General features: G+C 56.4%; 113 protein-coding genes and 1 tRNA gene (1 of these 114 running past the window's edge). 59 read left to right on the forward strand and 55 right to left on the reverse strand.

Annotated elements, in window-relative coordinates; translation table 11 throughout:
• Positions 1–68: 68 nt before the first annotated feature.
• Entirely contained in the window at positions 69–848 is a 780-nt protein-coding gene (gene trpC, locus DC3_RS17675; protein ID WP_146886643.1) for an indole-3-glycerol phosphate synthase TrpC, read from the reverse strand.
• A gap of 121 nt (positions 849–969) precedes the next feature.
• Between trpC and DC3_RS17680 the strand changes: the two genes are divergently transcribed.
• From DC3_RS17680 to DC3_RS17710, 7 genes are all read left to right on the forward strand, one after another.
• Complete coding sequence (locus DC3_RS17680; RefSeq protein ID WP_146886645.1) at positions 970–1884, forward strand: diacylglycerol/lipid kinase family protein; 915 nt, start codon at positions 970–972, stop codon at positions 1882–1884.
• A gap of 358 nt (positions 1885–2242) precedes the next feature.
• On the forward strand, positions 2243–2773 hold the full coding sequence (gene hpt / locus DC3_RS17685; RefSeq protein WP_146886647.1) for a hypoxanthine phosphoribosyltransferase: 531 nt from the start codon (positions 2243–2245) through the stop codon (positions 2771–2773).
• Between the two features lies 1 nt (position 2774).
• A complete protein-coding gene (gene nadC, locus DC3_RS17690; protein ID WP_146886649.1) occupies positions 2775–3608 on the forward strand; it encodes a carboxylating nicotinate-nucleotide diphosphorylase in 834 nt (277 codons plus the stop codon).
• Positions 3609–3856: 248 nt separating this feature from the next.
• On the forward strand, positions 3857–4807 hold the full coding sequence (gene nadA / locus DC3_RS17695) for a quinolinate synthase NadA (protein ID WP_146886651.1): 951 nt from the start codon (positions 3857–3859) through the stop codon (positions 4805–4807).
• 90 nt (positions 4808–4897) lie between these two features.
• On the forward strand, positions 4898–6364 hold the full coding sequence (gene nadB, locus DC3_RS17700; protein WP_146886653.1) for an L-aspartate oxidase: 1467 nt from the start codon (positions 4898–4900) through the stop codon (positions 6362–6364).
• The gene (locus DC3_RS17705) at positions 6361–7230 is read left to right on the forward strand and encodes a nitrilase-related carbon-nitrogen hydrolase (protein WP_146886655.1); all 870 of its coding nucleotides are present in this window, start codon (positions 6361–6363) and stop codon (positions 7228–7230) included. The genes nadB and DC3_RS17705 overlap by 4 nt, the downstream gene beginning before the upstream one ends.
• The gene (locus DC3_RS17710) at positions 7227–8075 is read left to right on the forward strand and encodes an NAD+ synthase (protein WP_146886658.1); all 849 of its coding nucleotides are present in this window, start codon (positions 7227–7229) and stop codon (positions 8073–8075) included. The genes DC3_RS17705 and DC3_RS17710 overlap by 4 nt, the downstream gene beginning before the upstream one ends.
• A 60-nt stretch (positions 8076–8135) precedes the next feature.
• On the opposite strand, the gene DC3_RS17715 is transcribed toward DC3_RS17710, so the two are convergent.
• Entirely contained in the window at positions 8136–8606 is a 471-nt protein-coding gene (locus DC3_RS17715) for a hypothetical protein (RefSeq protein WP_146886660.1), read from the reverse strand.
• Between the two features lie 134 nt (positions 8607–8740).
• Between DC3_RS17715 and DC3_RS17720 the strand changes: the two genes are divergently transcribed.
• Both DC3_RS17720 and DC3_RS17725 read left to right on the forward strand, forming a co-directional pair.
• On the forward strand, positions 8741–9772 hold the full coding sequence (locus DC3_RS17720; protein WP_146886662.1) for a CobW family GTP-binding protein: 1032 nt from the start codon (positions 8741–8743) through the stop codon (positions 9770–9772).
• Between the two features lie 52 nt (positions 9773–9824).
• Positions 9825–10277: a hypothetical protein gene (locus DC3_RS17725; protein ID WP_146886664.1), complete on the forward strand. Its 453-nt coding sequence runs from the start codon at positions 9825–9827 to the stop codon at positions 10275–10277.
• 63 nt (positions 10278–10340) lie between these two features.
• Here DC3_RS17725 and purU read toward each other — a convergent pair whose 3' ends face one another.
• Positions 10341–11183, reverse strand: a complete 843-nt coding sequence (purU, locus tag DC3_RS17730) for a formyltetrahydrofolate deformylase (protein WP_146886665.1) — start codon at positions 11181–11183, stop codon at positions 10341–10343.
• Between the two features lie 129 nt (positions 11184–11312).
• Complete coding sequence (locus DC3_RS17735) at positions 11313–11681, reverse strand: S1 RNA-binding domain-containing protein (RefSeq protein WP_034338341.1); 369 nt, start codon at positions 11679–11681, stop codon at positions 11313–11315.
• A 291-nt stretch (positions 11682–11972) separates the two neighbouring features.
• Here DC3_RS17735 and minC point away from each other — a divergent pair, with 291 nt between their 5' ends.
• The 12 genes from minC to recJ all read left to right on the forward strand — a co-directional run bounded on the left by minC (position 11973) and on the right by recJ (position 24736).
• Positions 11973–12650, forward strand: coding sequence for a septum site-determining protein MinC (gene minC / locus DC3_RS17740; RefSeq protein ID WP_146886667.1), 678 nt, complete (start codon positions 11973–11975; stop codon positions 12648–12650).
• Between the two features lie 410 nt (positions 12651–13060).
• Entirely contained in the window at positions 13061–13501 is a 441-nt protein-coding gene (rimP, locus tag DC3_RS17745; RefSeq protein ID WP_146886669.1) for a ribosome maturation factor RimP, read from the forward strand.
• A gap of 17 nt (positions 13502–13518) precedes the next feature.
• The gene (gene nusA, locus DC3_RS17750; protein WP_146886671.1) at positions 13519–14712 is read left to right on the forward strand and encodes a transcription termination factor NusA; all 1194 of its coding nucleotides are present in this window, start codon (positions 13519–13521) and stop codon (positions 14710–14712) included.
• A gap of 3 nt (positions 14713–14715) precedes the next feature.
• On the forward strand, positions 14716–14949 hold the full coding sequence (locus DC3_RS17755) for a DUF448 domain-containing protein (protein ID WP_186816105.1): 234 nt from the start codon (positions 14716–14718) through the stop codon (positions 14947–14949).
• Positions 14949–16676 (forward strand): translation initiation factor IF-2, encoded by a 1728-nt coding sequence (gene infB / locus DC3_RS17760; RefSeq protein WP_146886673.1) that lies wholly within the window; start codon positions 14949–14951, stop codon positions 16674–16676. The genes DC3_RS17755 and infB overlap by 1 nt, the downstream gene beginning before the upstream one ends.
• A gap of 260 nt (positions 16677–16936) precedes the next feature.
• Complete coding sequence (locus DC3_RS17765; protein ID WP_146886675.1) at positions 16937–17275, forward strand: hypothetical protein; 339 nt, start codon at positions 16937–16939, stop codon at positions 17273–17275.
• Between the two features lie 98 nt (positions 17276–17373).
• Complete coding sequence (gene secD / locus DC3_RS17770) at positions 17374–19620, forward strand: protein translocase subunit SecD (protein WP_146886676.1); 2247 nt, start codon at positions 17374–17376, stop codon at positions 19618–19620.
• A 148-nt stretch (positions 19621–19768) separates the two neighbouring features.
• Positions 19769–21100: a trypsin-like serine protease gene (locus DC3_RS17775; RefSeq protein WP_146886678.1), complete on the forward strand. Its 1332-nt coding sequence runs from the start codon at positions 19769–19771 to the stop codon at positions 21098–21100.
• Positions 21101–21227: 127 nt separating this feature from the next.
• Positions 21228–21941 (forward strand): CHAD domain-containing protein, encoded by a 714-nt coding sequence (locus DC3_RS17780; protein ID WP_146886680.1) that lies wholly within the window; start codon positions 21228–21230, stop codon positions 21939–21941.
• Between the two features lies 1 nt (position 21942).
• Positions 21943–22263, forward strand: a complete 321-nt coding sequence (locus DC3_RS17785; RefSeq protein ID WP_146886682.1) for a nucleotide pyrophosphohydrolase — start codon at positions 21943–21945, stop codon at positions 22261–22263.
• A complete protein-coding gene (locus tag DC3_RS17790) occupies positions 22260–22583 on the forward strand; it encodes a LapA family protein (protein WP_146886683.1) in 324 nt (107 codons plus the stop codon). Before DC3_RS17785 ends, DC3_RS17790 begins: the two co-directional genes overlap by 4 nt.
• Complete coding sequence (recJ, locus tag DC3_RS17795; RefSeq protein WP_146886685.1) at positions 22580–24736, forward strand: single-stranded-DNA-specific exonuclease RecJ; 2157 nt, start codon at positions 22580–22582, stop codon at positions 24734–24736. The genes DC3_RS17790 and recJ overlap by 4 nt, the downstream gene beginning before the upstream one ends.
• A 54-nt stretch (positions 24737–24790) precedes the next feature.
• Here recJ and abc-f read toward each other — a convergent pair whose 3' ends face one another.
• On the reverse strand, positions 24791–26665 hold the full coding sequence (abc-f, locus tag DC3_RS17800; protein ID WP_146886687.1) for a ribosomal protection-like ABC-F family protein: 1875 nt from the start codon (positions 26663–26665) through the stop codon (positions 24791–24793).
• Between the two features lie 297 nt (positions 26666–26962).
• Between abc-f and DC3_RS17805 the strand changes: the two genes are divergently transcribed.
• Both DC3_RS17805 and DC3_RS17810 read left to right on the forward strand, forming a co-directional pair.
• Entirely contained in the window at positions 26963–27646 is a 684-nt protein-coding gene (locus DC3_RS17805) for a copper homeostasis protein CutC (RefSeq protein ID WP_146886689.1), read from the forward strand.
• A gap of 225 nt (positions 27647–27871) precedes the next feature.
• Positions 27872–28615 (forward strand): copper homeostasis protein CutC, encoded by a 744-nt coding sequence (locus tag DC3_RS17810; protein WP_146886691.1) that lies wholly within the window; start codon positions 27872–27874, stop codon positions 28613–28615.
• A 64-nt stretch (positions 28616–28679) separates the two neighbouring features.
• Here the strand turns inward: DC3_RS17810 and DC3_RS17815 are convergent, their stop codons facing one another.
• From DC3_RS17815 to DC3_RS17895, 17 genes are all read right to left on the reverse strand, one after another.
• The gene (locus DC3_RS17815; protein ID WP_246130720.1) at positions 28680–30119 is read right to left on the reverse strand and encodes an NADH-quinone oxidoreductase subunit N; all 1440 of its coding nucleotides are present in this window, start codon (positions 30117–30119) and stop codon (positions 28680–28682) included.
• Positions 30120–30122: 3 nt separating this feature from the next.
• Positions 30123–31544, reverse strand: coding sequence for a complex I subunit 4 family protein (locus tag DC3_RS17820; RefSeq protein WP_146886693.1), 1422 nt, complete (start codon positions 31542–31544; stop codon positions 30123–30125).
• Complete coding sequence (gene nuoL / locus DC3_RS17825; RefSeq protein ID WP_146886695.1) at positions 31541–33400, reverse strand: NADH-quinone oxidoreductase subunit L; 1860 nt, start codon at positions 33398–33400, stop codon at positions 31541–31543. Before nuoL ends, DC3_RS17820 begins: the two co-directional genes overlap by 4 nt.
• A 4-nt stretch (positions 33401–33404) precedes the next feature.
• Complete coding sequence (gene nuoK / locus DC3_RS17830) at positions 33405–33707, reverse strand: NADH-quinone oxidoreductase subunit NuoK (protein ID WP_146886696.1); 303 nt, start codon at positions 33705–33707, stop codon at positions 33405–33407.
• Entirely contained in the window at positions 33707–34276 is a 570-nt protein-coding gene (locus DC3_RS17835) for an NADH-quinone oxidoreductase subunit J family protein (protein WP_146886698.1), read from the reverse strand. The genes nuoK and DC3_RS17835 overlap by 1 nt, the downstream gene beginning before the upstream one ends.
• Positions 34273–34803: an NADH-quinone oxidoreductase subunit NuoI gene (nuoI, locus tag DC3_RS17840; protein WP_146886700.1), complete on the reverse strand. Its 531-nt coding sequence runs from the start codon at positions 34801–34803 to the stop codon at positions 34273–34275. The genes DC3_RS17835 and nuoI overlap by 4 nt, the downstream gene beginning before the upstream one ends.
• Complete coding sequence (gene nuoH / locus DC3_RS17845) at positions 34803–35939, reverse strand: NADH-quinone oxidoreductase subunit NuoH (RefSeq protein ID WP_146886702.1); 1137 nt, start codon at positions 35937–35939, stop codon at positions 34803–34805. Before nuoH ends, nuoI begins: the two co-directional genes overlap by 1 nt.
• Positions 35920–38076 (reverse strand): NADH-quinone oxidoreductase subunit NuoG, encoded by a 2157-nt coding sequence (gene nuoG, locus DC3_RS17850; RefSeq protein WP_246130721.1) that lies wholly within the window; start codon positions 38074–38076, stop codon positions 35920–35922. The genes nuoH and nuoG overlap by 20 nt, the downstream gene beginning before the upstream one ends.
• Before the next feature lie 79 nt (positions 38077–38155).
• Positions 38156–39490: an NADH-quinone oxidoreductase subunit NuoF gene (nuoF, locus tag DC3_RS17855; RefSeq protein ID WP_146886704.1), complete on the reverse strand. Its 1335-nt coding sequence runs from the start codon at positions 39488–39490 to the stop codon at positions 38156–38158.
• On the reverse strand, positions 39487–40098 hold the full coding sequence (gene nuoE, locus DC3_RS17860; protein ID WP_146886706.1) for an NADH-quinone oxidoreductase subunit NuoE: 612 nt from the start codon (positions 40096–40098) through the stop codon (positions 39487–39489). Before nuoE ends, nuoF begins: the two co-directional genes overlap by 4 nt.
• Positions 40099–40111: 13 nt before the next feature.
• Complete coding sequence (locus DC3_RS17865) at positions 40112–40606, reverse strand: DinB family protein (RefSeq protein WP_146886708.1); 495 nt, start codon at positions 40604–40606, stop codon at positions 40112–40114.
• Positions 40603–41805, reverse strand: coding sequence for an NADH dehydrogenase (quinone) subunit D (nuoD, locus tag DC3_RS17870; protein ID WP_146886710.1), 1203 nt, complete (start codon positions 41803–41805; stop codon positions 40603–40605). The genes DC3_RS17865 and nuoD overlap by 4 nt, the downstream gene beginning before the upstream one ends.
• The gene (locus tag DC3_RS17875) at positions 41802–42416 is read right to left on the reverse strand and encodes an NADH-quinone oxidoreductase subunit C (RefSeq protein ID WP_146886712.1); all 615 of its coding nucleotides are present in this window, start codon (positions 42414–42416) and stop codon (positions 41802–41804) included. Before DC3_RS17875 ends, nuoD begins: the two co-directional genes overlap by 4 nt.
• The gene (locus DC3_RS17880) at positions 42404–42940 is read right to left on the reverse strand and encodes a NuoB/complex I 20 kDa subunit family protein (RefSeq protein WP_146886714.1); all 537 of its coding nucleotides are present in this window, start codon (positions 42938–42940) and stop codon (positions 42404–42406) included. Before DC3_RS17880 ends, DC3_RS17875 begins: the two co-directional genes overlap by 13 nt.
• Positions 42931–43257, reverse strand: coding sequence for an NADH-quinone oxidoreductase subunit A (locus tag DC3_RS17885; RefSeq protein WP_146886893.1), 327 nt, complete (start codon positions 43255–43257; stop codon positions 42931–42933). The genes DC3_RS17880 and DC3_RS17885 overlap by 10 nt, the downstream gene beginning before the upstream one ends.
• Positions 43258–43796: 539 nt before the next feature.
• Positions 43797–44585 (reverse strand): GNAT family N-acetyltransferase, encoded by a 789-nt coding sequence (locus tag DC3_RS17890; RefSeq protein WP_146886715.1) that lies wholly within the window; start codon positions 44583–44585, stop codon positions 43797–43799.
• A gap of 42 nt (positions 44586–44627) precedes the next feature.
• Positions 44628–45770: a sensor histidine kinase gene (locus DC3_RS17895; RefSeq protein ID WP_246130725.1), complete on the reverse strand. Its 1143-nt coding sequence runs from the start codon at positions 45768–45770 to the stop codon at positions 44628–44630.
• A 415-nt stretch (positions 45771–46185) separates the two neighbouring features.
• Between DC3_RS17895 and DC3_RS17900 the strand changes: the two genes are divergently transcribed.
• From DC3_RS17900 to DC3_RS17915, 4 genes are all read left to right on the forward strand, one after another.
• Complete coding sequence (locus tag DC3_RS17900; protein ID WP_146886717.1) at positions 46186–48414, forward strand: ATP-dependent Clp protease ATP-binding subunit; 2229 nt, start codon at positions 46186–46188, stop codon at positions 48412–48414.
• Between the two features lie 125 nt (positions 48415–48539).
• On the forward strand, positions 48540–49250 hold the full coding sequence (locus tag DC3_RS17905; protein WP_146886719.1) for an adenylate kinase family protein: 711 nt from the start codon (positions 48540–48542) through the stop codon (positions 49248–49250).
• Positions 49251–49341: 91 nt separating this feature from the next.
• Positions 49342–50685, forward strand: coding sequence for a DNA repair protein RadA (gene radA, locus DC3_RS17910; RefSeq protein WP_146886721.1), 1344 nt, complete (start codon positions 49342–49344; stop codon positions 50683–50685).
• A 139-nt stretch (positions 50686–50824) separates the two neighbouring features.
• Positions 50825–51868 (forward strand): PIN/TRAM domain-containing protein, encoded by a 1044-nt coding sequence (locus DC3_RS17915; RefSeq protein WP_146886723.1) that lies wholly within the window; start codon positions 50825–50827, stop codon positions 51866–51868.
• A gap of 53 nt (positions 51869–51921) precedes the next feature.
• On the opposite strand, the gene DC3_RS17920 is transcribed toward DC3_RS17915, so the two are convergent.
• The 5 genes from DC3_RS17920 to DC3_RS17940 are packed head-to-tail and all read right to left on the reverse strand — an operon-like array spanning position 51922 to position 57278.
• A complete protein-coding gene (locus DC3_RS17920; protein WP_146886724.1) occupies positions 51922–53115 on the reverse strand; it encodes an ABC transporter permease in 1194 nt (397 codons plus the stop codon).
• The gene (locus tag DC3_RS17925) at positions 53112–53786 is read right to left on the reverse strand and encodes an ABC transporter ATP-binding protein (RefSeq protein ID WP_146886726.1); all 675 of its coding nucleotides are present in this window, start codon (positions 53784–53786) and stop codon (positions 53112–53114) included. Before DC3_RS17925 ends, DC3_RS17920 begins: the two co-directional genes overlap by 4 nt.
• Positions 53783–55060 carry an efflux RND transporter periplasmic adaptor subunit gene (locus tag DC3_RS17930; RefSeq protein ID WP_186816106.1) on the reverse strand — a complete coding sequence of 426 codons (1278 nt, stop codon included), beginning with the start codon at positions 55058–55060 and terminating at the stop codon, positions 53783–53785. The genes DC3_RS17925 and DC3_RS17930 overlap by 4 nt, the downstream gene beginning before the upstream one ends.
• Positions 55057–56037 (reverse strand): TolC family protein, encoded by a 981-nt coding sequence (locus DC3_RS17935; protein WP_186816107.1) that lies wholly within the window; start codon positions 56035–56037, stop codon positions 55057–55059. Before DC3_RS17935 ends, DC3_RS17930 begins: the two co-directional genes overlap by 4 nt.
• Complete coding sequence (locus DC3_RS17940; RefSeq protein WP_146886732.1) at positions 56034–57278, reverse strand: TolC family protein; 1245 nt, start codon at positions 57276–57278, stop codon at positions 56034–56036. The genes DC3_RS17935 and DC3_RS17940 overlap by 4 nt, the downstream gene beginning before the upstream one ends.
• 145 nt (positions 57279–57423) lie before the next feature.
• On the opposite strand from DC3_RS17940, the gene trmFO reads away from it, so the two are divergent.
• Entirely contained in the window at positions 57424–58755 is a 1332-nt protein-coding gene (trmFO, locus tag DC3_RS17945; RefSeq protein WP_246130726.1) for a methylenetetrahydrofolate--tRNA-(uracil(54)-C(5))-methyltransferase (FADH(2)-oxidizing) TrmFO, read from the forward strand.
• Positions 58756–58834: 79 nt separating this feature from the next.
• On the opposite strand, the gene DC3_RS17950 is transcribed toward trmFO, so the two are convergent.
• Positions 58835–60262, reverse strand: a complete 1428-nt coding sequence (locus DC3_RS17950) for a S8 family peptidase (RefSeq protein ID WP_222594792.1) — start codon at positions 60260–60262, stop codon at positions 58835–58837.
• 609 nt (positions 60263–60871) lie between these two features.
• On the opposite strand from DC3_RS17950, the gene DC3_RS17955 reads away from it, so the two are divergent.
• Both DC3_RS17955 and abxC read left to right on the forward strand, forming a co-directional pair.
• Complete coding sequence (locus tag DC3_RS17955) at positions 60872–61813, forward strand: class I SAM-dependent rRNA methyltransferase (protein WP_146886734.1); 942 nt, start codon at positions 60872–60874, stop codon at positions 61811–61813.
• Positions 61814–61891: 78 nt separating this feature from the next.
• A complete protein-coding gene (gene abxC, locus DC3_RS17960) occupies positions 61892–62515 on the forward strand; it encodes a monothiol bacilliredoxin AbxC (protein WP_146886736.1) in 624 nt (207 codons plus the stop codon).
• A gap of 171 nt (positions 62516–62686) precedes the next feature.
• Here the strand turns inward: abxC and panB are convergent, their stop codons facing one another.
• Together panB and DC3_RS17970 are read right to left on the reverse strand one after the other, a co-directional pair.
• Positions 62687–63514: a 3-methyl-2-oxobutanoate hydroxymethyltransferase gene (gene panB / locus DC3_RS17965; protein WP_146886738.1), complete on the reverse strand. Its 828-nt coding sequence runs from the start codon at positions 63512–63514 to the stop codon at positions 62687–62689.
• Positions 63515–63630: 116 nt separating this feature from the next.
• Positions 63631–64110: a DUF420 domain-containing protein gene (locus DC3_RS17970; protein ID WP_146886740.1), complete on the reverse strand. Its 480-nt coding sequence runs from the start codon at positions 64108–64110 to the stop codon at positions 63631–63633.
• Positions 64111–64427: 317 nt separating this feature from the next.
• Between DC3_RS17970 and DC3_RS17975 the strand changes: the two genes are divergently transcribed.
• The 6 genes from DC3_RS17975 (at position 64428) to DC3_RS18000 (ending at position 71004) form a co-directional block, all read left to right on the forward strand.
• On the forward strand, positions 64428–65378 hold the full coding sequence (locus DC3_RS17975) for a COX15/CtaA family protein (RefSeq protein WP_146886742.1): 951 nt from the start codon (positions 64428–64430) through the stop codon (positions 65376–65378).
• Positions 65375–66265, forward strand: a complete 891-nt coding sequence (locus DC3_RS17980) for a heme o synthase (RefSeq protein ID WP_146886744.1) — start codon at positions 65375–65377, stop codon at positions 66263–66265. The genes DC3_RS17975 and DC3_RS17980 overlap by 4 nt, the downstream gene beginning before the upstream one ends.
• A 24-nt stretch (positions 66266–66289) precedes the next feature.
• Positions 66290–67519, forward strand: a complete 1230-nt coding sequence (gene coxB, locus DC3_RS17985) for a cytochrome c oxidase subunit II (RefSeq protein ID WP_146886746.1) — start codon at positions 66290–66292, stop codon at positions 67517–67519.
• A 15-nt stretch (positions 67520–67534) separates the two neighbouring features.
• Positions 67535–69955, forward strand: a complete 2421-nt coding sequence (locus DC3_RS17990) for a cbb3-type cytochrome c oxidase subunit I (protein WP_146886748.1) — start codon at positions 67535–67537, stop codon at positions 69953–69955.
• An 84-nt stretch (positions 69956–70039) separates the two neighbouring features.
• On the forward strand, positions 70040–70627 hold the full coding sequence (locus tag DC3_RS17995) for an SCO family protein (protein ID WP_146886750.1): 588 nt from the start codon (positions 70040–70042) through the stop codon (positions 70625–70627).
• Positions 70627–71004 (forward strand): hypothetical protein, encoded by a 378-nt coding sequence (locus DC3_RS18000; protein WP_146886752.1) that lies wholly within the window; start codon positions 70627–70629, stop codon positions 71002–71004. The genes DC3_RS17995 and DC3_RS18000 overlap by 1 nt, the downstream gene beginning before the upstream one ends.
• A gap of 287 nt (positions 71005–71291) precedes the next feature.
• Here the strand turns inward: DC3_RS18000 and DC3_RS18005 are convergent, their stop codons facing one another.
• On the reverse strand, positions 71292–72428 hold the full coding sequence (locus tag DC3_RS18005) for an MFS transporter (protein WP_146886754.1): 1137 nt from the start codon (positions 72426–72428) through the stop codon (positions 71292–71294).
• Between the two features lie 141 nt (positions 72429–72569).
• On the opposite strand from DC3_RS18005, the gene DC3_RS18010 reads away from it, so the two are divergent.
• The gene (locus DC3_RS18010; RefSeq protein ID WP_146886756.1) at positions 72570–73106 is read left to right on the forward strand and encodes a YfiT family bacillithiol transferase; all 537 of its coding nucleotides are present in this window, start codon (positions 72570–72572) and stop codon (positions 73104–73106) included.
• 8 nt (positions 73107–73114) lie between these two features.
• Here DC3_RS18010 and DC3_RS18015 read toward each other — a convergent pair whose 3' ends face one another.
• Complete coding sequence (locus tag DC3_RS18015) at positions 73115–74191, reverse strand: alpha/beta hydrolase (protein ID WP_186816108.1); 1077 nt, start codon at positions 74189–74191, stop codon at positions 73115–73117.
• Between the two features lie 86 nt (positions 74192–74277).
• Between DC3_RS18015 and DC3_RS18020 the strand changes: the two genes are divergently transcribed.
• From DC3_RS18020 to DC3_RS18045, 6 genes are all read left to right on the forward strand, one after another.
• Positions 74278–74820: an RNA polymerase sigma factor gene (locus DC3_RS18020; protein WP_146886760.1), complete on the forward strand. Its 543-nt coding sequence runs from the start codon at positions 74278–74280 to the stop codon at positions 74818–74820.
• A gap of 9 nt (positions 74821–74829) precedes the next feature.
• On the forward strand, positions 74830–75096 hold the full coding sequence (locus DC3_RS18025) for a hypothetical protein (RefSeq protein ID WP_146886762.1): 267 nt from the start codon (positions 74830–74832) through the stop codon (positions 75094–75096).
• Complete coding sequence (locus tag DC3_RS18030; protein WP_146886764.1) at positions 75090–75857, forward strand: hypothetical protein; 768 nt, start codon at positions 75090–75092, stop codon at positions 75855–75857. The genes DC3_RS18025 and DC3_RS18030 overlap by 7 nt, the downstream gene beginning before the upstream one ends.
• A 2-nt stretch (positions 75858–75859) precedes the next feature.
• Complete coding sequence (locus tag DC3_RS18035; RefSeq protein WP_146886766.1) at positions 75860–77113, forward strand: DUF1800 domain-containing protein; 1254 nt, start codon at positions 75860–75862, stop codon at positions 77111–77113.
• A gap of 79 nt (positions 77114–77192) precedes the next feature.
• The gene (locus tag DC3_RS18040) at positions 77193–78359 is read left to right on the forward strand and encodes a DUF1501 domain-containing protein (protein WP_146886768.1); all 1167 of its coding nucleotides are present in this window, start codon (positions 77193–77195) and stop codon (positions 78357–78359) included.
• A complete protein-coding gene (locus tag DC3_RS18045; RefSeq protein ID WP_246130727.1) occupies positions 78340–78828 on the forward strand; it encodes a thrombospondin type 3 repeat-containing protein in 489 nt (162 codons plus the stop codon). The genes DC3_RS18040 and DC3_RS18045 overlap by 20 nt, the downstream gene beginning before the upstream one ends.
• Before the next feature lie 31 nt (positions 78829–78859).
• Here the strand turns inward: DC3_RS18045 and DC3_RS18050 are convergent, their stop codons facing one another.
• Both DC3_RS18050 and DC3_RS18055 read right to left on the reverse strand, forming a co-directional pair.
• Positions 78860–79675: a GNAT family N-acetyltransferase gene (locus DC3_RS18050; protein WP_146886770.1), complete on the reverse strand. Its 816-nt coding sequence runs from the start codon at positions 79673–79675 to the stop codon at positions 78860–78862.
• A gap of 2 nt (positions 79676–79677) precedes the next feature.
• Positions 79678–80301, reverse strand: a complete 624-nt coding sequence (locus DC3_RS18055; RefSeq protein WP_246130728.1) for a thymidine kinase — start codon at positions 80299–80301, stop codon at positions 79678–79680.
• Between the two features lie 175 nt (positions 80302–80476).
• Between DC3_RS18055 and DC3_RS18060 the strand changes: the two genes are divergently transcribed.
• Positions 80477–81721 (forward strand): TCR/Tet family MFS transporter, encoded by a 1245-nt coding sequence (locus tag DC3_RS18060; RefSeq protein ID WP_146886772.1) that lies wholly within the window; start codon positions 80477–80479, stop codon positions 81719–81721.
• A 116-nt stretch (positions 81722–81837) separates the two neighbouring features.
• Here the strand turns inward: DC3_RS18060 and DC3_RS18065 are convergent.
• The 4 genes from DC3_RS18065 to trxB form a co-directional block, all read right to left on the reverse strand.
• A tRNA-Glu gene (locus tag DC3_RS18065) sits at positions 81838–81912 on the reverse strand.
• Between the two features lie 143 nt (positions 81913–82055).
• A complete protein-coding gene (locus tag DC3_RS18070; RefSeq protein ID WP_146886774.1) occupies positions 82056–82520 on the reverse strand; it encodes an HD domain-containing protein in 465 nt (154 codons plus the stop codon).
• A gap of 32 nt (positions 82521–82552) precedes the next feature.
• Positions 82553–83065, reverse strand: coding sequence for a hypothetical protein (locus tag DC3_RS18075; RefSeq protein WP_146886776.1), 513 nt, complete (start codon positions 83063–83065; stop codon positions 82553–82555).
• Between the two features lie 146 nt (positions 83066–83211).
• Entirely contained in the window at positions 83212–84144 is a 933-nt protein-coding gene (gene trxB / locus DC3_RS18080; protein ID WP_146886778.1) for a thioredoxin-disulfide reductase, read from the reverse strand.
• Between the two features lie 481 nt (positions 84145–84625).
• Between trxB and DC3_RS18085 the strand changes: the two genes are divergently transcribed.
• From DC3_RS18085 to DC3_RS18095, 3 genes are all read left to right on the forward strand, one after another.
• Positions 84626–86278 carry a 30S ribosomal protein S1 gene (locus tag DC3_RS18085; protein WP_146886780.1) on the forward strand — a complete coding sequence of 551 codons (1653 nt, stop codon included), beginning with the start codon at positions 84626–84628 and terminating at the stop codon, positions 86276–86278.
• 207 nt (positions 86279–86485) lie between these two features.
• Positions 86486–87910 (forward strand): WGR domain-containing protein, encoded by a 1425-nt coding sequence (locus DC3_RS18090; protein WP_146886782.1) that lies wholly within the window; start codon positions 86486–86488, stop codon positions 87908–87910.
• Positions 87911–87930: 20 nt separating this feature from the next.
• A complete protein-coding gene (locus tag DC3_RS18095; RefSeq protein ID WP_146886783.1) occupies positions 87931–88323 on the forward strand; it encodes a hypothetical protein in 393 nt (130 codons plus the stop codon).
• A gap of 67 nt (positions 88324–88390) precedes the next feature.
• Here DC3_RS18095 and DC3_RS18100 read toward each other — a convergent pair whose 3' ends face one another.
• Positions 88391–89272, reverse strand: coding sequence for an N-acetylmuramic acid 6-phosphate etherase (locus DC3_RS18100; protein WP_146886785.1), 882 nt, complete (start codon positions 89270–89272; stop codon positions 88391–88393).
• Positions 89273–89403: 131 nt separating this feature from the next.
• On the opposite strand from DC3_RS18100, the gene DC3_RS18105 reads away from it, so the two are divergent.
• The 4 genes from DC3_RS18105 (at position 89404) to DC3_RS18120 (ending at position 93164) form a co-directional block, all read left to right on the forward strand.
• On the forward strand, positions 89404–90168 hold the full coding sequence (locus tag DC3_RS18105; RefSeq protein ID WP_246130729.1) for a GntR family transcriptional regulator: 765 nt from the start codon (positions 89404–89406) through the stop codon (positions 90166–90168).
• 154 nt (positions 90169–90322) lie between these two features.
• On the forward strand, positions 90323–91420 hold the full coding sequence (nagA, locus tag DC3_RS18110) for an N-acetylglucosamine-6-phosphate deacetylase (RefSeq protein WP_146886787.1): 1098 nt from the start codon (positions 90323–90325) through the stop codon (positions 91418–91420).
• Entirely contained in the window at positions 91413–92444 is a 1032-nt protein-coding gene (locus DC3_RS18115; protein ID WP_186816109.1) for an SIS domain-containing protein, read from the forward strand. The genes nagA and DC3_RS18115 overlap by 8 nt, the downstream gene beginning before the upstream one ends.
• Positions 92445–92579: 135 nt before the next feature.
• On the forward strand, positions 92580–93164 hold the full coding sequence (locus DC3_RS18120) for a hypothetical protein (protein WP_146886789.1): 585 nt from the start codon (positions 92580–92582) through the stop codon (positions 93162–93164).
• Here DC3_RS18120 and DC3_RS18125 read toward each other — a convergent pair.
• The 4 genes from DC3_RS18125 to mnmA form a co-directional block, all read right to left on the reverse strand.
• Entirely contained in the window at positions 93138–94022 is an 885-nt protein-coding gene (locus tag DC3_RS18125) for a hypothetical protein (protein ID WP_146886791.1), read from the reverse strand. The two genes, DC3_RS18120 and DC3_RS18125, sit on opposite strands and share 27 nt — an antisense overlap.
• Before the next feature lie 16 nt (positions 94023–94038).
• Positions 94039–94764, reverse strand: coding sequence for a DUF1990 family protein (locus DC3_RS18130; protein WP_146886793.1), 726 nt, complete (start codon positions 94762–94764; stop codon positions 94039–94041).
• On the reverse strand, positions 94761–95405 hold the full coding sequence (locus tag DC3_RS18135; protein ID WP_146886795.1) for a DUF1990 family protein: 645 nt from the start codon (positions 95403–95405) through the stop codon (positions 94761–94763). The genes DC3_RS18130 and DC3_RS18135 overlap by 4 nt, the downstream gene beginning before the upstream one ends.
• A gap of 75 nt (positions 95406–95480) precedes the next feature.
• A complete protein-coding gene (gene mnmA, locus DC3_RS18140) occupies positions 95481–96629 on the reverse strand; it encodes a tRNA 2-thiouridine(34) synthase MnmA (RefSeq protein WP_146886797.1) in 1149 nt (382 codons plus the stop codon).
• A gap of 237 nt (positions 96630–96866) precedes the next feature.
• Here mnmA and DC3_RS18145 point away from each other — a divergent pair, with 237 nt between their 5' ends.
• Positions 96867–97241 (forward strand): hypothetical protein, encoded by a 375-nt coding sequence (locus tag DC3_RS18145; protein ID WP_146886799.1) that lies wholly within the window; start codon positions 96867–96869, stop codon positions 97239–97241.
• A gap of 87 nt (positions 97242–97328) precedes the next feature.
• Here DC3_RS18145 and DC3_RS18150 read toward each other — a convergent pair whose 3' ends face one another.
• Both DC3_RS18150 and DC3_RS18155 read right to left on the reverse strand, forming a co-directional pair.
• Positions 97329–97799 carry an Hsp20/alpha crystallin family protein gene (locus tag DC3_RS18150; RefSeq protein ID WP_146886801.1) on the reverse strand — a complete coding sequence of 157 codons (471 nt, stop codon included), beginning with the start codon at positions 97797–97799 and terminating at the stop codon, positions 97329–97331.
• Between the two features lie 212 nt (positions 97800–98011).
• Positions 98012–98350: an Imm10 family immunity protein gene (locus tag DC3_RS18155; protein WP_146886803.1), complete on the reverse strand. Its 339-nt coding sequence runs from the start codon at positions 98348–98350 to the stop codon at positions 98012–98014.
• Positions 98351–98621: 271 nt separating this feature from the next.
• Between DC3_RS18155 and lysA the strand changes: the two genes are divergently transcribed.
• Complete coding sequence (gene lysA, locus DC3_RS18160; RefSeq protein ID WP_146886805.1) at positions 98622–99767, forward strand: diaminopimelate decarboxylase; 1146 nt, start codon at positions 98622–98624, stop codon at positions 99765–99767.
• 1 nt (position 99768) lies between these two features.
• On the opposite strand, the gene DC3_RS18165 is transcribed toward lysA, so the two are convergent.
• Positions 99769–100299 (reverse strand): mismatch-specific DNA-glycosylase, encoded by a 531-nt coding sequence (locus DC3_RS18165; RefSeq protein WP_146886807.1) that lies wholly within the window; start codon positions 100297–100299, stop codon positions 99769–99771.
• 92 nt (positions 100300–100391) lie between these two features.
• Positions 100392–100985, reverse strand: a complete 594-nt coding sequence (locus DC3_RS18170; RefSeq protein ID WP_146886808.1) for a sulfite oxidase-like oxidoreductase — start codon at positions 100983–100985, stop codon at positions 100392–100394.
• Between the two features lie 258 nt (positions 100986–101243).
• On the opposite strand from DC3_RS18170, the gene DC3_RS18175 reads away from it, so the two are divergent.
• Positions 101244–102155, forward strand: a complete 912-nt coding sequence (locus DC3_RS18175) for a DUF4032 domain-containing protein (protein WP_146886810.1) — start codon at positions 101244–101246, stop codon at positions 102153–102155.
• Positions 102156–102180: 25 nt separating this feature from the next.
• Here the strand turns inward: DC3_RS18175 and DC3_RS18180 are convergent, their stop codons facing one another.
• Positions 102181–103149, reverse strand: a complete 969-nt coding sequence (locus tag DC3_RS18180; protein WP_146886812.1) for a MerR family transcriptional regulator — start codon at positions 103147–103149, stop codon at positions 102181–102183.
• Positions 103150–103184: 35 nt separating this feature from the next.
• Here DC3_RS18180 and DC3_RS18185 point away from each other — a divergent pair, with 35 nt between their 5' ends.
• Positions 103185–104120: a zinc-binding dehydrogenase gene (locus DC3_RS18185; RefSeq protein WP_186816110.1), complete on the forward strand. Its 936-nt coding sequence runs from the start codon at positions 103185–103187 to the stop codon at positions 104118–104120.
• Positions 104121–104187: 67 nt separating this feature from the next.
• Here DC3_RS18185 and DC3_RS18190 read toward each other — a convergent pair whose 3' ends face one another.
• The 4 genes from DC3_RS18190 to purM form a co-directional block, all read right to left on the reverse strand.
• Positions 104188–105894: a VanW family protein gene (locus DC3_RS18190; RefSeq protein WP_146886816.1), complete on the reverse strand. Its 1707-nt coding sequence runs from the start codon at positions 105892–105894 to the stop codon at positions 104188–104190.
• Positions 105895–105953: 59 nt separating this feature from the next.
• Positions 105954–106835, reverse strand: a complete 882-nt coding sequence (gene meaB, locus DC3_RS18195) for a methylmalonyl Co-A mutase-associated GTPase MeaB (protein WP_146886818.1) — start codon at positions 106833–106835, stop codon at positions 105954–105956.
• 148 nt (positions 106836–106983) lie between these two features.
• On the reverse strand, positions 106984–107685 hold the full coding sequence (locus DC3_RS18200) for a histidine phosphatase family protein (RefSeq protein WP_146886820.1): 702 nt from the start codon (positions 107683–107685) through the stop codon (positions 106984–106986).
• Positions 107682–108713, reverse strand: coding sequence for a phosphoribosylformylglycinamidine cyclo-ligase (gene purM, locus DC3_RS18205; protein ID WP_146886822.1), 1032 nt, complete (start codon positions 108711–108713; stop codon positions 107682–107684). Before purM ends, DC3_RS18200 begins: the two co-directional genes overlap by 4 nt.
• Before the next feature lie 302 nt (positions 108714–109015).
• Between purM and DC3_RS18210 the strand changes: the two genes are divergently transcribed.
• Complete coding sequence (locus DC3_RS18210; protein ID WP_146886824.1) at positions 109016–109702, forward strand: SDR family NAD(P)-dependent oxidoreductase; 687 nt, start codon at positions 109016–109018, stop codon at positions 109700–109702.
• 76 nt (positions 109703–109778) lie between these two features.
• Positions 109779–110753, forward strand: a complete 975-nt coding sequence (locus DC3_RS18215; RefSeq protein ID WP_246130730.1) for a polyprenyl synthetase family protein — start codon at positions 109779–109781, stop codon at positions 110751–110753.
• 7 nt (positions 110754–110760) lie between these two features.
• Here DC3_RS18215 and DC3_RS18220 read toward each other — a convergent pair whose 3' ends face one another.
• The 3 genes from DC3_RS18220 to DC3_RS18225 form a co-directional block, all read right to left on the reverse strand.
• Positions 110761–111480: a tetratricopeptide repeat protein gene (locus DC3_RS18220; RefSeq protein ID WP_146886826.1), complete on the reverse strand. Its 720-nt coding sequence runs from the start codon at positions 111478–111480 to the stop codon at positions 110761–110763.
• A gap of 87 nt (positions 111481–111567) precedes the next feature.
• Positions 111568–111690, reverse strand: coding sequence for a hypothetical protein (locus DC3_RS30005; protein WP_281292548.1), 123 nt, complete (start codon positions 111688–111690; stop codon positions 111568–111570).
• A gap of 184 nt (positions 111691–111874) precedes the next feature.
• Positions 111875–112072, reverse strand: coding sequence for a helix-turn-helix domain-containing protein (locus DC3_RS18225; protein WP_146886828.1), 198 nt, complete (start codon positions 112070–112072; stop codon positions 111875–111877).
• A 384-nt stretch (positions 112073–112456) separates the two neighbouring features.
• Between DC3_RS18225 and DC3_RS18230 the strand changes: the two genes are divergently transcribed.
• Both DC3_RS18230 and plsY read left to right on the forward strand, forming a co-directional pair.
• Positions 112457–113209 carry a DUF554 domain-containing protein gene (locus tag DC3_RS18230; RefSeq protein WP_146886830.1) on the forward strand — a complete coding sequence of 251 codons (753 nt, stop codon included), beginning with the start codon at positions 112457–112459 and terminating at the stop codon, positions 113207–113209.
• 127 nt (positions 113210–113336) lie between these two features.
• A protein-coding gene (gene plsY / locus DC3_RS18235; protein ID WP_146886832.1) for a glycerol-3-phosphate 1-O-acyltransferase PlsY crosses the window boundary here: on the forward strand, positions 113337–113579 show its 5' end (the start). It continues 354 nt past the right edge of the window; 243 of the gene's 597 nt are visible here — the first part of the coding sequence; the start codon lies at positions 113337–113339; its stop codon lies beyond the right edge, outside the window.

Here is a 113579-nt window from a genome sequence, read left to right on the forward strand (position 1 = left end):
TTTGATGTGAACTGTTGACTTTGAACTGTAAACTTCTTCAGCAGAGGATGTCCTGCAGACTGGCTCTTCTACACCTTCAGCAGTTCACGGGTGGCTTCTTCCAGACTGCCACTGCCTGAGAGGCTGGACCCCACCAGCACAGCGTCTGCAACCCCCCTGATCTGGGCCAGTTGCTCTGGCGTGGAGTACCCACTTTCTGCAATCAGGACACCCTCAAAACCTGCTGCACGGGCTTGTGCGATCAGTCGGGGAGAAACTTCCAGATCGATGTTCAGGGTGGTCAGGTCCCGGTTGTTCACTCCAATGATGGGGGCTCCTGAAGCCAGGGCAATGTCCAGTTCCTCTGCAGTGTGCACCTCCACCAGAGCATCCAGACCGCAATGATGGGTGTACTCCAGATATTCCCCGACCAGATCTCCCAGCACGGAAACCATCAGGAGGACAGCACTTGCGCCCCACTCCCGGGCCTCTTCGATCATTCTGGGATGCAGCACGAAATCCTTGCGCAGCACCGGAATGTCCACTTTTGCCACCACAGCTTTGAGAAACTCTGGAGAGCCTTTGAAGTAGCGCTCCTCGGTCAGGACGCTGATGGCACTGGCCCCTCCACGCTGATACGACAGTGCCGCCTCAACAGGATCAAGTTCTGCGATGGCCCCCAGAGATGGACTGGCCTGTTTCACTTCGGCAATGAGGGCCAGAGGCGAATTTCTCAGGGCCTCTTCAAAACGCCGGGTTCGCTGTTGCTCTTGAAAATCCGTGGTGACAGGAAGAGGGTAATCCTGTGCCCGCAGGGTGCAGATTTCGCCCAGCACACCAGGGACACGGGTGAGGTCAGGTAAATGCATGACAGCATTGTACCCACTTGCTTTGATGGGAAACGCAAGTCGTTTAACGAAGTGTTGAGGGTTTGCAGGCAGTAGGCCTTCTCACCATCTCAGAAGACAGAACATCACTACCATAAGGCATATGCAACGCGTGCTGATCATTGAAAACAAGAAGGCGGGCCGTGGAAACCACAACCTGCATGAGTTCCGCGACCTGATGATTGACAAAGGCATCAATGTGGTGGAGCGGGAACTCAGCCGGGAAACCACCCCCCATGCCCTCACTGCCGATGCAGACACTTTCGAGGCGGTGGTGGCTGCAGGTGGGGACGGCACCATCAGTTGTGTGGCCCACGCCCTCTCAGGGAAAGACATCCCACTCCTCACGTTCCCTGCAGGAACCGCCAACCTGATTGCCGTCAATCTGGGCATTCAGGACCATGCAGAGAACCTGTATGACCTGCTGGAAAACGGCGAATCCTCCAGAATCGATCTGGCGGAACTGGTGGTGGGCACCAAGCAATACGGTTTCACCATGCTTGCAGGGGTGGGTCTGGATGCTGAAATGATCCATGCCAGTGAAGAACTGAAACCCACCCTCGGGGTGGCCGCCTATGTGGTGGCCATGCTGAAAAAAATCGCTGTTCCAGAAGCAGACATCACCCTCGAAATGGATGGCAAAACGGTCAAAACCAGAGGCATGAGTGTGATGATCGCCAATTTCGGGATGGCCACCTTCGGCATCCCCATCGCAGAAGGCATCGATCCCAGCGATGGCCTGTTCACCATCATCGTGCTGAAAGGCAACACACCACTGGCCCTGGTCCCAAGCATCATCGAGAGCATCAAAGCCCACCTGAAGGTCGGCAAAGTGGATTACGGAGACCGGGTGGAGATCTACCACTGCCGTGAGATCACCATTCACACCGACCCGGTGCTCCCCGTTCAGTACGACGGTGAAGTGGTGGAGGATGCACACACGCCGGTTCATGCACGGGTGATCCCCAGAGCTGTCCGCATGATCCGGGCGAGGGAGAAAGAGGAACTGGCGACTTGAAGCCAAGAGCCGAGAGCCGGCGACCCAGTGCGACCCAGCGACCCAGCCGATCAAACCGCTTTGATCGGCGCATTGGGGTCAAGAAGCCGCCTGGGGAGCACGTATTCAGGGCCAAGACAGAGCCGAGAGCCGAAAGCCGAGAGCAAGGTCATTTCTGGGATTTGCTGTGTCAAGAACTCCACAGAATGCCGACCAGGTGTATCAACACACTCTTGTATCGGATGGGTTGACTGCAAAACCAATTCATAGAACTTGCGCACCAGCGTGCTTTTTGCACTCGGCCCTCGGCCCTTGGCCCTCGGCAAAACCACTCCATCTTCCTGCCCTTAATCACCCCGCCGTGCTAGACTCTTGTGGTATGGTGTTTTCCCCTGGTAACGGAGAAGTTCAAATCAGCGCTGAGACCATCCAGCAGCGCATCAGAGAAATCGGTGAGCAGATCACCCGTGATTATGCAGGTCAGGAGCCCCATCTGATCTGTGTTTTAAACGGTGCGTTTCTGTTCCATGCAGATCTGGTCCGGGCGATCAATCTGCCCCTCACGGTGGATTTTCTGGCCGTGTCGTCTTATGGCAATGCCAAGCAGTCGAGTGGTGAGGTGAAGCTCATCAAGGACCTGAGCCTGCCCATTTCCAACCGCCATGTGATTCTGGTCGAGGACATTGTGGACACCGGCATCACCATGAATTACCTGCTGCACTACCTGGAGGGGCGTCAGCCTGCCAGCCTGAAGGTGGCTGCCCTGCTGTCCAAACCTTCCCGCCGCAAGGTTCAGGTGCCCGTGGAGTATGTGGGGTTCGAGATCCCAGATGCCTTCGTGTATGGTTTCGGTCTGGACCGTTCACAGCGGGACCGCAACCTGACTTTCATCACTTCCCAAGAGACCTGAGATGCTGAGCCTGGATGAACGCTTGAAGTTTGCCCTTCAGGAAGACATTGGCCGTGGCGATGTGACCACCCTTTCCACGGTCCCAACAGGGCAGCAGGGCATCGGTCTGCTGAAACTCAAGAGCACGGGTGTGGTTTTTGGACTGGATGTGGCACGTTCGGTGTTCCATCTGGTGGACCCTGAATTGCAGGTGTCCTGGGATGTGCAAGACGGCCGTGCGCTTGATCCTCAGGTGCTGGGCAAAGTCACGGGCAGCATGCAGAGCATTTTGCTCGGCGAGCGTCTGGCCCTGAACCTGATGCAGCGTCTTTCTGGCGTTGCCACCCTGACACGTGCATTTGTGGATGCTCTTGGTGACAGCAACACAAAAGTGCTGGACACCCGCAAGACCACGCCTTTGTGGCGTGATCTGGAGAAGGCCGCCGTGCGTGCCGGAGGTGGGGTCAACCACCGTTTCGGTCTGGACGATGGTCTGCTGATCAAGGACAACCATGTGGTGGCTGCAGGTGGCGTGAGGAATGCCATTCAGGCTGCCAAAGAGCGGTTTTACCTGATCAAGATCGAATGCGAAGTGGAATCCCTTGAGCAGTTGCGAGAAGCCATCGAAGCAGGTGCAGACCGCATCATGCTGGACAACATGGATGATGCAAACCTGCAAGCAGCAGTGCGGATTCGCAATGAACTCAATCCAGCCATCTCGCTGGAGGCCAGTGGCAACATGTCTATTGAACGTCTGAGACGCATCAAGGACTTTGGTCTGGATTTTGTGAGTGTGGGTGCCCTGACGCATTCAGCCACAAGTTTGGACATCTCGCTGGATGTTCGGCTCGCCTGACCCAACAATGACAGTCTGAGGCTGCCTGCAGCATGGATCTGCAAAGGGCACGCATGGACTGTCATTTTATTGTTTTTCAAACAAGCATTTGCCTGTCTCAAAGGGTTGAAACTTTCACACGTTCCTGACCAAGTTACGCAGAAACCATAACATAACTCATAAACCTCATGGTGACCTGGAGCTATTATGAGAGCAAGAGGTCTGGAATCCAGACCTGTCCCCAGAGTCGCAACCCAAGAGGTGACTTGATGAACCTGATTCAACTGGAACCCTACCGCACCACAGACGAACTGAAAGCCGAAATTCAGCGTCTGAAAACCGAGAAAAAAGCGGTGGTTCTCGCCCACAATTACCAGCGTCCAGAAGTGCAGGAGATTGCCGACTTCGTTGGCGACTCCCTCGGACTGGCCCGTCAGGCAGCCAGAACTGAAGCCGAAGTGATCGTTTTCGCTGGTGTGCACTTCATGGCAGAAACCGCTGCCATCCTCAACCCCGAGAAAAAAGTGTTGCTTCCCAACCTGAACGCGGGTTGCTCCCTGGCAGACACCATCACTGCAGACGATGTGCGGGCCTGGAAGCAAGACAATCCAGACGGTCTGGTTGTGGTCTATGTGAACACCACTGCAGATGTCAAAGCCGAGGCCGATTACTGCGTGACCAGCGGAAACGCCGTTGCCGTGGTCAACTCCTTGCCAAAGGACAGAAAGATCTTCTTTGCCCCAGACATGTTCCTGGCTGCTCACGTGGAACGCCAGACCGGACGCAAACTGGACATCTGGCTCGGTGAATGCCACGTGCACGCCGGAATCCGCCCGGATGACATCGATGCCCAGAAAGCGGAGAACCCCGGTGCAGAATTCCTGATTCACCCTGAGTGTGGATGCGCCAGTCACGCCATCTACAACTTCCCGGACACCCCGCTGCTCTCCACGGAAGCCATGATCAGCCACTCTCGCCAGTCTGAGGCGAAAGACTTCATCGTGGTGACCGAGATCGACATGGTGCACCGCCTGAGGCGCGAAGTTCCCGGGAAGAACTTCATTCCGGTGAACCGCACCGCCCTGTGCGAATACATGAAGATGATCTCCCTGGAGAACGTCTATGAAACCCTGCGCGACCTGAACAACCAGGTCACGGTGCCCCAGGAGGTGGCCGAAAAAGCCCTGACCAGCATCGAGCGCATGATCCAGATCGGGTGAATTTCAGACCGAAGAAATGAAAGAGGCACAGTCAGACTGTGCCTTTATTCCTGTGGACACTTCATTGCTGTGGAAAGAAGGTTAAACACCATGCCCCATGATCTGTTGATTGTCGGTAGTGGAATCACCGGGCTGTATGCGGCCCTGCATGCCAGAAGTCTGGGTTTGAGTGTTTTGCTGATCAGCAAGGCAAAACTGGAAAGTGGGTCCACCTTCTGGGCCCAGGGAGGTCTCGCCTTCCCCACCAGCCCAGAAGACGTTGAACCCCACGTACAGGACACCCTCAGGGCAGGTCGTGGCCTGTGCGATGAAAAAACGGTGCGCCTCTTTGTGGAGGAAGCCGGACAGCACCTGCAGAAACTGCTCTCTTATGGGGTCCCTTTTGAAGGCCACCAGACCCTGGAGGGTGGGCACAGCCACCCTAGGGTGTTTCATGCCTGGGGAGATGCATCTGGACGTGCTGTGAGTGTGACCCTCACCCAGGTGGTGCGGGATCAGGGCATTGAGGTGCTGGAAGGGGCTTTCGTGCAATCTCTGCTGCTCTCCGAGTCAGGGCGTGTGGTGGGTGTGCAGACCCGCAATCAGAATCACCTTGCTGGAGCGGTCCTGCTGGCCTCTGGAGGCTTCGGGCAGCTCTATCCAGTGACCACTGCACCCGAAGAGGCCACAGGAGACGGAATTGCCCTGGCTTACCGTGCAGGGGCCGTCCTCAGGGACATGGAATTCGTGCAGTTCCACCCCACTGTGTTTCTTGCTGGAAACCGGGGCCTCCTCATCACCGAGGCAGCACGGGGTGAAGGGGCCGTTCTGCTGAATGGCAACATGGAACGCTTCATGCAGGAATACGACCCCCAGGGCGAACTGGCTCCCAGAGATGTGGTGGCCCGTGCCATTGCTTCTGAAGAGGCAAAAACCGGGCGGGTGTACCTGGACCTGAGGCACCTTGGGGCTGAATTCGTGCAGCACCGTTTCCCCAGCATCTACGAACGCCTGCTGTCACATGGGGTGGACATCAGCACTGAACCTGTTCCCGTGAGTCCTGCCGTCCACTACACCATCGGAGGCATCTTCACCGATGTGGATGGAAAAACCACCCTGGAAGGCCTGTACGCTGCCGGAGAGGTCGCGTCTTCAGGGCTGCACGGTGCCAACCGTCTGGCAAGCAATTCCCTGCCAGAAGGTCTGGTTTTTGGAGTGCGGGCCGTAGAAGCAGCCCACAAAAGCCTGAAATTTGAATCTCCAGTGTCCAGAACCCAGCTTGAAACTGTGGGAAGCAAGGCCAGTGTTCAGCAGGTGATTGGTGCAGGGGCAGGCATCAACCGCACCGCTGAAACCCTCCGTCTGGCCCTCGAAACCCTCCCAGAGCCAGGGGCAACAGACGGCAGCACCATTGACACCCTCGAAGCAGGAAATCTGGCCCGTGTTGCCAGAACCGTCCTGAAAGGGGCACTGGACCGTGAGGAATCCAGAGGCGGCCATTTCCGCACAGATTATCCAGAGCCAGACGAAGTGCGTCACAGCCTCTTTCAGATTCCTCCCCTGCTGGAGACCTTATGATCAGACACGTCGTATTGCAGATCAAACCCGAAAAGGGCAACATCCAGGGCAATCTGGAACGCCTGAAGAAAGCCCTGCTGGACATCCGTGAAGAGTCTCCTGATGTGGTGGTTTTGCCAGAATCTTTTCTGACCGCCTATTTTCTGCAGGGAGGGGTGCGGGAACTGGCCCTGACGCAGCAGGAACTGTTTGTCCGCCTGAGCAGCATGTACCAGGAACTGAACTGGCCCGGTCTGCTTGATCTGGTGATTGGTTTTTACGAGCGTGAAGGGGGCACCTTCTACAATTCATGTGCCTATGTGGAACTCGGTGGAAGGGGCATCTTGCATGTGCACCGCAAGGTCTTCCTGCCCACCTACGGGGTCTTCGATGAGGAGCGTTACCTGTCCAGAGGCTCCCGCATTCAGGCCTTCAACTCCCGATTTGGACGGGTGGGCATGCTGATCTGCGAGGACTTCTGGCACACTGTGACCAGCACCATCATTGCTCTGGACGGCGCGCAGGTGGTTTATGTCCCCTCCGCAAGCCCTGCCCGTGGCTTTGCTTCCCAGAACCCAGCCAACATGGAACGCTGGAGTGCCCTGGCCCAGGCCGTCGCTGCTGAGCATGGCATGTACACCCTGCTCAGTTCCCTGATTGGCTTTGAAGGAGGCAAGGGCATGGTGGGAGGCAGCCTGATTGTCAGCCCGGAAGGCAAGATCATGGTTTCTGCTCCTGCCTTCGAGGAAGCTGCACTGGTTGCAGAAATCGATCTGGAACGCATTCCTGCCGTGAGGTACGACAACCCACTTCTGGCAGACCTGCAGGGGAACCTCCCTTCCATCCTGCCCGACCTGAACCGTGTGATGCACAGAGGTGAGAAATGAAGATCCTCAGGGCCGACAGAGGCAGCGAAGTGCTCGACCTCAATTGCGCACTTCTTGCCCAGTATCTGGAGCGTTTCATTCGAGAAGAGTTGGCATGGAGAGGATACAAAAAGGGCCTGATTGGTGTCAGTGGAGGGGTGGACTCCGCCCTCACCCTGGCCCTGGCCGTCCGTGCTCTGGGTGCCGAGAATGTGCATGCTGTGGCCATGCCACACCAGCGTTCTGCACCCACTTCCTTTGAGCACGCAAAACTGGTCTGTGATGCTTATGGGGTCACATTGGACACCGTGGACATCACACCCATTGTGGAAGGTTACGCCCAGACCGATCCAGAAATGACAGCCCGCAGACGGGGCAACCTGATGGCCCGCAGCCGCATGATGGTGCTCTTTGACCAGTCTGAAAAACACCACGCCCTGACCCTTGGGACAGGCAACAAGACTGAGCGTCTGTTTGGTTACTTCACCTGGCACGCAGATGACACCCCCCCCATCAACCCTCTGGGAGACCTGTACAAGACCCAGGTCTGGGGACTGTCGGAGTACGTTGGGGTGCCAGATGCCGTGCTGCACAAAGCCCCCACGGCAGACCTCGAAGCAGGCCAGACCGATGAGGGGGATCTGGGCATCACCTACAGACGGGCAGATGTGATTCTGGAGCACTACCTCAAAGGTTACCCCGATGCCTACATCGAGAGCCTGGGTTATCAGCTGTCTGAGATCGAGCGGGTAAAAACCCTGGTGAACCGCACCCACTGGAAGCGCACCACGCCAGCGACAGCCGTGGTCAGCAGCACAGCCATCAACGAGTTTTACCTGAGGCCTCTGGATTTCAGGATTCGGTAAACCCCTTTTGTGAAAATGGAAGACGACCCTCCATAGGGTCGTCTTCTTGCACCTTGAGGCTCAGAAGAAGACTTTGAGTCCTGCACGACCACCGAGGTCGAACCCTCCAAAGTTTCCAAAGGTGTATTTGGGTTGCAGTTCAGCAAAGATTGCAGCGGTTCTGGTGAATTCAAAATCTGCACCAAAATTACCACGCAGGGCCACACTGGGGTTGCCACTGCCCACACCCAGTTCCAGGCCGAAACCCACATAAGGCTTCACATCGCTCTTGCCAAATGGATAGAGCAGATCGGCTGCAAAACCCATGCCAAAGCTTCCCTGACGAATGTCAACCATCACTTCTCCACGGCCATCAAAGTCACCCAGGAACTTTTCGGCACCAATGCCCAGGTTTGCCGAGAACCAGGGGTTACCCTGACCATGAGTGACAAAGCCAGCTTCGGCTCCAGTGCTGCCCTGAACGTAAGTCTTCCCTGCTGCGAATGCGCTGCCCGCCAGGGCCAGAATGCTGATCATCACGATGTTTTTCATGTTGTTTCCTCCAGCGTAGTACTGTACTGCACCACAGGGGAAAATTCTATGCCATGAAAAATGGGCTGTCTGTGTTTTCCGTCAGCGCTTTCAAAGCCTTGACTTTTATTGATATATGATTATCATTAATCAGTATGTCGAGCATTCCTGTCACTGTCCTGTGTGGTTTTCTGGGAAGCGGAAAAACCACGCTCCTGAACCACCTGCTCTCCCAGAGCAAAGACCGCAAAATTGCTGTCATCGTCAATGAATTTGGCGAAATCAACATTGATGCCAGCACCATCGTCCACACCGATGAGAAGACCATCGAACTCTCCAATGGCTGCATCTGCTGCACCCTGCGAGGAGACCTTCTTGAAGCCGTAGACGATTTGCTGAAAACCCGCGAACTGGACCACATCGTCATTGAGTCCACTGGAATTGGCGAACCCCTCCCGATTGCCCAGAGTTTCTGCCTCACGCCAGAAGAACTTGATCTGGACCCTGGCCTTCCCAACCTGCTGGGCAAAGTCCACATTGACGCCATGGTCACCGTGGTCGATGCCGCCCAGTTCTTCGAGATGTACCACAGACCCGGTACCATCGAAGGAGACGATCTGGAACGGGGTTACGGGCAACTCCTGCAAGAGCAACTGGAATTCGCCAATCTGGTGGTGCTCAACAAGCTGGATGTGGCCACGCCAGAAGATGTGCAAAAGCTTGAAGAATTCATTGCCCTCACCAACCCCAGAGCAAAAGTGCTGAAAAGTATTCGTGGCGTGATTCCCATCGAGGACATTCTGAGCGTTGAACTTTTCGATTTCGAGGAAATGAGCCAGCTGGACAGCTGGATGCTGGAACTCGAAAAAGAGCACACTCCGGAAAGTGAAACCTACGGTCTGGGAACGTACATTTACCGCACCCAGGCCCCTCTGGATCTGGACCGCCTCTATGACATTCTGGAGCAAGGTCTTCCCAGAAACATCATTCGCTCCAAAGGCTGGCTGAACACCGGGTCAGACGTGGCCACCCTCTGGAACCACACAGGCCGCTTCCTGACCCTGGAACCCATGGGCGAATGGAACAACCCGGCAGAGGCCTTCACAGAACTGGTCTTCATCGGGCAGGATCTGGATGGTGCAGAGATTGAGGACCTGCTCTCCTCTGCCCTGACCGTCCTGAGGTGAGCTGTTGCAAGTTCAACACAGGTTTCATCTGGAAACCCGTTAAGCTGAAGACATGAAAAGCTTGCTGCTCATGACCCTGCTGATGGCTTCTTCCGCTCTGGCCCAGGAAAAATACAACCTGATTCAGGCCACCGACAAAACCAGTGCCATGCCTGGAGAGGTCATCACCTACCTGCAGGATTTCACGGTTTCAGAAAACATCACGGGCATCAGCCTGCAACTGGGCATCCCCGAAAACACCGACCTGGTGCAGCTCACGGTGGTCTCTCCCAATGCCAGGGTGCTCATCAGCATCGACAAACAGAACTGGCTGCCCCTCTCCAGAATCGGAGATGGCAACATCCTGATCACCGCAGATGAATTCCAGAAAGCCTTCGGTCAGGCAGCAGGGACCTTCTTTGTTGCTGCAGACACCAACAGGGATGGCGTTCTGGATGGTCTGGACACCTTCACTCCTGAGGATCAACTGGCCGTGATCTACAAGGTGAAACTGCGTCAGCCCTGATAGAAACAACTTCATGAAACAGAAAGGGGTGAGCCGACGGCCCACCCCTACAGCTTGATGATCTCAATAAAAGACAACGGTTTTGTTCTCGTACACCAGAATGCGCTCTTCCACATGCCAGCGCACCGCACGGGCCAGCACCTGGCGCTCGATGTCGCCACCCAGACGCACCAGTTCCTCAATGGTCTGGCGGTGGGAGACCCGCACCACATCCTGCTCAATGATGGGACCTTCATCCAGATCATTGGTGACGTAGTGGGCCGTCGCACCAATGATTTTCACCCCGCGCTGGAAAGCACTGTGGTAGGGCCTGGCACCAATAAATGCAGGCAAAAAGCTGTGGTGGATGTTGATGATCTTGTTGGGCCATTTGCCCACCAGTTCTGGAGACAGAATCTGCATGTAGCGGGCCAGCACAGCAAAATCGACCCTGTGTTCCACCATCAGGTCATGAATGCGCTGTTCCTGTTCCTGCTTGTTGCCTTTCGTGACAGGCAGGTGGTAGAAAGGCACCCCAAAGAACTCTGCGTCTTTCTGCAGGTCAGGGTGGTTGGAGATGATCAGGGGAATCTCGACCTCCAGTTCTCCCCTGCGTTGACGCCAGAGCAGGTCCAGCAGACAGTGGTCGTATTTGGACACCAGAATGGCCATGCGTTTCACTTCATCGAAACTCATGCTCCAGTCCATGCTGAACTGGTCTCCAATGGCCTGAAATGCCCCCCTCAGGATTTCACCAGAGGCCCTGCCCCGCTCAAACTCAATGCGCATGAAGAATTCTCCACCGCTCTTGGCCGTGGCATGCTGATCGGCGTGGATGATGTTGCACCCTTGCTGGGTGAGAAAGCCTGAAACCGCAGCCACAATTCCAGGCTGGTCAGGACAGTGAATCAGTAATCGGGCCGTCATATCAGGTCATACTAGCACTGCACAGACAAAACACTGAAAGTATACGTGCATACGGCATTTACTGGAAAAGTTTCAGCTGGACCGAAAACAAAAAAGAGGCACCCGAAGGTGCCTGAGGATCAAAGAATCTTACTTCTTGCGCTTCTTGCCGCCCTTTTCACCGGGGCCACGCTCTTTGGCGTCACGCAGGAAGGACCGCAATTTGTTTTCAAACTCGGGGCTCTGGCGACCGATCATGCGGGGACGGGGCATCTCTTCGGGAGCATCCTGAAGCTCCTTGATGGAAAGGTCCAGACGGCCCTTCTCGTCACGCCCGAGGACCTTGACCTCGATGGTCTGGCCTTCCTGCAGGTAGTCGCTGACATTCCGCACGTAGCTGTGGGCGATCTGGGAGATGTGGACCAGGCCCACTTCTCCGTTCTCGAACTGAATGAAAGCGCCGAAATCCGTAATGCGGGCAACCCGCCCTGTGACCACTGCTCCTGATTCAAATACCACTTTGTGTTCCCTTCATAGGTTCTCTTGCAACAGTGTACACCATGAGAGGCGCATAAGGGGTGTCTGGAATCGCCCAATTCCAGAATTCAAGGTTGATGAACGCTTAATGGGTACAGACCTTTGGTATGCCTCATGAGGTTTGAGACCGTCCGGGAGGGGCTTTCAGGCATTACTGGAGAGATTTGACGTCCAGATCCGGGTTTTTCCTGATGACAGGCTGAGTTTGAGTGTGTTTGGGCCGCTCCATCAGGCTTACTTTTCCTGATGAACTCAAGGTAGAATGAGGCTCATATGAAATTGCGTGGAACGCTGAGTGGCCTCAGCTTGCTGCTGGAAAGCAAAGACAACCTCGAGAGCCTGGACACCCAGCTGAAAGAAAGGGCCCAGGTGCTCTCCAGGGCCCAGGTCTCCATTGAAATTGAACAGGACATTCCCTGGGTGCTGATCGAACACGCCCAGAGCCTCCTCACCGAACTGGGCGCAGAGCTGAAAAGCATCCGGCCTGCCATCAGTGCCCGCAGCACTGCACAGACAACACCAACTTCTACAGCCTCTGCCCCTTCAACACCTGCACCTGCAGCCTCACCTCAGCCCAGCAAACCCATCCTCCCCCAGCAGACCCGCATTCTGACCCAGCAATTGCGATCTGGCATGCGCATCGAGCACCCGGGAAGCCTGGTTGTGGTTGGAGATGTGAACCCTGGCGTGGAACTCATTGCAGACGGTGATGTGATCGTCACTGGCGCTTTGCGAGGCATGGCACACGCAGGCGCCAACGGCAATGAAACCAGCGTGATCTGGGCCAGACCCATTGCCTCACCGCAAATCCGCATCGGCAAGGCGGTGGCCCGAGCCCCTGAAGGCAAGGTCATGGACACCATGCGCCGCAACGAGAACTTCGATGCAGAGATGGCACGTCTGGAAAACGACCACATCGTGATTGAGATTGTGAAGTCGAGCAAGCACTGACCCCAGGTGCAGGTTTTTGAGGTTAGATCCCCCTGCTTCTCGCGTTCGCTCGAAGCTGTCCCCCTTGACGAAGGGGGATTGATGGGCATAAAGGTTGGTGTCCAATGGAGTCGTACACCAACCCCCTTTCGTTAAGGGGGGACAGTCTTGTGGATGCTACGCATCCTACAAGACAGGGGGGATCTGGCCCTCAGTGCATTCAGACGCCCACCTCAATGTCAGCAAAGTGACGGGCAGAGCGAAGCGATGCTCAGAAGATCTCAATTCGCTTTTTCCCCCCATATATCGTATACTTAAGTGTAGTCTCGGGCCTGAGCCCGATGCAGTTTGAGGGCAAGCCTTGAACGAAGAATCCCTGTGTTCATAGGGGTGGGTGCATACCCACCCTTTTATCATGGGGGAGGTGCAAAGTGAATCTTGAGAGCATCGCCGTCAACATCCTGGAACCTCTTGGGTTCGAGGTTCTGGAAGTTCAGGTGCAAAATGCACAGCGCAGCCCGATTGTTGTGGTGCGCATTGATCGCCTGGACGAGCAGCCTGTGACCACCGAGGACCTGCAACTGTGCAGCCAGACCCTCGGTCTGGAGTTTGACCGTCTGGACCCCATCAAGAAGGAATACCGTCTGGAGTTTGAATCTCCCGGTCCCAAACGTCCTTTGAAGCGGGCACGTCACTTCGAGCGCATGCTGGGCCTGAAAGCCAAAGTGCGTTCCAGTTTGGAAAATTTCACCGCGCCCATCAAAGAGGTGAACGGTGACCTGGTGACTTTTGATCACGGTGAAGAGGGCATCACCCTGCGCATTGGCGAGTTTCAGGCCAACCTCGCAGAGTTCCCCGACCGCCACCGTTAAATTCAAGGAGAACGAACGTGAACAGAGAATTTTTGGATGCGCTCAATGATCTGGCCGTTGCCCGCAACATCGACAAGGGCCAATTGATCACGGCTTTTGAAGAGGCCCTGCAGCAGGCCTACACCCGCAACGTGGAGCCCGAGAAGCGCATTGAAGTGCACCTCGATGCCCAGAGCGGCGAACTTGAAGTGCTGATTGTCCGTGAAGTGGTGGAGAAAGTCGAGGATGAGAACAAGCAGATCTCTCTGGCAGATGCGCTTGAACTCGACCCTGAAGTGGAAATCGGCATGGAAATGGAGTTTCCCGTCGAGCGTGAGAAATTCACCCGCATCGCCCTGCAGGCCACCAAGCAGGTGCTGACCCAGCGCATGCGTGAAGCCGAGCGCAACATCGTGTTCAACGAGTACAAGGACCGCGAAGGCGAAGTCCTGACTGCTTCTGTGGTCCGGATGGACAACAAGGGCAACGTCTTTGTGGAACTTGGACACGGCGAAGCCATCCTGCCTCCCAAAGAGCAGATTCCTGGCGAGCGCCTGCTGAACGGCAACCGCGTGAAGGTCTACCTGAAAGAAGTCAAGAAGACCAACCGTGGCCCCAGCATTCTGGTGTCCCGTGCCGATGAGCGCCTGCTGGACTACCTGCTGAAACAGGAAATCCCTGAAGTCGCCGAAAACATCGTGGAAGTGAAATCCATTGCCCGTGAAGCCGGACAGCGCTCCAAGGTGGCCGTGTTTTCCCGCAACCCCAACGTGGACCCCATCGGTGCCTGCATTGGTCACCGTGGCAACCGCATTCAGGCCATCACTGGCGAACTGGGCAAAGAGCGTGTGGACGTGATCCTGTGGGACGCCAACCCCAGAGAGTTCATCCGCAACGCCCTCTCCCCTGCCAAGGCCGCTTTCATTGAAGTGGATGCCGACAAGAAGGAAGCCACCGTCACTGTGATGCCGGATCAGCTTTCTCTGGCCATTGGTAAAGGTGGACAGAACGTGCGTCTGGCCGCCAAACTGACCAGCTTCAAGATCGACCTGCGCGAAACCAAGGCCATCAGTGACCTGGACGCCGCCATGCTGCAGGCCGCCGAACAGGGCGAAAAACAGACCACCGGAGCCAGCACCGGGGCCGCCCGTGCTGCCTTCGATGCCCTCTTCAAAGATTCCAAATCTGTTGCCAGTGCCACCCCAGAGGGTGACGTGGACCTGAAGGATTAAGCCATGTCTTTTACGCCCGAGCGCACCTGCGTTGCCTGCCGCAAGAAACGTCCGCAAAGCGAAATGCTTCGCTTCCGGAAGTCTTCTGAAGGCTGGGTCATGCAGGATGAGGACAGGTTCGGGCGGGGCGCTTACGTGTGTGCAGACTCCCCTGCCTGCTGGAATGAGAAAAAACTCCGGCGTCTTGGCAGGAGTTCTCAGCGCCTGAGCGAACAACTGAATACCAGGAGGTCTTGATGTCCAAAGTACGCATCTACACCCTAGCCAAAGAATTAGGCCTCGACAACCAGAAAATGCTCGATGTGCTGAATGACCTCGGTGTGAACTACAAATCCGCGAGCAGCACCATCGATGACGACATTGTGGAACTGATCCGGGCCATGGTGGCCGAGGAACAGGCCCCCAAACAGCCCACCAAAAAAGAAGATGCTGCAAAAGCTGAAGACGATGGCGGCATCCCCCTGCGTGCCCCTGTGGTCACCATCATGGGTCACGTCGATCACGGGAAAACCAGCCTGCTGGACTACATCCGCAAGACCAAAGTGGCTGCGAAGGAAGCCGGGGGCATCACCCAGCACGTTGGTGCCTTCGAGGCCAAAACCAGCCGTGGCAAGATTGTCTTCATTGACACCCCCGGACACGAGGCTTTCACCAGCATCCGTGCCCGTGGAGCCAAGGTGGCCGACATCGCCATCATCGTGGTTGCGGCAGATGACTCCATCATGCCCCAGACCCGTGAAGCGGTGGCTCACGCCAAAGCCGCCAACATCCCCCTGATTGTGGCCATCAACAAGATGGACCTGCCCGGCGCAGACCCCCAGAAGGTCAAAAACGACCTGATGGCTCTGGGTCTGGTGCCTGAAGAGTTCGGTGGTCAGACCATCACCGCCGAGATCAGTGCCAAAACAGGTGCAGGTGTTGAGGAACTCCTCGAATACATCTCCCTGATTGCCGAACTTGAAGAGTTCCGTGCTGACCCCAACGGCGAATTCAAAGGCGTCGTGGTGGAAGCCAAGGTGGACAAGCAGGCCGGTGTGCTGACCAACATCATGGTTCAGGAAGGTCAGCTGAATGTCTCTGACTTCCTGGTGGTGGGTGAAAACTACGGCAAAGTGAAAGCCATGGTGGACTCCTACGGTGAGCGCATCAAGAAAGCCGGACCCAGCACCCCCGTGCAGATCCTTGGCTTCTCTGAAGTGCCCCAGAGCGGTGAAATGGTGGTCTCTGCCAAGAACGAACACGAGGCCCGTGAAATCGTGGCGAAACGGGTCAGTGAGCGCCGGGAGGCTGAAGAAGCCGCTTCCACCCGACGCAAGTTCTCCCTGAATGATGTGTTTGGTGCCCTTGAGGGTGAAACCCGCGAGGTCAACCTGATCCTGCGTGCCGACACCCAGGGCTCCCTGGAAGCCATTCAGGGCATCCTGGCCCGCAAGAAGACCGATGACCTCAACATCAATGTGATGCTGGCCGGAATCGGTGCGCCCAGCGAGTCGGATGTGCTCCTGGCCTCCACCGCCAGCGCAACCATCCTGTGTTTCAACGTGACCGCTGCCCCTCCCGTGAAGAAAGCTGGAGAGCAGAAGGGCGTGGATGTGAAGACCTTCCGCATCATCTACGAACTCATCGATGAAGTGGACCGTCTGCTCAAGGGCGAAGTCGAGCCTGTCTACGAGGAGCAATACCTCGGCAAAGCCGAAGTGCGCATGATCATCTCTCACCCCAAATTCGGCACCATTGCTGGCTCTTATGTGCAGGATGGCAAACTGAAGCGAAACGCCAAAGTGGTTGTGAAGCGCAAGGGCAAAGAGGTGTACTCTGGCACCATCATCGGCCTGAAACGCTTCAAGGATGACGTCCGTGAAGTGCTGACCGGCTTTGAATGCGGAATCAACGTGGACTGGAATGAAATCCAGGAAGGTGACATCATCGAGGCCAGTGAAATGGTCGAGGTGACTCCTTCTTAAGCAGTGTGAACAAAAAAGGCCCGCATAAATGCGGGCCTTTTTTGTTGCCGAGGGCTTTGGGGGAATCAGCATCACAACAGTGTGATCAAGCCGATGAAGGTAAGAAGATCTTTCTGCTTGAGCCATATTCTGCGAGAGATACTCCGCACAAAGATCATGACCATTTGTCTGGTGTTGCATCATGCTCTCGGCCTTCGGCCCTCGGCATGAATCCTCAACCCCTAGCACTCCCCTGCATTTCCTTGTAAAATATCCCGGCAATGCAAACGCAGAACAGGTCTCCAGTGCCCCACATCTTCAAGGTGCTGTTGCCTCTGGTGTTCTCGCTTTTGCCGTGGCTCGGAGTGCATTACGAGCGAATACAGGGTTCCCGCCACGCTGAGGTGAGCCTGCGGCCCCTGCCGATTCCCGAACTGACCTCCAGCAGTGTTCCTGCGCCACAACTTCCCAGCATCAAGTCGGTTTCTCCACCGGTGCGTTTCTTCCCCCTGCCGTGGTTTGTGCATGCATGGGTCAAAACGGTCCGGGTCCGGGAAACCGTGCTTTTTTTGCCTTACAGCCTGCCTTGGCTCGGGCGCATGATGCTGGATGGTGGCTGATTCCTGCTCCTGAATCGGCCCATGTTCTCAAAACCTCATTTCACCCACCAGCCTGACCTGCACCGAGCAGCGTTCTGCAGGCTGATTCAAGGAGCAAAATGCATCAAGCCCCCCGCAAAAAACGCCGCGCACAGACGCCCGGCGGTAACACCATCTGGACCACCCTGGTGATCGTGGCCGTTCTGATCGCTTCTCTGCTGAGCATCTGGCGTCCCTGGCAGCACCCCAGCACCCCCACCACCCTGTGGAGTGAGAACTACAAATTCCTGAACCTGGGTCTGGACCTGCAGGGCGGTTTGCGTGTCACCATGAAGGTGGACACCGCCAACCCCACTGCGGACGACGTGGACAAGGCCAAGACCATTCTGGAAAACCGCGTGAACGCTCTGGGGATCGCAGAGCCCACCGTGCAGCGTCAGGGCAATGACCGTGTGGTCATTGAGCTTCCTGGCATCAAGCCTGAAGAGCAGGACAAGGCCCGCAAACTGATCGGGACCACGGCAAAACTGACCTTCCACATCGTTCCCGATGACAAAAGAAACATTCCAAGTGATCAGTTGAAAGTCTCTGACCTTGGTCCTGCCATGGCTTCCGGGGAAATCATCCTCAATGCCCAGGCCCAGGCCGATACCGGTGGTCGCTGGATCGTGAGTTTCTCGACCACCCCAGACGGCTCCAAGAAACTGGATGAAGTCACCCGTCCCAACGTGGGCAAACTGATGGCCATTGTGCTGGACAACCAGATCAAGAGTGTGGCCACCATCCAGCAGGCCCTGAGCACCAATGCCCAGATTTCTGGCAGCTTCACTTCCCAGGAAGCCTCTGATCTTGCCCTGGTGCTGAAGTCCGGTGCACTGCCTGTGCCCCTCAAAGAAGTGGAGGTGCGCGCCATTGGTCCTTCACTCGGTGCAGATGCCATCAAGAGCGGAACCATCGCCTCTCTGGTGGGCATTGCCCTGGTGTTTGTCTTTGCTTTCATTTATTACGGGTTTTACTTCGGTCTGGTGATTGCTGTTGGCCTGATGTTCTCCGGTCTGATCATCATGGGCATTCTGGGCGGCCTGGGGGCCACCCTGACCCTGCCTGGCATTGCCGGTCTGGTTTTGACCATCGGGGCTGCCGTGGACGGCAACGTGATTTCCTTCGAGCGCATCAAGGAAGAACTTCGTCGCGGCAAAGGCATCCGGGGGGCAGTCAACAACGGCTTCAACCACTCCTTCTGGACCATCTTTGACGTGAACCTGTCCCACCTGCTCTCAGCCTTTGCACTTGCCAACTATTCCACCGGAGCCGTGAAGGGCTTTGCTGTGACCCTGGCTGTGGGTGTGATTGCTTCTGCTTTCTCCAACCTGGTCTTCTCCAAGTGGATGATGACTGCCATGGCAAAACGCAAACAGTTTGCTGCGCCTGACTGGGCCACCTGGAGAAACCCCAACATCGACTTCCTGAAACCTGCAGCCATCATCACCACCATCAGCATTTCGCTGGCCATCATCGGAACGGTGATTGTGGGCATCAAAGGTTTCAACCTTGGCGTGGATTTCACTGCAGGAACCTCTTACACCGTTGCCACCAGTGCTGCGGTTGCAGTGGAGGATGTGCGCTCCAAACTGGAAACAGCAAACCTTGAAGGTGTGGACGCCAAAGCCGCTGTCATCCAGCGCTCTGTGACCCCTGGCATTGATGGAGCCCAGTTCACTGTGAAGGTGGGCGAGATCAGCGACGCCTCCAGCGACCAGTTGCGCCAGACCCTCACCACCCTGGAAGGGGGCAAAGTCACCCAGATTGAGAAAGTGGGTCCCACCGTGGGTCAGGAACTGACCGACAAGACCCTGAAAGCTGTGATTCTGGGCCTGGTGCTGATTCTGGTGTATGTGGCTTTCCGTTTCGATTTGATCTTCGGGATTGGCAGTGTGGTTGCGGTGATCCACGACGTGGGCATCGTGATGGGTCTTTACTCCCTGCTGGGGCTGGAATTCACCATTTCCACGGTGGCTGCGATCCTGACTTTGATTGGTTATTCCCTGAACGACTCGATCATCGTGTCTGACCGCATGCGGGAAAACATCAAGTTGATGCGTGGCAAGCCCTTCCGTGAGATTGTGAACACCTCCATCAACCAGACCCTGTCCCGCACCATCATGACCTCGGTGACCACCATGCTGCCTCTGGTCAGTCTGTTCTTCCTCGGTGGTGTGGTGCTGCGGGACTTCTCCCTGATCCTGCTGGTGGGCATCATCATCGGTACGTACTCCAGCATTTACATCGTGGCCCCAATGGTGGTGTTCTACAACAACTGGCGGGCCAACCAGAAATCCAATGCCAAGAAAGCCGCCAAAGCCTGATTCTGTCTGATCTGGCTTTCTCGACCTCCTGATTTTCAGGAGGTTTTTTGATTTTGTCTTGAATTTGCTTTGACAGCCCTTTCCTTTCAAGGGAAAACCCTTCATCATGATTTCTGAAAGAAATGTTACGATTTAAAGGAGCATCCCAATGAAGATCATGCCTTTTGCTTTTTCTCTGGTTTCCCTGCTGCTGTGCAGCGTTGCAGGTGCGCGGGTGGGGGGAGGAAGCATCCCCACTGCTTCTTCCCCCATTGCTCCCAGCATGGTGGCCCTGGTGGATGTGGAAGGGACCCTGTGCTCAGGGGTTCTGATCGGCAACAACACCGTATTGACAGCAGCCCACTGCGTGGAAGACATGATGGCTGTCCCCTCCCCCATCGTGTATTTTCCTCAACCCGGAGAAATCATTGGTCATGACCAGAAGGCCCTCATGGTCAAAGGGCGCTTCCTGATCCCCAAACAGATTCTGCGCACCCCTGAGCGTTCCAGCAAGGTGTCGCTGGGAAGGTTCCCCACGCCAGGCAAGAAAGTGGTGGATTTCAAGAAGGAGATGGTTTACCAGGGGCCTGATCTGGCCCTGCTGGAAGTGGACGCTGGAGCCGTGCGCAGCTGGACAGGTTTCAAGAAAGCAATCCTGCCGTTCAATCAGGAGAGCGATGAACTGAATCCTGGTGAGAGCATCAAAGTGGCCGGGTTTGGGATCTATGAATTTCATGATCGGGAACCTTCAGGACAATTGCATGAGGGCACAGAAGAGGTCGCTGCCTTTGGTCTGTCTCCAGTGGGAACTTTTGTGATCCAGCCTTCTGCGACAGGGGGAGCCAGGGCATGTGCTGGGGATTCCGGTGGGGGTGTTTTTGCCCTGCGAAATGGACAGTGGGTGCTTTCAGGCATCATCAGTGCAGCCACCGGAACCGAAGAGCAGGCGGCGAAATTTCCTCCTGGAAGCAGGATGTACCGCATTTGCCAGGAAGCCAGCTACACCGAAATTGTGGATGTGTTGCAATACGGCAAATTCATTGCGCAGGCAGCACGCTGGGACACCGCCATTGCAGAGTGGGTACGTGAGTCGGAAAGAAAACGCGCCCCCCTGGTGAGCAATTTTCAGGCAGATGCTGCCTACCTTTACCATCTGGGAGAGCAGTGTGCTGTCGCTTTCGAGAAGAAAAAGTTTGCAGAAGCTCTGGGTCCCTGCACCACTGCTGCTCAGGGCAGGGTGGATTCTTCCCAGTACCTGCTGGGTCGGATGTACTGGGAGGGAACCGGGGTCACCAGAAACCTGAGCCAGTCTGCCCTCTGGATGGAGAAGGCTGCCCGTCAGAACTTTGGTCCTGCCTGGTATGTGCTGGCCTTCTGGTACGAGCAGGGCACGGGGCCTTACACCATCAACCCCCAGAAAGCCAGTGAAAGCTACCAGAAATGTGCCCAGTTGCAGGTGCAGGAGTGCATCAACCGCCTGAAAGCCCTGCAGGGCAAGTGACCTGAAAGCAGACTTCACAGGTAAGCGCCCTCACAGAAAACACCTGTTTCCAGCCTCCACATGACACTTTCTAACGTCTGGTCCTCTATGCTGAAGTCAGAGGGAACCCCTCATCAGGGAGGACGGAATGGACCATGCCCGCAAACTGCATGAGCTGTGGAATGAACTGGAAAAGGGAGATGAAGAAGCCATCCATGAGGCCCGCAAACTCACCCGCAAAGCCCAGGCTTACCTGCGGGCCACCGGGGCACCCAGAAAAACCCTGAAACCCTGGAAGAGGTTGCGCCAGACCATCGCCCCTTTCAGGGATCTGGATGTGACCCTGGACCACCTGAAAAAGCTCCTCAGGGAATTGCAGGCCGATCCTGTCACGCTGGAGCTCTTGAGCCTGCATTACACCACCCAGCGCATTCGCATGTGGGCAGAGGTGGAACTTCCCGTAAAACCCAGGGATTTGCAGGAACCCAAAAATGCCTCTGATCGGGTCCAGGAGACCCTGGAGGATGACTGGCAGTCTCTGAGGAAAGAAGCCCGCAAGGTGATGAAATCGCGCGAGTCTGCAGCCTGGCACACCTGGCGCAAGCACCTGAAGCGCTACAGGTACACCTGGGAAATCGAAGGCGAAGCCCCAGCAGAACTGATTGAATTGCTCAAACACCTGGGTCACATGCAGGACATGGAGGTGCTGAAAGAGAAACTGGAGGACGCCCCCGAGTTTCTGCATCCTTACCTGCCTGAGCTGCGTGAGGTGATGACCCAGCAGCACGATGAGGCGCAGAGAAAAGCCCGCGAATTGTGGCAGGCGTGGAGCAATACACATCAAGTCCTGATAGAATCGTGACGTGGATTTCAGCGCAGTACAGAACAGACAGCAGGCTTTCATTGAAGAGCGCGGATGGCAGGACTTTCAGACCCCCAAAAACCTGGTGATGGCCCTGATGGTGGAATCTGCCGAGCTGCAGGAGATTTTTCAGTGGCTGACCCCGGAAGAAAGCTGGCAGGTCCGGGACAAACCCGGGGTTCTGGAGCATGTGGGTGAAGAGGCCGCCGACATCCTGCTCTACCTGCTGCACCTGTGCCGGCAGCTGAACATCGATCTGGAACAGGCTGTGAATGACAAAATGCAGAAAAACGCTGTGAAGTATCCGCTGGGTTCATCATGAAGGTCCTGCAGTACATTCAGGTGCTTTTGCTCCTCACCATCCTGGGGATGATTCTGCTGGTTCAGCTGGAAAACCCCCTGGAGGTGCGTCTGCCCTTCCTGTTTGGAGGGAGAACCACCATATCACTGGGCTGGTTTCTTCTGATGACGCTGGGGGTGGGGGCCCTGTACACTTTTTTTCTGATGCTTCCCCCTTACCTTCGCAGCCTGTGGGCTGCACGCACAGAGCGCCTGCGCAGTGTTGAACTGCAGAAACAGCCCATGATGCCTGTACCCACTCCTCCAGACCTTGCTCCTGTGGAAGGAACAAAAGAAGCATGAAGGACGCTGTCTGGACGCTCGCCACGCCTGCGGCCCGGGCCGAACTGTCTCGCCTGATGGAGGACTTCAAGATCAGCCCCCTGATGGCACAGGTCTTTCATTCCAGAGGGCTGACCCGGGAGCACCTGACCCCGGAGTTTCGCCTCAGTCCCAATCCTGCCCTGCATGAGGCGGCAAGCAGGGTCATTGCGGCCATGAAAGCCAGAAAACGCATCCGCATTCATGGCGATTACGATGCGGACGGCATCACGGCCTCCAGTGTGCTGGTGCTGGGCCTGAAGGCACTGGGAGCAGATGTGCATGCTTTCATTCCCCACCGTCTCAATGAAGGATATGGCATGCATCCAGACAAGGTGCCCGAGCACATCGATGCCTGTGACCTGCTGGTGACCGTGGACTGTGGGGTCACCAACCTGGAGGAAGTCCGGCGGGTGCTGGAGGCAGGCAAGGAAGTGATCGTCACCGACCACCACAGGCCCGGAGCAGAATTCCCGAACTGTCTGGTGGTCCACCCACACCTGACCCCGAACTATGACCATGACCTGCACAACCTGACCGGGGCGGGCGTGGCATACCATCTGCTGTGGGCCATCCACCAGCAAATGGGGTTACCTGATCCGGTCGAGTACTCGGACATCGCCACCATCGGGACCATTGCAGATGTGGCTCCCCTGATCGGGGAAAACCGCGCCCTGGTGATTGCAGGCCTGAAGCAGATGAAAAACAGCATCCATGCAGGCATCCGGGCGGCCCTCAAGCAGAACAGCATCGATGATCCAAGTGCCAGAGATGTGGCTTTTATTCTGGCCCCCAGAATCAATGCTGCAGGCCGTCTGGGGGAAGCTGAAATTGCCCTGGAATTCCTCACCACCTATTCCGAGAGGCGTGCCCAGGAGCTAGGGCTGTACCTGGATGTGCGCAACAAGGAGCGCAAGGAAATTCAGGACAGGATGTTCAAGCATGCCTTGCAGATCGTCAATCCTGAGGACCCAGCCATTGTGGTCACCCACGAGGACTGGCACGCTGGAATCATGGGGATTGTGGCCAGCAAATTGCTGGAAACTTTTTACAAACCAGTCTTTATCATTGCGCAGGGCAAAGGAAGTGTGCGCTCCACCCCGGGCATCAGTGCCGTGGATGGCCTGAACTTCGCAAAAGACCTGCTCAAACGTTACGGGGGGCACTCGGGCGCAGCTGGTTTCGCCATCTACGATGAAAACATCCCTGAGCTGGAAAAACGCCTGCATGCTTTTGTGAACCGTTATCCGGTGCCTGTGCGTCAGGTGCGAATGGACACCCTGCTTCCAGCCAATGCAGCACGGTTCAGCATGCTGCATGAAATTGAGCAGTTCGAGCCTTATGGCGAGGGCATCCGCTCTCCCAGCTTCTGGGTGACCGGAACACTCGAAGAAAGCCGCCAGATGGGCAAGGAACAGAAACACTACAGTTTCAGGGTGCACGGCATCCGGGGCAAGAAGTGGGATTTCAAAGGTCCCAGACCCCACACGCCTGTAGACATTGCAGTCTGTCTGGGCAGCAACACCTACCAGAACAAGACCACCCTGGAGTTCGATGCAGATGCTGTGCGCAGGCAGGAACCCCTCAACCTGACCGAACAGGACAGCACGGTGCGGGTGTTCCGAATGGGAGCCAGAGAGGCCATTTCACACCTCAAAAACAACCCTTCCCGATTCGCGGTTTATGCCGAGAATGATGGCATTCCCTTCCTGCAGAAAAACTGTCCAGAGGTCAGATTGCTGACCCCGGAAGAGGATGCACCACGGATTCTGCTGATGGCCCTGCCTCCACTGGCCACCCTGGAACGCTGGTTGCAACAAGCAGAGGTGACTTTTGCACTGGGCGACAGAAACCTTGCGGTGCTGCTCGAAACGTACCAGCATGGCAGTGAGCACCTGACCCAGCATCCCAGACCCGAAGTTCTGGAAGAACTGGGGGTGGCGTCCTTCATGGATGTGCCAGGCACCAATGTCTGGTCCAGTGCCTCCTACCGTGAGGAAGCCCTGGAGGCGTACCTGAAAACCTGCATTGCCCAGTTCTTTGTGCGCCTGAGCGACCAGGGGTTCAGCACAGCGGTCTTGCAGCTTTTTGCAGCACATCACCCATCCGTCAAAACCCCTCTGCTGTCCATTTGACCATCACATCAAAAAGGCTGGACCCTGCGATGGCCCAGCCTTTCTTCAGCATGTTCAGGCTTCCAGTGCTGTGATCTGGTTGCTGAGCTCCTCCCACTGTTCCATCAGGGAGAAGAGCTTGCTTTCCAGGTCTGCAAGGTCCTGACCCAGACGGGCGAAATCGGCATCTGGTGCAGCCCCATCCAGGGCCTCTGCAGCCTTCTGTTGCTGGGTTTCGGTGGTGTGGATGTCTGCTTCCACCTGTTCCAGTTTGCGTTTGAGGTGCCACAGGCTGGGTCCAGAGCGTTCCCTTTTGACTTTGACCTTCACCTCTTCGGTCTTGATGCCTGCAGGGACATGCTTTTGACGGTAATACTGGTAGCCTCCCGGGTAACTGTAGAACTGTCCGTCTTCGAGGAGCCAGATCTGGTCGGAAAGGTTTTCAATGAAGCGGCGGTCGTGAGAGACCATCAGCAGGGTCCCGGGGTACTCTCTGAGGGCCTCTTCCAGGCTTTCCACCATCTCCATGTCCAGGTGGTTGGTGGGCTCATCGAGCACCAGAAAGTTGTAGTGCTGCAGGGAGAGTTTCAGCAGGGCCAGACGCGCCCGCTCTCCTCCACTGAGGTTTTTGACCTGCTTGGTCTGGGCATCATAGGGAAACATGTACGCCCCGAGCAGGTTGTGGGCCTCCTGGTCCTTTTCGACCAGCGAGCGCACCTCGTCATAGAGTGTGCTTTCTGGGTCCACGCCTCTGAGTTGCTGGTCGTAGTAGCCCACCCGCACCCGGGCTCCGGTTCTGACGGTGCTTCTGGGATCATCTGAGGAGAGGAGCCCCAGCAATGCTTTCAGGAAGGTGCTCTTCCCTGCCCCGTTCATGCCAATCAGGGCAATTTTTTCGCCTTTGCGGATGTGCACATTGACATCTTTGAAGAGTTGCCGTCCTGCATAGTTCTTGGAAAGGTGACGGGCATCAAGGACCACTTCCCCGGAGTCCTCGCAGGTGAAACGCACTTCGGTGACATCCTCATCAGGTGGGGGAGCATCCACCTGGGCGGCCTGCATGCGCTCCAGACGCTTCTCCATGGCATGGACCCGCTTGAAAAGCTGGCTGTTTTTTCTGGCCCACACCCGGTTGAGTTCAACAGAACTCTTGAAGGCGTCAATTTTACGCTGCTGGGCCTCAAAAACCTTCATCTGGTGTTCGAGTTCAGCCTCCAGAAGCAGCCTGAACTGGCTGTAATTTCCAGGGTAGACTTTCAGGTGGCCATCCCGGATGTAGGCGGTTTTGTTGGTCACGTTGTCCAGGAAGGTGCGGTCGTGGGACACCACCAGAATGGCTCCGGCATAGCGGCTCAGGAAACCTTCCAGCCATTCGAGCATTTTGATGTCGAGGTGGTTGGTGGGCTCGTCAAGAAGCAGGATCTCTGGGTTGCTGACCAGCAGCTTTGCCAGACCCAGGCGGGTCTTTTCTCCTCCTGAGAGGCCTCCCACCCGTTCAAACTCCCTGCCCCGGAACCCGAAGTTGAGCAGCACAGCATCCCGGCGGGCACGGCGTTCAAAACCTCCCCGAAGCTGGTAGTGTTCCAGCAGGTCATGGTAGGCCTCATAATCCGCATCGGTGGCCTCACCAAGTCTGGCCTGCAGGTGCTCGAGCTGCTCTTCAAGTTCATCGAGCTCATGAAAAGCAGAGTCCAGCACGTTCTGGATGGTGTCTTCAGGATCGAAGTCCGGGTCCTGGCGCAGCATGCCGATGGTGGTTCCCCTGGCCCTCCGCACATCCCCGAAGGTGGGCTCCTCTTCTCCGGTGATCAGCTTCAGCACCGTGCTCTTGCCTGCACCGTTGCGGCCCACCAGGGCCACCCGTTCTCCGGCATGCAGGGCAAAATTCAGGTCTTCGAGAACGGTCTGCTGACCGTAATATTTGAGAATGTTGTTCAACTGGACTAGCACCCTCAAATTGTACTGAATGGAAGGGCAAGATGACCTGAGCCATTTGACCATGGAGGGTGAGGATCAAGTCAATGGCAGGTCGGTCTCACTCGAAAAAGCCGTCAGTCCTCAGCTTTCAGCAGTCAGCACAACACCAACCGACGAGAAATGCACTGCCTGGTCTGGATGTTCATGTGACGGATCTCTGTCGACTCTGGTTCTGTTGCAAGACCAACATCTGATCTTTTGCTGATGGCTGAAGGCTCATCGCTGATTGCTTCTGAACTGTACTCCAGCTGAACCCTGTACTATGGGCATATGCTCGCCGAAGTGATGATCGAAAATGCCACAGAGCTCCGCATGGTCCAGAATCTGGGGGCCCACAGTGTGCTGCTGGCCCGTCAGGTGGTCAAGGGCGGGATCAGTCCCGACCTGAAAACCCTGGATGAAATCCGGGAGGCCAGCCGAATTCCCTTCACTGTGCTGGTGAGGCCAGATGAACTTGGACAGCAATATGAGAATGAACGCAAAAACAAACTTCTGGGTCACCTGAGGGCGTACCGACAGGCTGGAATTGAAGGTGTGGCCCTGGGGGTGCGGGAAGAGGATTTTGTGGATGTGTTCTTTCTGGAAGACATCCTGTCTTTTGGCTTCAAAATCACCTTTTATGGTTTCAATGGCCTGAAGTCTCTGCCCCAGATGCTGAAGATGCTGAACATGTACCCCCGGGTCTGCAGGATCATCACCCGTGGGAATCAGGCGTCAAGCTGGGAGGGACGCACCACCATTCGTGAACTTGCAGAAATGGCGCGTCCTGGCCTGGAAGTGTTTGCAGAAGGGGTGGGGCTTCATCCCAACAACCTTGCAGAGTTTGTGCAACACTCTGGAGCCCATGGCCTTTTGTGGGGCTCCACCGTGCGGGATGCTTCGGAGCGGCTGGACCTGGTGTTGCTGGAACAGCTCATTGACATCATGGTGCATAAAACATCCCGGCGTTTTTAGGCCTGCACATTTTGATGCTGATCGTTACAGCTGTTTTGAAACTGAAGTGCATACACTTCAGAAAAAGAGTGCATAAAGATTCAATTGTAACGATAGAAGATTGAAGGTTTTTTGTTTTACCAAGCGTCAGGATTTAGATATGTAAGAAGTTTGTAATTATTTGCTGGATGGCATAATATTCATGAATTTCAGCTTGCGCTCAGGAAGCAATGCTAGCATTTCAACATGATCGCTGAGGTCATTGTAGAAAATGCCACTGAAGCCAGAACGGCGCAAAACGCTGGAGCCTCTCGCCTTCTCCTGGCGCGCCATGTCATGCAAGGTGGTGTCAGCCCCGACCTCAAAACCATTGCCGAAACCCTGGAAGCCGCCCGCGTCCCGGTCTATGCTCTGGTCCGACCCGACCTGAAAGACTACGCTTACGGTCCAGACCGTCATCCGCGCATCTACAAGATTCTGGACGCCTACCGCAGGGCAGGCATTCAGAACATCGCTTTTGGAGCCACCGAAGGCTCCATGATCAACTGGTTTCTGCTCGAAGAAGCAATCACCTACGGGTTCAACATCACCTTCAATGGGGCGTTTGATTTCACCCACGACCTCAGTGTGAACTACATGCTGCTCAGCATGTACCCCAGGGTTGAACGCATCACCACCCGTGGACAGGCCGTGAGCATCGTCGATGGACAGCAGGAAGTCAAAAAACTGGTTTCCCTCAACAAACCCAGCCTCAAAATCATGGTGGAGGCCACCGGTTTCAGTTACGAAACCATCCAGCCTTTCTTGCAAGAAACAGGCATCAAAGAAGTTCAGTTTGGGCGCACCGTCAGAGATGACCAGGGCAAACTGAACCCTGTGACCCTCGGCCAGTACGTCTCCCTGATGAACGGCAAACCCATCAAAGAAGAAAAGCGTGGTTTGCACAGTGCCTTTGATAAGGCTTCACCCGCTACGCGCTTCCGCCAGTAACCCTGGCTTACCTTTAAACAAAAAACAAAAGACCCGCCTGAGCGGGTCTTTCTCTTTGCAGGGTTTACTTCATGGCCTGCTGAACAATGGGACTGTTGAAGAGGGTCAGGACCCAGTTGGGAAGCACCCCAAGCACCACAGTTGCAGCCACACTGGCCAGCACGGTGAGGGTGCTGTTGGGGAAGCTGCGCTCTTCGATGGACTGGGGTTCTTCAGCGGGCATGAACATCAGCACGGCGGGCCTCAGGTAGTACACAAAGGCAATCATGCTGGTGACAATTGCAATGATGGTCATGGCCGTGTAGCCACTCTGGAAGGCCGCGCCGAAGAGCACCAGTTTGGCCACAAATCCCGCAAAGGGCGGAATTCCGGCCAGAGACAGCAGGAAGATGGCCAGGGAGATGGCGTGCAGGGGCTTGCGGTAGTACAGACCCCGCATTTTGGGGATCAGCATGCCACGGTCATCCTGCTGCAGCATGGCGATCACCGCAAACGCTCCAGCGTTTGCGAAGGTGTAGCCCAGCAGGTGGTACAGCAGGGCAGGAATCCCGAGGTCGGGTGCAGCAAGCAGGGCCAGCCCAAGGTAACCCGAGTGGGCAATGGCAGAATAGGCCAGCGCACGTTTGATTTCGGCCTGCCGGAGGGCTGCCATGTTGCCCCCGATCATGGTCAGGGCCAGAATGATCTGTGCAGGGAGGGTCCAGTCGGCTCCAGGCAGGGCACGCAGGAACACCGCAATCATCCCTGCGAAAGCAGCGGTTTTGACCACAATGCTCATGAACTGGGTGACAATGGTGGGGCTGCCGGAGTACACGTCTGGAGTCCACTGGTGGAAAGGGGCCATCGCCACTTTGAAGCTGAAGCCTGCGAGGAGCAGGAAGGCTCCGGTGAGAAGCAGGGCGTCATTCTGGAAGGCCTGTGAAGCAATGGCCTGACGGATGCCGTCATAGCTGAAGGTTCCGGTGGCCCCGAAGACCAGGGCAATGCCGTAGATCAGCACAGCACTGGCAACTGAACCCAGCAGGAAGTATTTCATGCCTGCTTCTTCACTGCGCCTGGATTCCTGCAGGGTGGCCAGCACGTAGGTGGACAGGGACATCACTTCCAGACCAATCAGCATCACGATCAGGTCCCCGGAGAAGGCAATCAGCAGGGTTCCCGTGACCCCATAAAGCAGGATGATGTCAAACTCCGGGAAGTTGAGGTTGCTGCGTGCCGTGTGGTCCAGGCTGGTGAGTTGACTGAGAATCGAGCCGATCAGGATGATTCCGGCAAAGATCAGGCTGACGTTGCTCAGTTGCAGGGAACCGGCAAAGCTGCTCAGGTTCTGGTCCCAAAGGGAAAACAGGCTGCCCAGGGTCAACACCTGTCCGGTGATGCCCAGCATGGCAATGTTGCGGCGGCTGGTGAAAAATCCCAGGATGGTGGCTGCAACCGCCGTGACCAGAATGATGACGATGGGAAGCATGGCCATGAATTTAATGTCTGGCATCTGGAGTTCCATGGCTTAACCTCCCAGTCCTTGCATGATCCGGTCCACCACGGGACGGATCATGTTGATGGCGGGTGAACTGTAGATTCCGTAAATCACGCTGACCCCCACCGCAGAGATCAGAATGAGTCCTTCCAGACCCGTGATGTCTTTCAGGGCAACGGTGCCCTGGGGTTTGGTTTCCCAGTAGGTTTTCTGATAAGCGGTCAGGGCGTAGGCACCTGCAGCAATCACGCTGAGGCCTGCGATGAAGGCCAGCCAGGGACTGACCTGATAGGCCCCCAGCATGATGCTGAATTCACCAATGAAGCCAGCCAGACCGGGAACGGCAATGGCAGCAAACCACAGCACCATGGTCAGACCAGAGAGCACAGGAGCATCGTCCATGATGCCACCTGAGTTGGTGTTCACATGACCGGTGCGGTTGTAAATCATGCCCACAGCCAGGAACAGGGCACCCATGTAAACCCCCTGGAAGGCCAGCAGGTACAGGGCACCCGTGGTGGCAATGTCGTTCATGCTGAAGACCCCGAGGGCCACCAGACCCATGTGGCTCAGGCCTGCATAGGCCAGCACCCGTTTCCAGTTGGTCTGCTGGAAGGCAATCCAGGCGGCATACAGGGTGGTGAAGGCGGCCAGGGCCATCAGGATGAAGCGCAGTTCTTCACTGGCCTCCGGGAACAGGGGCAGGGCGAAACGGAACACCCCGTATCCACCCACTTTATAAAGCGTCCCCATCACATCAGGCACACCGGAGTTGTGGTTCTCCTCGTGGAATTCGGGGAGCCAGCCGTGCAGGGGGAACATGGGCAGTTTGACTGCAAAAGCAGCCACAAACCCGAGCAACAGCCACATCTGGACTTTGGGATCGAGGGGTTTTGCAAGCAGGTCTGCCAGAGCAAAGGTGGCAGAGCCGGAGTAGTACTTCACGCCGATCATGCTGAGCAGCATGAAGAGGGAACCGATGATGGTGTAGACCGCGAACTTGGTGAGCGCCTGAACCCTTCTGGGTCCACCGTAGATGGCGAGCATCACCAGGGCAGGAATCAGGGTGGCTTCGAAGAACACATAAAAGAGGATCAGGTCACGGGAGGCGAAGATGCCCAGCAGACCGGACTCCATCAGGAGCACGTTGGCCAGCATCGGACCGGGACGTTCCACATTGAATGCAGCGTACAGCACGCACAGCAGGCTCATGAAGGAGGTGACGAGGGTCAAAAGCAGGCTCACCCCATCCAGTCCGATGGTGTAGGTCATGCCCAGGGCAGGCACCCAGGGAACAGAAGTCACCTCTGCTCCACCCTGCTGCCACAGCAGCAGATTGACGATGAAAGCGAAGAGCGAACCTGCAATGGCAATGTATTTTTTGGTGGCTCCAGGGGTGAAGACCAGCAGCAGGGCCGCCAGAGCAGGCAGGTACAGCAGGACGTTGATCATTGCATGCCTCCCAGAACCCGGATTGCGAGGTAGAGCAGGAGGGCGGCAGTGCCCACCAGCATCAGGCTGGCGTAAGCCCGCACGTACCCGTTCTGCAGGTGGGTGAGCCATCCACCCGGTTCGGTGGAGACTTTTGCAGTGGCTTCCAGACCCCCTTCAACACCCCGGTCCATGGCGTCCAGTCCTTTCGCCAGGGCTCTGGAGGGTGCGCTGAACAGGTTGTCATAGAGGGTGTTCAGGTAGAGGGCCTGAACACTGGCGTTCTCGATGCCTCCAATGCGCTCGATGCGACGCTGGCGGTAGAGCATGAAGGCAATGAAGATCCCCAGCACCGAAGTGGCAACAGCCACAGCGATCAGGGTCCATTCCAGGCTGGCAGAAATGTGGGATTCTTCGATGGGCAGGGCAGCTTCCAGATAGTGGGACAGCTGGTTGGTCCCGAAGATGTGAGGCAGCCCGATGAAACCCCCCAGAGTGGACAGGGCAGCCAGAGCGATAAGGGGGAAGGTCATGATGGGGCCAGATTCGTGGGGATGGGCATGTCCACGGTACTGGCCACGGAACACCAGCACATACCAGCGGGTCATGTAGAACGCGGTCAGCAGGGCCACAAAGAGGCCGATGGCATACATCCAGATGTTGTGCTCATAGGCACTGGTCAGGATGGCGTCTTTGGAGAAGAACCCGGAGAAAATCGGAATCCCGGCGATGGAAAGCCAGCCAATCAGACCCACAGCGTGGGTGATAGGCATCTTCTTGGCGAGTCCGCCCATCTGGCGAACGTCCTGCTCGTGGTGGCAACCATGAATCACGCTGCCTGCCGTAAGAAACAACAGGGCTTTGAAAAAAGCGTGGGTGACGAGGTGGAACATCCCGGCCCAGTAAGCTCCAACGCCCACTGCCAGAATCATGTACCCGATCTGGGAAACCGTGGAGTAGGCGAGAATTTTCTTGATGTCGTACTGGTTGATGGCCGAGAGGGCACCATACAGTGCAGTGAGCGCACCCACCCAGGCGACCCACTCGTGGGCCATCGGGGCTTTCTCGTACAGGAAGTAACTGCGGGCAATCAGGTACACGCCTGCCGTCACCATGGTTGCAGCGTGGATCAGGGCAGAAACAGGGGTGGGACCGGCCATGGCGTCAGGAAGCCAGGTGGTGAGGGGAAGCTGACCACTCTTACCAGCCGCACCCAGCAGCAGGAAGAGCCCGACCAGTTCCAGAGCAGGCATGATGGCGGTGATGCCTTCCACTTTCTCGGCGAGGTCAGGAATCACCAGGGTCCCGAAGTTCTTGTACAGCAGGAACATCCCGAGCATGAAGCCCAGGTCCCCGATGCGGTTCATGATGAAGGCTTTTCTGGCGGCATTGGCGTAGTCGCGTTTGTTGTACCAGAAACCGATCAGGAGGAAGGACGCGGTCCCTACCCCTTCCCAGCCCACGAACATCAGGGGGTAGGAGTCTCCGAGCACCAGAATCAGCATCAGGGCCACGAAGAAATTCAGGAAGGCAAAAAAGCGGGTGTATCTGGGATCATCCTGCATGTACCCGATGGAGAACACGTGGATCAGAAAGCCAATCCCGGTGATCACCAGGGTCATGATGCTGGAGACCTGATCGAGGTAGAAACCCACCTTCAGGTCCTTGCCGTTGTCGAGGTAAGGAAGCCAGGCAAAGTACTGCTCGTGAATGGGGCGTTCCAGACCCATGTAGTTGCTGATCGCCACCACAAACGCACCCAGCACAGCCAGAGATCCAATCCAGCCGCCGGAGGAGCCTTTGAAGACCCTTCCGCCGAAGGTGATCAGGATCAGGAACCCCAGAAAGGGGATTAAGGGCATCAGATAAAGTGGCATGGTTTCACCCTTTGAGTTCAGCCAGCGTGTCCACGTTGGTGGACACCCGCTTACGGAAAATGGTCACAATGATCGCCAGACCAATCGCGACTTCTGCGGCTGCAAGTGTCATGACAATAAAAACAGCAGACTGGGCAATCAGGTCTCCCCACGCCTGGGCGAAGGCCACCAGCGCAAGGTTCGCTGCGTTCAGCATCAGTTCCACGCTCAGGAAGACCAGAATGGCCGTCCGGCGGGTCAGGGCACCAATCAATCCCATGCTGAAAAGAATCCCCGAGAGAATCAGGTAGGGGGTGACAGCGTCCATCAGGCCTTCACCTCCTGGCGTTCTCCTTCAAACGTACCAACCAGTTCGCCTTCAGGCAGGTCTTCCTGTTGCTGCTCGGGGCGTTTCACCAGGGCCACGGAACCCACCACAGCAACCAGCAACAGGATGGAAACGGCTTCGAAGGGCAGCAGGAATTTGGTGAAAAGGGCTTCGCCAATGGGACCCGGAGCACCGTTCTGCAGTCTGTCTGCAGCTTCGGGAATGGCCGGGGCCTTGAAGGAGTTCATGATCACCACCATGGCGAAAATCACCAGACACGCGGCCACTCCAGCGATTTCCGTCACAAAGGGGACAGGGTTCTCCTCGGTGACCGGCCTTGCTGCATTCAGCAGCATGATCACGAAAAGGAAGAGCACCATGATGGCCCCGGCGTACACGATCACCTGCACGGCAGCCAGGAAGTGTGCGTTCAGGGTCACGTAAAGACCTGCCACACTGATCAGGCATCCCACCAGACCCAGCGCAGCGTGCACAGCGTTGCGGGCCAGAATGGTCAGGCATCCTCCCAGAATGGCCATCAGGGCGAAGGTCATGAAGATGAAGGTCATTCGTATTTCACCCCTTCCAGCTCTTCACGGGGTTTCACTTCAAAGCCCACACGGACAGGCTTGTTCTTGCGCTTGGCTTCGCGGCGTTGCGGACGGGAACCGATGTGGCCCACCAGCATGTCTTCCTTGCCGTACACAAAATCGCGGTAGCGGTAGTCGGCCATTTCGAATTCGTTGCCGAGAACCACTGCACCGGTCGGGCAGGCTTCTTCGCAGAGGCCGCAGAAGATGCAGCGCAGCATGTTGATCTCGTAAACCTTGGCGTAACGCTCACCAGGAGAAACGGGATGTGCCGGATCATTCTCCCCTGCTTCCACGTAGATCGCATAAGCAGGACAGACCGCAGCACAAAGGGAACATCCGATGCATTTTTCAAGTCCGGTGCCCGGGTGCCGGGTAAGGATGTGGCGACCACGAAAGCGGGGTTTGAGCTGCACCCGCTGTTCGGGGTAGGACACGGTCACGGGCTTCTGGAAGAGTTTGCTGAGGGTCACGCCCATCCCTTTTGCGATTTCAAGTACGCTCATCAGTCACCTCCCTGAACTTCTGCTCGGTGCAGGGTCTGGGGTTTATAACGGGTGCTGTAGGCCAGTCCGCCAATCAGCAACAGGGCTTCGATGATGGCCAGGGGCCACAGGCTGGCATTGGGGAAGTAGGCAATGTAGAAGGCCACCAGCATGGTGTTGAAGAGTGCCAGTGGAAAGAGCACCTTCCAGCCAAAGCGCATCAACTGGTCGTAGCGGTAGCGGGGCAGGGTGGCGCGAATCCAGATGAAGATGAACAGGAAAATGGCGATTTTGAGGATCAACCAGATCAGGGGCCACTCGCTGATGCCAGGAATCACAGCATCAAGGAAAGCAGGGCCACGGTATCCCCCAAAGAACAGGGTGGCCATCACAGCACTGGCGGTGATCATGGCGATGTACTCGGCCATCTGGAACAGCGCCCATTTGATGGAGGAGTACTCGGTGATGTATCCAGCCACCAGTTCCTGCTCGGCCTCCACAAGGTCAAAGGGGGTGCGGTTGACTTCTGCGGTGGAGGAAATCGCAAAGAGCACGAAGGCGAAAGACTGGAACAGGAACATCGCTCCGTTGTTGTACTGCCACTCCACGATGATTCTCAGGTTGGTGCTGCCGACAATCATCAGCATGCCCAGCAGGGCAAGGCCCATTCCGAGCTCATAGGAGATCATCTGGGCACTGGAGCGCAGACCACCCAGCAGGGGGTATTTGGAGCCGGAAGCCCATCCTGCCAGGAAGATCCCATACACACCCATCGAGGTCACGGCCAGAATGAAGAGAATCCCGATGTCCAGGTCAAAGACCCAGGGGTTTGCCCCGAAAAAGGAGTTGGGTGGACCTGCAGGAATGCCACCGAAGGCCATCAGGGCTGCGGTCACAGCCACAATGGGAGCAATGATGAAGACCAGTTTGTCGGCCATCGTCACGTTGATGTCTTCTTTGAAGATCGACTTGATGGCGTCTGCAACGGGTTGCAAGAGGCCCATGGGTCCAACCCGGTTGGGACCGAGTCGGATCTGCATGCGGGCCAGCAGCCTGCGTTCAATCAGGGTCATGTAGGCGAAGGTGGTCAGAAGTGCGATCACCACCAGGGCCGCTTTCCCCAGGACAACCAGACCTTCAATCAGCCAGTGCGGCATTGAAACTTCCTCCTAACTTTTCTCTGAGTCGGCTGGAGCGCAGCATGGTCTCTTTCCACATGCCCACTTCTGGGCGGTGGTACCGTCCGGCGCGGGCGTTGTACTGTCTGCCCAGGTCCACAATCTCACCCATGTTTTTCAGGTTGGCGACATCCACCCCGAAGCGCTCTTTGAGGGCTTTCTGGGCACTGCGCTGTCCACGGATGGGGGCTTTCATGCCCAGGGCCTCTGCAATCGCGCCGAGGGCGGTGATCAGGTCTGCGGATTCCCCAGAGGAGATGGCGGCAGGTTCCAGTTTCAGCAGGCGGCCTTCGAGGTTCACGGTGGTTCCGCGCTTCTCGTAGTTGGTGAGGGCAGGCAGCACCACGTTGGCCCGTTTTGCCACGTCGGTGAGCTGGGTTTCGTGCACCACCAGGAAGCCCGCGAAGTCTTCGGGGATGCGGGTCAGTCTGGACACCAGTGCAGCCTGCAGGGTGCCCATCAGGGAGAGGTCTGCTCCATTCTGGGGAACAACTTCCAGTCTGGAGAGGCCCACGCCGTTGGCATCTGCAGGGATCGGGAGCACTTTGGCATTCGTGGAGAGGGCAATGTGTGCGGCAATGTCGAGGCCGATCTGGCCGCCTTTCAGCACGTCAGAGCCCAGAATGATCACGGGTTTCTTGGCCCCTTTGAGGAGGGCTGCTGCCTCTTCAATGGCCCCTCCGGCGTACTGACCACTGACCACACTGGAGAGGTGCTCAAGCACCTTCACGGAGTCCATCTCGGCGGTGATTCCGGCCACATCATGCAGGCGGGTTTTGGTGGGGTAAAAGACTGCGAGGCGTTCACGGTAGCGGTGCATGCGCTCGGTCAGGCGCAGGTCGGCAATGGCGGTGCCAAAATCGTACTGCTGTGGGAGCACCCCACCTTTGAGCATTTCCTGAATGCGCAGGTCGAGGACAGGTGCTTCTTCGCTCACATCTGCCCCGATGACCACCACGGCATCTGCAGTGGCGACATCAAGCAGGGTGGCTGCAGGAGCGTTGACCACCACGCCGTATCTGGGGGCATGGTCCACGTTCTGGGTTCCCACCTGCTTCACAAAGGCTTCGAGGGCGATCCCTTCTTCCAGGGTGATGTCGGCTTTGGTGTAAAAGCCCATGTTCTGGGGAGCCACACCCTGCAGTCCAGTCTTGATGGCAGAGATGGCCTCTTCCCAGGTGGCAGGTTTGAATTTGCCGTCCACTTTGATCAGGGGCTGGGTCAGGCGGTCCTCATCCACGTAGGGGTGTCCGAAGCGGCCACCATCACAGAGCCACTGTTCGTTGACTTCATAGTTGTCCCGGCCCACAATGCGCTCGAGGCGTCCATTTCGGGCGTCCACGGTGATGGAGCAACCCACAGGACAGGCGGTGCAGGTGGTGGCGGTGTGGTCGTATTCCCAGTTGCGGCCCCGGAAACGGGCCACGTTGTCCAGCAGGGCACCCACCGGGCAGATGTCGGTGATGTTCCCGGAGAAGTTGCTGGGGAGCCCTCCCTCAATGGTGTCAATGAAGGTGTGTCCTCCACGCTCGATGAAGTCCAGCACCTCCTGGTTGGGCACCTCTTCGAAGTAACGCACACAGCGTTTGCAGTGGATGCAACGCTCCTGGTCCAGAATCACGAACTCGGAGAGCTCATAGTGCTTCTCGGCATGCCTGCGGTCAAACTGGAAGCGGCTGACCCCATACCCATATTCAAAAGCACGGTCCTGCAGCTCACAGGCACCACCCTTGTCGCAGGTGGGGCAATCCAGGGGGTGGTTGATGAGGTGGAACTCCATCATCCCGGACTGGGCTTTTTTCACCCCTTCGGTCTGGGTCTTGATGACCATGCCATCACTGGACCCCAGGGTGCAAGACGCCATGGGTTTGGGGAAGTAGAAGATCTTCTTCTCGCCCTGTTCATCCAGAATCCAGCTTCCGTCGGGGTTCTTTCTGGGGGTCCCGGCTTCGACGAGGCACATGCGGCAGGCCCCGATGGGGCTCAGGTACTGCTGGGAGCAGAAATAAGGCACATCCCGGCCTGCCTGGAAGACGGCATCGATGGCGCTGGTCCCGGCGGGAACCTGCACTTCACGTCCATCGACAATCACGGTGATCATGTTCTGCTGCGTCATACACTCTCCCTGCTGGAGTTTTTTCTCCGGGCGAAGCATGCCTCGCCCCTGCAAAATCGGATCACGCTGGCTGCCATGTTTACTCTTCTTTCCACCTGGACTGGGTTGGATACATGGGCCTGCCATTGGCCACCAGATGGTCATACTCATCCCGGAACAGCTTGATGGAACTCAGCACCGGTCCCATGCAGGCATCTGCGAGGGCGCAGAAGCTCTTGCCCGAGATGTTGTCGCTCATGTCGAGGATCAGTTCCACGTCACCGGGTTTGCCCCGTCCACGCACGATCTTCTCGTACATCTTGACCATCCAGCCCGAGATGCCTTCCCGGCAGGGGGTACATTTCCCGCAGGACTCGTGGGCATAGAAGCGCACAAGGTTCCAGGTGGCGTTCACGATGCACATGGTTTTGGGGAGCAGAATCACCCCACCCGTTCCGAGCATAGAACCTTTGGCAGCGACACTCTCGTAGTCCATGGGGGTGTCCAGAATCTCATCGGTCCAGGGCATCATCGGGGTGCTTGATCCGCCAGGGATGATGGCCTTGATCTCCTCGGTGGGGCCTCCGCACCAGTCATAAATCAGTTCGCGGAAGGTGGTGCCCATCGGGAGTTCAAACACGCCGGGGCGTTTCACCGGGCCAGACACCTGATAGAGCTTGGTCCCTTTGGATTTCTCGGTGCCCATGCTGGCAAACCACTCGGGACCGTATTTGATGATGTGGGTTGCTGCACAGAAAGATTCCACGTTGTTGATGGTGGTGGGCATCCCGTACAGCCCTGCTGCGGCAGGGAACGGAGGTTTCAGGCGGGGATTGGCCCGGAGGCCTTCCAGGGAATTCATCAGGGCGGTCTCTTCACCGCAGATGTAAGCCCCTGCCCCTCTGTGCACGTAGAGGTCAAAATCAAAACCGCTGCCCTGGATGTTCTTCCCGAGCAGACCTGCAGCCCTGGCTTCCTTGATCGCCGCCCACATGCGCTCTGCAGCAAGCACGTACTCTCCGCGAATGTAGATGTATCCGACGCTGGCCCGCATGGCGTAACCCGCAATGATCATGCCTTCAATCAGCTGGTGGGGATCTTCGGTGAGCAGGTAACGGTCCTTGAAGCTTCCGGGCTCAGACTCGTCGGCGTTGCAGATGATGTAGTGCTGCCTGCCGTCCTTGAGGGGCATGAAGCTCCACTTCATTCCGGTGGGGAATCCTGCACCTCCACGTCCGCGCAGGCCGCTCTTTTTCATCTCGTCGATGATGGCGTCTGGTCCAATCTGAAAAGCCCGCTTTAACGAGGTGTACCCGCCATCTTCCTTGTAGGAGTCGATGGTGTAACTGCCCTCTTTGCCCACTCTGGCATACAGGGTGGGTTTGAAACGGGGGTCAATGCCCGAGGTGATGGGTCTGGGAGGGGCCTGGGTCATGCTTCACCTTCCACCAGTGAGGGAATCGAGGTGGCAAGGCCACCTGCGGGAAGTCCGTTGGCGAGTTCCTGCTGCCCTGCGTGAATCGGGATGGGAGGCAGGATGTCAGGGTTGAAGGGCTCTCCCCTGCGGAACTGTTCCAGCAACAACCGGATGCGCTTCTTGGAGACGCATTCGTGGTAACCCTCGTCGTTGATCTGGAGCATGGGGGCGGTTCCGCAGCTTCCCAGGCATTCCACTTTCTGGATGGAGAAAAGTCCGTCTTTGGTGACCTCTCCCTGCTGGATGCCCAGGTTGTCCACCAGGTGATCCCACAGTTCATCGCTCCCGGCAATGGCGCAACTCAGGGTGGCGCACACCTGCAGGTGGTATTTGCCTGTGGGAATGGTGTGGTAGGTCGAGTAGAAACTCATCACAGATTTGACTTCGGTGGCGGTGGTCTCCAGAAGATCAGCAATCTCCTGGATGTTCTCTTCTGGCACATACCCGAAGGCATTCTGCACTTCCCGCAGCAGGGGCATGAGGGCGCTTCGTCTGCCGCGTTCCGTGTCCGGATACCGTGAAAATATGTCCTGCACTACGTCCTGTTTGTCGGCAAAGTAACGCATGTAACCTCCGCTTTCATTCACGCCAGGGTGCCCACATCGGACCGTCGCTTTCGGTCCAGGGGACACCGTTCATTCTCAGCACCATCAGGATCTGGCCCCGGTGGTGGGCATCATGCACCAGGGCATGCTGCAGAAACATCAGGGGATGGGATTCGTAAACCTTCTGGAACCCCGCATCTGCACTCAGTTTTTCCTGCACGGCCTCCACAGCCACCTGATCCGCCTGATCCAGAATCTGCTGGATCTCCTGCAGGTTCTGGGTTCGAGGACCGAAGGTGCGCTCATCCAGCATGGTGTGCAGGTAGGTCACCTTTTCAGTCTGTTCAGGGGCAATGGTTTCCATCCAGCCTCTGCGAAAATCAATCATGTCGCACAGGTGCTGCCCGATGGTCCAGCCTCCAGCAGGGTCCCTGAGGTTCAGGTGCTCAGAGGTGAGGGCACCCAGCAGAGAGCGGTTCACCCGGGCATTTCGGCTGAAGCTTTCCAGCACCACCTGCTCGGCATTCATCGGTCCACGTCTCCCAGCACCGGGTCCACACTGGCCAGCACGGTGATCAGGTCTGCGAACTGGCAGCCCACCCCGGCCACTTCCATGAGCTGCAGGTTCACGAAGCTCGGGGCACGGATCTTCAGGCGGTAGGGCATGCTGCCCCCGTCAGAGATGATGTAATACCCGACTTCACCCCGGGCCGTTTCCACAGGAACGTACACTTCGCCTCTGGGAGGATGGAAGCCCTCGGTGACCAGTTTGAAGTGGTGAATCACTGCTTCCATGCTCGCCTCGAGTTCCTGCCTGGGGGGCAGGCTGACTTTGCGGTTGGGGTCTTTCACAGGACCGGGCTGAATCATCTCCAGGGCCTGCCGGATGATGCGGGCAGACTGCCGCATCTCTTCGAGGCGCACCATGAATCTGGCGTGGGAATCCCCCTCGATGGCGGTGGGCACATCGAATTTGTAGCGCTCGTACCCCGAGTAGGGGTTGTCTCTGCGGTGGTCAAAATCCACCCCGGAGGCCCGCAGGTTGGGTCCGGTCACGCCCATGTCCAGGCACTGCTCTGCCGTGACCTTGCCAATGCCAGTGGTGCGGGCAATGAAGATGGGGTTGTTGGCGAACATGGTGGCGTACTCGTCAATGCGGTTGTCAAACTCGACGGCAAACTTGCGCACGTTTTCGAGCCAGCCATCGGGCACGTCTCTGGAGAGGCCCCCCACCCGGAAGTAGCCCTGGTTCATGCGGTAACCGGACACTTCTTCAAAGAGGTCCTGCACCCATTCTTTTTCACGGAAGCAGTAGAACAGCAGGGTCAGGGCACCCAGGTCCAGCATCCCGGTTCCAAAGAACACCAGGTGGGAGTGGATGCGCCCGAGTTCATGCAAAATCACCCGAACATGCTGGGCACGCTCGGGCACTTCTGCCCCAATCAGTTTTTCCACACTGAGCACGTAGGCCAGTTCGTGTCCAAAGGAGTGCAGGTAGTCCGTGCGTGGAGCAAAGGTCACGTTCTGGTGGTAGGTGCGGTTCTCCATCACCTTCTCAAAGCCGGTGTGAAGGTAACCCATGTGGGGCACCACTCTGGTGATGTACTCCCCGTTCATGTGCACCACAAGCCTTAAGACCCCGTGGGTGGAGGGGTGCTGCGGGCCCACATTGAGGATCATTTCCTCGGTGTGCAGCAGGCTGGACGCCTCGCGGTCAAGCAGGGTCATTTGTGGCCTCCTTTGGAGATGTTCTGCTCAAAGACATCCACCGTGGGTGGGAAGCTTGGGGTGCTCTGGTCGCCCACGCGCTCTCCCCCCCTCCATCCGGTGAGGCCCCGGTCCTGTCCGGTGAGGCCTGCACGGAAGGCTGGTGGATCGATGAAACGCCCCTCATTGAACAGGGTCGGTGTTTCTCCGAGGGGGAAGTCCTTGCGCAAGGGATGGCCTTCAAGGTCCTCAGGGGTGAGCACTTTGCGAAGGTCCGGGTGGTTCAGGAACACAATCCCCATCAGGTCATACACTTCCCGCTCCAGGTAGTTTGCCGCTTTCCAGATGGAGTACAGGCTGGGGGCCTCTTCACTGTCTGCCAGGTAGATGCGCATGAAGATGCGTTCCCGGGTCGGGATGCGGTACAGGTTGTAGATGCAGGCAAAGCGCTTTGGACGGGCGTCCACATACTCGCTGTAATCTGCTCCAACCACATCCATCAGGACAAATCCGGCCCGCTGGAATTCACGCGCCACCCGCAACAGGTCGTCTCTTTCCACCACCACATGGTGAAGCTGACCGGTTTCGAGTTTCAGGTTCAGGCGGTCGAGGAGTTCATTTAACGGGTCCATGCGTCCACCGCCTTGAGCTTCTCTCCTTTTTCGTCGTAGGCCTCACCGCGCACTTTTTTCTGGAGCTGGGTGACCGCGTAGATCAGGGCCTCTGGACGTGGGGGGCATCCGGGAACAAAAACATCGACAGGAACCACACTGTCGACGTTCTGCACAATGGCATAGTTGTTGAACATGCCGCCTGAACTCGCACAGGCCCCCATGGAGATGACCCATTTGGGGTCGGGCATCTGCTCGTATACCCGGCGCATGATCGGTGCCATTTTCTTGGAGAGGCGTCCTGCAACAATCATCACGTCTGCCTGTCTTGGGGAGGCACGGAACACCTCAGACCCGAAGCGGGCCAGGTCGTTGCGTCCATCGGTGGAGCTCATCATCTCGATGGCACAGCAGGCCAGTCCGAAGGTGGCGGGCCACATGGAGTTGGACCGTCCCCAGGCCACCAGTTTCTCCAGGCTGCTGAAGAGGATGCCTGCGTTTTCCAGTTCCTGCACGTCTTTGGTGAAAAGATCGTTTAACGCCATTCCAGCACTCCTTTTTTCAGGATGTAGAAGTAGCCCACCAGGACCAGAATCACAAAGGTCAAGGCTTCCCAGAATGCAAACACCCCGAGTTTCTTGTAGGCCACTGCCAGCGGGTAGAAGAATGCTGTTTCAATGTCGAAGACAATGAAAAGCATGGCCACCAGATAGAAGTGAACTGGAAAGCGCTCCCGGGCACTGCCTTCGGGGTCGTTTCCAGATTCGTAGGGCATCAATTTGGTCCGGGACGGCTTTTTGGGTCCCAGAATGGCACTCACTGCAACGGCAAGCACACCAATTCCACCCGCGACGAGGAACATGATCAGGATGTTGAAATATTCCATTCTCCCTCCTACTCTCGTGCTTTTTTTCACCAATTTAGGGAAAAAAAGCACAAATACTTCCGAACCACCAACCGGGGACTTTTGCCCCACTCAAGATGCACTACAAAACGGTCAGTACAGTAATACCACAAAGCCAGGGAAAATAAAAGAATTTCCCCACCACTACGCAGAATTCAGCGCTAAACCCTTTACCAGATGAGTTTTTTCTGATAGACAACAAAGCCCTTCAGGAGGTGCTGAAAAGAGGGTCAAGGGACCTTCAGGAAAAGCCTTTAGACAACTGTCCATGACCTTCCCAGGACATTTGCTTCTGAACAGAACAGGTGACAGGCGTTGCTCCTTGTGAATGGTCTTGCTTCTGGTCTGCGGATTCACCCAGGAGAGCGTCTTCTCCCAGGCTTTACAGGTCGCAGCATAACCCTTGCTGTTCTGCTGCCACAGGGACGCTTGACTTGTTGTCCAGACCAGACCTGGGCGTTCTGGACATTTTGAAAGTGCTTTGGGAGTTGGAAGGCTTAACTTCCCTGTTGCAACACTGTATAGTTGCCATGCACCTGATAGCCCAGGCTGCGGTACAGGGCATTGGCAGCATCATTGTCGGGGTCTGCAAAAAGAATCACCTTTTTGCGTTTCTCCTGCAAAATGAAGGCACTCAGCGAGGCCATCAGCCGCCTTCCAAAACCCTTGCCCCTGGATTCTGGAGGCACATACACGAAACTGACACTCTGATAGTGCAGGGTCCAGCGGTTCACCGCAGCCACTGCAGCACACTTCTGGCGGTGCTCCAGAATGTAGAACTCCCGGTAGGTGGCATACAGCATCCTCAGGGCCTCGGTGTGGGTGAGGGTCCGGCCCCGGGTTTCCTCATTGAAATGCACCAGCCAGCCTGCCGCCTCATGGTCGTCTGGACGGAGCCTGCGAAACTCGCGGTCGACTTTCAGGTCCTGTGCTTCAAGGGTGTAGATCAGGCTGGTGCGTGGATTGTATCCCAGATCTGGAAACGCTTCCACGATCCCCTGGATGGACTTTTCAGGGCCTTCAATCAACACGGCCTCCCCGAGGAGGTCTGACGATATATATGCACAGCTTTCCAGAACCGAGACCATCAACTGGCGATGGTGGGGCTCCCACAGCACCACCCCCTGGTTGTGGGGCAGCCTGTAGGCTTCAATCTCACGGTTGCGGGCACAGGCCCAGATCAGTTTGTGGTTCAGCACCTCTTCCTGGTACAGCAGGTTTAAAGCTTCCTGATGGTCGATCCAGGTCAGGCCAGAGAAGGAGGAGGAATGGGTGGGTTGAGACATGTACACCTGATTGAAACACCCCCTTTCGGGGGGTGATGGTCTTTAGGAGAGCACCTCGACATCATCGTCTTCGTGTTTTTCGAGCGGCAAGGTGAAATAGAAGCGGGCACCTTTGCCCCGTTCGGATTCCACCCAGATGCGGCCACCGTGTTGTTCGACGGCCAGACGACAGAAGGCGAGGCCCATGCCGGTGTCAAACCGGGAGTGCATGGTGAGGCGAGATTGTTCAAAAGCCGCAAACAGGTTGGGGATGTCCTGGGCAGGAATGCCTTCCCCATTGTCGCGCACTGCGAGTTCCAGCGCACTTGCCGATGAGCGAACCACCACTTCGATGAGACCACCGGTGCGGGTGTGCTTGACGGCATTGCTGATCAGGTTGGCAAAGATGCGCCTGAGGATGTCCCGGTCCACGGGGACATGGTTGAAACGCCGGTCCACATTCACAGTGATGCGGCGTTCCTTGAGGGCAATCCCCACATCCAGCTTGGCCTGCTCAATCACCTGCTCCAGTTCATTGGGGCGAATGTGCACCAGTGAGAGCACCATCTTTCCGGCCTGCATCTTGCGCACATCCAGCATGTTGGCGGCCAGATACAGCAGGTGCTGGGACTCTTCGCGGGCCAGTTCGATCATGTTCATCAGGTCCGGGGGAATCAGGCGTTCTCCATCGTCCTTGACGATTTCCAGCAGGCCCAGAATGGCGGTGATGGGATTTTTCAGGTCGTGGACCAGCATGTGCACCAGTTGATCACGGGTGCGCTCGTCCTTGACGTGGTTTTCCACTTTTTTCTGCAGTTCTTCCACATCGGTCTGGAATTTTGACTCGCGGGTCACCCGGTCCAGCGAACGCTTGACGGCCTGGGCCAGGGTGGGAAGGCTGGTGTCTGGAGGAAGCACCACATCTGCTCCTCCTTCAAAACTGGCTTGCATTTGAGAAACCGGGACCACCGCAATCATGCGAGTGGAGCCCAGATCGGGTCTGCGGGACAGAATGGCCATCAGGTCAGGCAGAGACAGGCTGGAACTGAAGCCTTCTCTGAGCACAATGGCACTGGGCACGCCCTGGTGGGTGAGTTGCAGCAATTCTTCGGGGGTGGCAGCCCCACGCACGGGCACACCAAGCAGGCCCTGCAACTGGGGGGCATCTTGAGGAAACTGGCTTCCTAACAGCACACTACTATCCACTCACGCACCTCGGAAGAAAACGCGACACAAAAAATCCGGCACAGGTATCATTTTCAATCTAACACATTTCTTAACCCGGAAAGCCGCCGACACAGTCGGGTTCGGCAGGACTTTCCTGTACTGTGCTCAGAAATGGCTGGGATACCTGTACCTCCATTTTACTTCATTTGCCCCTTCATTTGTTTTTTGTCTGCACAGCCTGATCGTCTGACAGGAAGAAAAAACAACCTGTGGTTCATTTTCTGTTCCGATTGTCAGCTTTCACCACAAAGCCATTTCCACTTAAAGTTTCCCTGAAGAGACAGCCGTACAACTTTAATCTTGACAACAATACTGTAAGGGGTAATTCTGCTAAACTTTGCTTAACAGGCGACACCACGCCCCAGCTCACACACAACCACGAAGGGGGTCTACGGTGAACAGGTACGATGACCGAGCAAGACTGGTTTTCCATTACGCACGCGAAGAAGGCAACCGCTTGGGCCACGCTATGGTGGGTCCCGAGCACCTACTGCTCGGCCTGATGCGTGAAGGGGGCACCGCCTGTCAAATCCTGCAAGACTTCGGGTTCACCCTCGAAGGCTTACGGCGCAAGGTGGAAGAGATCATTGGACGCGGTGAAGGAAGTCGCCTGAACGACGCGCCCTCGATCACTCCCCGTGCCCGCAGGGTGATGGAGCTGGCTTCCGCAGAAGCCAAGGCCCTCGGGGCACAGGTCACAAGCACAGAGCACATCCTGCTGGGGATCATCCGTGAGGGTGATGGGGTCGCATACCGCATCCTGCAAGAGCAGGCGCGCGACGTCGACACCATCCGCTGGCGCATCATGGCCAGTGCAGACACCCGCAACAACCCCAAGCCCGTACACACGCCCTTTCTGGACGAGTACGGCCGTGACCTCACCAAACAGGCAACCGAAGGTAAGCTCGATCCTGTGGTGGGCCGCAGCGAAGAAATTCGCCGTGTAACCCAGATTCTCTCCCGCAGAACCAAAAACAACCCCGTGTTGATTGGTGATCCGGGTGTCGGTAAAACCGCCATTGTTGAAGGCCTCGCTCTGGCCATCCACGAGAAGCGCGTTCCTGCAAACCTGCAAGGTGCAAGGGTGGTGTCCATTGACCTTTCGGGCGTGGTGGCAGGCACGAAATACCGTGGTGAGTTCGAGGAACGCCTCAGACAAATCATCGATGAACTGCGCAATGCCAAAGTCATTGCTTTCATCGACGAGCTGCACACCCTGGTGGGTGCCGGTGGCGCAGAAGGAACATTGGACGCAGCCAACATCCTCAAACCCGCCCTGTCTCGCGGCGAAATTCAGGTGATCGGTGCCACCACCACTGGTGAGTACCACCGTTACATCGAAAAAGACGCCGCCCTTGAGCGCCGCTTTCAGCCCGTGATCGTTCTGGAACCCAACCCCGCAGAAACCTTAGAGATTCTGCGCGGCCTGCGTCCCCGTTACGAGGAGCACCACGGCGTGATCATTCCAGATTCCATTCTGGAACTGTCCGTCCGTATTGGTGAACGTTCCCTCCCCGGGCGCAACTTCCCCGACAAGGCCATCGACCTGATCGATGAGGCCGCCAGTCGGGTCCGCATCAACCTCAGCCTGGGGGTTCCGGTGGCAGAAGATGAAGCCGGAGAACCCGTGGTCACCCGCGAAGACCTCGAATCGGTGATCAACAGCATGGGTGGCGTTTACGTCGATGAACGCGAGTCCAGCACCCTGACCACCCTGGAAGACAACCTGCGCGATCAGGTGTACGGTCAACCCGAAGCCATCAAAGCCCTTGCCAGCGCCCTGCGCCGCGCAAGACTCGGGCTCGGAGGCCGCACCCGCGTTGCTGCAAGCTTCCTGTTCGTCGGTCCCAGTGGGGTCGGCAAAACCCACCTCGCAAAAGCCCTCGCCCGTTCCCTCTTCGGCAGCGAACGCAGCCTGATCCGCATTGACATGAGCGAATTCCAGGAGCCCCACAGCATCTCCAAGCTGATCGGTTCCCCTCCCGGATACGTTGGTCACGAACAGGGTGGTCGCCTCACCGAAGCGGTGCGCCGTCAGCCCTTCAGCGTGATCCTGCTCGACGAAATCGAGAAGGCCCACCCTGACATCTACAACACCTTCCTGCAGGTTCTGGACGATGGCCGTCTCACCGACGGTCTGGGTCGCACCGTCGACTTCAGACGCACCATCATCATCATGACCTCCAACACCGGCTTCAACACCGGCCCTGGCGTGGGCTTCAGCCCCGTCAAGGTGGAAGACACCCAGCCCCTGCGCCAGATCTTCACCCCCGAATTCCTGGACCGTCTCGATGATGTGATTCGCTTCAAGAGCCTCGGCGAGACCGAACTGGTTCTGGTGGCCCGTCAACTCCTCAGCGAAATGCAAGAAGAGCTCGCCACCCGCGACCTCAAGGTGCGCTTTGCAGAGACCGTGGCTCCCTGGCTGGTCGGCAAGCTGAAAGCCCGTTCCAGCAAGCACGCCCTGGGTTCCTCCCGTCAACTCCGCACCGTGGTGCGCGAAGAGATCGAAGATCCCCTTGCCCTGGAACTGCTCGAAGACGGCAGCGAACTGACCGTCACCGTCAAGGACAACCACCTGGCTTTTGATCGGGCCAGCATGGACTCCAAGATCCTGGCTTAAGATCTAAGTTGTCAAGCGTTCTCCCTCTCGGTTTACCGGGAGGGATTTTTTTGATGCCGGAGTCACAGAAGGGCTGTGAACCATGTGCCTGTTTTGCAGTAAAAATGCCTTTAAAATGAATCAACATGCCAGATTCACACGCAGATTCCAGCTCCACAACGCCCACATCCACAACGCCCACATCGGGCGTTGTTTTTTTGACAGGTCCCAACGCAAGTGGGAAAGGCACCGTCGCCCAGAGGCTGCTCACTGAAGGGATGGTCAGGCATCATGTCTCCATGGGCCAGCTTCTGCGGGATGTGGCACAGGAAGCCAGCAACACACCCGACCAGAAGCAAGTTCTCGACTGTTTGCTGGGTTCACCTGATGCAACCAGTCATCTGGAGCACTGCCTGCGCAATAGACTCCTGATCCCTGATGCCTGGACAGAAGCACTCATTGAACTGTATTTGAAAAACCATCCAGAGCTTCACACCTCAGTGTGGTTGCTGGATGGTTATCCCAGAAGGTTAGAGGCAGCAAAACATCTGATGGCCCTTCTGGATGAGCTCAACATTCCTCTGCTGCATGTTTTGCATTTGCGGGTCCCCGAGGCTGAAGTTTTGCGGCGCTCCCTGCTCCGAAAACGCGAAGATGACAACAAGGAAACCATCCGCAGCCGCTACCGGATTTATGAGCAGGAGATCCTTCCAGTGGTTGAACATCTGGAAGCCCTTCTGGGAACCCATCAGGTGAGCCACATTGATGCCAGCACAGATACAGGACAGACAAACTCCAGGGAAATCATTTACCAGCGGGTGAAATATACCCTGAGTTCTGCAGGGCTCACATCCTGACCCACCTTTCAATATGTTCACAACATAACAGGTACAATGGTGAAGATGAATTGTCCTCTCCTCTATTGCACCCTGACCATGAGGTCCCCTCGTGGCTAAGAAGAACCTGCCCACCTTTCAATGCAACAGTTGCGGGTACCAGTCACCCAAGCTGCTGGGCCGTTGTCCCAACTGTCAGGCCTGGGGCACCTTTGAAGAACTCGCTCCTGCTCCTTCTTTCTCTGCTGCAGGAGGTGCTTACGGAGGCATCCGGGGAGGCAAGATCACCCGACTCACCGAGGTCAGCCGCCGTGAAGAACCCCGCACCCCCACGGGCCTGAGTGAACTGGACCGGGTCCTGGGCGGAGGTCTGGTGGCAGGATCTGTCACCCTGATTGGTGGAGAACCCGGCATCGGGAAATCAACCTTGCTGTTGCAGGTTGCAGAATGCCTGTCTCAGGGAGGGCACAACGTCATTTACGTGGCAGGAGAAGAGTCTCTGGAGCAGATTCGCCTTCGTGCAGACCGTCTGGGTGTCAAAGGGGATTTCATGATGACCCGGGACACCCGAGCAGACCACATTGGAAGCCTGCTGGATGAACACAAACCGAAGCTTTGCATTGTGGACTCCATCCAGACGGTGCAGGTCTCAGAAGATGGAACTCCAGGCAGCATTTCTCAGGTCCGCGAAGCCACTGCTGCCCTCACCCGTTATGCCAAAGAGACTGGAGCCAGTGTGGTGCTGGTGGGTCACGTCACCAAGGATGGCACGGTGGCAGGTCCCAAAGTGATGGAACACATTGTGGATGCGACAGTGTTTCTGGAATCGGTGGGTCAGTTCCGTTTGCTGCGGAGTGTGAAAAACCGCTTTGGTCAGGCCGGAGAACTGGGGGTCTTTGAAATGCGCTCTGAGGGTCTGGTGGCAGTGGAAAATCCCAGTGCTGCCTTCCTTGCAGAACGCCCCATCGGTGCTCCTGGCAGTGTCATTGCCGCAACTGTGGATGGGCACCGCCCTTTGCTGCTGGAAGTGCAGGCCCTGGCCTCCAAAACCCCCTATCCCAATCCCAGGCGTGTGGTGGTGGGTTTAGACCCCAAACGCGTGGATGTGATCATTGCCGTGCTGGAGAAACGCTTCAACCTGACCCTCAGCGGCTTGGACATTTTCGTCAATCTGGCTGGAGGCATCCGCATCAATGATCCAGGGCTGGATCTTGCTGTTGCCCTTGCCATTTACAGTGCAGTCGTCTCCAAAGCCGTCCCTGAAAAAGTCGCTGTTTTTGGTGAGGTGGGTCTGGCAGGAGAGGTCCGCACCGTGCAACAGGCCATTCGCCGGGCGGAGGAGGCAATCCGGGCAGGATACGATCAGCTTCTGTGCCCTGCAGGTGTGCAAGGCAGCATGTTTGCTGTGCGGGACATCCAGAGTGCCATGACCAGCCTGTGGAGCATCAGGTCCTGAAACAGGACCTGAATCCCACCATCAGGGAACCCGAATGCCAGTCAGAAGATTTCAGAAAGTGCAATGAAGAAGCCTGTCTGACAGAAACGTGGAGCTCAACCTATTTTCAGAAAATCTTTGGCTATAATGAACGAGTAAAATGAACTGGATACCCCAAATCATCCGCATCCTCATCATGCTTATCGGGGGATACCTCTCCTATCAATTGCTGGTGTGGTTCCCCATTCTGCAGGGAGGTCCTCAGGGATCTGTCACCAACATGGTGTATCTGGTGATTGCAGGTGTGCTCACTGGCTATGTGGTCTCGAAACGGGCAGAAGCTCCATTGTCTCGCTGGGTTGAACAGTGGATTGCCTCTCTGGTCAATCTGTCTCCCAAGAAAGTCATGGCCGCCACTGTGGGAACCATTCTCAGCCTGCTGCTGAGTGTTCTTCTCAACAACCTGCTTTCCAACGCCCCCTTTTACCACTGGGGCTTCAGCCTGCTGACCACCACCATTCTGGCCATCTTTTTCATCTTTTTTTCCCTGAAGAACAGCGATTTCTTTGGCTCTTTCATCTCCCCTGCCAGCACCCCCAAGACCACCCGCATCCCCAACCCCAAAATTCTGGACACCAATGTGATCATTGATGGGCGCATCATCGAGCTCCTGCAAAGCCAGTTTCTGGAAGGCACGCTGGTGGTTCCCTTGTTTGTCCTGAGGGAACTGCAGTTCCTGGCAGACCACGCCGATCCCAGCAAACGGGCCAGAGGCAAAAGAGGCCTGGAGGTGCTGGAACAGCTCCACAACATCACCACCCTCAAAGTGCTGGACTGGGACGACAGCAACATCAAAGCTGTGGATGACAAGCTGGTCCGACTGGCACAGGAACTCTCGGCCAAGTTGCTTTCCAATGACTTCAACCTGGGGAGGGTGGCCAAATTGCAGGATGTGGACGTGCTGAACCTCAATGCCCTCGCAACTGCCATCAAGGCCAGATACAACGCTGGAGACGTGATTCAGGTGAGCATCACCAAAGAAGGCCAGCAGGCCGGACAGGGAGTGGCTTACCTGGAAGATGGCACCATGGTGGTGGTGGAAGATGGAGCCGCCTACAAGGGCCAGATGAAAAATGTGGTGGTGCTGTCCAACATCCAGACCAACGTGGGCCGCATGATCTTTGCCAGAACAGAAACCAACTGAAGCTCCAGAATAAAAGAACCGCCCGGAGGCGGTTCTTTTTGCATGTTCCAGCTTTATTCGTAACGCAGGGCTTCGATGGGAGGCAGGGAAGCTGCACGGGAAGCAGGCCACACTCCGAAAAGCACCCCGGTCAGCACACTGACCGCCAGAGCCACCACTCCAGTCACGGGCGAGATGATCACCTGAGGGAAGATGTTGGGCAACGCAGAGGCCATGCCCACAATCACACCCAGGCTGAGCACATACCCGATGATGCCGCCAAGAGCCGTGAGGGTCACCGCTTCAATCAGGAACTGCTGCAAGATGGTGCCCCGCTTCGCCCCGATGGCTTTTCTCAGACCGATTTCGCGGGTTCTTTCGGTGACACTCACCAGCATGATGTTCATGATCCCAATCCCCCCCACCAGCAGGGACAGTCCTCCAATGCCTGCCAGCAGGGCCTGCAAAATCACGGTGATCTGGTTGAACTGCTGCACGAACTGGTCCAAGTTGGTCACCGAGAAGTTGTTCTCTCCTCTGCGGCGTTGCAGGATGGATTCCACCTGACGGGTGACCTGTGCAGTGTCGGCCTCCGGGTGCAAACGGAACTGCAGGTAGCCGTATTCTCCCCGGGTCTGGTATCCGCCGCGCCAGCTGTTGCTGATGGGAATGAATCCGCTGTCTCCTCCGCCAAACAGGGCTCCGAGGTCCTGGGTGATGCCAATCACGGTGTACTCTTCGCGGCTCCCATTGTCACGGACTGCACGAACCACCTTGCCGACAGGGTTTTCGCTGTCAAACAGCTTGGTGGCGGTCTTCTGGCTGAGCACCACCACCTGGGCCGCACTCTTCTCTTCATACTCGCTGAAGTACCGGCCCTGAACGATTTTGGCTTCACTGGTCAGCTTGTTGAAGTTGGCCCGGGTGCCCTGCACGCTGACAGAGACATCCTTGTTGCGGTACATGACCCGCAGGCTGGCCCCACTGGTGGACACATCGTTGACAGGGAGAACACTCAGGGCGTCAATGTCGGCCTGGGTGAAGTTTTTATAGGGTTTCCCGGGCTCATAGTTGGCCTGCACGAAGAGGGTCTTCCCGCCAATCTCATTGAGCTGCCCGGTGATGGCCTGGGTGGCCATCTGTCCGAGGGCCAGCATGGTGGACACCGCAAACACCCCGATGATCACCCCCAGCATGGTCAGCACGCTGCGCAGCTTGTTGGCAAAGATCGCCTGGAAGGCACTGCTGAGGTTTTCCAGCATGTTCATGCGTGTGCCTCCAGCCGTCCGTCCCTGAGCCGGATGATCCGCTGGGCGCGGGCTCCCACTTCGTCCTCGTGGGTGACCAGCACGATGGTACGACCTTCCTGGTGGAGTTCATCAAAGAGGGCCAGAATGTCAGTGGTGCTCTTGGAGTCCAGGTTTCCGGTCGGCTCGTCTGCCAGCAGCACGTCCGGGTTTTGAACCAGGGCGCGGGCAATCGCCACCCGCTGTTTCTGCCCCCCTGAGAGCTCGCTGGGTTTGTGGTGCAGGCGGGCACCCAGACCCACCCGCTCCAGCGCTTCTTTCGCCCTGCGGGTCCGCTCGGCACGGGAGGTTCCCCGGTAGGCCAGCGGCAACTCCACATTGGTGAGGGCAGAGGTGCGGGCCAGCAAATTGAACGCCTGGAACACAAACCCGATCCGCTGATTGCGCACACCTGCAAGCTGGTCTTCGCTCAGTTTGGACACCTGCTGGTCTGCCAGCAGGTATTCACCGCTGGAGGGCAAATCCAGGCAGCCCAGGATGTGCATCAGGGTGCTCTTGCCACTTCCAGAAGGTCCCATCAGGGCAACGTACTCTCCCCTCTTGATGTCCAGGCTCACACCATCAAGGGCACGCACCTGGCTCTCTCCCTCGCCATAGACCTTGGTGATGTCTCTCAGGGAGATGACATTCATAAAGGGGTCACCCGAACTTTGTCACCCACCTTGAGGGTGTCCAGATTCAGGGTGAGCACCTGGTCACTCGGGTTCAGACCCTCAATGGCAGCCACTTTGACATTGCGGTCAATGATTTTCACGTTGACCTTCTCAATGATGCCTTCCCCTTTGGCATCAGGTTTGACCCGGTACACGTAAGTCTGCTCGGCTTCCGTGACAGCTTCGAGGGGTACGGTCAGGGTGTCTGGCTTACGCAGGGTTTCCACCTTGACACTGGCAGTGAAACCCGGCTTGGCCTGGACTTCCTTGAACGCAATCTGGGCATTCACACTGGTGACCTGACTGGTGCCCTGACCACTGGTGGCTGTAGGGTTGACCCGGGTCACGCGCCCTGCCACTTTGTGACCGGGCAGGGCATCGAATTCAATGCTGGCTTTCTGCCCGGTGGCCAGGTCTCTGGATCGGGTCTCATCCACCGGAACTTCAAGCTGCAACTCGGTCAGGTCGGTGATTTCCACAACTGCAGTTCCTGCTGTGGCAAAACCTCCGGGGGTCACGTTGAGGGTGCTCACCACACCATCGATCGGGGCTTTCAGGACAGCATCCGAGATCTGCTTCTGCAGGGACTCGACGCGGGTTCTGGCACTTTGCAGGGTGCTCTGTGCATTCTGCACCCCCGAGGCACTGAGCTGCCGGGTGTTCTGCTCTTTGAGCTTTGCACTCTGCAAGTCCAGCTGAGCATTTTGCACTTTCAGCTGGGCATCCCGGGCTGTGTTTTCCGCCTGCTCGTACTCGTTGCGGGAGATGCTGCCCAGATCATACAGTTGCTTTTGCAGTTTTCTCTGTTCCTCTGCGGTGCGCCATGCCTGCTGGGCACTGATCAGGGCATTCTGGGCAAGCTCCACACCCTTTCTGGCCTCCAGTGCATCCCCCTGCACTGCACCCTGGGCTTTCTGCAGATCGGTCTGAGCGGCCACGAGACTTGCTCTGGCACTTTCCAGGTCTGTCTGCAGGGTGCGGGTGTCCAGGGTCACCAGAACCTGCCCTTTTTGAACAGCATCTCCAACTTTAACTGAAGTGGTCAGCACCGTCCCTGAACTTGCAAAAGGCAGGGGTCTGCTGCGGGTGGCTTTGACGGTTCCCACTGCACTGACTTCTTTGATGAAGGTTTGTTTTTTCACTGGAACGGTGGTCACTTCCATGAGCTGCGGGGCTTTGGGCATGAGGGCATATGCAGCCACTCCCACTCCCCCAAGCACCAGAACCGTGATCACCACAGGACGGGCTTTCATTTTGCATCCTCCCATGGTGCCCAGTTGGCGGCCTGCAGAACACTGTAAGCTGCTTTGAGAGCAGAGTTTCTGGCCTGACCCAGGGCACCCTCTGCCTGACTGACTTCAAGCTGGGCCTGCAACACCTGCAGTTTTGAAATCAGACCTTTCTGGAAACGGGCATTCTGGGTGGTCAGGTTGGTTTTTGAAAGTTGCAGGGCTTTTTCTTTTGCAGCCACTGCGTTCTGGGCCACCTGATGCTGGCTGAGGGCATCTTCAAGCCCCTCCTGCACTTCCTTGAGGGTGTCCTCATAGGTCTTGCGGGCATTGTCCAGGGCCACTTTTGCCTGTTCGGCCTCGATGGCAGGGCTCAGGTCGCTGGACTTGATCTGGTATTGCAAGTCTGCATTTTCCAGGGCTGCACTGTCTTTCAGGATTCTGGGATGTTGCTTGAGGGCAGTCTGCAACTGTTCGGCCTTCCAGGTGACTTTCTCATCTCCTGAGAGGTCCGGGGTTTTGCCGTACCTCTTTTTGAAGCGGTCTGTGGCTTCCTGGATCTGCTTTTTGGTGCTCTGCACGTCCTTCTCAGCACTGTCCAGGTCGTTTTCTGCTTTGTTGAGGTCATGCTGGGTGGCTGCTCCCGCTTTCAGGCGGGCCCTGGCAGCCTGGGCATTCAGCTGTGCAATGTCCAGGCTGATCTGCTGGGCTTCAAGCTGCCCTTGCAGGCTGTCAAGGTTCTGCAGGTCAGCCAGCAGTTGCTGCCTCACCTGAAGCATCTGGCTGATCAGGGCGGCCTGTGCCTGAGAGACCCGCTGCTGGGCGCTGAGCAGATCAGGTTTGAGGGCAACCGGGTCACTCTGGGTGCGGGACAGGCCACGGGTGGCTTCCTGCATTTCGGTGAGGGCCACCTGATAGGTTGCGCTTTTCTGCAGTGCAGTGGAAGCAAGGGGAGCGGGGTTGACTGCGAATGCGCTGGAAGCCATAAAGAGTGCGATCATTTGCCATTTTGCGGATACCATGTGTAAACCTCCCATACCTGCAAACCCAGATCCAGCTGGGTCTTTTCAAGTTCCATGACGTTCTGCTGCTCTTTCAGCAGCTCTTTTTGTACCTGCAGCACACTGGCCTCACTGACCAGTCCCTGCGCAAGTCGGTATTTTTCCTGCTCGAGTGCGTCCTGACTGAGCTGGACCACCTGCCTGGAAAGCAGAAGCAATTCCTGATTCTGGCGGTATTGTTCCAGTGCATCTGCTTTGTTGCGTTGCATCTGGGATTGCAGCAGGTTCATGTTGTCTTTCACGACCTGCTGCTGTTGCTGATTGATCTGCTGCTGGCTCCCCCGGGTGAAATCCAGCGGAAATTTGGCTGCGAGACGAATGCTCCAGTTTTCCTGAGGGTTCACAGGGTTGAAGTTGTAGGTGTAGTCCAGAACAGCATCGAGATGCTGATCCAGGCTGCCCATCAGGGCATTGCTGCCATTGGAATAGCTGCCCTCCAGGGTCAACTGTGGAAAATTTGCCAGATTGAGTTTAAAAGCATTCACCTGCAGTTCCTGCAAATCCTTACGATTTTTTAACAAATCTGACGAAAGGGCTGCATGGTCTTCTGGAGGCAGCGGCAACTCAGGAAGGTTGTCCGGGAGATTGAGTTTGAGCCTCTGCAATTCGGAAACTGCTTTCCTGAGCGCCACCTGCTGTTGTTTGACACTCACCTCTGCCCGTGTGACCAGCAGCTCAGTGTTTTTGACCTGACCCTCTGTGACCGCCCCCAGGGCAAATCGGGCCTGCCTGGTCTTCAGTTCCAGTTGCTGTGCCCTGAGGTCCAGTTCTGCCATTTGCAGGGCAAGCTGGGTCTTGCGGTACAGGTGTTCTGTGTCAAGCAGACTTTTCAGGCTCTGAATTCGGGTGAGAATCAGATCGGCCTGCAGTTTTTGAAGCTCAAGCTCAATCAAAGTCTTCTGCTGATTGCTGGTGACAAGGCCGTATTGCACACTGGCCCCAACATCTCCACTCCAGTCTGGACTTCCGGTCAGCTGGTTTTTGCTGTATCCAACATCGCCTTTCAGCAGCACATTGGGCAGAACCCCAGGAGCAGTCAGCTTCAGCTGCATCTCCTGGATTTGCAATTGGGCCACCCTGACTGTAGGTTGCTGCTCCACCAGTGACAGCAGCTCAGGCAATGAAGTGGCATGCGCCGCCCCCAGCAGAGCCAGGGTCAGTATAGAGGTCCATCTGTACATGTCATGTGCATCCTCCCTCAAGATATGTGTACCAGTTCAATAGTACACTATTAATATATAGAGATATCTCACAATTTGCAACCCTCTCCAGCAAACCTGATTTGATGCACACCCCACAAGAGGAAAAACCAGTACACTACCATCTGTGAAAAGCATCAGCATCATCGGCGCAGGACTCAGTGGATCAGAAGCTGCACTTGCAGCGGCACAGCTCGGGGTGCAGGTCCATCTGTATGAGATGCGTCCCACCAAAATGACCCCCGCCCACCACACAGGCAATTTTGCCGAACTGGTGTGCTCCAACAGCCTGGGCGGCGAGGGGAACACCAATGCCAAAGGCCTGCTCCAGGCCGAGATTGCCCACGCAGGAAGCCTGATCATGGAAGCGGCCCGGGAATCCCGGGTTCCTGCAGGAGGCGCACTGGCTGTGGCCAGAGAGGGTTTCAGTGCATACGTGACCGAAAAAGTCAGGCAGCACCCTCTGATTCAGGTGTACGGGGAAGAGGTCACAAAGGTTCCCGAAGGCATCGTGGTGCTGGCCAGCGGACCCCTCACCTCAGATGCTCTGGCAGAAGACCTCAAAAGGTACACCGATGGAGAACACCTCTCTTTTTATGATGCAGCAGCTCCCGTGATCTCCTTTGACAGCATCAACATGGAAATTGCGTACCGCAAAGGCCGTTACGATCAGGAGGCAGACTACATCAACTGCCCCATGAACCGTGAGCAGTACGACCACTGGTACAACACCATCCAGGAGGCTCGGCAGCACACCCCACACGACTGGGAGAAACTGGAGTTCTTTGAGGGATGCATGCCCATTGAGGAAATTGCCCGCCGAGGCAAGGACACCCCCAGATTTGGACCCATGAAACCCCGGGGCCTGCATGACCCACGCACGGACCGTGAGCCTTATGCCGTCGTCCAGTTGCGACAGGAGGATCAGGATGGCCGCATGTGGAGCCTGGTCGGCTTTCAGACCGGCCTGAAGTGGGGCGACCAGAAACTGATGGTCCAGAGCATCCCTGGACTTGAAGAAGCAGACATCGTGCGGTACGGGGTGATGCACCGCAACACCTACCTGTGCGCCCCGAAAGTCCTGAACAACACCCTGCAATTGAAAGCCGACCCCAATGTGCTGGTGGCCGGTGTGCTGTCCGGAACCGAAGGCTACCTGGAAAGTGCAGCCACAGGCTGGCTTGCCGGAACCAATGCCGCCAGACTGGCCCTGGGTCTGGAACCTGTCTGCCCTCCTGAAGAAAGCATGCTGGGCGGTCTGGTCCGTTACCTCGCCAGTGCAAACCCCAAAGGCTTCCAGCCCATGAACACCAACTGGGCCCTGGTTCCAGACTTCACCATTGAGGGGCGCAAGAAAATCGGCAAAAGGGAAAAGCGCCCACTGATGTTCGAGCGGGGCCTGAATGCCTTCAAAGCATGGCATGCCGGGCTTGATCAGGTGACCGCCGGACAGATCTGAAATTCCCTGACCCATAGAAACATCAAATCCCCCTTGCGGGGGATTTTTCTTGAAGGAAAGGTAGAGAGGAATTTCAGGTTCAGGGAAGGGCTTTTGCAGAGTTGACCGCTGCATAGGCATCCACCAGACCTGCACCACAACCCACACTGCAGGTGCTGTGGGTGATGGGTCTGGCGGTGTTCTTGAGGATGCTTTCCACCTGTGCAGGGGTGATGGTGGGTTTCACGGCATACATCAGGCTGACCAGACCTGCCACGTGGGGGGTGGCCATGCTGGTGCCCTGGTAGAAGGTGTAGTTGTAGCTGCTGCCCGTGCTGTTGAGCAGGGTGGAGAGGATGCCGTCCACATAACCGTCTCCGTCACGGTCAATGTTGCCATTGGCATCGTTGGTTTCACCACCGGGTGCAGCCACATCCACCACACTGCCGTAGTTGGAGTACCATGCACGTCCACCATCCTTGCGGGTGGCCGCAATGGTGACCACGTTGGCACAGTTGGCAGGGGTTGCACCAGAGGCTGTCTTGTTGTCATTGCCAGCGGCAATCACCACGGTCACGCCACGGGCCACAGCTGCATTGATGGCGTTCTGGTACGTCGAGGGGCAGGAGGTGCCCGTGTAGGCACCAAGGCTCATGTTGATGACCTTGGCAGGGTTGGGGTTGGTGGGCACACCCGTGACAGCGATCCCTGCAGCCCAGCGGATGGAATCCGCGATGTCCGTGGTGGTTCCACCGCACTTGCCCAGCACACGCAGGGCACTGATGCGGGCATTCCAGTTCACGCCTGCCACACCCATGTTGTTGTTGGTGGCAGCACCGATGGTTCCAGCGACATGGGTGCCGTGCCAGGAGTTGGGAGAGTTGACCCCATTGCACACGCCACTGTCGCCCACATCGGTGGGATCGCTGTCCCGGCCGTTGCCATCTTTGGCAGTGGTGGAGCTGGAGATGAAGTCATAACCCGTCACCCATCTGCCCGCAAGGTCAGGGTGGTTGGTCTTGCCGGTGTCGATCACAGCAACCACAGGGCTGCCAGAGCCCGTGGTGACGTTCCAGGCGTTGGGCAGGTTCATCTGTCGCATGTCCCACTGATGCTGCGCATAGTAGGTGTCATTGGGCACAGCTGTGGCCTGCATGATGAAGTTGGGCTCTGCATATTCCACGTTGCTCTGACCACGCAGTTTGTTGATGGCATCCAGGGTGGCCTTGCCTGCAGAGCTCTCAATGGTCACTGCACCAGCGTCCATCCCTTGCTTGCTGACACCAGCCAGTTTCAGGACCACTTCACCGCCACTGAGGGTGCGGTCCACATTGGCGTCGATGCCCAGCTTGCTGATGCCCTGTGCAGCAACACCATCTTTAAACTTCACAATCACTTCACCAGGCACAAACTGGGCCTGGCTGTCCAGCGTCAGGGACTGAGCGGTGTCCACGCTGGGGGTGGTGGAGCTGGAGCAGGCAGCGAGCAGTGCAGTGAGAAGAACAACTCCGACTTGTAACTTGCGCATACAACATCCCTCCTTGTGCCTTCGCAGGCACACCTTCTGAAACTCGGTCTAGATTGATGGAAAGGGTTATACCTTTCTGAGCAATTGATGTCAATTGACTCATTTTTGTAAAAGCTATGTAAGGATATGCATTTTTTGAACCAGGTTTATTCTTATTTTGTATACAAGTCTCGGATTTTGAGTCAAAACCAGGAATAGTCCTGCACATTTATGTATTTTTATGCATATTTTATCGGTATACTTGCGTCAGCAGAACAATAGATTTGTCTATACAAATCTACAATTTCATTTCCAAGAAAAAATGATCATTCGAAAAATTCGTTTTCTGAACGGCATTTTTATGAAAAGTACTTTGGATTTACGAAGACATCAGAAAATCTTCAGGAACCCATTCAGAGAGGGATTGTTCTGAGGATGAACATAAGTATTCACCCTAATCAATTCCTGAACAGCACCGCAGAGTATAAACATTGAGGTCTATTTCCAAATATTCCTGATAAGATTCTGTAAAATGACCTGATGGCAGTACGTATTTTCTTTCATCCTGACATTTTCATTACAATATGAAAAAGTGGATTTTTGTGGCCTGTTGGCTTAGGATAGGAGTTTATGTCTGATCTTGCTGCAACCCTCACCCAGGCCTGGAACAGGCGCAAAGCCCTGAACCTGCTGCCTGACACCACTTTCTTCCGTGCCCTGCACCTCACAGAATCCCACGGAATGACCCTTGATGTGGTGGGTCAGGTGGGCATCCTGAGCTTTTATCAGCATTTTTCAGAAGCACAAGAACAGACCATTTTTGGAACCCTGCAAAGGGTCCTCCCCCTGGAAACGGTTTACCTGAAACGCAGACCGGTAGAGGCGCGCCATGTGACCAACACCAGCAGAGAATGGCTGAGTCCAGAACATCCCATTTATGGTCCACCACAATCCGAAATCATTGGACTGGAACAACAGGTGAAGTACCTGTTCAGGCCTGGCTCTGACCTGAGCGTTGGATTGTTTGCCGACATGCGCCTGGCCCGACAATGGGTCAGGGAACAGGCAGCACCCCGGGTGCTCAACACCTTCAGTTACACCTGCGGTTTTGGCCTCAACGCCACCCTTGGAGGGAGCCAGACCGTAAAGAATGTGGATGCCAGCCGTAAAGTGCTGGAGTGGGGCAAGGAAAACTACACCCTCAATGGCTGTGAAACAGCTGATCTGGACTTCATTTATGGCGATGTCCAGGAATGGCTGAAACGCTTTCACAAGCGGGAAGACCAGTTTGACCTGATCGTTCTGGATCCACCCAGTTTTTCCCGCAGTAAAAAAGGCATCTGGCGGGCAGAAACCCACTACGGTCAGTTGGTTTCAGAGACCCTGCCCATCCTCAGCAAAGGAGGCATGCTGCTGGCCTGTTGCAACCATGCAGGCATCAGCATGGCCCAGTTCAAAAACCAGATCCGCAAGGACAATCCGGGCCTGAAATTTCACCGCAGCCTGCCTGTATCCCCGGATTTCCCTGCAGAGCAAGAAAGCCATCTGAAAATCACTGTGTGGGGCAGGTGAGGTCCTCCTTCTTCACCGAAACGGCCATTTGAAACCCGCATAACAGTATGGATTCGGGTGCAGGTTACACTGTTAGGTATGCAACTGGTACCCCTCACCACACCTGAAGAAGTCGATACCTTTCTCGCTGAGAACCCTCTTTCTGCCATTTTCAAAGCTGGAACCTGCCACAAAACCATGCAGGGTTTCAGCGTTGTCGAGCAGTTCCTGAAGCGCCATGACCTGCCTGTGGGCTTCATCCGTGTGGTCGAATGGCGTCCTGCCAGCAACCATGTGGCATCCCTGACCCAGATCATCCACCACAGCCCCCAGTTCATCCTCTTCAAGGACCAGAAAGCTGTGTTTGATGTGGACAACTGGGACATCACCCCTGAAGCCCTGTCTCCTGTCTTCGAGGAATACGTTCCTGAGCGGCAGGACCAGGCCGGTGAAGTCAAGGGCAACCTCACCCCTTACATTGACCTGACCGAGCGTTTTCTCAAGGGTGAACTGACCCCCTACCAGTACCAGACCTACTTCACCGACACCTTCCGTGCCGACGGTTCTCTGCGCTCCAAGCAAGAATTTGAGCTGCTGAGCCGCATGTTCGGTGACCCTGATGCCTTCCACGGTGGTCTGCACTCCCTGGGCAACCCCAATGAAGACGAAAGCATGAAGCAAAGGGCCACTGAACTTCTGGAAGCGCTTAAAGCCCTTTCCTGATTCACTTCACAGGAGAACCCCTCCAGCGATCTGGAGGGGCCTTTTTTTGGTTTACAGGTCACAGTCAACAGTTGACAGCAAGATGCAATTCCAGTTTTTACTGTGAACTGTCTACTGTAAACTGTTGACTCCTGTGGTGACAGTTGCCTGCTTGTCCCCCTGGGTAGGATCTCAATACAGCCTGCTGAGCACTTCTTCTTTCATGGAGAAGCTGTGCTCCGGGCCAGGGAACACTCCGGTGCGTACCTCACGCACGAACTGCTGCAGGGCCTCGGTGCCCAGTTTGGACATCTGTGCATACTGTTTTACGAATTTGGGTGTGAACCGGTCAAAAAATCCAAGCACATCGTGGTACACCAGCACCTGACCATCGAGATGTGGACCTGCACCAATGCCAATGGTGGGAATGTTCAGACGCTCGGTGATCTTCTGGGCCAGAGGGGCAGGAATGGCTTCCAGAACAACCATAAAAGCGCCTGCATCTGCAACCGCCTGGGCGTCACGCAGGATCTGCTGGGCGTCTTGAACAGTCTTGCCCTGCACCTTGAATCCTCCAAGGTTCACTGCAGTCTGTGGGGTAAGGCCCACATGACCCACCACAGGAATGCCAGACTGGGACAGGTGCCGGATGATCTCCACCACTTCCTCTCCCCCTTCAATCTTGACCGCATCTGCCCCTGTTTCCTTGATCAGGTGAACAGCATTTCTCAGGGCATCGGTGAGGCCTGTCTGCACACTGCCAAAAGGCATGTCCACAACAATGAAGCTTTCTCTGGCCCCCCGTTTGACAGCACGGGTGTGGTGAATCATGTCCTGCATGGTGACAAAAACAGTGGATTCATATCCCAGGACCACCATTCCCAGGCTGTCTCCCACCAGAATGAGGTCCACGCCAGCAGCTTCGGCCATCACGGCACCCGCATAATCGTAAGCGGTCAGCATCACGATTTTCTGTTTTCCCCGCAAGGCTGCAAAATCAGGCACTGTGTACTTGGGCATGGACTTATTTTACGCAGTCCAAAACTGGTGTATTCGGTTCTGCTGCGCGAAGTACACCAAAAACACCTCCCTGGGTGGAGGTGTAAACAGCATCTGCATGATTTTGGTGGACCAGATCAGGTGTTGGGAACTCCGTAATAATGCATCACCAGATAGATGATCCATCCGGTCACCACCACATAAATCCAGACAGGGACGGTCCAGCGTGCCCAGGCACGGTGTTTCAGGAAATATTTGGCTGGTCCTTTCTCACGGGACCGTTCAAGACGACCATCTGCCAGCTTTTTGCCGATCAGGGCATTGCGCACCGCCATGATCGCCATGGGACCATTGGCAGCGGCCAGAATGCTGTGGCTGATCAGGATGAAAAAGTACAAATTTTTGTACTCTGGAGGTCCAGCATATTTCATGCCTGCTCCGAGGGCCAGTTTGGTCAGGTAAAGCACCAGGAACACCACAGCCAAAGCACAGGCTGTGAGCATTGCGGTCATGTGTTCCTGCCTGCGGTCTGTGCGAATGAAGTACACGCCAAAGACCAGTGATATGCCGCTCAGCACAATAAAGACCACGGACAGTTGTGTGACAAGTTCCCCCACTGAGCAAAACCTCCTACGTCCGATCATCTTATCCCATCTGGACGCTTGCTGGTTCTGGGGACAATTTGTTGGTCCCCGATCTTGTGAACCCGGTTCCAATGTGAACCACATGGACAAAAGTCTGGAGATCCCAGCCAAAACCGCTGTCTTAAGGTCGAAAGACCCGGAATGGCCTAACATGGGAACTGGAGTCTGGAAACTTCAAACACCGTGTTCCGGCCCAGAAACCGCCCCTCAGCATAAAAGTGAAACCAGCAGAGTATCGAGGACAATTGTCCTGAAGTCCGCTGTGGTCGCTGACTAGAATAGAGGATGTTATGCAGCAAGGAATCAAACCCCTCACCCTGGGTCCCGTCAAGCTGGATTTCACCACGTTCGCATGGCTGCTTTTTGGCTACAACGTGCTGGTGATCCTGTGGGGCGCATGGGTTCGCATCACCGGCAGCGGTGCAGGCTGTGGCGACCACTGGCCTGACTGCAATGGGACGATCATCCCCAGAACCGATCAGGTGGAAACCCTGATTGAATTCGCCCACCGGGTCACCAGTGCACTGAGTGGGGTGGGTGCCATCGGACTGGTGGTGTGGGCTTTCCGGGGATATCCCAAAGGTCACCCTGCCCGTGCAGTGTCTGCCTGGCACCTGGGCTTTGTGATTCTGGAAGGCCTGGTCGGGGCCCTGCTGGTCAACCGCAGATGGGTGGGCCAGGATGAATCTCTCGGTCGCGCCCTTTTCATGCCCATCCACATGGCGAACACCCTGATGCTCACCGGTACTGTGGCCCTGGCAGCCTTGCGCAGTCAGGTGAAGCCTGCTGTGCTGCGTCCTCCCATGTGGGTCAAGACCACCGTGGTTCTGGCCATCATTGGGACCATCCTGATGGGCATGACGGGAGCTGTGGCCGCCCTGGGAAACACCCTCAATCCGGTCAGCTCGTTGCAAGAAGGCCTGGATCGGGTCTTCTCTCCCAGGTATTATCTGGATCAACTCAAACTGCTGCATCCCAGCCTGACCATTGTCACCAGTGTGCTGCTGGTGGCGTGGGCCAGATTCATGGGCAGTCGCTTTCAAAGCCCTCCCCTGAAAAATGCTGCTTCTCTGCTGCAATTCACCATTTTGTTCCAGGTGATTGCTGGCATTTTCAACTATGCACTGCATGCACCGGGCTGGTTACAGGTTTTGCACCTGCTGCTGGCCTGCCTGTTGTGGCTTGCTGTGATTCTTCTCGGGTATCATGGCTGGGTGCAACATGAGAAGGAAACCCCATGACCCACACCCTGACCACCATGGACAAGCCCACCTGGCGTGACTACTTTGCCCTGACCAAACCAAAAGTGAACAGCCTGCTCCTGTTCACCACCATGACTGCCATGATCATGGCGGCACGGGGCTGGCCTCGCTGGGACCTCTTTCTGGCCGTCTTCATCGGCGGTTACATGAGCGCTGGAGCCTCTGGCGTCTTCAACATGATCATCGACCGGGACATCGACCTGCGCATGAAACGCACCAGCACCCGTCCCAGTGCCTCTGGCAAGATCAGCACCGTGAATGCATTCATCTTTGGCAGTTTGCTGACTGTGGCTTCCTTTGTGATCCTCTGGCAGGCCGCCAACCTGCTGGCCGCTCTGATGGCCATGGCGGGCCTTGTCACCTATGTGTTCATCTACACCCTGTGGCTGAAACGCAGCACCTGGCACAACATCGTGATCGGCGGGGCCGCAGGTTGCTTCCCCCCTCTGGTGGGCTGGGCTGCGGTGACGGGTGACCTGAACCTGTTCAGCTGGTACCTGTTTTTCATCATTTTCTTCTGGACCCCTGTGCACTTCTGGGCCCTTGCCATCATGATCAAAGACGACTACGCTGCCGTGGGCATTCCCATGCTGCCCGTGGTTCATGGTGACCGCATGACCGTCGCCCAGATCGGGCTGTATGCCATCATGACCGCCGTGTTGTCTATGATTCCCCTGCTGCTTGGCGAGGTGGGCTGGATTTACTTCGGGAGCGCTCTGGTATTAAATGTTGTCTTGTTGATGCGCTCTTTGGAGCTGTACCGGAACATCACCCGCAAGCAATCGGTGTCGCTGTACAAGTACACGTTGCTGTACCTTGCACTGCTGTTCCTCGCCATGGCAATCGATCGCAGTCTAATCGCATAAAGAGAGTGAGAAGGGAAAGGAGAGATGTTGAAACCGTTTCAATTGTTCATCTATGGGCTGGTGTCGTTGGCATCGATGGCCTACGCACAGCAGCCCCAGGCGGCCACCGGAAAGCGTCTGATTGACATTCTGGACCCGCAGTCGCAGGCCACCCAGAACATGCAGGGCCTGCTGTGGACTGCAGGCATATTTTCGTTTCTGGTTCTGATTGTGACCGGAGGTGCCCTGTGGTGGGTGGTGCAGAAATACAAAACCCGTCCTGGCACACGCCCCACCAAACCTGGAGACAGCAATGAACCTGCCCAGTTCCACGGAAACAACGTTCTGGAAATGTTCCTGATTGGTGTGCCAGTGCTGATTGTTTCTGTGTTGAGCATTTATACCGCCAAGGCCCTTGCCGATGTCACAGCCAAGCCCTCGAATGTTGCAGAGACCATTCAGGTCAATGGCTGGCAGTTCTGGTGGGACTTTGACTATGAGAAGCAGGGCTTCCGCAATTCCAACGAACTGGTCATTCCCGCAGGTCAACCCGTGGAACTGAAGGTCAGTGGCAAGGATGTCATTCACTCCTTCGGGGTGGCCAACCTTGGGGGTCGCCGTGACGCCATCCCTGGCCAGACCAACAAGCTGATCATCAATGCAGCCAAACCTGGCATCTATTATGGACAGTGCTTTGAGCTGTGCGGTGCTTCCCACGCCAACATGCTGTTCCGTGTGATCGCCCTGCCCCAGGCCGAGTACAACGACTGGGTGAGCAAGGCCAAAGCATTCCAGGCCCCCACACCCAGCGATCCCCAGCTGGCCCAGGGCCTCAAGGTCTTCCAGGCCAACTGCTCTGGCTGTCACGCTGTAAAAGGTCTACAGGGGGGTGCTCCCAGCTTTCCTGACCTGAGCTACTTCGGAAGCCACACCACCTACGCCGCTGGAATCTTCAGAAATGTCGACAACAACAGCGAACTGAGCAAGGAAAAAGGCGACCGTGCAGTCAAGATCAATGGTCAGGAGCGCGTGGTGACCCTGGAAGACTGGATTCGCAACTCCGCCCAGGTCAAACCCGGCAGCCTGATGCCTGCCTTTGACGGCAGCATGCACGAGGTCAAGAACGCCGAAACCGGCAAGTGGGAAGAAGTTCCCTACACCAAACTCAGCGATGACGACATCAATGCTGTCGCTGCCTACCTGCGCAGCCTGAAGCTGGAAGGCGTCAACTTCAAAGCCATTCCCGAAATCACCAACGAGAACCGGGACCAATAAGGAGGACATGGAACAATGGCCGTAAACATCCCCTCCTCAGCGCCCAGCCGTAAACCCGGCTTCTGGGAAGTGCTGTGGGATTACATGACCACCGGAGACCACAAGAAGATCGGCATCATGTACATGCTGACTTCTGTGCTGGGCTTCGCCATCGCAGGCCTGCTGGCTGTGGCCATCCGCGTTCAGCTGGCTGTGCCCAACAACGAATTCCTGGTGGGACAGCAGTACAACGAAGTCCTGACCATGCACGGGGCCATCATGCTGTTCTACTTCATCATTCCTTTTGGACTGGTGGGATTCGGGAACTACCTTCTGCCCCTGCAACTCGGTGAACGCGACGTGGCCCTGCCCCGCGTCAACACCTTTGCCTTTTACCTGTTTCTCTTCAGCCTGATTCTGGTGGCCGTGTCCTTCTTCATCGGTGGACCTGCCGCTGCTGGATGGACCTTTTACTACCCCCTCACCATGAAGAATTCCGTTGCTGGATCTCATGGTGTGGAAGTGCTGATGGTCTCCATCCTGCTGAACGGTCTGGCTTCTCTGCTGGGCTCCGCCAACTTCGCAGCCACTGTGATGAACCTCCGTGCCAAGGGCATGGGCGTGTTCAAGATGCCCATGTTCGTGTGGGGCATTCTGGCCACCTCCATCCTGCAGCTGATTGCCCTCTCCGGTCTGACCGCTGCGGCCCTCACCACCCTGCTGGAACTGAAGCTGGGCCTCTCCCTCTTCAATCCTGCCAACGGTGGGGTGCCTGTGCTGTTCCAGCAGTTCTTCTGGTTCTACTCCCACCCTGCTGTGTACGTGATGCTGCTGCCCTACCTGGGCATTGCTGCAGAGATCGTGTCCACCTTCAGCCGCAAACCCCTGTTCGGTTACAAGGTGATGGTGTACTCCATCCTGGGCATCGTGCTGGTGGGTCTGCTGGTGTGGGTGCACCACATGTTCGCTGTGGGTCTGCCCCAGGGCTGGCAGCTCTTCTTCGCCATTGCCACCGTGATTGTGGGGGTTCCCACGGGGGTGAAGCTCTTCAACCTGATCGGCACCATGTGGGGCGGTCACCTGCAGATGAAATCTCCCCTTTACTGGGTGATTGCCTTCATCTTCAACTTCACCATTGGTGGGATCACCGGGGTGGCCCTGGGTCTGATTCCCTTTGACTACGCCGTGACCGACGGTTACTTCGTGGTGGCCCACTTCCACAACGTGTTGATGTTCGGCACCTCCTACCTGGTGATGGCGGGCCTGTACTACTGGTGGCCCAAGATCACCGGACGCCTGATGAGTGAGAAGATGGGCCTGTGGCACCTGTGGCTGTTCCTGATCGGCTCCTGGATGACCTTCATGCCCCAGTACATCCTGGGCTTCCTGGGCATGCCCCGCCGCTACTACACCTACCCTGAAGGCAACTACCTGTGGAACGAGCTGAACTACATCTCCACCATCGGTGCTTTCATCCTGCTGATTGGTGGTCTGGTGTGGGTTTACAACATGGTCTGGAGCCTCAGAAATGGCGAGAAGGCCAATGACAACCCCTGGGGTGGCTACACCCTGGAGTGGCTCACCAGCAGCCCACCCGCACCCCACAATTTTGAAGTTGTGCTCCCCACCCACTTTGCCAGCGAACGCCCCCTGTACGACTGGAAGAAAGCTGGCGTGAAGTTTGAGCCTGTGAACATGAAAGACGTTCACCTGCCCCAGCCCACCATCTGGCCGTTCGTGAGTGCTCTCGGTCTGCTGCTGTTCGGACTGGGCATCTCCTACAGCTGGTTCAATGTGCCCCTCAGTGACCCCTGGGCTGTGCTGCTGTGGGTGGGCTTCGGCATCACCCTGTACGGCATCTTCAAGTGGGCCGGTACCCCCGAATTCGCTGAGCCTGCCCATCACCATGTCCTGACCAGTGTGCCCAACGGTGCCATGGGCATGTGGTGGTTCTTCATCTCAGAAGTCACCCTCTTCGGTGTGCTGATTTCTGGTTATGTGTACCTGCGCATGGTCGGCAAAGCCCCACCACCCGAAGAGCGCCCTGACATCTGGCTTGCAGCCCTCAACACCCTGATTCTGGTGAGCTCTTCTTTTGTGATCCACAAGGCCGAGCAGGACTTCGCCAAGGGCATCTTCTCGAAATTCCGTCTGGGTCTGATGCTGACCATGATCCTCGGGGGCATCTTCTTCCTGTTCCAGACCTACGAGTTCGTGAAGTTCGGTCTGGAAGTGGATTACACCCAGAACGTCTGGGCTGCCTGCTTCTTCACCCTGGTCGGTCTGCACGGTCTGCACATCATCATCGGTGGTGTGGGTGTGGCCCTCCCCTACTACCAGGCCCTGACCGGCAAGCTGAACCACAAAGAGCACGGAAGCCTGACCCCTGCCAGCATGTACTGGCACCTGGTGGACGTGGTGTGGCTCGTGATCATCACCATCTTCTACATCTGGTAAAGCAGAAGAGAAGAAAAGCAGAAAGTCACTGCGGGGGCAATTGCCCCCGCAGTTTTGTTTCAAGATGGGACGGTGCAACCTGCCATGAAAAAAGCCAATCCAACCCTGATTGCCCTGGTTCTGGGCGTGCTCGTTCTGCTCGGCATCTGGGTTTACAGGACCTTCTCAAAACCAGAGCTTCATGGAACCGTGGTGCAGGCCATGCCCACCATTCCTGACATCGAATTGACCGACACCAGCGGGAAACCCCACAGCCTGCACCATGACCCCGGAGTGAAACTGGTGTTCTTCGGTTTCACCCGCTGCCCGGACATCTGCCCGGCAACCATGAGCATCCTCAAACGGGCCTACGAAAACGCTGGAAGCCCCAAGAATGTGAAGGTGTACCTGGTCAGTGTGGACCCTGAAACCGACACCCCTGCTGTGCTGAAAAAGTACGTGGAGTACTTCCAGAAGGATTTCATTGGACTGACGGGAGAGGGGGATCAGATCGCTCAGCTTGCCAATGCCTTCTATGTGGGCTTTCAGGAAAACCCGGATGGCATGGTCACCCACACCGACACTGTGGCTGTGCTGGATGAACAGAACCGCATGCGTCTCATCTACAATCAGGAGAAACTGGGACAGGGGCTGCTGGACCAGGACCTGCCCGCCCTGAGCAGAGGTTTGTGATGAAAAAATGGCTTGCGGTCAGCAGTTTGCTGCTTTCCAGTGCACTGGCCCATGGTGGGCACGTTGAGCTGGAGTCTGCAGTGTTGAAGAAAGTGAGTGGTGGTTATGTGCTTGTGGCAAGCATCAACTACCACGAAAAGGACACCGTGAACATCACCAGTGCTGTGGTGGGGGGGCTTCCCGGGGTGTTTCAACAGAAAAACTCCAGAGGGTACCACACCATCAAGAAGATTCCTTTGAAAACGGGAAACACCCGGTTTGGAGCAGGAAGCTCCTACCGGGTGTTCTTTAAAACCCTGCCCAAAGTGAACAAACTCTATCTGACGTTGCTGATGTCAGGGAATGTGCTGGGACAGGAAATCCGTCTGGTGAAATGATCCCTTGTGGGACCAGAGACAAAAAGTAGAACCCCCGAGTTTTTCGCTCGGGGGGATCCGGTACCCGTTGGGTCTCAGGGTACTTCTTCTGTTAAACTACCCTGCTCGGGTACCTCCACCAACATTTCTTCTTAACAGTTGGATCACCCCCTTTTTGTGGTAAGAACAATATACCTCAGGTTGTGAAAAAAATCATTGCCTATTTCACATTCTGGTGGCTTACGCTCAAAAGCTTAATTTTCATTCGCAGAAACCCTGTCCAGGTGGCAAATTCTCCGAAAGTCACTTTAGATGCTGCGGTTGTGATGTCGTGTGGTCAGCCAGGTGACCAGCAGGGACAGAAACAGGAATCCAGCCAGGAAAGTCACCGAGGTGGGAATGCCTCCTGCACCAGACTGCTCCACCACCTTGCCCACCAGAGGGGCCGTCACCACCGGGCCAAAAGCCCCAATCATGCTGACGATGGGCGTGAAAATCTGGCTGCGTTCCTTGAGGATTTCTCCCAGCCAGGCAAGCAGTGTCGGGTAGATGGGTGCAAAGCAGAATCCTGCAAGCGGGTAGAAATACAGGGCGAGGGCAGTGTTGTGGGTTCCCAGCAGCATCAGGGTGGCCCCCAGGCTGGCCAGGATCACCAGCACACTGGGGCGAATCATGCGGCTGATCGGGGCAGAGATCAGTCGGCCCAGTGCCAGAGCCCCCCAGTACAGGCTTGGGATCAGGCCCACCCAGAAGACAGAATACTGCCCAGTCAGGTGGGTGACCACCCAGTTGCTCGGGGCCACTTCTGCAGAAACGTAAGCGAAGGAGCTGATGGAGAAGCATGCAATCACAGCAATGAGGGTGCCTGCCGGAGTGGCTTTGGGGCGTGGAGGCAATTCCTGTTCCTGCACCTGAAAGCTCAGGAAAAACACCACCACTGCAAGCGCACCCAGAACCACAAAAGGCAGCCCGTAGGTTTCAAAGAGTCGAATCAACTGAGGACCCAGCAGACTTCCCACCCCAAAAGTGGCATTGACCCCGTTGAGCACAGGTGCAGCAGCCACCCCGTGTTGAGACAGCAGGGTGTTGACGCAGGAGGCGTGAAGCCCATAAGCAATCCCAAAAACAAAAGCAGAAAGCAACAACAGAGTCCAGGTGGGACTGTACGCCATGCCCAGAAGGCCCACCACCATCAGGGCAGCACTGGACAGCAGGGTTTTTCTGGCCCTCAAGTACTTGAAGGCGGCAATGCTGCTGATCATGCCCAGGGCGATACCGGTGAACTGGCTGCTGACCACCTGACTGACCTCACCCTGTTCCACCGCATAATGCTGCATGAACACAGAAAAATAAGGGCCCAGCAGGGCCTGGGCGGCCCCCAGCAGGGGAAAGGACAGGCATGCAACAATCAGGAGTCTGAAAATCTGCGGGGGCAGCTGTGCCATAGGGCCTGATCATAACACTCGGCTTTCAGCTTTGTGACGGCTTCCAACAAAGTCATCAGGACAAGTCTGGACCCTGTGCATTCGTGGAAAGTGCTCCAGATGGCTGAACCTGTGCACGGCCAAAGCATGCCAGAATGGGGCATGGACAGCAGATACCCCATTGGTCGTTTTATTCCCGGAGAGACGCAGGACCCCATTCAGGTCAACCGCTGGATCGATGCCATTGCCGCAGCCCCTGCCCATTACCACGCCCTTGTGACGGGTCTTTCTGATGAGGCACTGGACCTCACCTACCGGGACGGAGGCTGGACCATCCGTCAGGTGATGCACCACGTTCCCGACAGCCACACCCAGGCTTACACCCGCTTCAAACTGGCCCTCACCGAAGACAACCCCACCATCAAACCCTACGATGAACACGCCTGGGCCCAGCTTGCCGACTACAGCCTGCCTGTTGCGCCATCTCTGGCGATGCTGGAGGCAGTACACACCCGCTGGGTGCACCTGCTGCGCAGCCTGACCGAAGAGCAATTCAATCGCACCTTCAATCATCCAGAATCAGGGATTCTGCCCCTGTGGCATGTGGTTGGACTTTACGCATGGCACAGTGAGCATCATCTCGCACACATCAAAATGGCCCTGGAGAAAGCTCCACAAGAAGACAGCGTCCAGCCTTAAGCCACAGCTTAGATCTTCAAAAAGAACTGGAGGAATGCAGGGAGTCTTTCTGCCCATGCAGATTCATGATGCAGATGGTCCCTGCCGATCAGGAGTTCCACTTCACTGCCCTGTTGCGAAAGCTGCAGGGCCAGTTGCTTTGCGAGTTGCACCAGATTCGCTGCAGATTCCACCGTTGGGCCTTCACGGTCCCCCATGTCCACAAAATAACGCACGTCTGCTCTGGACTGGTTGGTTTCGTCCAGAGCACGGTATTCTCCAACCCACAGGGCAGGACTCATGATGCCTGCAGTGCCAAAGACTTCAGGATGCTGGAAAGCCCCATACAGGCTGATGATGCCGCCAAGGCTGGAACCACAAATTGCGGTGTGCTGACGGTCCTGAAGCACCCTGAAGTGCCCATCCACCCAGGGCTTGAGGGTCTGGACAATGAAATCCAGATAATTCAGTCCCTGAGGCCGAAAACCGTTGAATCTGGAAGGAAAAGGAATGTAGTAATCCATGCGCTTCTCCTGACGGGTCCAGATGCCCACCAGAATCACGGGATGCCCTTCTGCCGCAAAACGCTCTGCTGTCTCATCTGCCTGCCAGTCGAATCCGAAGCTGCTGGTGGCCCGATCAAACAGGTTGTGACCATCATGGAGGTACACCACAGGAAAACGGGCTTCAGGCTGCATGAAGTACTGCGAAGGCAGGTGGATCAGCAATTTCACCTCGTCTTGCAGTTCAGGGCTGTGGATCTGGTGCTCCTCGATGTGGCCGCTGCGGGTCTCTTCAGGCATGAGGTCCTGCTTGAAACCCAGCACTTCAAACTGCAGGGTCTGCTCTGCCCCTGCAGCAATCACCCTTGGAGAGCGTTTGAGACCATCAGGACCCACCTCTTCAAAGCCTCCGTGGCTTACCCGACATTCCAGAAGCAGACCTCTGGGCACCTCAAGTGAAAGCTGATATCCCCCAGTGGTCCATTCAAAGCGAAATGCTGGATCTGGTTTCCACTGGCTGAGCCTGCTGAGGAGATGCACATTCTCAGCCTGTCTGTCGAGGGTCAGGTGGATGTGAAGCGTGACCTTTTCAGGGGTGAACATGGAACCAGCATACAGGGCACTCCACATGACCGTTCATCCTCATGGAACTTTTGGGCAGGGTGTCTACTCTAAGAAGTACAGAGGTCATGTACGAGCATCTGGAAGATCGTCAACTGGTTCCCCTTGCAAGGCGTGATCACCGCGCCTATGAGGCGCTGATGCGCAGGCACCTGCCACGCATGCATGCTGTCGCCTGTGGCATCGTGGGTGAAAGCAATGCTGAAGATGTGCTGCAGGAGGTGTTGTGGAGCACCTACCGCAACCTGAAGCATTTCCGGGGTGATGCAGAATTTTCGACCTGGCTGTACCGCATCACCATGAATGCCTGCTACCAGGCCCTCAGAAAGCCTCAGGCAGAAGTGACCCCTCTGGAAGACCTTGATCCCCCCTCCCTGGAGAATGTGGCCCACCGGGCAGAGCAGAACCAGATGCGGGAATTGATCGAGGAGGGCCTGCAGTCCCTGCCTGCCGAACAGCGCGAAGCTTTTTCGCTCAGGGAATTCCTGGACATGGAATACCAGCAGATCGCTGAAGTGCTCGGGGTGCAGCTCGGGACGGTCAAATCGAGAATCAACCGGGCGAAACAGGCCCTCAAGACCTTTCTGCTCCAGCGTGGAGTGCAACCGTAGGAGAAGGACATGGACCCGTGGGATGAGCTTTTCAAAGACCACCTGAAAGTCACCGGCAGGGATGTGCAGGCCAGTGCACGTTCACTGGCGGCATTCAACCAGCGTCTGGTGAGTGAACAGATGAAACAGCGCAGGAACAGGGTGTTCTATGCGTTCAGTGCTGCTGTGGCCTGTTTTGCCCTGCTGGGAGGAGGCCTGCTCTACCAGCAGCAGAATGCCCCTCTGCCCCACACGGTGGCTTACGAGGCGTACAGTCAGGTGAATGGCCAATGGTGAAGGCACTGCTGACCCTGCTGATGTTGTCCGGTGCTGCGCTCGCGGGTGACTGGCAGGATCTGCTCAAAGCCGTACAGAAATCCCGTTCCCACATGCCTGCAGGCAATGTGGAAGTGCTGGTGGTTTTCCCTCCGAGCAACAAACCCGTGAAAATGCGCAAGGACCTGCCCCAGCTCAACTTTCTGCCTGGACTGGTCAAAAAGAATTTTGAGCTGGACTGGAAGGACAGCCAGGTGATTGCAGGTCGCAACACCACCATGTACACCCTCACCCCCAGAAACCGCCTGTCCAATGCCTGGGTGATCTGGGTGGATGATGAATGGCAGGTTCCGGTGGCCTACCAGCAACAGGACCTCGATGGCACCACATTGCGCAGGGTCTCCTTTCAGCACTTCACTGGAACGCTGAACAAGCTGGAAAAGCCCTACAAGCAGAAACTGGGCTACAAATCGGAAATCGAAAAACGTGTGCTCAGGGCCATGCCTGGACTGGTGCCTCCGCAGCCCTACCGGGTGGTGGGCATCCGCCGCGCTGTTTTCCAGGACGTTCCCAGCATCGAAGTGTACCTGTCCGATGGCCTCAATGTGATTCCTGTGGTCATTGCGCCCAAAGGGGTGCAGGAAGCCGAAGGTGTGGCCGTGGTCCGTCTGGACCAGCAGTTTGTGTGGGTGGTGGCCAAACTCCCCCCTGCGGAACTTTTGCGCATCATCCGGCATCTGACAGACATCAAGCCTGAGCAAATCTTCAATCCAGGAGAATAAACATGTTGAAACCCTATCAGGGTGCCTTCTCGAAAGAGGAAGCCGCCCATCTGCTCCGTCGCACCTGCTGGGGGGCACCCCTCAAAGAGGTGGAAGAGGCCGTCAAAAATGGCCTCAATGGCACCGTAGACGATCTGCTGAATTTCAGTCTCAAACCTGCCCCCCACAACCCTTTTGATTACCGTGATGCCATCAAGCCAGGCCGGGGGTTCCAATTGACACAGCTCAACTGGCTGTTTGAGATGCTGCATGGAAGCGAACCTTTCAGGGAAAACCTCGCCCTGATGTGGCACAACCACTTTGTGGTCGCCACCGACAAGGTGAAATCAGGCGCGGTGCTGACCGACTATCTGAACACCCTCAGGAAGCACGCCCTGGGGAGTTTCACAGATCTGGCCCTTGCGGTCTCAAAGCATCCCTCAATGCTGCGCTACCTTGACAACGACCAGAACGTCAAAGGGCGGCCCAACGAGAATTTCTCCCGGGAGTTGCTGGAACTGTTCACGGTGGGCATCGGCAATTACACTGAAAAGGACATTCAGGAGGGAGCACGCGCCCTGACCGGATGGACCATCAAAAAAGTCGGAAAAGGCACCGGGGAAGAAGGGGCCGAGTTCGTGTACGCTAAAAACAAGCACGATGCTGGCGTGAAGACCTATCTGGGCAAAACCGGCAACTTCTCCGGAGAGGAAGTTGTGCAGATGGCAGCAGAGCATCCGGCCGCAGCCACCTTTGTCAGCCGCAAGATCCTGAGGCATTTTGTTTCAGATGTCCCCTCCGAAGCAGACGTCAAAGCCCTGGCCGACACCTGGACCCGCACCAATGGCAACCTGAGAACGGTGATCCGTGAAGTGCTGCTCAGTGAGGCTTTTTTCAGCGAGCATGCCAGAAACAGCCGCATCAAGAGCCCGGTGGAATACATCGTGGGCACCCTGCGCACCGCCCAGATGAAACCCAACGAGAACGACAAATTCTATGAGCAGCTGGGCAAAACCCTGGCCCGTCTGGGTCAGCTTCCCCTCACCCCGCCTGATGTGAGTGGCTGGGCAGGCGGACGGGACTGGATCAGCGATGCCACCCTGCTCACCCGCATGCGTTTTGCCGCGCAGATCAGCAAAACCATCAAGAACAAGAAAGACCTCACCTTGCTGCTGCTGGGCAGGAACAATCCTGGCATCGAGAACCTGATCAGGGACCTTCCTGCAGACCGTCAGGCCTACCTGCTGATGGTGTCGCCAGAATACCAGCTGGCATGACCACAAAAACACAAATCCACACCAGGGCGAGCCAGTGGCCTGCCCCTGGAACCCTCATGCCCCTGACAGAGGAGTGAAAATGCAAAGACGTGACTTTTTGAAAATGACCTCAATGGCTCTGGCCCTCACCTCGGGCATGCCCCAGTTTCTGGCCCGCGCGGCCACGCAGGCAGGAGGAGACAAAACCCTGGTGGTGATCCAGCTCTCAGGGGGCAACGATGGCCTGAACACCCTGGTCCCTTATGGGAACGACGCCTATTATGCTGCCAGACCCAACATTGCCATTCCCAGAAAAGACGTGATCCCTGTGACGGACGTTCTGGGCATGAACCCTGCCTTGAGGCCTTTTGTTCCCCTGTTGGAGGACAATGAATTCGCCTGGATCGAGAATGTGGGGTATCCCAATCCGAACCGCAGCCACTTTGCAAGCATGGCGATCTGGCACACTGCAGACCCCACAGGAGCGAATCGAGAAGGCTGGATTGGCCGCATTGCAGAAACCATTGGTGATCCTTTCTGTGCCACGTATGTGGGTGACATCGCGCCCCTGGCCGTGCGCAGTGACACCCTTACCTTGCCTGTGGTGGATGATCCAGACACCTATCAGGTCACCTTGCCTTCTGGGATTGAAGATGAGTACCAGAGCCTGCTCAACCTCAAACGGGGCGGTGAGGCGGCTTTCATCCAGCAGAGCACCCTCAACATGCTGAAGCACACCCGGGAGACCCAGAGCAGCCTGAAGAAGTACCGGGCAGGTGCAAAATACCCTGAGAGCAAATTTGGTGAGCGCCTCAAAGACCTTGCCAAACTGGTTGCCTCTGGAGAGGCAGGCCGCATTCTCTACACCTCCCTCGGAGGATTTGATACCCACGCTGCCCAGCGTGCGGAGCAGGACGAATTGCTGAAAATGCTTTCCGAAGGGCTCACAGCCTTCAGGGCGGACCTGATCTCCCAGGGTCTGTATGACAGAGTGATGGTGCTGGCCTTCAGTGAGTTCGGCAGGCGAGTGCATGAAAACAACTCTGCAGGCACAGACCACGGAAAAGGCGGCGTGATGTTCGCTTTTGGAAAAGGGATCAAAGGCGGCATTCACGGTGAAAGCCCTGACCTCGAAAACCTGGACGATGGGGATGTGCGTTATCAGGTGGACTTCCGGGGCGTGTATGCCCGAACCCTCAAAAACTGGCTGAACCTGGACCCCAGAGAGGTGCTTGGGAAGGATTTTGATGGCCCGGCGTTTGTTTGAGCAGCAAGCGGTCAGCCGTCAGCCATCAGCGAAAAATTCCAGCCTGTGGGGTCTGGTTCTGACAGGCTTTGCAGTGGTCATCGGGACCGCCTTTGCTCTGCCCCAGTACCGCCTGCAGGCCATCAAGCAGTTTCATTACAAGGGGAGCACCCTCAAAAAGAGCACCATGGCCTGCACCTTCTGTCATGTGCAGGACTCTGGAGGTGCCCCATGGAACCCTTTTGGAGAGAACCTCAGAAAGACTTTCCGCGAAAACCCTGATCGAAGTGTTGCGGAAGCCCTCTACCTGGTGCTGGAGCAGGATCTGGACAGCGATGGTGATGGCTACAGCGATGTGCTGGAGGTTTACGCCCACACTTTTCCTGGAAATGCAGAGAACAAGCCAGAAAAATCTGTGGATGCTCTCAAGACAGCTTTTGAAAAGGCAGGTGGCCTTGAGCAGTATGCACCTGTTGCAGCCTCAAAGTGATGGCCTTGATGCTGACCGCTGAAAGCTCACCTCAGTGCCTGCCCAGTCTGTTCTGGTCGGGCACTTTTGAGTCAGACACCGCATAGATTTCTGTCCATGCCGAGAAGTATCCCAGGGACTGGGCCAGATTGCGGGAGTGGATGTTGGCCACACTGGTGGAGTAATAGGGGATTTTGCCTGCCTTGAACACTTTTTGGGTGAGTTCACTCACCAGGGCCTTGCCGACCCCTTTGGCCTGAATGCCGGGCAGCACATCCACCCCGATCTGCCAGAGGTCTTCTGAATCTGCACAGGCTCCAGCAACTCCAATCAGGTCGTTGTCAAGGTAGCCAGCCACTGCAATGGTGTCTGGTCTGCTGGAATGCTCGGTGTACCGAAGGGCATGGCGGAAACCCTCATGCTGGTACAGGGCATGGATGGCACTGTTTTGCAACACTTCCATTCTCAGGCCTCTGGGGGGCTTTGAAGGGGTGAAATCCTGCTGGGAGCAACTGAACTTGAGGTCTGGACCGGCCAGAAACTGCCCATCAAGGGCCACAAGCCCAGAGAGGGTCGAAATGCCTTTGCCAGAGAAGATTTCATCCCGGTGCATGCCTTCAAGCATGCGCCGGACCACTGCGATTCTGGGGGCCACTGTGGACACCACCGTTCCCGTCCCGAAACTGACCATCAGAAAGTAGGGATCACGGTACGGAAAACGGCGGCGACCCGGGGTCAGGCCTGCCTCACAGACGATCATGGCATCTGTGGTGAAAGCCTGGGGCACCGTGTTGCAGTCCTGGGCCAGAACCTGCATCAGGAAGCGACGGACCGAATCTCTGGTGGCATTGCTGCGCTGAAAAAACATGCTCACCTCAGGACGGTTTTCAGAACCTCGTGGTGGGCACGGCAACGCGCCTCGTAGGACTCACTGGCCCCGACCATCACGATGGGGTCATCGTAACGGGCTGGACGGTTCCCGATCAGGCGCTGGGTGCGGGTGGCAGGCCCTCCACAGACCACGCAGATGGCGGTCAGTTTGTCCACCACTTCTGCACGGGCCAGCACTTCAGGCATGAAGCTGAAAGGCTCTCCCCGGAAGTCCTGGTCCAGACCTGCCAGAATGACCCGCACGCCTTTGTCGGCCAACTCTGAGACCAGAGGCACCAGCCCTGCGTCGAAGAACTGTGCTTCATCGATGGCAATAACTTCTGGAAGAGGGTCGTCGCTGGAAAGCAGCGGGGTGTTGCCATAAACCAGGTTGCGAATGTCTTCACTGGACTGCACGGCATGCGCTTCAATGCTGCGACCGTTGTGACTGGCCACCTGGGTCTGGTGGTAGCGGTCATCAATGGCCGGTTTGAACACGGCAACGGTCTGGCGGGCAATCACTGCCCGGGTCACCCGGCGGATGAGCTCCTCGGATTTGCCGGAAAACATCGGGCCAACGATCACTTCGAGGTGACCTGTGGTATGCATCAAACGATCACGCATGGCTGCAGAGAGCATAACACAACTGCTCTCACCGAACCTTAAGATTCACAGCCCGCCTTCAGCAGCATGTGTAGGACCGCGGTTTTTTCAAATTGTTCAGGCTGGCAACATTCGGTATTTCAACATAAGCTGATTGACTGAGGATGTTCTGACCATAATGTGGTGTACTGAAGGGATGAAAAGACAGGCTGGACTGGCTTTTATTCTGGTGACATTGTTGCTTGACGTGCTCGGGTTTGGACTGATCATTCCGATCTTCCCGGAATTGATCAAGGAGGTTTCTGGCAGAAACACAAGTGATGCAGCCCTGCTGCTGGGTTACATGGTGGCCGTATTCTCACTGGTGCAGTTCATTTTCTCCCCCATCCTGGGAGGGCTCTCCGACCAGTATGGACGCAGGCCCATTCTGCTGATTTCATTGTTCGGACTTGCACTGGATTACCTGCTGCTGGCTTTCGCTCCCACCCTGGGCTGGATCTGGGTCGGGCGCATCATCGCAGGCATGACCGCTGCCAACATCACCGCTGCGAGTGCCTACATTGCAGACGTCTCTGCTCCTGAGGACCGTGCAAAGAACTTCGGGATGATGGGGGCTGTTTTCAGTGTGGGCTTCATCATTGGCCCGGCCATTGGTGGTTTTCTGGGAGAGCACGGCACCCGACTGCCCTTCTTCTTTGCTGCAGGTCTGGCTTTCCTGAACTGGCTGTACGGTTTTTTTGTGCTGCCTGAATCTCACAAGAAGGAAAACCGCAAACCCTTCAACATCCGAAACGCCAACCCTGTGGCTGCTCTGGGTCTGCTGCGCAAATACCGCGTGGTGTTCAACCTGACCGGAATGTTTCTGCTCACCAACCTTGCCAACCAGCTTCTGCAGAACGTATGGGTGCTTTACACCGCAGAACGTTATGGCTGGGGGCCACAGGCCAACGGCTTTTCCCTGACCGCTGTGGGTGTGATGGGCGCCATTGTACAGGGCGCACTGGTGGGAATCCTCATTCCCAAACTGGGTGAAAAACGGGCGATCCTGCTGGGTCTTGGTCTGGGTGTACTGCAGTTCATTGCCTTCGGTCTGGCCACCCAGGGCTGGATGATTTACGTCATCATTGTCGTTGGAGCCATTGGTGGCATTGCAGGTCCAGCAATTCAGGGTCTGGTCTCCAGGCAGGTTTCTGAAACCGAACAGGGATCTGTGCAGGGTGCCCTCTCTGGCCTCTGGAGCCTGGTGAGCATTGTGGGCCCCATTCTGGCCACCTTCATCTTTGCTTACTTCACCAACAAAACCAATGGAGCCCCATACATCCCTGGCATGCCCTTCTTTGTGGGCGCACTGATGATGCTGCTCGGAACCTTCATCGCCATCTGGGCTTTCCGGGCCAAACGTTACGATGACCCCATGAAATTGAAAGCTGCTGAGGATTGATCCAGCCAGAACAACTGGACCCACCTGAAACAGGTGGGTCTCTTGCTTTATGAGACAAAAACAGAATGCGCTCCTAAGAGCGCAAAAAAAAGACCCGCCCAGACGGGCGGGCATGTTGGTGACCCCAACGGGATTCGAACCCGTATCGCTACCTTGAAAGGGTAGTGTCCTAACCGTTAGACGATGGGGCCATCCATAAGGCCCCCTTCAAGGCGAGAAGTAGGATACACAATAATTTGAGTTTTGTAAACCCCCCCTGAGTGTGGCCTAAAAGCCTTCATCTGTTTTCTCATTCTTAAGGAAGAAAGACAGGTCCTCAGACAGAATTCAGGCCCTATTCCAGATGGTCATACTGGTACAGCAGGGCTGCTCTGGGATTGGCTTCTGGATGGTGGTGCAGGCGCACAAGTTCGGCCACGTTTCTTCTTGCCCCAGCCGTGGTCAGCATTTCTGCACCCAGCTCAGGGTGGGAAAAACGGACCTTCACGCCCTCTGTCTGGATGTATTTTGAGAAGCGGTAGGGCACCAGTCCAACCATCACCCGTTCAACCACGCTGTAGGGCCGGATGCTCTTGCCGCAGTCGTGCAGGATCGCTGCGGCAATGAGTTCAACATCTGCCTCTGGGTGGTCTGCCTGCAAGGTCCGGGCAACCCGCGTTCCATGCTCCCTGTCCCGGGGGTCCATCTGGATGTACACCGAGAATTCCTCAGGGGTGAGCACCCTGCTGGCCCAGTGGTCTTCCGGGGTGGCCTGATCAGGCGTGATGGATCTGGCGAGGCGTTTGAGCTTCCCGAGCATGGGTCACATCATACCCACAACACCTCTGAGATTTAATGATAGGCTTTCCAGTCTTCCGCAAAATCAGCAAAGAGGGTGAGCCCATCGCCAATCAGCAAGGGCCTGAGCATCTCCTCACGGTCATAGGCTCCGAGTTTACGGTTGTCCCAGATGATGGAGTACATCACCTTGCCTGCAGAAGGAGAGGTTCTGGAGTAAGGGCTGTTCACCTGGTTCATGTTGGCCTGCTGGATGATCACTTCGATGGCTGCTGAATAAATGAATCCTGCGGTCGTTTTCTGGGCGTTCACAGTCAGGTAGACAAAACCCACGCAGTTTTCCATGGTGGTGTCTGCAATGTTGAGGCCCAGTCGGGTGGATTCATTGAGCAGGACCCGCTGGAGTTCTTCTGGAAGCCCTGAGGTGCTGTCGAACTTGTCGTTCACAACGATCATGGGGACGCCCACACACATGTCCGTGGGTTTGAGGAAAGCAAGGTTCTCCCCATAGCGCATGGCCTGTGCAGAACACAGCAGGGAAAGGGCAGCAATCAGGATTTTTTTCATGTCAGGACCTCTTTTTGTGAATGGCCAGGGAGGATCTGGCTCGTGTGACACCACAGTACAGAAGAGGGCATGATTCCAGCATGATTCTGTAAAAGCAAAACCCCCTCCTGCTGTGGAGGGGGCCGAAAGTTCAAATCATGTCCTGTTCAGGCGTGCTCAACTTCTGCGTGCGCCAGCAGCTTTTCAGCGGTCATGGCTGCACGTGTCCCCGCACCCACACTGGTGGCCAGCTGACGGAACACATAATCGCTGACGTCACCCGCAGCCAGCACCCCCTCGGTGGAGGTGAAAATGTCCTCTTTCACATCGATGTAACCATCGTCGCGGAGTTTCACAAGGTCTCCCAGGAAGGCGGTGTTGGGCACGTGCCCGATGAACACGAACACACCATCGGTGGCATGGTCGTACACCTCTCCGGTCTTGAGGTTCTTCAGGCGCACCCCATTCACCACTTCGCCCCCGAGCACTTCTTCCACCACGGTGTCCCAGATGAAACGCATCTTGGGATTGGAGAAAGCACGTTGCTGGGCCACCTTGTTGGCACGGAGGGTGTCGCGACGGTGAATCAGGGTCACGGTGTCCGCAAATTTGGTGAGGAACAGCCCTTCTTCCACGGCAGCATCTCCACCGCCCACCACCACGACATTTTTGCCTCTGTAGAAGAAGCCGTCACAGGTGGCACAGGTGCTGACCCCACGGCCCCAGAATTTCTCTTCACCAGGAACATGCAGGGCTTTGGGGTTGGCTCCGGTGGCCACAATCACCATCTTGCCGAAGTAGGTGGTGTCGTACCCTTTGACCTTGAAGCCGCCATCGACTTTTTCGATGCCCTGAACTTCATCCATCACCAGTGGGCTGCCGAAACGCTCAGCCTGCTGGACCATGCGCTGGGAGAGTTCAAAACCGCTGATGGGTTCAGGAAAGCCAGGGTAGTTCTCGACTTCTTCGGTCTGGGCGATCTGGCCGCCAGGCTGACCTTTTTCGATGATGACGGTCTTCAGGTTTGCACGGCCTGCGTAGATGCCTGCAGTGAGTCCTGCCGGTCCGCCGCCAATGATCACGATGTCGTAGTGTTCCATGTCGGATTCCCCTCCAAAAGTATGGTCATGATACTGCAAGCCTGAAGGTGAAGACAGTGCATTGCACAAACTTGCATCACAATTCAAGGTTGCTTCTGACAATCCTTCGTTCAATTGTCTTTTTTCTGGGGCCGTTCCAAAAACGGTGAAAGCCCCTGAGATCCAGAGGCTTTCACCGGCGCGAGGAGGTGGTGCATGCAGTGTCACCAAGAGAGTGACTTGCGTGAAGGTCTGAGGTGTGAGGTTGAAGTGACCTTCGTGCTCTCTTGTGGCTTCACTGTACCCCCGACAAGTCGGGCAAATGTCCTGCCAGGTTGATGTGTGTGTTTCTGTTGAGAACAAATTGAGAAGACTGTTACAAATTAGAAGATTTAGCGTACTCATGGGCATAGGGGTTTACTCAGGGGGTATGGGCTGTGTACAATGAGATGTTGCCATTTGTGGTTTTCGGGCCACGGTGGTTTAAGGAGGAACATAGTTAATGGAAGACAAGGCTACTCAGACCCCGGTCAACGAGACCGCTCAGACCACCGATACCACTCGCGAATACCCCGCCATGACCATGGAAGACGTGCTGAGCACCGAAGTTCAATACAAAGAGCCCCAGCGCGGCGACGTGGTGAATGGCACCGTGGTGTTCATCTCCAGCGAAGGTATCCATGTGGATGTTGGGGCCAAAGTTGAAGGTGTCATTCCCTTCAGCCAGATTCACGAAGAACCCATCACCCAAGAGCAAGCCCAGGAGCTCTTCAAAGCAGGCGATCAAATCGAAGCCTACGTGGTTCGCGTGGACCTGCCCAACTCCACCATTGTGCTGAGCAAACGTCGTGCTGACCAGGATCGTGGCTGGCGCGTGCTGGACACCTTGTTCAAAGATGGCAAGGAGTTCACCGTGGACATCCTCGAGAAGGTCCGCGGCGGTCTGGTGGCTTCCATTGAAGGCATTCGTGCGTTCCTGCCCGCTTCCCAGGTGGACACCCGTCGTGTGAACGACCTGACCCCCTATGTGGGCAAGCCCCTGGAAGTCAAACTGATCGAACTGAACAAAAAGCGCAACCGCGTGATCATCTCCCACCGCTCCATCATGGAAGACCGCAAGGCCAGAGCCAAAGCCGACACCCTCGGCAAGCTCGAAGCCGGTGCTGTCCTTGAAGGCGAAGTTGTGGAAATCACCGATTTCGGTGTGTTCGTCAGCCTCGGTGGCCTTGACGGACTGGTGCACCGCAGCGAACTGACCCACGCCCGTTTCAACCACCCCAAAGAAGTGGTCAAACTCGGCGACAAAGTTCAGGTTCAGGTCATCGACCTCGATGGTGACCGCGAGCGCATCAACCTGAGCATGAAAGCCCTGCAGAACGACCCCTGGCAGAGTGCTGTCGAGAAGTACCAGATTGGTGCCCGCGTGAGCGGCAAAGTCACCAACCTGACCAACTTCGGTGCTTTTGTTGAACTCGAGCCCGGTCTCGAAGGCCTGATCCACGTGACCGAGATGAGCTGGACCAAGCGCATCCGTCACCCCCAGGAAATGGTCAAAGTGGGCGACACCGTGGAAGCCGTTGTTCTGCGCATCGACAACAAGGACCGTCGCATCAGCCTCGGTCTGCGCCAGACCACCGAAGATCCCTGGTCCACCCTGCCTGACCGTCTGCCCCCCGGAACCCCCGTCAAGGGCAAGATCACTGGCATCACCGACTTCGGTGTGTTCATGGAGATCGAAGAAGGCATCGAGGGTCTGATCCACATCAGCGAACTCAGCCACGACCGCGTCACCAACCCCGCTGAACTGTTCAAGCGTGGCGACGAGATCGACGCTGTGATCCTGAACATCGACCCCATGGAGCAGCGTGCCAGCCTCAGCCGCAAGCGCACCATCCCCTACGACGGCCCTGCCCGCGACTACACCAAACAAGGTGGCGGCGAGCGCAGCGAACGTCCCCAGGGCGGCGGTCAACGTGGCGGTCAGGGTGGCGGCAACCGTCGCAAGCGCGAAGGTTTCGACTACGACTACAGCTACGCCAAGGAAAGCACCACCAGTGCTTCCAGCGGTAAAATCTCCACCAAGCTCGGCGACGTGTACGCTGACCTGTTTGCCCAGTTCGGCATCGGTGGCAAGAAAGAAGAAGGCAAAGAGTAATCCTCTTTGTGTCAAAAGTGGGAGGGCTTCTGCCCTCCTTCTCTTTTTTGTGATATTATGTTATTAGCATAATAGATGTTTTGGGTTTTACCCCTGCTTGTTCTTTTGTTGTGAAGAAAGCCTGTTCAATTCACAGAAAGAAATGTTACCATTTCGTAACTCTACGGAGCTGTCCTTTACGGAAAAACCCCCTTTAACGGAGAAACCATGGAAAAACACTATCTTGAGTATTCGGACCCCAACGGCGCAGAACACAAGTTTTATGAAGTCACCATCAACGACGCAGCTCTGGTGATCCGATATGGCCGCATTGGCACCGACGGTCAGACCCAGAGCAAGACCTTTGCCAGCTTTGAAAAAGCAAAAGCAGAGGCAGACAAAAAAATCAAAGAGAAAAAACGCAAGGGATATGAAGACGCTGTTCAGGGCGTGCGGCAGAAACGTTCGATCACCAGACGCAGTGTGGAAGAAGTCAGGCCTGCCAGTTCCGCCAGCAAAGCTCCCGTGCTCTGGCGGATGAAGACAGGATCAAGTGCTTTTGGCATTTACGCCGACAGTGAACGGGTCTGGGTGGGCAACCAGGGCGGCAAAGTCATCGCAGTGGACCACTCTGGCGAAACCCTGAGCACCTTTCAGCTTCCCGAAGGGGTCAAGTGCCTGGTCAGTGACGGCATGTTCATGTACGCCGGATGCGATGATGGCAACGTCTACGACCTGACGGGCAAGGTGCCTTTCGTGGCCTACAATATTGACGAAAGCGTGGACATTTACTGGCTTGACATCCACAAAGGTGTGCTCGGGGTGTCCGACTCTCATGGCAACATCTATGCCTTCAACCCGGAGAGCGAAAACCAGTGGGGCAATGTGAATGGAAGTGGTTCTGCAGGCTGGATGGTCCGCATGGACGATGAAGGCGTCTATCACGGCCACAGTGGTGGCGTTGCGGCCTACGATCCCCAGAGCGGCATAGAACTCTGGAAGGCCAAAACCCAGGGTGCAGTGCTGTTCGGCTGGCAGGACCAGGACCATGTGTATGCGGCAACGGCAATGCGCGCAGTCCAGCGTTTCGACAAGAAAGGCAACCTGCAGCAGACCTACAAGTGCGATGCTGCGGTGTTTTCCTGCGCTTCCAGCCCGGATGGAGAGTACATCTTTGCCGGAGACAACTCCAGTGCCATCTATGCTTTCTCCAAAGACGGCACCCGCCTGTGGAAGCTGAACTCAGGCTGCTCGTCTGCCCTGTCCATGCAATACCTGAACGAGCGCCTGTTCATCGTGACCACAGACGGGTCTCTGGCCATGATCGACGCCTCCCCTGCAGCCATTGCGGCAGCCCAGCAAGGCCAGCTCCCACAGGTCAAGGACATCAAGGCCCAGGCCGCCCAGGGCACTGCTCCTCTGCAACGCCAGACCCTGCAACGTGCCCAGTACACCGGTCAGGGCGTGGTGCTCAGGTGCGTAAAAGAGGGCGGCAAATTGCGCATTCGCGTGGAAACCGAAGGCTACCACGACAGCTGGAACGTGCAGTTCCCCAAAGACCTGCGTGAAGAAGGTGCCCGTTATCTGGTCGATGAGGTCGCAGAAACGGGCGGATTCTATCGGGTGGTCGGAGAGATCCGGAAGCTGGATTGAAAACCGGTACGGAGAGTGTGATGTTTGGTGTGCCTGCCCATCACCTGAACTGGCACGATGCCCTTGTGGAAGAAGTCAGGATGGAGGGGACCACCCTGAGCGTTCTGCTGGACTTTCCTCTCTATTCACAGTCGTTCTACCAGGACCATCTGCCTGAGAACCTGAAGGTGCAGGCATCCTTTGATCAGGTGCATTTTCTGAGCCCAGAATGGAACCAGCTCATGCAGAGCCCCTCAGGCCTCTGGGATGCAGAAATCCGAACTGCGCATTTCCAGAAAGACGAAGAGCGCTGGAGACTGGAACTGGCTGTAGAGGTGGAGGATTATCCCAGCAAGCGCAGAGACCCCCTGTTTCTCGTGATGGAGTATGCTTCCCTGCAATTGACGGATCAAGCAGGCAAACAAATCGCCTGATTGAACTGAAAACCAAAAACCAGAGGCCACAAGCCTCTGGTTTCTTTCTTGTTTTTTGCGCTTCAAATCACAGGCAGAGGTCGTTCAGGTTCCAGTCATGCTGGTCGAGCAGCAGGCGCGATTCATCCACTCCAAGGCCGCGTTTGATCATCACGCAGGCGGTTTTGACCTGCCAGTCGCAGTGTTCCAGGGCTTCTCTGGCCTGCTCGGGGGTGGCGTCCACGCAGGCCAGAACCATCTGGATGGCGCGGTTGTAAAGTTTCTGGTTGGTGGCTTTCATGTCCACCATCAGGTTGTTGTAGATTTTGCCGAGGCGCAGCATGATGGCGCAGCTCAGGGTGTTCAGGGTGATTTTCTGGGCGGTTCCTGCCTTCAGGCGGGTGGAACCGTTGATCACTTCAGGGCCCGTTTCAAGAAGGATCGGGCAGTCTGACTGTTCGAGCAGGGGTGAGCCCGCGTTGTTGGCAATGCCAATGGTGAGGGCACCTGCAAGTTGCGCCCTTTTCAGCACACCCAGGGTGTATGGGGTGCGGCCAGATGCAGTCACCAGGATGAAGACATCGTGCCGGGTCGGGTTCAGCACATCGGCTTCATTGAATCCCGCACCAGCATCGTCTTCTGCGGCTTCCTGGGCGGTCCACTCGGCGGCGGTTCCACCTGCAAGCAGGGAGATGGAGCGGTTCAGGGGCCAGCTGAAGGTCGGTGGAAGTTCGGCAGCGTCAAGAGCGGCCAGGCGACCACTGGTTCCAGCTCCTGCGTAAATCAGGCGTCCACCCTGTTTGAGGTGGTAGGCGGCATTTTCTGCAGCAGTGGCAATGCTCTGGGCAGCGTTCTGTACAGCAATGGCAGCTTCGGCCTGATCGCGGGACAGGATCAGCACCGCCTCGACCGTGTCTTGCGGGTTGAGAATTCGGGATTCGGATTGGATGGCTTCTGTACTGGTGGTCATGCTTCCCCCTCACTGTGCCTGTTCGGATTCAGGTGTCTAACCCGATCCTTTCATACCAAGATAATACCAGTATAATACCAATAAGGGAGGTGATTGCCAAAAAGGCTAGAAGTGGTATTATGATGGTATCTATGTTACACGATGTGCTGACCCAGGCTTCGAAGAGCCTCAACCCCACCGACTCCACACCCATGTACCTTCAGGTGGCAGGGATTCTGGAGAAGATGATCGACGATCAGGTCTTCACCGAGGGCAGTGCACTTCCGTCTGAACGCGATCTCACACAGGCTTTCAACGTTTCACGCGTGACCATCAGGCAGGCCCTCGGGGTGCTGGAAGAACGGGAACGCCTGACCCGCAAACGGGGCAGCGGAACCTATGTTGCCTCCAAACGGATCATGCAATCCCTGAGTTCCTTGACCAGTTTCAGCGATGACATGCGGGCAAGAGGCATGGTCCCAGGTGCACGGGTGATCTCCTTTGAGCGCTCCCGACCCAACCCCTCCGAGGCCCTCAACCTGGGGATCAGTCCCACCCAGGAGGTCTACCGCTTAAAACGCCTGAGAACCGCCAATGACATTCCCCTGGCCATCGAAACCAGTGTCCTGCCCACCACCATCCTCCAGCAGAACCTGAGCCGTGAAGACATCGAGAACCACTCGCTCTACACCTTCCTGCAGAAACAGGGGCGCTATCCTTCCCGTGCACTGCAACACCTGCGTGCCAAAAGTGCCGATCCGGACACCGCCCACCTGCTCAACCTGCCCAAAAACTCTGCGGTCCTTCACACCGAGCGCATCACCTGGGACCAGGACGGCAGACTGCTGGAATACGTGGTGTCGAGCTACCGTGGCGACATGTATGACTTCATTGTGGAACTGAAAACCGGCCTGTAAACCTTCTTGTCTGGCTGTTTCTTCTGTGGACCTGCCTTCAGGCAGGCTCCAGAGGATAACCATTCCCACAGCACAGCAACCCCTGCCCCTTCAACATCAAGCCAGACCTGTACGCAAGCACAGGACGGAATTTTCTTGCCTGAGGAGATACACCATGCAGATTCAAGGACGCGTCCTCACCCCCACCGGATTCCAGAATGCCAGAATTGTCTTTTCGGACCGCATCGAAGAGCTGCGGCCTGTTCAGGAAAGCAAGAACATCATCCTTCCAGGGTTCATCGATGTGCACAACCACGGGGGTGCAGGTGGAGACACCATGGACGGGCTGGAAGGCCTTCAGAAGATGCGGATGTTCCATGCCCAGCACGGCACCACGTCCATTCTGGCGACCACCATCACCAATCCGTGGGAGAACATCGTCAGTGCCCTGAAAGCGGTGAAAGAAGCCCAGGGCATCCGACACGGTGCGGACCTGCCCGGTGTGCACCTTGAGGGCCCTTTCATCAGCTCTGGACGGCTTGGAGCCCAGCCTCCATTTGCCATCTCCCCCACCAAGGAGCTGCTGGATGAGATTCTTGCTCTGGATGTGATTCGCCTCACCACCGTTGCACCTGAAATTGAAGGGGTCATTGAAAGCCTCCCACAGCTGATCCAGGCAGGGGTCCGCATCAGCATCGGGCACACCCGGGCCAGCTTTGATCAGGTGATGGATTTCATCAAGACGGCCCAGGGGCTCGGGGGAACTGTTGCAGCCACCCACGTCTACAACGCCATGGGGGGCCTGACCGGACGCGATCCCAGCATTCTGGGTGCTGTCCTGATCAGCCGCAGCATTTACGGGGAGTTGATTCTGGACCTGCACCATGTGCATCCTGGCAGTTTCGAACTGGCAAGGCAGATGAAACCCGGCAAACTGATGTTGATCACCGACGCCATGCGTGCGGCAGGGCTGGGGGATGGGGTCAGCGACCTCGGCGGCCAGACCGTTTACGTCAAAGACAACAAAGCAAGCCTTGCCGATGGCACCATCGCAGGCAGCCTGCTGACCCTCGATCAGGCCCTCAGGAATGCTGTGAGCCTGGGTGTCCCCCTGGAAGAAGCTTCCAGGATGCTCAGTGCCACTCCAGCAGAATACCTGGGGCTGTACGACCGGGGCAGCATCTCTTTAGGAAAACGTGCAGATTTTGTTGTTCTGGATGACAATCTGCAGGTCATTGACACCATTGTTGGTGGAAGGAGCATCCATGAGTGATCCCCTGATGTTGCAGGAGACCCGCGAAGCCCCCTCGGTTGTGAGACGCCTGCTGCAAGAAAACCAGCAGCGTGTGGACACCCTCTGGCAGGTGATTCAGGAGCGTCAACCCCTGTTTGCCGTGACCATTGCGCGGGGGTCCAGTGATCACGCCAGCCTGTACCTGAAATACGCCATTGAACTGACCCTTGGCATTCCTGTCGCCAGCTTTGCACCCAGCGTCAGCAGCGTGTACCACAAGACCCTGAACCTGCAAAGGGGTCTGGTCATCGCGATCTCCCAGTCTGGAGCGTCTCCAGATGTGGTGGAGTCGGTGAAAGCGGCCAGAGCCAGTGGCGCAATCACCCTGGCCATCACCAACAATGTGGATTCTCCGCTGGCCTCTGCTGCAGAATTTCTGCTGCCCATGCAGGCTGGGCCAGAGAAGGCTGTGGCAGCAACCAAGAGCTTTGTCGCCAGTGCTGCGGCTTTCCTGCACCTGCTGGGTGAGGCCGATCCCGAACTGAAAGCAGCCCTGCACACCCTGCCTGACGTGCAGGAAAAAGCCCTGCAGCTTGAGGACAGCCTGCGCCTGACGGCAGACCGTTACCGTTATGCCAGCAGCATGGTGATTCTGGCCCGGGGCCCCCACTTCGGGATTGCCCACGAGTCTGCCCTCAAGCTCAAAGAGACCACAGGCATTCATGCAGAGGCCTACTCCACTGCCGAATTCAGCCACGGACCCACCCGCATCATCGAGCAGGGCTTCCCGATTCTGGCCTACCAGACCCGGGATGTGACCCAGCCTCTGAATGAGGAAGCGTATAAGGACCTTGAAGGCAGAGGAGCAGACCTGCTGACCATTGGTGCGTCCAGCCTGCTGAATCGGGCGACCCAGGTGATCACCCCTCCGGCAGACCATCCCCTGCTCGACCCTCTGGTCAACATCCTGCCGTTTTACCTGTTCAGTGGGTATGTGGCTCTGGCCCGCAATCTGAACCCGGACAATCCTCCACACCTGAAAAAGGTGACGCTGACCCGTTGATTCTGGACTGATGATGGGGCGAGCCGACGGCCCGCCCCGACAATGATGGTTCAGAATGTAAAGTCCCATGCAAATGGGACTTTTTTGTGAAAATTGACCCTTCCCTTCTCATCTGAATTGCCTATGCTAAAAGGTATGGGAATTAAAGCCAGACATCTCATTGGACTTGCAGCACTTGGAGGTCTCGCGTGGTACCTGCGGGACAAGAACCTCACCCATGTCATTGCCCGTGGCGCCCTTGATTTTCCAGCCAGCAAACAAAACCCCAGCCAGCTCCTCAAAGCCCTGGAGGACACCCAGACCCAGCTGTCCAGAAAATTTCGTGACCTGCCGGACACCCCTGAAAACCGCAAGCAACTCGGGCACATTCTGGCCATTGAACGCTGGGGCACCAACCGCCTGAAGGTCTTCAATGGAGCGGAATACCACAAGGACTCCTCCCACGAGTATTACCCTGCAGACGACGCCACCTGGGAAGACCTGATGAACCAGTTTGTGGAAACGCGCCTGGAAACCATCCGGGTGGGTCAGGAGGCACTGGCAAATGGCAAGGACCAGAAAGTCGAGCACAACCAGCTTGGCCCCCTCTCCCCTGCCGGGTGGCTCAAGTACCTGAATTACCATGCCTACCTGGAGGCCACCAAATTCAAGAAAGCTGAACCTGTGAGCACCCAGGAAGCTCAGGACAGTGGATCACAGACCCCAGGCCTGCAAAGCTGACACATTCTGAAAGGTCAGGATGCTTTTCCACTCCTGATCTGCCTCCCTGTTTCCCCACGAAAAGCCTGGCTCCCAGTGACCCTGGGGGCTTTGTGTTTCCAGCATCAGGTCCAGTTGTGTTTGCACGGCATCCTCCAGATCGAACGCCAGAGGATGTTCAGGGGTGTCGGCGATTTGCAAAGGCAGCAGCACATATCCTTGCATGGCGTCTTTGTGGTCTGGAATGGTCGGCAAGACACGTTCCCTGAACACTTGCAGCAGAGGCGCACGGTACACTTCGGGGAATTCTTCTGTGCCCAGCAGGTGGGCCAGACAGATCAGGTCGTGCATCTCACTGGCATGTTCGGCATGTTTGAGCACATCATCGGTGAGCTGCACCAGCACCTCTTCAGGAACGAGTTCCTGATAAACCCACAGGGAGCCCAGCAGGTCGGCTCTTGGATTCAGTTTGCAGCCAGAAAACCTCTGGATCAGCGTTCCATCTGTGTTGTCCCACCAGGGGGCGTGGGGAGCATTCTGGGCCTCCTGAGGAATGATGCGCCAGGTCATTGTTTCCTGGTCAAGGGTGTCCAGCAGGTACTTCACTGCAAATTGCACCATGGGTTCTGTGACAGACATGCCCAGCCTTCGGGCTTCTCTTAAAGCCACACTGGTGGCCAGTGCGGAGGAAGCAGAGGTGCGGTTGTCGGGTTCAAAATGGGCCTGAAATCCACCGTCTTCATTCTGGTACTGTTGAAGCGCTTCCAGAACAGCAGAAATCGGGCCGTGCTGAAAAGCATGTTGAAAGGCAACCCTTTCAAAGGGGCGGGCATGGTCATTTAAATAATGCCATGCATTCTGTAAATATCGAATTGCCATACTGTATCCTATCATGTCAGGACTCCTGCTCTTTGACCTTCTTCAGCGCCTCACGGGCACCTTCACTCTGGGACACCGGACGAACCTTCGGTCCTGCAGGAGCAGGTTTGCCTTTCAATTCAGCCTCGACGAGGGTGCGGATGCGCTTCATGGATTCCCGTGCAAAATACAGTTGCAGGGGCCTGCCAAAAAACCAGAAGCCAATGCGGTAGAAGATGTTCTTGATTTTATCTGGCCTGGAATAGGCCTGAATGCGGAAATAGACCTTGCCAGTGTCCACATTTTTGACCACCAGAAAGTCAATCTGGCCTTTCTCAAAGTGGCCCTGCAAGGTGCGGTAATGGTACCCCCAGACGTATTCCCTCCCCTTCTCGGTGTCTCTGGTGGTTTCGATCACGCCACCGATTTTGACGCCAAAAAAGAAGGTCATGAACAGAAAATGGGCTTTGAGCAGCATGTACCTTTCTGCCAGAGGACGGTCTGGATAGTAAATTCCCTGAATCAGGTGTGGTGGAGGAAATCGGTAGTCCTGCACAATCCGCTTCGCCACCTGAAAGGGTCCCCATTCTTCAGGCTGTCCAGGCTGCTCAAAAGGAAGTTCTGTTTCGTGGGCATCCACACGCCAGCCGGTTTTCTGGGTGTACTCAGCGTACTTTTCGGGATCAAAGTTGTACTGCAGAGAACCGATCTGTTCCAGACGGTCCTTGTAGATTTCCCACAGGGGTTTTTCTGGACGGGTCATGACACCTCCAGGTTTCTGGTTTCAGCAAGTTCACGGGTTTCGGTTTGAAACTCACCTGCAGCCTCTCCTCCGCTCTCCTCTGCCACCCTTTCACAGAAGGTCTGCCAGGCTTTCTCCTGCACCTTGTTTCCCCCAAGAAAACGGTAGGCGAGATGCACCAGGCTGTCTCTGGAGCGGGCCTGTGAGGAAATGGAGAACCTCAGCAGGTTGTTTTCCAGGGTTTCAAGTTCAAAACGGATCTGGCCAGCCTCAGGATGCGGTTTCAGTGTGGCAAGGGTAAAAGAGGTCTCATCGATCTCCACAACCCGCACCCGACCATTCCAGGGGCCAAAAATCCGGATGTCGTATTCATCTCCCACCTTGAGGAACGCCTCACTGCCACGGGTCTTCCTGAAATCGGCAAGCAGACTTGGGCAGAACTGGGGGACATCCTCGGTGATTTCTTTGAAAAGCTGACCCGCAGGAATCCGGGCATTCTGGATGTCCAGCCAGTAAGAGCGGTAGATCAGAGGTCCGTGCCCATCGTCGGCCAGTTGCAGGTTGCTGCGTTTCTGGCGTGGCCTGGACCACCACACCAGACCCAGAAGGCCCAACAGACCTGCAAGCAGGAGGCCGGTCCGGTGTTTTCTGGTCCATTCCATGCTCTTCAGGGTAAGGAGAACAGGCCTGTGAATCTGAACCAAAAAACACACTCCCCGCAGGGAGTGTCTGGTGTCTTACGCTTGAGGCTGCGGTTTTGGCTTTCTGGGTTTGACTTTTTTGGGTTTCGGGTACTTTACAGCAGGGGTTTCAGGAATCCTTGAGTCAATGATTCCCCCACCCAGCAGACGGTCCCCAGCATAGAGCACCACACTCTGGCCGGGAGCCACAGCGAACTGGGGCTCTGCGAATTCAAGCTGGAAAGCGTCTTCGGTGGCTTTCAACAGGCGGGCTTTCACAGGCTGACTGCGGTAGCGCACCTGCACTTCGATGTCCTCGGGGAGGTCAGGGATGTCCAGCAGGTAATTCACCTTGCTCGCGGACAGGGTGGTCCAGTGGCAGTCCTCGTAATTCCCGACCCAGACGATCTTGTTTTCCGGATCAATGTGCACCACGTAACGCACCACATTGGACTTGTAGAGGTTCAGGCCCTTCTTCTGACCAATGGTGTAGTACTGGGTGCCAAGGTGCTCTCCGACAATCTCTCCGGTGTGGATGTCCACCATGTACCCCTGCACCTGCGGAATGAAATCCGTCAGGTATTCCTGAATGGTGGAGGGCACAAAGCAGATGTTCTGGGACTCTGGCTTTTTGGCCGTGATCAGGCCATAGTGCTCTGCCAGTTCACGCACTTTTGGCTTCTCCATCTCTCCGACAGGAAAAAGGATGTGCTTCATGGCGTCCCTGGGGGTGCCCCACAGGAAGTAGGTCTGGTCTTTTCTGGGGTCATCCCCCCTGTGGAATTCCACGGTGCCATCTTCCCGGTCCACGCGCTTCACGTAGTGCCCGGTGGCGACATACTCACAGCCCAGCATTTTTGCCTTCTTGATCAGGGCATCAAATTTCACTTTGGTGTTGCAGTTGACACAGGGGTTGGGGGTGCGCCCAGCAGCGTATTCTTCCACAAAGGGGCGCATGATGTTCTCCTCGAACTCCTTGCGGTAATCCAGAAGGTAAAACGGCACGCCCACCTGATCCGCCACACGACGGGCCTCGTAAGCCGCGTCCGGGGAGCAGCAGGTGTCAAACGTGTCCACACGCTTGTGGTCCGGCCAGAAGCGCATCATTGCGCCAATGACACTGTAACCCTGTTCTTTGAGAAGTGCTGCACTCACGCTGGAATCCACGCCTCCAGACATGGCGCAAAGCACACGGCCCTTGTTCATCTGTGTAACCTCCGTGCATCAAGCACAATAAACCAGTGTACCAGAGCAGGAGGGGTGGGGTGTGACTCGGTGGACAATTGAGAAGCGGTCAGTGTTCAGCCTTCAGCCGCAGAAGGCCGAGAAGAGAACTTGACCCTCGAAAGAATTTCCGCAACCATTCACCCAGGTTCGTCTTACAGAAATCCCTGATGAAAATAAACAAGGGGGCCTGCAATCAACTTCCTTTATCATCAAAACATGAAACCTTATCTGTGGAGTTTGATTTTCCTGTGTGCAGGCCCTGCAAATGCTGCTGGCATGTGGCAATCCTCCTTTCAGGACTGGCTTCTGACGGCTGCAATTGCAGTGGCCTGGAGTGGAATGGTGTTTGGAATTGCAGCATTGCTGACCCTCAGGTGGAAGCCACTGGGCATCTTGTTTCTGGTGCTCTACCCCATTCCCGAGTTGCAGGTCCTCCATGGTGTGCGTGACGCTCTTCCTGGAGTTGACTGGTCTTACTGGCTGGGCGTGATGTTGTCTCTGGGTTTTCCCTATCCCTGCGGCATCTGGGGTTTTGTGTGGGCCGTTCGCAGAGACAGACAGCAACGCAGAAAATTGGGCTTGCTTGCCTGAAACCGCCCAGACAGCAGGTTCAGCAAAAAGAAAACCCTGTCATTTGAACGACAGGGCTTGCAGTGTCTCAGAATGCCTGTTTCTGCCTCAGGAATTCAGGGCTTGCTTTTCACCAGAGCCTTTGAGGATCTGGATTTTCTTTGCCTTGGTTTCCTCAGAGCGTGGCAGGGTGATTTTCAGGGTGCCATTTTCAAAGACGGCTCTGGCCTGATCACTCTCGACCCGGTAAGGCAACGGAACGATGCGTTCAAAACGGCCATACTGGCGTTCTCGCAGGTAGTAGTTCTTCTGAGGGTTCTGTTGCGCCTGCTGGGGTTTGATTTCGCCGGTCAGGCGCAGGCTGTTGCCATGCACTTCGATGTTGACATCCTCTTCTTTGAAGCCTGCAAGGTTGGCTTCAATGATCAGGTTGTCTCCATCTTCGTACATGTCGAGGGCCACCAGACTGTTCTGACTGCTGAGGGTGCTGTACGGGCTCAGGAAGTCTTCGAACATTCTGTCAATGGAACTTCGCAGAGAACGCATGTCTCGCAAAGGCTCGAAACGAACCAGACTCATGGTCGGTACCTCCTTTTGTATTGAATTTTCACTGGTGAGTCATTTGATTGCTGGCTGTCCCAAATCAATCAAACGCTCACATAAGCTCAGGAGTTGAACAATAGAGATTTCCGCCTCGAGAGATCAACTCCTGAATGTCTGTATTATAGCACCTTACTTCTCTGATTTCGTAGCAAGTTTCACAAAACTTACCTGTAAAATCCACCAGCAATTTATGAAAACAAAACCTGAAATCCAGAACGGATCTGATCAATCACCAGAGGGTCAAGATCAAGTTGCACCCGGATGGTTGAAAGTCCCAGCACCTGTGCAGCATCTGCAGAATACTGCAAAGTCAGGCTTTCAGAAGTCAACTGGTGAGACACGATCCCCCCTTCAAAAGTTGCACCTGAGGTCAGCACGGTGGTGTAGGTCCGCCCTGTTTCCGCACGCTGGAGTTCAAAGGTCTGCTGGGGGTTTTCGGCATCGTCTGCGAGGGCAATCACAAAAGCATCTGAGTCTTCCAGGGCACCCACATAGCAGGCTCTGGCAATAAAGGACAGTTCACTCATGCTGATATGCTATCAACTTTATTGATGTTCGCCAAAAGAACTGCAAGTTCTTTTGGCTGAGCAAAGCGCCCAGTGCGAACCCAGCACCCGGGGAGCACGTTTTCAGGGCAAGAGAGCGAATAGAACGTTCAGGACACCCAGATGAGTTTCACTTGCCTTTTCGTGGATCAACGAGGCTGAAAGCCAAAGGCAGAAGGCACCCACAGAAATCGGTCTGAGACAGAAAACCGAACAAAGCTGTCTGATCATGGAGGCCTGTTAGAATGTGCCCATGCTTTCCCGAGACCAGTTGCTTCAGGCGGCCGAAACCTATGGCACGCCCCTCTATGTGTATGATGCCCGTGTGCTGGATGACCGCATCCAGCGTGCAGTTCAGGCTTTTCAGGGTGCAAGGATTTTCTTTGCCATGAAGGCCAACTCCAACCTGCACCTCCTGCGCCGCATGAAGGAGCAGGGTCTGGGCTTTGAAGTGGTCTCTTACGGAGAACTCCGCAAGGCACTGCATGCAGGTGTGCCTGGAGACCGCATCCTGGTCAATGGACCTGCAAAAACACCCGAGGAGTATGCCCTGGGGCAAGAGGTCGGAGCGACCTTCATCCTGGACCGTCTGGATGAGTGCCACTTTCTGAATCCAGGGGCAAAAGTGATTGTTCGGGTGAACCCTGAGCTGCACGTTTCCACCCACTCACACCTTGCCACGGGTGAGGCACACTCCAAATTCGGGGTTCCCCTCGGGCATGCGACTGAAGCACTGCAACAGGCCCGCAACGCAGGGCTCAACGTAAGGGGATTGCACCTGCACATCGGCAGTGCGATCCAGAACCCTGAAGACTTCCGTGAAGCTTTCGAGAAAGTCGCCCATCTGGCAGATGAGGTCGGGCATCTCGAAGTCCTGGATGTGGGAGGTGGATGGGGCCTGAATGCCGATCTGGAGGGCATTGCGAAAATCGCATTTGAGGCTGCACAGTCTTTCGGGGCTGAACTCTGGGTGGAGCCCGGGCGCTTTCTGGTCTCTGAAAGTGGGGTCCTGCTGACCCGGGTGGTGGGCACCAAAGAAACCGCCCGAAAATTCATCCTGCTGGATGCTGGCATGACCGAAATCCTCAGGCCCATGCTGTATGGGGCACAGCATCCTTTGCAGCCTCTCTGGGAGAGCAAACAGACCGACCACTATGACCTGGCTGGTCCTGCCTGTGAAAGTGGCGACCTGCTGGCCCGAAATGTCGAACTTCCTGTGCCAACCCGAGGGGATGTGCTTGTGCTGGAACAGGCCGGAGCCTACGGAGCAGTGATGTCCAGCACCTACCTGACCCGACCCCGACCCGCTGAAGTCATGTGGGACGGCGAATTCAGGGTCATCCGGCAAAGGGAAAACCTGGAAAGGCTCTGGGAGTTGGAACTCGCCGCAGAATCCTGAGTCAGTCCAGTTGCCTGATGTGATCCGACAGGGCCTGCCAGTGCTCGATGTTGAAGTGGGAGTCGGCCAGAGGGCTGGTGGAGGGCAAGACGAACACCTCTGCCCCCTCAAACTTTTCTGGTTGCAGACCAAAATTCAGTTTCTTCTTCTGCAGGCCTTCCTGGGCTGCTCTTTTGCTGGTGAAGGCAATGACCCTGGGCCTGTAGGTCTGGATTTTGGTCTGCAGTTCGTCCGGGGTGAAGCCTTCTGCAGGCAGCACAGAATCGATCCCTGAGTGCCTCTTGCACACATCTGTGAGCCCAATTCCGTATTGCGGAAGCTCCGGAAACTCCTGGGGTTTCATCTTTCTAGGGATGAGCCCCACCTGATGCAGCACCCTCCAGAATTTGTTCTGGGGATTGGCGTAGTAGGCTTTTGCGGCTGCGGAGGTTTTGCTGGGGGCCGTGCCACAGAACACCAGTTTCAGGCCAGGCTGCAGCACATCAGGAACAATGTATTCCTCCTGGGGCAGGTCAAAATGAGGTTCAGTCATGGTCCCACCCTAGAGCATCAGGCTGAAAAGAGCTGCCTGTGCAGTTAAAGAGGCATTAAGACGAAAGCAGGGGTTGCCCCCTGCCCTTCTTCTCAATCGTCGTCGAATCGCTCTTCCTGAAATGGATCGCCTCGCATGTGGTAGCCGTTGCGCTCCCAGAAGCCTGGCTGGTCTGCCCGCAGGAACTCGAAGCCAGACACCCACTTGGCGCTCTTCCAGAAGTAAAGGTGGGGCACCACCAGACGCAGGGGGCCACCGTGGTCTTTTTCCAGAGGCTTGCCATCGAAGGTGTGGGCCAGCAGGTTCAGGTCACGGTTGAAGTCATCCAGCAAGAGGTTGGTGGTGTAACCGCCATAGCAATGGACCATCACGGCAGTGGCCTGTGGGTCCACCTTGATGTGCTGCATCAGGGTGGGGATGCTCACCCCTGTCCAGGTGGTGTCCAGTTTGCTCCAGTGGGTCACGCAGTGGATGTCGTAGGTGTGGGTGGTCTGGGGCAGGTTCTGCAGGTCCTGCCAGGTGAACGTTGCAGGCTCAGCCATTCCGAAGACGCGCACCTCCACCTGTTCAGGTTTGAGGGTGGGCACAGGGCCGTAGGTGAGCACAGGAAAGCGTTCGGTCAGCGACTGTCCCGGAGGAACGCGCGGGTTGTTGCCCGAGGGCTTCTTGAAGAATTTACCAAGCATTCATGAACCTCCAAAGCATGAGGACCCCAGAACAGAGCTGAGGTGAGACAGATACGCACCACACCTCAAAAAAGTTCAGACAGGTCTCCTCTACAGGGTAAGCCTCCTGTGTTACTCGATACGTGCTCATGCTTACCCTGTGACAGAGGACCTGTCACGGCACTGATATATTTCGCTACAATGGAGACATAAGGTTCATTGGACACCAACGAACCTGGATTGACTTTGCCCTTGCGTCAGGCAAAGGAGGAGGTGAGCATGTACGCCAACACAACCGCAACACAAGAAATCGAAGAAGCCAAGCGGCAGGCACTGCTCAACAACATTCTGGCCACTCTGCGTGGGGAGGACAATCACCTGATCCCCTTCGAGTGGGTACGCTTCTTAAACCCGCGTGGAGAACATTATATCGGAACCCAGACCATTTTGGTAGATCAAATCATCGGCTCTGTCGACAGATACGACGAGTTCGACCAACACTTTCTGCCCCTGACCCACCACCTCGATGAGCGCTGGGTCGCCATCCGCAAAGCCCAGATTGAAGGCAAAGAACTTCCGCCCATTCAGGTGTACAAGGTCGGAGAAGGGTATTTTGTCAAAGACGGCAACCACCGGGTCAGTGTCGCCAAAAGCACCCACCAGAAGTACATCGATGCTGAAGTGATTGAACTTGATGTCAACATCACCCCCCATCCCGGTGAGTCCCTGAAAGACATGATCATCCGCTCTGAACGGGTGGAATTCTACCGGACCACCCAGCTTGATGAACTGCGCCCCAACCATGCCGAGATTGACTTCACCACACCGGGCCGTTATGACATCCTGCTGGAACACATCCGCACCCGGCAATACTACCTGGGCATCCAGGAGCAGCGGGAGGTCAGCTGGGAAGAGGCTGTGGGCTCCTGGTACGACAAACTCTACTGGCATGTGGTGCGCAACCTGCGCAAACACAATGTGCTGGGCAAGTTTCCTGGCCGCACCGAAGCGGACATCTATCTGTGGATCATGGACCACCGCTACTTCCTGACCGAACAACTGGGTCATGATGTGGGCAGTGAGTATGCCACGCTGAACTTCAAGGACCACTTCCGTCCGCACTGGTGGGAGCGCCTGGGCCAGCGGATGCAGCTCCTGCGCAAGAAGATTGTTCCTTCCCCTCAGGTTTAAATGGATGTGCCTCTCCTCCCGGATCTCACAGAAGGTCCGGGTTTTTCATGGCCGTTTCCAGCCCTGCCAGCACCCACTCCAGTCCAGACTGGATCTGCGGAACAGGTTGCCCATGCATGAGGGCCACCAGTTCCCAGTACCGGGCAACACTGGGATGGGCTGTGGTTTGCAGGTGGTTGTGCCACCACCTCAGGAACTGTGGGGTATAAGACTGGTTCAGGGCTTCTGCACAGGGCCTGGAAAAGGCCGCGATCAGGCTCTGGCCTTCTGAACTTTCTGGTGCAACGCCCTTTTCTGCGGCATCCACAGCCTGATCAAAAATGATCCCCATCTCGAAGGTGTGGGTCTGCACCGAGTCACTGTTTACAGCATGTTGCCAGAAGGGCTCCACCTGTGCCCGGATGGCCCTCTGGAAGGTGGGGTCCTGCACCAGTCGGGTGAGCTCCAGCCATGCGGACAGCTGGGCCGGAGTGGCTTCTGCTGGAAGTTCGGCTCCTGCAGTGGCCCAGAATTCAGGCCACCATTCTGGATCAACCCCCAGCCCTCCAAAAGTGGATTTGAGGTGACGGGATAGCAGGTTTTCCCTTTCCTGATGGGAGAGCCTGGCCTGCTGCATCAGTTCGGCAAATTCATGCACTGTGGTGTGCTGTTTCAGGGCAGCCTGAAGCACTGCCTGTTGCCTCACCAGGGCCTGCATCTGGACCTGCACGGTTTGCAATTGAAGCTGCACCAGGGCCTGAAAATCCGTCTGCTGCTCCAGCAGTTCCCGGATGCTCTGCAAACTGAAGTCGGCTTCCCTCAGGGTGCGAATCAGCTGCAGTCTGGGAAGGCTGTCTGCATTGAAATAGCGGTAACGGCTGTCGGCGATGTGGGCTGGAGGGAGCAAGCCTTCATCTGCATAAAACCGCAGGGTTTTGATGGGAAGGCCAGCCAGCTTTGACAGTTCACCAATGCTGTACAGCAGCTCCTCTGATTGTTGCAGTTGACTCTCCATTTACTGGAGAGTCTAGCATGAAAACAGGAGGCAACATGAACCACGCAGTGCACACTGCACCCCAGGCCACAGGCCATTTGATTTTAAAGTCCATCGAAACACCAGAACTGCAACCCCATGAAGCACAGGTCCAGGTCGAGCACATCTCGATCAATCGAGGTGAAGCCTTTGTGGCCCAGTTTGCTCCAGAAGGTCTGCAGCTGGGCTGGGATTTTTCAGGAAAAGTGGTGGAAGCCGCTGCAGATGGCAGTGGTCCAAAAGCAGGGACCCGGGTGATGGGTCTGCTGCCCATGGGGGCCTGGGCCAGATTTCTGGCGGTTCCAGCCCTGCAGCTCTGCGAAGTTCCGGAAAGCATTTCCCTGCAACAGGCCGCAGCTCTGCCCGTCGCAGGCCTGACCGCCCACTTCAGCCTGCAGAAAGCCGGAAACTTACAACAGAAGAAAGTGCTGGTCACCGGGGCGACAGGAGGCGTGGGTCATCTTGCAGTGCAACTTGCCCACCTGGGCGGAGCTGAGGTCACCGCCCAGATCCGCAATCCAGAGCAGGCCCTGTGGGTTGAGCAGCTTGGCGCAACCCATGTCCTCACAGGTGACCCTGCATCCTGGGCAGAATCCGGCCCGTTTGATGTGATTGTCGATGGCGTGGGAGGTGAGGGGTTCGCTGTCCTCCCTGCACTTCTGGCCAGAGACGGAATGTTGATCTGTTACGGTGCAAGTGCAGGCAATCCTGTTCAGCTGAACCTGATGCCATTCACCATGACTGGAGGCCTGTCCTTGCAGGGGATTGCCCTCTTTCAGGAGTTGCAGAGGGAAGATCCAGCAACAGTCCTGGCCTTCCTCATCCAGCAGGTAGCGGCAGAAAAACTGAAAGTGCGGATTGAAAAAGAGGCCAGCTGGACAGAAATGGGCTCCGTTGCAGAAGACCTTCTGGCCCGCAAGTTCTCAGGGAAGGCCATCTTGAAAGTGGAGTGATTCCAGACATCAAAAAACCCGCCCTGAATCGAGCTGGGCGGGTTTTGTTTTTGAGATCGAATCAGACTCAGCGGGCAGGACCCACAGCAAACACAGCCTGCCAGGGTTTGTAATTGCTGCTGATGGTGTCCTTGCGGGTGCCCTTGCTGTCCGTGATCGTGCGGGTCACCTGCACGTTGTATCCATCCACCGCCCAGTCCACCTGTTTGCGCTGCCCGGGGGCAAGGCTGGAATCATAAATGGTCTTTGAAGGTGGGTGAGGGGTGCGGGAAAGAACCACCGCATCGGAAACCGTGACCTTGCGCTTCACGGGAATCCCGTAGAGGTTGACGGTCAGGGTGCCTTTCTCCATGTCGGTGATGGTGCGAACCAGAATGGGGGCACCCGTATCGTTTTTCATCTTCAGGTCAACTCCAGGCTGATACACTGCTGCTTCAAAGCCCATGTGTGGAGCGTACCAGTGCACCCAGTAAGCGTGCTGGTTGCGTTCCACAATGGGCAGGCCTGCTTTGTACATGCTGCGGAAGGTGGTGGTGGACACCTGACACACTCCCCCACCCACGCCTTCCACGGTGCGGCCCCCACTGATCACCAGTGCGCCCACATAACCGTTCTCTGGAGAAATCTCACCAATGGCATCATTGAAGCTGAAAACCTGATCTGGAGCAATCACATGGCCGTCCAGTGCTGCAGCAGCCACCTTCACGTTGGTGGAGCGCTCACGGCTGGACCCCTTGAAGGTGCTGGTTCCCGTGGAGATCAGTTTCAATGCTTTGGGATCAGGCAGATCTGCAATGGTCAGTGTCGGCTCCTGCACTTTCAGGGGAACTTCCACCTGAATCATCTCGGGTTTCAGCACCATGTCGGACAGGGCCTGGGTGGCGGTTTTCTGATCAACGCTGTACCCGGTCTTCTCAGGGACGGTTTTGATCTGGCCTTTCACGAAGCGGAAACTGGCATTCTGGGCAGCCTGACCAATCAGGCCATCAAGTTTCTGCACGGCCCGCTGGATGCCTTTGGGGTCCAGTTCCAGTTTGTCCGCCCGCACCCAGAAGAGGTCAGCAACGGTGTTGACGTTCAGGGTCGTTGGGCGCTCTTTGCCTGCAGGGGTCACACCAATCACAGTGATGGGCCTCAGGACCAGATTGGCCTGATCCACCAGGGGTTTCAGGCTCTCTCTGGTGACCGCAGCACGGGTGGTCTTGATGGGGATCTCCAGGCTGGTCAGGGCAGGGTTGCTGCTGTAGGTGCTCAGGACCGAGGTCACATCGGCTGCCTGACCGGGTTTGTCCGCCTGAATCACGTATTTTCCATTCTGGTAAATGGCTTTTGCAGGCACAGGCTTGCCATCCAGCGTCCTGGACCACTGGTCCAGCTGTTTTTTCAGGACGGTGCTGTTCACAGAGACCACCCAGCTGGCGCTCTGGGTGTCTTTTTTCCAGCCAAAACGGTACTGCACTTTCTCAAAAGCCCCACGCTGCTGGCCCAGCTCAAAAGCAGATTTGGCAGTCTCCTCGTAATTGAGGTTCCAGCCCAGTTGCGTTGCTGGAACGGTGAAGGTGCGGTCTGCAAGTTTCACGGTGACCGTTGGGGCCTTCAGGGGGGCCGATTTCAGGGCCGCAATGGCCTCTGAGAAGGTCATTTCACTCAGGTCGAGGTTGCCGACCTGGATTTTTTTCTCAATTCGCTCCGAGTCCTGCATGGAGTAGGCCCACACCAGGGGTGTGGCCACCACAAAAGCGATCGGAACGATGTACATCAGGGGTCGTTTCATCCGAATCACAGTGTAACAAGACCGTATACAGTTTTTGGTAAGCAAAATCAGGTACTTGTTTAGAACAAGGACAGAAACAGTTCATGCAGTGAGCGTTTTCCAGAAAGCACCTCAGGAAGCTGGTTTTCAGCATCTTTCAGACGGCCCTGTGCCCAGTCTTCCAGCAGGCTGCGAAGCTCAAACCTGAGGCGGTGAAGCCTGCGTTCCCTTAATCCTTCTTCACCAAGGTGGTCCCGGTGGTCCTGCAGGGCCTGCAGCAACTCAGCAATACCCTCCCCTTTCTGGGCATTGGTTTTCACGGCAGGAGGCATCCAGTCGGGAGTGATGCCCAGTGTCACCGTGGCATGCAGCTCCCGCACCACCCTGTCTGCACCGGGCAGGTCACACTTGTTGACCACAAAAATGTCTGCAATCTCCATGACCCCTGCTTTGAAAGCTTGCACTGCATCCCCCTGATTCGGGGTCAGAACCAGCACAGTGTGGTCGGCAATGCTGGCGATGTCCACCTCACTCTGGCCCACCCCCACCGTCTCGATCAGGATCACATCAAAACCGAAAGCCTCCAGTGCAGAGAGCACCTGCAGGGTCTTGCTGGACACCCCTCCGAGTGCTCCACGGGACGCCAGACTGCGGATGAACACCCCACTGTCCAGCGCGTGCCTGCTCATCCGGATGCGGTCTCCGAGGATGGCTCCCCCGGTGAAAGGGCTGCTGGGATCAACAGCAATCACCGCCACCCGCAAATCAAGATTCCTCAGTTCCTGAATGATCTGGTCGGTGAGGGTGCTCTTGCCACTGCCGGGACTTCCAGTGATTCCGATCACCCGGGCTGTTCTGGGCAATTGCCGGAGTTCCTCTGGAAAATCCTCCCCGGATTCCAGCAGGGTGATGATGCGTGCGAGGGCCCTGGGATCGCCCCCCTTGAAACGTTCAATCAACATGGCTGACCCAAGATAACATTCAGAGTGGACAAGTTTACAGTGGACAGTTCACATCGCACCCAACCCTGAACTTCACTTCCCTCAAAAAAGAAAAAGCAGGACGCATCTCCTGCCTCTTCTGTCAACTGTAAACTGTGAACTGTAAACCCTACGGCACCTGCACGTCTTCGTCTTCTGGAGAGAGGTCCTCCAGATGGGCTGCATCGTTGAAGCTGAGCAGGCGTCCGCCACCAGAGTGCAACACGAAGCGGGTGATGCTGGTGTTGTCGATGGACAGTCTGGCCCACACATCCCGCAGTTCTCCACCGAGGGCAAGGCTGACCGCCACACGGACCACTCCCCCGTGGGTGACCACCATGACGCGGCCTCCCCGGTGTCGGTCCCGCAGGTCAAAGAAAGACCGGCTGACCCGTTCGTACAGGTCGGCCATGCTCTCCCCTCCGGGTCTGCGGGTGTTCCAGGGGTCCTGACCCAGGGCTTCCAGATAAGCTTTGTGCTGGACCTCTATGTCAGGGAGGTACAGGCCGCCGAGCTCACCCACGTCAATTTCACGCAGGCGGTCATCGGTCTGGATTTCAGGCTGTCCCTGCATCACAGCAGCAACCCCTCTGGCGGTGTCCATGGAACGGGTCAGGTCGCTGGAATAGATGGCATCCACCCTGACTCCCTCCAGACGGTCTGCAAGGGCCTGCACCTGCAATTTTCCGTGCTCCGATAGCGGAACATCGGTGTGGCCCTGGTAGCGGCGGATGGCATTCCAGGTGGTCTCGGCGTGACGGATCACCCAGAACTCCGTGAGTTCACTGTCCTCACGGAATCCGGTGGGTGGTGGGGGCACCCGTTTGGTCACCGGGCCACCAGTTCAATGCCCTCACCAGCGACCATTTCACCGATGCGGTAAGGGGTTTCTCCGGCTTCACGGAGCACCTGAAAGGCGAGGTCAAAGTCCGTGATGGGCACCATGAAGACGTAACCAATCCCCATGTTCAGGGCACGGTGGGCCTCAACCAGTTCGATCTGGCCGAGTTCCACAATCTTCTGGAAGAGGGCCGGGACTTCCCAGGAGCCTTCATAGATGCGGGCACCCAGACCTTCAGGGAACACACGAGGGGGGTTCTCGATCAGGCCACCCCCGGTGATGTGGGCCATGCCTTTGATGTTGACCCCGGCCTCTTTGAGGGCACGGTAGGCCAGCACATATTCCCGGTGGGGTTTGAGCAGGGCCTCGGCGTAGGTCTCACCGTTCAGGAAATCGCGGGGAACAAAAAGATCCTCGTTTTCCAGCACCTTGCGGGCCAGACTGAACCCGTTGGTGTGGAGACCCGTGCTGGGCAGGCCGATCAGCACATCCCCCTCTTCCAGGGTACTGCCATCCACGAGGTCCTTGCGGTCCAGGACACCCACAATGGTGCCCACGAGGTCCAGTTCACCTTCCAGGTACACCCCTGGCATTTCGGCGGTTTCGCCCCCGAGCAGGGCTGCCCCCACACGCTCACAGGCCAGGGCTGCACCCTGCACCACAGTGGCGACGGTCTCGGGGACGAGTTTGCCCGTGGCGACGTAATCCAGGAAGAACAAAGGGCGTGCACCCTGAACCAGAATGTCGTTCACGCAGTGGTTCACGATGTCCATGCCCAGCGTGTCAAACTTCTGGGCGGCCACCGCCACTTTGGTTTTGGTGCCCACACCGTCGGTGGAGGCGACCAGCACGGGCTCTTCCATGTCCTTGAAGTTCAGGGCAGAAAACAGCCCTCCGAATGAACCGACGCCAGCCAGCACCTGAGGGGTGTAGGTGCGCTTGACGGCGTCTTTCATCAGTTCCACAGCGCGGTTGCCAGCATCGATGTCCACACCAGCGCTCTTGTAATCTATTGACATCTCTTCCTCCAGAGAAACCACCCTGATTTCAGCATGCCGCAGGTCCTGCCTGAACGGTCTGCTCGAGGGTTTCGAGGATCAGGCCTGATCCCGAAATCAGCGGGCACTCTGGATATTCTAACCTTTAGGCTGCGGGAAACAACAGCATTGTTTATGGGGGATGGAGGGGTGTTGCAGAAGGCCGAGGGCCGAGGGCCCAGAGCCGAGGGCAGATGTAGGGACAGGTCAACGGGTCGCCCTCTAAAGGGAGAAATCCAGACCACTGCACACTTGTCTTTGATTTCAGCAGGCAGAATTCAGGGATGACGGCAATGAAACTTGCGCTGGTGACTGGGGCAAATCGCGGCATTGGGTTTGAAGTGTGCAGGCAGCTTCTGAAAAAGGGCTTTCAGGTGATTCTGACGGCCAGAACCCTGGAGAAGGCCCAGCAGGCTGTTCAGCAACTGGGCTCTGAAAAGGTGACTCCGGTGGGGCTGGAAGTGACCTCCAGTGAAAGCGTTGAGCAGCTCAGGCAGTGGCTGGAGGCCACATATGGAGGGCTGGATGTGCTGATCAACAATGCAGGCATCTACCCGGATGAAGGGCAGAGCATCCTCAGGGTCCCGGTGGACACTTTTCGGGAGGCAATGAACGTCAATGCTTTTGCAGCACTTGAACTGTCGCAGGCCCTTTTTCCCCTGCTGGAAAATCGCAGGGGTCAGGTCATCAATGTGTCGAGTGAGATGGGTGCCTGGGAGGACCTGCACCCGAGCACTTCTGCCTACAGGCTCTCGAAGCTGGCCCTCAATGGCATCACCCTGATGCTGTCAAGAGCGGGTCGGGGCAGGGTTGCGGTGAATTCTGTCTGTCCAGGGTGGGTCAGGACCGACATGGGCGGCCAGGACGCTCCTGGCACGGTGGAAGAAGGGGCAGAGGGCATCGTCTGGCTTGCCGAGCAGGTCAGGGGCACCGGGCAGTTTTACCAGCACCGCCAGATCCTTCCCTGGTGACCTCTCCCCTGTCCTGAGTGTGTTCCGCAACACCTGTGCTGCACTGCAGGTGAGGAGGATGGTCTAGAATACTTGGGTGCGCAACCTCATTGCCGAATTCATTGATCAGGTCCTTCCCCGAACCCACACCCGTCCTGAAATCCAGCATCTGTTTGACCTGATGCGGGATTACCCGGTCCGGGGAGGCAAGATGCTGCGCAGCCAGCTTCTGATGATGGTGGCCCGGGCTTTCGGGGGTCCTGCAGAGCGGGCCCTCCCTCTGGCAGCAGGTCTGGAGATGTTCCAGAACTGGGTGCTGATCCATGACGACATTGAGGACGATTCTGAAGACCGCAGAGGTCAGCCTGCCCTGCACCGGCTGCATGGGATTCCTCTGGCCCTGAACGCCGGAGATGCCCTGCACGTGTACATGTGGCAGGTGGTGCATCAGTCAGGGGTCCCTGGTGCCTTTGAGGAGTTCCTGAACACCATCCACCGCACCGCTGAAGGGCAGCATGTGGACCTGAGCTGGGTGGTGAATGGGAGCTGGGACCTCAGCGAAGCCGATTACCTGCAGATGGTGCACCTGAAGACCGCCTACTACACGGTGGTGGCCCCATTCAGGCTGGGCATGCTGGCTGCAGGCCTGACCCCTGATCCTGAGATTGAAGCGGCAGGTCTGAAACTGGGGGCAGCTTTCCAGATCCGGGACGATGTCCTGAACCTGATCGGGGACGCTGCAGATTACGGCAAGGAAATTGCTGGAGACCTGCTGGAAGGCAAACGCACCCTGGTGCTGCTGCACTGGCTTGCCCAGGCCAGCCCAGAACAGAAAGCCTTCTTTTTGAAGGTGATGTCCCTGCCCAGAGACCAGAAGCAGGCTGCGGACATCCAGCAGATCCTGCAGTGGCTCCATGATTCTGGCAGCATTCAGCATGCCCAGCACATGGCAGATGCAGAAGCTGCAGAAGGTCTGCGTCTGATCCGAAACGTGCTGTCCAGGGCCAGTGACCAGAAAACCGCAGATCAGATTCTGCACCTGCTGGAACAGCTTGCCACCCGCATGGTGTGAGGGCTGGTCATGCTCTGGACTGCAGGCGTTTCTGCCAGAAACCCCAGCCGAGAGCCTCTACCACCCGACGGGCCTGCTCCAGGGCTGCTGGTTCGATGGCCCCAAGTGAAATCTGCGCCCTGACATGGGCCATTTCAAAGGGCCGGGTGCGTGAGAACACCTTTTCAACGGTTGCCTGGGCTTTTCTGGGATGTCCCCAGCGGGTGTGGGCCTCTGCAGTGATCGCCAGGGCATAAGGGTCTGCTTCCTGACCCATCATCTCTGCCACCTTGAAGGCTTCAGCGAGGGTCACGACAGCCTGCTTGTGTTGCCCGAGGTCCAGAAGCACCTCACCCAGAATGCACACCGCACTGATGATCCCTGTGCCATTGCGCTCTTTGCGAGCCTGGTCCAGCCCCTGCTGGGTGAGGTCCAGGGCCTCTTCCAGTTCCCCCAGTTGCCAAAGGCTGCTTCCCTGATGCACCAGAGAGAGCGCTCCCTCCTGTCCCTTCAGCACCTCCAGGGCAGCGTGAGGGTGACCCTGTCGATTCAGGGCAATGGCTTTGAGCAGATCCATCTGACCTGCAGCCCGATCACAAAACATCAGGGTGAGGTCCACAAGTCCAGACTGCCACGCCTGCACGGCCTTCTCACAGGCCAGATCTGGAGGCAGGTTCTGATCAAGGTGCCGGGACAGCTCTGCATGAAGGGCATGCAGCTCAGGGAAAGTGTGGGCAAGGTCAGGCATCACTGAAGAAAAAGTATATAAGGTGCGTTGCGGACCACCAAGCAAAAAGGACAGCAGATTCACACTGCTGTCCTTTTTTGTGGCGAATCAGTAGTCGTCGCCGCGTTTGGGTTCGTCGTACTGGGAATGCAGCACGAACAGTGGGAGTCCCACAAAGAACCCGATCACGACAATCGCTGTGATGATTCCAAAAATCAGGGTGGCGTCCACAGGTGTCCTCCTAGCTCCACAGTGTAGCGGATTTGCACAGGGACAAAAACACTTGCGCGTACAGACCTGACCTCAGGAGGAGCTACGCTGCCGGTAACACAGGTCAGGTCAAACATGAAAACCATCCAGAATCAAAAATCCATGCTGCCCGAATCAAGGGCAGATGACCCAAACGCAAATTGCGTCAGCTGGCTTCCTGCAATCCCAGGAATCGCCTGAGTTCCCGCCTGGGAATCCGCAGGCCTTCCGGAGTCTCCAGGGCACTGAGGGTCCCGGAGCGAATCCAGCGTCTGACGGTGCGGTCATGACAGAAGGTGAAATCTGCCACCTCGCGCACGGTCAGGAATTTCGGAAGATGACGCAACTGGTCGTTTAAAGTCATGCGAACCTCCCCTTGCCACCAAAAAAACAGGACCGCACAAGGCGGTCCTGATTCCAAGTCACTTCGTTGTCGAGTGACGGTGAGCCGATACTGTTTAGAGCAAACGGTGGCATCTGGTTTGATTATAACCCTGAATGTCAGCAGAAAGTAAATACCTTGTTACAAAAAGCACAGCCAGGGGCCGTCAGCGGTCAGCCGTCAGCGGTCAGCCATCAGCGGTCAGCAGAAGCTCAAAGCCCTGATGCAGAGACAGCGGTTCTGAAATGTTTGGATTGCAAGAGAGGGAAGGCAGGTTTGTTGCTGCTTCCAGAACTGAAGCTTTTGCTCTGGCCAGGGTGACTGAAAGCTGACGGCTGACGGCTGACCGCTATATAGTGGTGCAATATGGATTTTTTCCTGAAAACCAGTGGCACATGGATCAACGTGGTGACGGTCCTTCTGGGCACCTTTCTGGGTGTCATTCTGGGAGGCCGCATCCCTGACCGCATGAACCGCACCCTCATGCAGGTGCTGGCCGTGACAACCCTGTACATTGCCATCGACATGGGAGGAAGTCTGGCAGGGCTCAGCATCGGAAAGCTTCCTGGCATCATTGCCGCCCTGATCTGTCTGGCCCTTGGAGCCGTGATCGGTGAGGTGCTGCAGTTGGAGGAGCATCTGGGGGGTCTGGGAGAAACCCTGAAAGAGAAATTCAAGGGCAAGGGCCGCTTTACCGAGGGCTTTGTCACTGCAAGCCTGCTGTTCTGCATCGGCCCCATGACCATCATCGGGAGCATTCAGAATGGCCTGCAGCTTGATCCCAAAACCCTGATCCTGAAGGCCACGCTGGACGGCATTGCAGCGGTGGCCCTCACCGGGGTGTATGGCATGGGGGTGGGGTTCTCTGCTGTTGTCGTTCTGGTTGTGCAGGGCATCTTCAGCCTGGCGGCAGGTGGGCTGGCCAGCGCACTTCCCAACCCCGCAACAGACCCTGGCGTGCTGCTGATCACCGGAACGGGAGGTCTGATGATCACCGGGATCAGTTTCAACCTGCTTTTCGGCAGTTTCGATTCTGCAAACCGGGTGCGTGTGGGCTCTTTCCTGCCCGCTCTGGTGCTGGCCCCGCTGCTCGTCTGGCTGATGAACCTGCTGAAATGATGTTGCAAGTTCACAGTCTCCTGGCACTTTGCGCTGTGAACTGTACACTGTTCACTGTAAACTCCTGAGATCGCCCACGTTCCATGATTCCGGGGCAAACTCCAAAACACAACAACTGAGGTGACGTGTGCAAATTCTGGTTCTGCTGCTTTCCTACCTGTTCGGAAGCATTCCGATTGGCCTCCTGATTGCCCGGCTTTACAACATCGACATCACCAAGGTGGGGTCCGGGAACATCGGGGCCACCAACATCCAGCGCAACCTGGGGTGGGGTCCGGCCCTTGTGGTGCTGGCCTTTGACATCTTCAAAGGGGGCATTGTCCTGTATCTGGCAAAAATGCTGGGCATGTCGGATTTCTATCTGGCTGCC

The organism is Deinococcus cellulosilyticus NBRC 106333 = KACC 11606 (assembly GCF_007990775.1).
GTDB classification, from domain to species: Bacteria; Deinococcota; Deinococci; order Deinococcales; family Deinococcaceae; genus Deinococcus_C; species Deinococcus_C cellulosilyticus.

Coding starts and splice junctions, on each gene's coding strand:
- DC3_RS18145 (WP_146886799.1), top strand. CDS start 96,867: ATGAAACCTTATCTGTGGAGTTTGATTTTCCTGTGTGCAGGCCCTGCA.
- DC3_RS18230 (WP_146886830.1), top strand. CDS start 112,457: ATGGATTTTTTCCTGAAAACCAGTGGCACATGGATCAACGTGGTGACG.
- DC3_RS17935 (WP_186816107.1), bottom strand. CDS start 56,037: ATGATCGCACTCTTTATGGCTTCCAGCGCATTCGCAGTCAACCCCGCT.
- DC3_RS18130 (WP_146886793.1), bottom strand. CDS start 94,764: ATGACCCGTCCAGAAAAACCCCTGTGGGAAATCTACAAGGACCGTCTG.
- nuoE (WP_146886706.1), bottom strand. CDS start 40,098: ATGCGTTACTTTGCCGACAAACAGGACGTAGTGCAGGACATATTTTCA.
- nuoD (WP_146886710.1), bottom strand. CDS start 41,805: ATGACCCTGCTTGACCGCGAGGCGTCCAGCCTGCTGCACACCGAGGAA.
- DC3_RS18070 (WP_146886774.1), bottom strand. CDS start 82,520: ATGCTCGGGAAGCTCAAACGCCTCGCCAGATCCATCACGCCTGATCAG.
- DC3_RS17995 (WP_146886750.1), top strand. CDS start 70,040: ATGAAAAAAGCCAATCCAACCCTGATTGCCCTGGTTCTGGGCGTGCTC.
- DC3_RS18060 (WP_146886772.1), top strand. CDS start 80,477: ATGAAAAGACAGGCTGGACTGGCTTTTATTCTGGTGACATTGTTGCTT.
- nuoL (WP_146886695.1), bottom strand. CDS start 33,400: ATGCCACTTTATCTGATGCCCTTAATCCCCTTTCTGGGGTTCCTGATC.
- mnmA (WP_146886797.1), bottom strand. CDS start 96,629: ATGAACAAGGGCCGTGTGCTTTGCGCCATGTCTGGAGGCGTGGATTCC.
- hpt (WP_146886647.1), top strand. CDS start 2,243: ATGGTGTTTTCCCCTGGTAACGGAGAAGTTCAAATCAGCGCTGAGACC.
- DC3_RS17950 (WP_222594792.1), bottom strand. CDS start 60,262: ATGCGCAAGTTACAAGTCGGAGTTGTTCTTCTCACTGCACTGCTCGCT.
- DC3_RS18170 (WP_146886808.1), bottom strand. CDS start 100,985: ATGCTTGGTAAATTCTTCAAGAAGCCCTCGGGCAACAACCCGCGCGTT.
- DC3_RS18220 (WP_146886826.1), bottom strand. CDS start 111,480: ATGCCTGACCTTGCCCACACTTTCCCTGAGCTGCATGCCCTTCATGCA.
- DC3_RS17930 (WP_186816106.1), bottom strand. CDS start 55,060: ATGAAAGCCCGTCCTGTGGTGATCACGGTTCTGGTGCTTGGGGGAGTG.
- meaB (WP_146886818.1), bottom strand. CDS start 106,835: ATGTTGATTGAACGTTTCAAGGGGGGCGATCCCAGGGCCCTCGCACGC.
- coxB (WP_146886746.1), top strand. CDS start 66,290: ATGTTGAAACCGTTTCAATTGTTCATCTATGGGCTGGTGTCGTTGGCA.
- DC3_RS18125 (WP_146886791.1), bottom strand. CDS start 94,022: ATGGCAATTCGATATTTACAGAATGCATGGCATTATTTAAATGACCAT.
- trxB (WP_146886778.1), bottom strand. CDS start 84,144: ATGGAACACTACGACATCGTGATCATTGGCGGCGGACCGGCAGGACTC.
- DC3_RS17680 (WP_146886645.1), top strand. CDS start 970: ATGCAACGCGTGCTGATCATTGAAAACAAGAAGGCGGGCCGTGGAAAC.
- purM (WP_146886822.1), bottom strand. CDS start 108,713: ATGTCAATAGATTACAAGAGCGCTGGTGTGGACATCGATGCTGGCAAC.
- DC3_RS18175 (WP_146886810.1), top strand. CDS start 101,244: ATGTACGCCAACACAACCGCAACACAAGAAATCGAAGAAGCCAAGCGG.
- DC3_RS17880 (WP_146886714.1), bottom strand. CDS start 42,940: ATGGCGTTAAACGATCTTTTCACCAAAGACGTGCAGGAACTGGAAAAC.
- DC3_RS18075 (WP_146886776.1), bottom strand. CDS start 83,065: ATGAAAAAAATCCTGATTGCTGCCCTTTCCCTGCTGTGTTCTGCACAG.
- DC3_RS17755 (WP_186816105.1), top strand. CDS start 14,716: ATGTCTTTTACGCCCGAGCGCACCTGCGTTGCCTGCCGCAAGAAACGT.
- DC3_RS18090 (WP_146886782.1), top strand. CDS start 86,486: ATGGAAAAACACTATCTTGAGTATTCGGACCCCAACGGCGCAGAACAC.
- recJ (WP_146886685.1), top strand. CDS start 22,580: ATGAAGGACGCTGTCTGGACGCTCGCCACGCCTGCGGCCCGGGCCGAA.
- DC3_RS17720 (WP_146886662.1), top strand. CDS start 8,741: ATGTCGAGCATTCCTGTCACTGTCCTGTGTGGTTTTCTGGGAAGCGGA.
- DC3_RS18180 (WP_146886812.1), bottom strand. CDS start 103,149: ATGGAGAGTCAACTGCAACAATCAGAGGAGCTGCTGTACAGCATTGGT.
- nuoF (WP_146886704.1), bottom strand. CDS start 39,490: ATGACCCAGGCCCCTCCCAGACCCATCACCTCGGGCATTGACCCCCGT.
- DC3_RS17885 (WP_146886893.1), bottom strand. CDS start 43,257: ATGTTCCTCGTCGCGGGTGGAATTGGTGTGCTTGCCGTTGCAGTGAGT.
- abxC (WP_146886736.1), top strand. CDS start 61,892: ATGCAACTGGTACCCCTCACCACACCTGAAGAAGTCGATACCTTTCTC.
- nuoH (WP_146886702.1), bottom strand. CDS start 35,939: ATGCCGCACTGGCTGATTGAAGGTCTGGTTGTCCTGGGGAAAGCGGCC.
- DC3_RS17810 (WP_146886691.1), top strand. CDS start 27,872: ATGATCGCTGAGGTCATTGTAGAAAATGCCACTGAAGCCAGAACGGCG.
- DC3_RS17980 (WP_146886744.1), top strand. CDS start 65,375: ATGACCCACACCCTGACCACCATGGACAAGCCCACCTGGCGTGACTAC.
- DC3_RS18150 (WP_146886801.1), bottom strand. CDS start 97,799: ATGAGTCTGGTTCGTTTCGAGCCTTTGCGAGACATGCGTTCTCTGCGA.
- DC3_RS17905 (WP_146886719.1), top strand. CDS start 48,540: ATGCCAGATTCACACGCAGATTCCAGCTCCACAACGCCCACATCCACA.
- DC3_RS18020 (WP_146886760.1), top strand. CDS start 74,278: ATGTACGAGCATCTGGAAGATCGTCAACTGGTTCCCCTTGCAAGGCGT.
- minC (WP_146886667.1), top strand. CDS start 11,973: ATGAAATTGCGTGGAACGCTGAGTGGCCTCAGCTTGCTGCTGGAAAGC.
- DC3_RS18025 (WP_146886762.1), top strand. CDS start 74,830: ATGGACCCGTGGGATGAGCTTTTCAAAGACCACCTGAAAGTCACCGGC.
- DC3_RS18005 (WP_146886754.1), bottom strand. CDS start 72,428: ATGGCACAGCTGCCCCCGCAGATTTTCAGACTCCTGATTGTTGCATGC.
- DC3_RS18085 (WP_146886780.1), top strand. CDS start 84,626: ATGGAAGACAAGGCTACTCAGACCCCGGTCAACGAGACCGCTCAGACC.
- infB (WP_146886673.1), top strand. CDS start 14,949: ATGTCCAAAGTACGCATCTACACCCTAGCCAAAGAATTAGGCCTCGAC.
- DC3_RS18010 (WP_146886756.1), top strand. CDS start 72,570: ATGGACAGCAGATACCCCATTGGTCGTTTTATTCCCGGAGAGACGCAG.
- DC3_RS17715 (WP_146886660.1), bottom strand. CDS start 8,606: ATGAAAAACATCGTGATGATCAGCATTCTGGCCCTGGCGGGCAGCGCA.
- DC3_RS17815 (WP_246130720.1), bottom strand. CDS start 30,119: ATGGAACTCCAGATGCCAGACATTAAATTCATGGCCATGCTTCCCATC.
- nadB (WP_146886653.1), top strand. CDS start 4,898: ATGCCCCATGATCTGTTGATTGTCGGTAGTGGAATCACCGGGCTGTAT.
- DC3_RS18105 (WP_246130729.1), top strand. CDS start 89,404: ATGTTACACGATGTGCTGACCCAGGCTTCGAAGAGCCTCAACCCCACC.
- DC3_RS18225 (WP_146886828.1), bottom strand. CDS start 112,072: ATGACTTTAAACGACCAGTTGCGTCATCTTCCGAAATTCCTGACCGTG.
- DC3_RS17820 (WP_146886693.1), bottom strand. CDS start 31,544: ATGATCAACGTCCTGCTGTACCTGCCTGCTCTGGCGGCCCTGCTGCTG.
- DC3_RS18185 (WP_186816110.1), top strand. CDS start 103,185: ATGAACCACGCAGTGCACACTGCACCCCAGGCCACAGGCCATTTGATT.
- nuoG (WP_246130721.1), bottom strand. CDS start 38,076: ATGACGCAGCAGAACATGATCACCGTGATTGTCGATGGACGTGAAGTG.
- DC3_RS18100 (WP_146886785.1), bottom strand. CDS start 89,272: ATGACCACCAGTACAGAAGCCATCCAATCCGAATCCCGAATTCTCAAC.
- DC3_RS18055 (WP_246130728.1), bottom strand. CDS start 80,301: ATGCGTGATCGTTTGATGCATACCACAGGTCACCTCGAAGTGATCGTT.
- DC3_RS17805 (WP_146886689.1), top strand. CDS start 26,963: ATGCTCGCCGAAGTGATGATCGAAAATGCCACAGAGCTCCGCATGGTC.
- DC3_RS18040 (WP_146886768.1), top strand. CDS start 77,193: ATGCAAAGACGTGACTTTTTGAAAATGACCTCAATGGCTCTGGCCCTC.
- DC3_RS18210 (WP_146886824.1), top strand. CDS start 109,016: ATGACGGCAATGAAACTTGCGCTGGTGACTGGGGCAAATCGCGGCATT.
- DC3_RS17835 (WP_146886698.1), bottom strand. CDS start 34,276: ATGACCTTCATCTTCATGACCTTCGCCCTGATGGCCATTCTGGGAGGA.
- nadA (WP_146886651.1), top strand. CDS start 3,857: ATGAACCTGATTCAACTGGAACCCTACCGCACCACAGACGAACTGAAA.
- DC3_RS18045 (WP_246130727.1), top strand. CDS start 78,340: ATGGCCCGGCGTTTGTTTGAGCAGCAAGCGGTCAGCCGTCAGCCATCA.
- DC3_RS17710 (WP_146886658.1), top strand. CDS start 7,227: ATGAAGATCCTCAGGGCCGACAGAGGCAGCGAAGTGCTCGACCTCAAT.
- DC3_RS17990 (WP_146886748.1), top strand. CDS start 67,535: ATGGCCGTAAACATCCCCTCCTCAGCGCCCAGCCGTAAACCCGGCTTC.
- DC3_RS18050 (WP_146886770.1), bottom strand. CDS start 79,675: ATGTTTTTTCAGCGCAGCAATGCCACCAGAGATTCGGTCCGTCGCTTC.
- DC3_RS17775 (WP_146886678.1), top strand. CDS start 19,769: ATGAAGATCATGCCTTTTGCTTTTTCTCTGGTTTCCCTGCTGCTGTGC.
- DC3_RS17975 (WP_146886742.1), top strand. CDS start 64,428: ATGCAGCAAGGAATCAAACCCCTCACCCTGGGTCCCGTCAAGCTGGAT.
- purU (WP_146886665.1), bottom strand. CDS start 11,183: ATGACGGCCCGATTACTGATTCACTGTCCTGACCAGCCTGGAATTGTG.
- secD (WP_146886676.1), top strand. CDS start 17,374: ATGCATCAAGCCCCCCGCAAAAAACGCCGCGCACAGACGCCCGGCGGT.
- DC3_RS18190 (WP_146886816.1), bottom strand. CDS start 105,894: ATGAAACGACCCCTGATGTACATCGTTCCGATCGCTTTTGTGGTGGCC.
- DC3_RS17865 (WP_146886708.1), bottom strand. CDS start 40,606: ATGAATGCCGAGCAGGTGGTGCTGGAAAGCTTCAGCCGAAATGCCCGG.
- DC3_RS17705 (WP_146886655.1), top strand. CDS start 6,361: ATGATCAGACACGTCGTATTGCAGATCAAACCCGAAAAGGGCAACATC.
- trpC (WP_146886643.1), bottom strand. CDS start 848: ATGCATTTACCTGACCTCACCCGTGTCCCTGGTGTGCTGGGCGAAATC.
- nadC (WP_146886649.1), top strand. CDS start 2,775: ATGCTGAGCCTGGATGAACGCTTGAAGTTTGCCCTTCAGGAAGACATT.
- nuoI (WP_146886700.1), bottom strand. CDS start 34,803: ATGAGCGTACTTGAAATCGCAAAAGGGATGGGCGTGACCCTCAGCAAA.
- DC3_RS17725 (WP_146886664.1), top strand. CDS start 9,825: ATGAAAAGCTTGCTGCTCATGACCCTGCTGATGGCTTCTTCCGCTCTG.
- DC3_RS18120 (WP_146886789.1), top strand. CDS start 92,580: ATGGGAATTAAAGCCAGACATCTCATTGGACTTGCAGCACTTGGAGGT.
- panB (WP_146886738.1), bottom strand. CDS start 63,514: ATGCCCAAGTACACAGTGCCTGATTTTGCAGCCTTGCGGGGAAAACAG.
- DC3_RS17790 (WP_146886683.1), top strand. CDS start 22,260: ATGAAGGTCCTGCAGTACATTCAGGTGCTTTTGCTCCTCACCATCCTG.
- DC3_RS17915 (WP_146886723.1), top strand. CDS start 50,825: ATGAACTGGATACCCCAAATCATCCGCATCCTCATCATGCTTATCGGG.
- DC3_RS17925 (WP_146886726.1), bottom strand. CDS start 53,786: ATGAATGTCATCTCCCTGAGAGACATCACCAAGGTCTATGGCGAGGGA.
- DC3_RS17780 (WP_146886680.1), top strand. CDS start 21,228: ATGGACCATGCCCGCAAACTGCATGAGCTGTGGAATGAACTGGAAAAG.
- DC3_RS18035 (WP_146886766.1), top strand. CDS start 75,860: ATGTTGAAACCCTATCAGGGTGCCTTCTCGAAAGAGGAAGCCGCCCAT.
- DC3_RS18115 (WP_186816109.1), top strand. CDS start 91,413: ATGAGTGATCCCCTGATGTTGCAGGAGACCCGCGAAGCCCCCTCGGTT.
- nuoK (WP_146886696.1), bottom strand. CDS start 33,707: ATGGACGCTGTCACCCCCTACCTGATTCTCTCGGGGATTCTTTTCAGC.
- DC3_RS18000 (WP_146886752.1), top strand. CDS start 70,627: ATGAAAAAATGGCTTGCGGTCAGCAGTTTGCTGCTTTCCAGTGCACTG.
- lysA (WP_146886805.1), top strand. CDS start 98,622: ATGCTTTCCCGAGACCAGTTGCTTCAGGCGGCCGAAACCTATGGCACG.
- DC3_RS17875 (WP_146886712.1), bottom strand. CDS start 42,416: ATGGACCCGTTAAATGAACTCCTCGACCGCCTGAACCTGAAACTCGAA.
- DC3_RS18030 (WP_146886764.1), top strand. CDS start 75,090: ATGGTGAAGGCACTGCTGACCCTGCTGATGTTGTCCGGTGCTGCGCTC.
- DC3_RS18165 (WP_146886807.1), bottom strand. CDS start 100,299: ATGACTGAACCTCATTTTGACCTGCCCCAGGAGGAATACATTGTTCCT.
- DC3_RS17765 (WP_146886675.1), top strand. CDS start 16,937: ATGCAAACGCAGAACAGGTCTCCAGTGCCCCACATCTTCAAGGTGCTG.
- DC3_RS17890 (WP_146886715.1), bottom strand. CDS start 44,585: ATGTCTCAACCCACCCATTCCTCCTCCTTCTCTGGCCTGACCTGGATC.
- nagA (WP_146886787.1), top strand. CDS start 90,323: ATGCAGATTCAAGGACGCGTCCTCACCCCCACCGGATTCCAGAATGCC.
- DC3_RS18015 (WP_186816108.1), bottom strand. CDS start 74,191: ATGTTCACCCCTGAAAAGGTCACGCTTCACATCCACCTGACCCTCGAC.
- DC3_RS18155 (WP_146886803.1), bottom strand. CDS start 98,350: ATGAGTGAACTGTCCTTTATTGCCAGAGCCTGCTATGTGGGTGCCCTG.
- DC3_RS17920 (WP_146886724.1), bottom strand. CDS start 53,115: ATGAACATGCTGGAAAACCTCAGCAGTGCCTTCCAGGCGATCTTTGCC.
- DC3_RS17955 (WP_146886734.1), top strand. CDS start 60,872: ATGTCTGATCTTGCTGCAACCCTCACCCAGGCCTGGAACAGGCGCAAA.
- DC3_RS17940 (WP_146886732.1), bottom strand. CDS start 57,278: ATGTACAGATGGACCTCTATACTGACCCTGGCTCTGCTGGGGGCGGCG.
- DC3_RS18135 (WP_146886795.1), bottom strand. CDS start 95,405: ATGGAATGGACCAGAAAACACCGGACCGGCCTCCTGCTTGCAGGTCTG.
- DC3_RS18095 (WP_146886783.1), top strand. CDS start 87,931: ATGTTTGGTGTGCCTGCCCATCACCTGAACTGGCACGATGCCCTTGTG.